Source organism: Micromonospora sp. NPDC049801, assembly GCF_040656575.1.
GTDB lineage: Bacteria > Actinomycetota > Actinomycetes > Mycobacteriales > Micromonosporaceae > Micromonospora.
In genome coordinates, this window is sequence record NZ_JBFAMS010000001.1 from 227,602 (window position 1) to 341,636 (window position 114,035).

General features: G+C 73.4%; 107 protein-coding genes, 4 pseudogenes and 1 riboswitch (2 of these 112 only partly in view). Of the genes and pseudogenes, 58 read left to right on the forward strand and 53 right to left on the reverse strand.

Annotation, left to right across the window (positions count from 1 at the left end; all coding sequences use genetic code 11):
* A protein-coding gene (locus AB0I89_RS01035; protein ID WP_357118102.1) for a TIR-like protein FxsC crosses the window boundary here: on the forward strand, positions 1-192 show its end. It extends 1,050 nt beyond the left edge of the window; the window shows 192 of its 1,242 coding nt (coding positions 1,051-1,242); the start codon falls outside the window, past its left edge; it ends in the stop codon at positions 190-192.
* Between the two features lie 12 nt (positions 193-204).
* Positions 205-4,116, forward strand: a complete 3,912-nt coding sequence (fxsT, locus tag AB0I89_RS01040) for an FxSxx-COOH system tetratricopeptide repeat protein (protein ID WP_357118105.1) — start codon at positions 205-207, stop codon at positions 4,114-4,116.
* A gap of 23 nt (positions 4,117-4,139) precedes the next feature.
* Here fxsT and AB0I89_RS01045 read toward each other — a convergent pair whose 3' ends face one another.
* From AB0I89_RS01045 to fxsA, 3 genes are read right to left on the reverse strand one after another with little or no spacing between them, the layout of a single operon-like run.
* On the reverse strand, positions 4,140-5,837 hold the full coding sequence (locus AB0I89_RS01045; RefSeq protein ID WP_357118108.1) for an HEXXH motif-containing putative peptide modification protein: 1,698 nt from the start codon (positions 5,835-5,837) through the stop codon (positions 4,140-4,142).
* Positions 5,834-7,045: an FxsB family cyclophane-forming radical SAM/SPASM peptide maturase gene (locus AB0I89_RS01050; RefSeq protein WP_357118111.1), complete on the reverse strand. Its 1,212-nt coding sequence runs from the start codon at positions 7,043-7,045 to the stop codon at positions 5,834-5,836. The genes AB0I89_RS01045 and AB0I89_RS01050 overlap by 4 nt, the downstream gene beginning before the upstream one ends.
* Positions 7,046-7,047: 2 nt before the next feature.
* The gene (gene fxsA, locus AB0I89_RS01055) at positions 7,048-7,239 is read right to left on the reverse strand and encodes an FxSxx-COOH cyclophane-containing RiPP peptide (protein WP_357118114.1); all 192 of its coding nucleotides are present in this window, start codon (positions 7,237-7,239) and stop codon (positions 7,048-7,050) included.
* A 266-nt stretch (positions 7,240-7,505) separates the two neighbouring features.
* Between fxsA and AB0I89_RS01060 the strand changes: the two genes are divergently transcribed.
* From AB0I89_RS01060 to AB0I89_RS01070, 3 genes are all read left to right on the forward strand, one after another.
* Positions 7,506-7,859, forward strand: a complete 354-nt coding sequence (locus tag AB0I89_RS01060; protein WP_357118117.1) for a YciI family protein — start codon at positions 7,506-7,508, stop codon at positions 7,857-7,859.
* Positions 7,860-7,861: 2 nt separating this feature from the next.
* Positions 7,862-9,070, forward strand: coding sequence for a sigma-70 family RNA polymerase sigma factor (locus AB0I89_RS01065; protein ID WP_357118120.1), 1,209 nt, complete (start codon positions 7,862-7,864; stop codon positions 9,068-9,070).
* A 91-nt stretch (positions 9,071-9,161) separates the two neighbouring features.
* The gene (locus AB0I89_RS01070; protein ID WP_357118123.1) at positions 9,162-10,295 is read left to right on the forward strand and encodes a glutamate--cysteine ligase; all 1,134 of its coding nucleotides are present in this window, start codon (positions 9,162-9,164) and stop codon (positions 10,293-10,295) included.
* Positions 10,296-10,339: 44 nt separating this feature from the next.
* Here AB0I89_RS01070 and AB0I89_RS01075 read toward each other — a convergent pair whose 3' ends face one another.
* Positions 10,340-12,124, reverse strand: a complete 1,785-nt coding sequence (locus AB0I89_RS01075) for an N-acetylglutaminylglutamine amidotransferase (RefSeq protein ID WP_357118126.1) — start codon at positions 12,122-12,124, stop codon at positions 10,340-10,342.
* 163 nt (positions 12,125-12,287) lie between these two features.
* Positions 12,288-12,716, reverse strand: coding sequence for a MarR family winged helix-turn-helix transcriptional regulator (locus AB0I89_RS01080; protein WP_357118129.1), 429 nt, complete (start codon positions 12,714-12,716; stop codon positions 12,288-12,290).
* Positions 12,717-12,809: 93 nt separating this feature from the next.
* Here AB0I89_RS01080 and AB0I89_RS01085 point away from each other — a divergent pair, with 93 nt between their 5' ends.
* Positions 12,810-14,588, forward strand: coding sequence for an ABC transporter ATP-binding protein (locus AB0I89_RS01085; protein ID WP_357119411.1), 1,779 nt, complete (start codon positions 12,810-12,812; stop codon positions 14,586-14,588).
* Positions 14,589-14,716: 128 nt separating this feature from the next.
* Here the strand turns inward: AB0I89_RS01085 and AB0I89_RS01090 are convergent, their stop codons facing one another.
* On the reverse strand, positions 14,717-15,127 hold the full coding sequence (locus AB0I89_RS01090) for a hypothetical protein (protein WP_357118132.1): 411 nt from the start codon (positions 15,125-15,127) through the stop codon (positions 14,717-14,719).
* 162 nt (positions 15,128-15,289) lie between these two features.
* On the opposite strand from AB0I89_RS01090, the gene AB0I89_RS01095 reads away from it, so the two are divergent.
* Both AB0I89_RS01095 and AB0I89_RS01100 read left to right on the forward strand, forming a co-directional pair.
* On the forward strand, positions 15,290-15,934 hold the full coding sequence (locus tag AB0I89_RS01095) for a hypothetical protein (RefSeq protein ID WP_357118135.1): 645 nt from the start codon (positions 15,290-15,292) through the stop codon (positions 15,932-15,934).
* Positions 15,935-15,960: 26 nt separating this feature from the next.
* Positions 15,961-16,893 (forward strand): HNH endonuclease, encoded by a 933-nt coding sequence (locus AB0I89_RS01100; RefSeq protein WP_357118138.1) that lies wholly within the window; start codon positions 15,961-15,963, stop codon positions 16,891-16,893.
* On the opposite strand, the gene AB0I89_RS01105 is transcribed toward AB0I89_RS01100, so the two are convergent.
* Together AB0I89_RS01105 and AB0I89_RS01110 are read right to left on the reverse strand one after the other, a co-directional pair.
* Positions 16,878-17,105, reverse strand: coding sequence for a hypothetical protein (locus AB0I89_RS01105; RefSeq protein WP_357119414.1), 228 nt, complete (start codon positions 17,103-17,105; stop codon positions 16,878-16,880). The genes AB0I89_RS01100 and AB0I89_RS01105 overlap by 16 nt on opposite strands.
* Before the next feature lie 50 nt (positions 17,106-17,155).
* Positions 17,156-17,449: a DivIVA domain-containing protein gene (locus AB0I89_RS01110; protein WP_357118141.1), complete on the reverse strand. Its 294-nt coding sequence runs from the start codon at positions 17,447-17,449 to the stop codon at positions 17,156-17,158.
* Between the two features lie 194 nt (positions 17,450-17,643).
* Between AB0I89_RS01110 and AB0I89_RS01115 the strand changes: the two genes are divergently transcribed.
* The 3 genes from AB0I89_RS01115 (at position 17,644) to AB0I89_RS01125 (ending at position 19,497) form a co-directional block, all read left to right on the forward strand.
* Positions 17,644-17,883: a winged helix-turn-helix domain-containing protein gene (locus tag AB0I89_RS01115; RefSeq protein WP_357118144.1), complete on the forward strand. Its 240-nt coding sequence runs from the start codon at positions 17,644-17,646 to the stop codon at positions 17,881-17,883.
* Positions 17,884-18,432, forward strand: a complete 549-nt coding sequence (locus AB0I89_RS01120) for a hypothetical protein (RefSeq protein WP_357118147.1) — start codon at positions 17,884-17,886, stop codon at positions 18,430-18,432. It begins immediately after the preceding gene.
* A 117-nt stretch (positions 18,433-18,549) separates the two neighbouring features.
* The gene (locus tag AB0I89_RS01125) at positions 18,550-19,497 is read left to right on the forward strand and encodes a DUF559 domain-containing protein (RefSeq protein WP_357118150.1); all 948 of its coding nucleotides are present in this window, start codon (positions 18,550-18,552) and stop codon (positions 19,495-19,497) included.
* A gap of 75 nt (positions 19,498-19,572) precedes the next feature.
* On the opposite strand, the gene AB0I89_RS01130 is transcribed toward AB0I89_RS01125, so the two are convergent.
* The 3 genes from AB0I89_RS01130 to AB0I89_RS01140 form a co-directional block, all read right to left on the reverse strand.
* Positions 19,573-20,040 carry a hypothetical protein gene (locus AB0I89_RS01130; RefSeq protein WP_357118153.1) on the reverse strand — a complete coding sequence of 156 codons (468 nt, stop codon included), beginning with the start codon at positions 20,038-20,040 and terminating at the stop codon, positions 19,573-19,575.
* Positions 20,041-20,055: 15 nt separating this feature from the next.
* A complete protein-coding gene (locus AB0I89_RS01135; protein ID WP_357118156.1) occupies positions 20,056-20,559 on the reverse strand; it encodes a hypothetical protein in 504 nt (167 codons plus the stop codon).
* A gap of 61 nt (positions 20,560-20,620) precedes the next feature.
* Positions 20,621-21,388, reverse strand: a complete 768-nt coding sequence (locus AB0I89_RS01140) for a hypothetical protein (RefSeq protein WP_357118159.1) — start codon at positions 21,386-21,388, stop codon at positions 20,621-20,623.
* A gap of 230 nt (positions 21,389-21,618) precedes the next feature.
* Here AB0I89_RS01140 and AB0I89_RS01145 point away from each other — a divergent pair, with 230 nt between their 5' ends.
* From AB0I89_RS01145 to AB0I89_RS01225, 17 genes are all read left to right on the forward strand, one after another.
* The gene (locus tag AB0I89_RS01145) at positions 21,619-22,068 is read left to right on the forward strand and encodes a ribonuclease domain-containing protein (RefSeq protein WP_357118162.1); all 450 of its coding nucleotides are present in this window, start codon (positions 21,619-21,621) and stop codon (positions 22,066-22,068) included.
* A gap of 36 nt (positions 22,069-22,104) precedes the next feature.
* Positions 22,105-22,407 carry a barstar family protein gene (locus AB0I89_RS01150; RefSeq protein WP_357118165.1) on the forward strand — a complete coding sequence of 101 codons (303 nt, stop codon included), beginning with the start codon at positions 22,105-22,107 and terminating at the stop codon, positions 22,405-22,407.
* Between the two features lie 127 nt (positions 22,408-22,534).
* Complete coding sequence (locus AB0I89_RS01155) at positions 22,535-23,500, forward strand: hypothetical protein (RefSeq protein ID WP_357118168.1); 966 nt, start codon at positions 22,535-22,537, stop codon at positions 23,498-23,500.
* 35 nt (positions 23,501-23,535) lie between these two features.
* A complete protein-coding gene (locus AB0I89_RS01160; RefSeq protein ID WP_357118171.1) occupies positions 23,536-24,705 on the forward strand; it encodes a hypothetical protein in 1,170 nt (389 codons plus the stop codon).
* A 16-nt stretch (positions 24,706-24,721) separates the two neighbouring features.
* Positions 24,722-25,150: a hypothetical protein gene (locus AB0I89_RS01165; RefSeq protein ID WP_355051244.1), complete on the forward strand. Its 429-nt coding sequence runs from the start codon at positions 24,722-24,724 to the stop codon at positions 25,148-25,150.
* 28 nt (positions 25,151-25,178) lie between these two features.
* Positions 25,179-25,433, forward strand: coding sequence for a hypothetical protein (locus AB0I89_RS01170; RefSeq protein WP_355051243.1), 255 nt, complete (start codon positions 25,179-25,181; stop codon positions 25,431-25,433).
* A gap of 2 nt (positions 25,434-25,435) precedes the next feature.
* Positions 25,436-28,657, forward strand: a complete 3,222-nt coding sequence (locus AB0I89_RS01175; RefSeq protein ID WP_357118174.1) for a hypothetical protein — start codon at positions 25,436-25,438, stop codon at positions 28,655-28,657.
* Positions 28,654-30,129 (forward strand): hypothetical protein, encoded by a 1,476-nt coding sequence (locus AB0I89_RS01180; protein WP_357118176.1) that lies wholly within the window; start codon positions 28,654-28,656, stop codon positions 30,127-30,129. The genes AB0I89_RS01175 and AB0I89_RS01180 overlap by 4 nt, the downstream gene beginning before the upstream one ends.
* Positions 30,130-30,131: 2 nt before the next feature.
* Positions 30,132-30,632, forward strand: a complete 501-nt coding sequence (locus AB0I89_RS01185) for a hypothetical protein (RefSeq protein WP_053659787.1) — start codon at positions 30,132-30,134, stop codon at positions 30,630-30,632.
* Positions 30,632-31,279: a hypothetical protein gene (locus AB0I89_RS01190; RefSeq protein ID WP_357118179.1), complete on the forward strand. Its 648-nt coding sequence runs from the start codon at positions 30,632-30,634 to the stop codon at positions 31,277-31,279. The genes AB0I89_RS01185 and AB0I89_RS01190 overlap by 1 nt, the downstream gene beginning before the upstream one ends.
* The gene (locus AB0I89_RS01195; protein ID WP_357118182.1) at positions 31,276-33,303 is read left to right on the forward strand and encodes a hypothetical protein; all 2,028 of its coding nucleotides are present in this window, start codon (positions 31,276-31,278) and stop codon (positions 33,301-33,303) included. The genes AB0I89_RS01190 and AB0I89_RS01195 overlap by 4 nt, the downstream gene beginning before the upstream one ends.
* 10 nt (positions 33,304-33,313) lie before the next feature.
* Positions 33,314-33,637, forward strand: a complete 324-nt coding sequence (locus AB0I89_RS01200) for a hypothetical protein (protein ID WP_357118185.1) — start codon at positions 33,314-33,316, stop codon at positions 33,635-33,637.
* A gap of 1 nt (position 33,638) precedes the next feature.
* On the forward strand, positions 33,639-34,142 hold the full coding sequence (locus AB0I89_RS01205) for a hypothetical protein (RefSeq protein ID WP_355051237.1): 504 nt from the start codon (positions 33,639-33,641) through the stop codon (positions 34,140-34,142).
* The gene (locus AB0I89_RS01210; RefSeq protein WP_357118189.1) at positions 34,135-35,571 is read left to right on the forward strand and encodes a baseplate J/gp47 family protein; all 1,437 of its coding nucleotides are present in this window, start codon (positions 34,135-34,137) and stop codon (positions 35,569-35,571) included. Before AB0I89_RS01205 ends, AB0I89_RS01210 begins: the two co-directional genes overlap by 8 nt.
* A gap of 11 nt (positions 35,572-35,582) precedes the next feature.
* Positions 35,583-37,928: a hypothetical protein gene (locus tag AB0I89_RS01215; RefSeq protein ID WP_357118192.1), complete on the forward strand. Its 2,346-nt coding sequence runs from the start codon at positions 35,583-35,585 to the stop codon at positions 37,926-37,928.
* A 13-nt stretch (positions 37,929-37,941) separates the two neighbouring features.
* A complete protein-coding gene (locus AB0I89_RS01220) occupies positions 37,942-39,069 on the forward strand; it encodes a hypothetical protein (RefSeq protein ID WP_357118195.1) in 1,128 nt (375 codons plus the stop codon).
* Between the two features lie 137 nt (positions 39,070-39,206).
* Entirely contained in the window at positions 39,207-39,977 is a 771-nt protein-coding gene (locus AB0I89_RS01225) for a BTAD domain-containing putative transcriptional regulator (RefSeq protein ID WP_357118198.1), read from the forward strand.
* Between the two features lie 306 nt (positions 39,978-40,283).
* Here AB0I89_RS01225 and AB0I89_RS01230 read toward each other — a convergent pair whose 3' ends face one another.
* The 8 genes from AB0I89_RS01230 to AB0I89_RS01265 form a co-directional block, all read right to left on the reverse strand.
* Positions 40,284-41,771, reverse strand: coding sequence for an FAD-binding protein (locus AB0I89_RS01230; RefSeq protein WP_357118201.1), 1,488 nt, complete (start codon positions 41,769-41,771; stop codon positions 40,284-40,286).
* Positions 41,772-41,920: 149 nt separating this feature from the next.
* On the reverse strand, positions 41,921-42,652 hold the full coding sequence (locus AB0I89_RS01235) for an HD domain-containing protein (RefSeq protein ID WP_357118204.1): 732 nt from the start codon (positions 42,650-42,652) through the stop codon (positions 41,921-41,923).
* 81 nt (positions 42,653-42,733) lie between these two features.
* On the reverse strand, positions 42,734-44,083 hold the full coding sequence (locus AB0I89_RS01240) for a polysaccharide lyase family 1 protein (protein ID WP_357118207.1): 1,350 nt from the start codon (positions 44,081-44,083) through the stop codon (positions 42,734-42,736).
* Between the two features lie 55 nt (positions 44,084-44,138).
* On the reverse strand, positions 44,139-45,317 hold the full coding sequence (locus AB0I89_RS01245) for a Gfo/Idh/MocA family oxidoreductase (RefSeq protein WP_357118210.1): 1,179 nt from the start codon (positions 45,315-45,317) through the stop codon (positions 44,139-44,141).
* Positions 45,318-45,378: 61 nt separating this feature from the next.
* A complete protein-coding gene (locus tag AB0I89_RS01250) occupies positions 45,379-46,872 on the reverse strand; it encodes a mannitol dehydrogenase family protein (RefSeq protein ID WP_357118213.1) in 1,494 nt (497 codons plus the stop codon).
* The gene (locus AB0I89_RS01255; RefSeq protein ID WP_357118216.1) at positions 46,863-48,167 is read right to left on the reverse strand and encodes an enolase C-terminal domain-like protein; all 1,305 of its coding nucleotides are present in this window, start codon (positions 48,165-48,167) and stop codon (positions 46,863-46,865) included. Before AB0I89_RS01255 ends, AB0I89_RS01250 begins: the two co-directional genes overlap by 10 nt.
* Positions 48,164-49,597 (reverse strand): glucuronate isomerase, encoded by a 1,434-nt coding sequence (gene uxaC / locus AB0I89_RS01260; RefSeq protein ID WP_357118218.1) that lies wholly within the window; start codon positions 49,595-49,597, stop codon positions 48,164-48,166. Before uxaC ends, AB0I89_RS01255 begins: the two co-directional genes overlap by 4 nt.
* 20 nt (positions 49,598-49,617) lie before the next feature.
* Complete coding sequence (locus AB0I89_RS01265; RefSeq protein ID WP_357118220.1) at positions 49,618-50,946, reverse strand: Gfo/Idh/MocA family oxidoreductase; 1,329 nt, start codon at positions 50,944-50,946, stop codon at positions 49,618-49,620.
* Between the two features lie 240 nt (positions 50,947-51,186).
* On the opposite strand from AB0I89_RS01265, the gene AB0I89_RS01270 reads away from it, so the two are divergent.
* The 6 genes from AB0I89_RS01270 to AB0I89_RS01295 all read left to right on the forward strand — a co-directional run bounded on the left by AB0I89_RS01270 (position 51,187) and on the right by AB0I89_RS01295 (position 57,146).
* Positions 51,187-52,245 carry a LacI family DNA-binding transcriptional regulator gene (locus AB0I89_RS01270; protein ID WP_357118223.1) on the forward strand — a complete coding sequence of 353 codons (1,059 nt, stop codon included), beginning with the start codon at positions 51,187-51,189 and terminating at the stop codon, positions 52,243-52,245.
* Between the two features lie 91 nt (positions 52,246-52,336).
* Positions 52,337-53,680, forward strand: coding sequence for an extracellular solute-binding protein (locus tag AB0I89_RS01275; protein ID WP_357118226.1), 1,344 nt, complete (start codon positions 52,337-52,339; stop codon positions 53,678-53,680).
* A 32-nt stretch (positions 53,681-53,712) separates the two neighbouring features.
* Complete coding sequence (locus tag AB0I89_RS01280) at positions 53,713-54,696, forward strand: sugar ABC transporter permease (protein ID WP_357118229.1); 984 nt, start codon at positions 53,713-53,715, stop codon at positions 54,694-54,696.
* On the forward strand, positions 54,696-55,577 hold the full coding sequence (locus tag AB0I89_RS01285; protein ID WP_357118232.1) for a carbohydrate ABC transporter permease: 882 nt from the start codon (positions 54,696-54,698) through the stop codon (positions 55,575-55,577). The genes AB0I89_RS01280 and AB0I89_RS01285 overlap by 1 nt, the downstream gene beginning before the upstream one ends.
* A complete protein-coding gene (locus AB0I89_RS01290; RefSeq protein ID WP_357118235.1) occupies positions 55,561-56,244 on the forward strand; it encodes a hypothetical protein in 684 nt (227 codons plus the stop codon). Before AB0I89_RS01285 ends, AB0I89_RS01290 begins: the two co-directional genes overlap by 17 nt.
* Positions 56,241-57,146, forward strand: a complete 906-nt coding sequence (locus AB0I89_RS01295; protein ID WP_357118238.1) for a PmoA family protein — start codon at positions 56,241-56,243, stop codon at positions 57,144-57,146. The genes AB0I89_RS01290 and AB0I89_RS01295 overlap by 4 nt, the downstream gene beginning before the upstream one ends.
* Positions 57,147-57,185: 39 nt before the next feature.
* Here the strand turns inward: AB0I89_RS01295 and AB0I89_RS01300 are convergent, their stop codons facing one another.
* The 17 genes from AB0I89_RS01300 to AB0I89_RS01380 all read right to left on the reverse strand — a co-directional run bounded on the left by AB0I89_RS01300 (position 57,186) and on the right by AB0I89_RS01380 (position 72,811).
* A complete protein-coding gene (locus AB0I89_RS01300; protein WP_357118241.1) occupies positions 57,186-57,956 on the reverse strand; it encodes a hypothetical protein in 771 nt (256 codons plus the stop codon).
* Between the two features lie 54 nt (positions 57,957-58,010).
* Entirely contained in the window at positions 58,011-58,469 is a 459-nt protein-coding gene (locus AB0I89_RS01305; RefSeq protein ID WP_357118244.1) for a hypothetical protein, read from the reverse strand.
* On the reverse strand, positions 58,466-59,398 hold the full coding sequence (locus tag AB0I89_RS01310) for a hypothetical protein (RefSeq protein ID WP_357118248.1): 933 nt from the start codon (positions 59,396-59,398) through the stop codon (positions 58,466-58,468). The genes AB0I89_RS01305 and AB0I89_RS01310 overlap by 4 nt, the downstream gene beginning before the upstream one ends.
* A gap of 9 nt (positions 59,399-59,407) precedes the next feature.
* Positions 59,408-59,953: a phage tail protein gene (locus tag AB0I89_RS01315; RefSeq protein WP_357118251.1), complete on the reverse strand. Its 546-nt coding sequence runs from the start codon at positions 59,951-59,953 to the stop codon at positions 59,408-59,410.
* Positions 59,934-62,585 (reverse strand): putative baseplate assembly protein, encoded by a 2,652-nt coding sequence (locus tag AB0I89_RS01320; protein ID WP_357118254.1) that lies wholly within the window; start codon positions 62,583-62,585, stop codon positions 59,934-59,936. Before AB0I89_RS01320 ends, AB0I89_RS01315 begins: the two co-directional genes overlap by 20 nt.
* Positions 62,582-63,013: a GPW/gp25 family protein gene (locus tag AB0I89_RS01325; RefSeq protein WP_355051213.1), complete on the reverse strand. Its 432-nt coding sequence runs from the start codon at positions 63,011-63,013 to the stop codon at positions 62,582-62,584. Before AB0I89_RS01325 ends, AB0I89_RS01320 begins: the two co-directional genes overlap by 4 nt.
* Positions 63,010-63,348: a hypothetical protein gene (locus tag AB0I89_RS01330; protein WP_357118257.1), complete on the reverse strand. Its 339-nt coding sequence runs from the start codon at positions 63,346-63,348 to the stop codon at positions 63,010-63,012. The genes AB0I89_RS01325 and AB0I89_RS01330 overlap by 4 nt, the downstream gene beginning before the upstream one ends.
* Positions 63,348-64,940, reverse strand: a complete 1,593-nt coding sequence (locus tag AB0I89_RS01335; RefSeq protein ID WP_357118260.1) for a contractile injection system protein, VgrG/Pvc8 family — start codon at positions 64,938-64,940, stop codon at positions 63,348-63,350. The genes AB0I89_RS01330 and AB0I89_RS01335 overlap by 1 nt, the downstream gene beginning before the upstream one ends.
* Entirely contained in the window at positions 64,937-65,845 is a 909-nt protein-coding gene (locus AB0I89_RS01340) for a hypothetical protein (protein ID WP_357118263.1), read from the reverse strand. Before AB0I89_RS01340 ends, AB0I89_RS01335 begins: the two co-directional genes overlap by 4 nt.
* Positions 65,845-67,170: a hypothetical protein gene (locus AB0I89_RS01345; protein ID WP_357118266.1), complete on the reverse strand. Its 1,326-nt coding sequence runs from the start codon at positions 67,168-67,170 to the stop codon at positions 65,845-65,847. The genes AB0I89_RS01340 and AB0I89_RS01345 overlap by 1 nt, the downstream gene beginning before the upstream one ends.
* Positions 67,145-67,627: a phage tail protein gene (locus AB0I89_RS01350; protein ID WP_355051208.1), complete on the reverse strand. Its 483-nt coding sequence runs from the start codon at positions 67,625-67,627 to the stop codon at positions 67,145-67,147. The genes AB0I89_RS01345 and AB0I89_RS01350 overlap by 26 nt, the downstream gene beginning before the upstream one ends.
* A 1-nt stretch (position 67,628) precedes the next feature.
* Positions 67,629-68,858, reverse strand: a complete 1,230-nt coding sequence (locus AB0I89_RS01355) for a phage tail sheath subtilisin-like domain-containing protein (protein ID WP_357118271.1) — start codon at positions 68,856-68,858, stop codon at positions 67,629-67,631.
* Positions 68,859-68,882: 24 nt separating this feature from the next.
* Entirely contained in the window at positions 68,883-69,581 is a 699-nt protein-coding gene (locus tag AB0I89_RS01360; protein ID WP_357118274.1) for a carboxypeptidase regulatory-like domain-containing protein, read from the reverse strand.
* Positions 69,578-70,186: a glycine zipper family protein gene (locus AB0I89_RS01365; RefSeq protein WP_357118277.1), complete on the reverse strand. Its 609-nt coding sequence runs from the start codon at positions 70,184-70,186 to the stop codon at positions 69,578-69,580. The genes AB0I89_RS01360 and AB0I89_RS01365 overlap by 4 nt, the downstream gene beginning before the upstream one ends.
* 12 nt (positions 70,187-70,198) lie before the next feature.
* Positions 70,199-70,534, reverse strand: a complete 336-nt coding sequence (locus AB0I89_RS01370; protein ID WP_357118280.1) for a hypothetical protein — start codon at positions 70,532-70,534, stop codon at positions 70,199-70,201.
* 148 nt (positions 70,535-70,682) lie between these two features.
* Positions 70,683-71,489, reverse strand: a complete 807-nt coding sequence (locus AB0I89_RS01375) for a DUF3153 domain-containing protein (protein ID WP_357118284.1) — start codon at positions 71,487-71,489, stop codon at positions 70,683-70,685.
* A 158-nt stretch (positions 71,490-71,647) separates the two neighbouring features.
* Positions 71,648-72,811 carry an FAD-dependent oxidoreductase gene (locus AB0I89_RS01380; protein ID WP_357118287.1) on the reverse strand — a complete coding sequence of 388 codons (1,164 nt, stop codon included), beginning with the start codon at positions 72,809-72,811 and terminating at the stop codon, positions 71,648-71,650.
* A gap of 66 nt (positions 72,812-72,877) precedes the next feature.
* On the opposite strand from AB0I89_RS01380, the gene AB0I89_RS01385 reads away from it, so the two are divergent.
* Both AB0I89_RS01385 and AB0I89_RS01390 read left to right on the forward strand, forming a co-directional pair.
* Complete coding sequence (locus tag AB0I89_RS01385) at positions 72,878-73,507, forward strand: TetR/AcrR family transcriptional regulator (RefSeq protein WP_357118290.1); 630 nt, start codon at positions 72,878-72,880, stop codon at positions 73,505-73,507.
* A gap of 159 nt (positions 73,508-73,666) precedes the next feature.
* Complete coding sequence (locus AB0I89_RS01390) at positions 73,667-74,791, forward strand: FUSC family protein (protein WP_357118293.1); 1,125 nt, start codon at positions 73,667-73,669, stop codon at positions 74,789-74,791.
* A gap of 13 nt (positions 74,792-74,804) precedes the next feature.
* Here AB0I89_RS01390 and AB0I89_RS01395 read toward each other — a convergent pair whose 3' ends face one another.
* Both AB0I89_RS01395 and AB0I89_RS01400 read right to left on the reverse strand, forming a co-directional pair.
* Entirely contained in the window at positions 74,805-75,506 is a 702-nt protein-coding gene (locus tag AB0I89_RS01395) for a phospholipase (RefSeq protein WP_357118296.1), read from the reverse strand.
* Between the two features lie 76 nt (positions 75,507-75,582).
* Entirely contained in the window at positions 75,583-76,572 is a 990-nt protein-coding gene (locus tag AB0I89_RS01400) for a LacI family DNA-binding transcriptional regulator (protein ID WP_357118299.1), read from the reverse strand.
* A gap of 163 nt (positions 76,573-76,735) precedes the next feature.
* Here AB0I89_RS01400 and AB0I89_RS01405 point away from each other — a divergent pair, with 163 nt between their 5' ends.
* Together AB0I89_RS01405 and AB0I89_RS01410 are read left to right on the forward strand one after the other, a co-directional pair.
* Positions 76,736-78,004, forward strand: a complete 1,269-nt coding sequence (locus AB0I89_RS01405) for an MFS transporter (protein ID WP_357118302.1) — start codon at positions 76,736-76,738, stop codon at positions 78,002-78,004.
* A 73-nt stretch (positions 78,005-78,077) separates the two neighbouring features.
* Positions 78,078-78,974, forward strand: coding sequence for an aldo/keto reductase (locus tag AB0I89_RS01410; protein WP_357118305.1), 897 nt, complete (start codon positions 78,078-78,080; stop codon positions 78,972-78,974).
* Positions 78,975-79,058: 84 nt separating this feature from the next.
* Here AB0I89_RS01410 and AB0I89_RS01415 read toward each other — a convergent pair whose 3' ends face one another.
* The 5 genes from AB0I89_RS01415 to AB0I89_RS01435 form a co-directional block, all read right to left on the reverse strand.
* Positions 79,059-79,721 carry a hypothetical protein gene (locus AB0I89_RS01415; RefSeq protein WP_357118308.1) on the reverse strand — a complete coding sequence of 221 codons (663 nt, stop codon included), beginning with the start codon at positions 79,719-79,721 and terminating at the stop codon, positions 79,059-79,061.
* A 10-nt stretch (positions 79,722-79,731) separates the two neighbouring features.
* Positions 79,732-81,891, reverse strand: a complete 2,160-nt coding sequence (gene helR, locus AB0I89_RS01420; protein WP_357119417.1) for an RNA polymerase recycling motor ATPase HelR — start codon at positions 81,889-81,891, stop codon at positions 79,732-79,734.
* Between the two features lie 126 nt (positions 81,892-82,017).
* On the reverse strand, positions 82,018-82,524 hold the full coding sequence (locus AB0I89_RS01425; protein ID WP_357118311.1) for a hypothetical protein: 507 nt from the start codon (positions 82,522-82,524) through the stop codon (positions 82,018-82,020).
* Positions 82,525-82,587: 63 nt separating this feature from the next.
* Positions 82,588-83,322, reverse strand: coding sequence for a hypothetical protein (locus AB0I89_RS01430; RefSeq protein WP_357118314.1), 735 nt, complete (start codon positions 83,320-83,322; stop codon positions 82,588-82,590).
* A complete protein-coding gene (locus tag AB0I89_RS01435; protein WP_357118318.1) occupies positions 83,315-83,890 on the reverse strand; it encodes an RNA polymerase sigma factor in 576 nt (191 codons plus the stop codon). The genes AB0I89_RS01430 and AB0I89_RS01435 overlap by 8 nt, the downstream gene beginning before the upstream one ends.
* Before the next feature lie 125 nt (positions 83,891-84,015).
* Between AB0I89_RS01435 and AB0I89_RS01440 the strand changes: the two genes are divergently transcribed.
* Positions 84,016-84,351: a hypothetical protein gene (locus AB0I89_RS01440; RefSeq protein ID WP_357118321.1), complete on the forward strand. Its 336-nt coding sequence runs from the start codon at positions 84,016-84,018 to the stop codon at positions 84,349-84,351.
* 22 nt (positions 84,352-84,373) lie between these two features.
* Here the strand turns inward: AB0I89_RS01440 and AB0I89_RS01445 are convergent, their stop codons facing one another.
* Together AB0I89_RS01445 and AB0I89_RS01450 are read right to left on the reverse strand one after the other, a co-directional pair.
* Positions 84,374-85,201, reverse strand: coding sequence for an inositol monophosphatase family protein (locus tag AB0I89_RS01445; protein WP_357118324.1), 828 nt, complete (start codon positions 85,199-85,201; stop codon positions 84,374-84,376).
* A complete protein-coding gene (locus AB0I89_RS01450) occupies positions 85,177-86,067 on the reverse strand; it encodes a DUF5919 domain-containing protein (protein WP_357118327.1) in 891 nt (296 codons plus the stop codon). The genes AB0I89_RS01445 and AB0I89_RS01450 overlap by 25 nt, the downstream gene beginning before the upstream one ends.
* Before the next feature lie 307 nt (positions 86,068-86,374).
* Here AB0I89_RS01450 and AB0I89_RS01455 point away from each other — a divergent pair, with 307 nt between their 5' ends.
* The 15 genes and pseudogenes from AB0I89_RS01455 to AB0I89_RS01525 all read left to right on the forward strand — a co-directional run.
* Positions 86,375-86,497 (forward strand): hypothetical protein, encoded by a 123-nt coding sequence (locus AB0I89_RS01455; protein WP_357118330.1) that lies wholly within the window; start codon positions 86,375-86,377, stop codon positions 86,495-86,497.
* A gap of 111 nt (positions 86,498-86,608) precedes the next feature.
* A riboswitch (cobalamin riboswitch) is annotated at positions 86,609-86,738 on the forward strand.
* A 316-nt stretch (positions 86,739-87,054) separates the two neighbouring features.
* Entirely contained in the window at positions 87,055-90,723 is a 3,669-nt protein-coding gene (gene cobN, locus AB0I89_RS01460) for a cobaltochelatase subunit CobN (RefSeq protein ID WP_357118334.1), read from the forward strand.
* Entirely contained in the window at positions 90,720-92,957 is a 2,238-nt protein-coding gene (locus AB0I89_RS01465) for a magnesium chelatase subunit D family protein (RefSeq protein WP_357118337.1), read from the forward strand. Before cobN ends, AB0I89_RS01465 begins: the two co-directional genes overlap by 4 nt.
* 136 nt (positions 92,958-93,093) lie before the next feature.
* Positions 93,094-93,705 carry a cob(I)yrinic acid a,c-diamide adenosyltransferase gene (gene cobO / locus AB0I89_RS01470; RefSeq protein WP_357118340.1) on the forward strand — a complete coding sequence of 204 codons (612 nt, stop codon included), beginning with the start codon at positions 93,094-93,096 and terminating at the stop codon, positions 93,703-93,705.
* Positions 93,705-95,063 (forward strand): cobyrinate a,c-diamide synthase, encoded by a 1,359-nt coding sequence (locus tag AB0I89_RS01475; protein WP_357119420.1) that lies wholly within the window; start codon positions 93,705-93,707, stop codon positions 95,061-95,063. The genes cobO and AB0I89_RS01475 overlap by 1 nt, the downstream gene beginning before the upstream one ends.
* Entirely contained in the window at positions 95,060-95,833 is a 774-nt protein-coding gene (cobI, locus tag AB0I89_RS01480; protein WP_357118343.1) for a precorrin-2 C(20)-methyltransferase, read from the forward strand. The genes AB0I89_RS01475 and cobI overlap by 4 nt, the downstream gene beginning before the upstream one ends.
* Positions 95,830-96,654, forward strand: coding sequence for a precorrin-4 C(11)-methyltransferase (gene cobM / locus AB0I89_RS01485; RefSeq protein ID WP_357118346.1), 825 nt, complete (start codon positions 95,830-95,832; stop codon positions 96,652-96,654). The genes cobI and cobM overlap by 4 nt, the downstream gene beginning before the upstream one ends.
* The gene (locus AB0I89_RS01490; RefSeq protein ID WP_357118349.1) at positions 96,651-97,802 is read left to right on the forward strand and encodes a cobalt-precorrin-5B (C(1))-methyltransferase; all 1,152 of its coding nucleotides are present in this window, start codon (positions 96,651-96,653) and stop codon (positions 97,800-97,802) included. The genes cobM and AB0I89_RS01490 overlap by 4 nt, the downstream gene beginning before the upstream one ends.
* Positions 97,799-98,470: pseudogene (cbiE, locus tag AB0I89_RS01495) on the forward strand (precorrin-6y C5,15-methyltransferase (decarboxylating) subunit CbiE); the annotation flags it as partial. The gene AB0I89_RS01490 and the pseudogene cbiE, both read left to right, overlap by 4 nt.
* A 261-nt stretch (positions 98,471-98,731) precedes the next feature.
* Positions 98,732-99,235, forward strand: a complete 504-nt coding sequence (cbiT, locus tag AB0I89_RS01500; protein WP_357119423.1) for a precorrin-6Y C5,15-methyltransferase (decarboxylating) subunit CbiT — start codon at positions 98,732-98,734, stop codon at positions 99,233-99,235.
* Positions 99,232-101,091 (forward strand): precorrin-3B C(17)-methyltransferase, encoded by a 1,860-nt coding sequence (gene cobJ / locus AB0I89_RS01505; RefSeq protein ID WP_357118352.1) that lies wholly within the window; start codon positions 99,232-99,234, stop codon positions 101,089-101,091. The genes cbiT and cobJ overlap by 4 nt, the downstream gene beginning before the upstream one ends.
* Positions 101,079-101,240, forward strand: a pseudogene (locus AB0I89_RS01510) (4Fe-4S binding protein); the annotation flags it as partial. The gene cobJ and the pseudogene AB0I89_RS01510, both read left to right, overlap by 13 nt.
* A gap of 26 nt (positions 101,241-101,266) precedes the next feature.
* On the forward strand, positions 101,267-101,863 hold the full coding sequence (locus AB0I89_RS01515) for a precorrin-8X methylmutase (RefSeq protein ID WP_357118355.1): 597 nt from the start codon (positions 101,267-101,269) through the stop codon (positions 101,861-101,863).
* A pseudogene (locus AB0I89_RS01520) lies at positions 101,860-102,258 on the forward strand (CbiX/SirB N-terminal domain-containing protein); the annotation flags it as partial. The gene AB0I89_RS01515 and the pseudogene AB0I89_RS01520, both read left to right, overlap by 4 nt.
* Positions 102,259-102,360: 102 nt before the next feature.
* Positions 102,361-102,870, forward strand: a pseudogene (locus AB0I89_RS01525) (CbiX/SirB N-terminal domain-containing protein); the annotation flags it as partial.
* A gap of 33 nt (positions 102,871-102,903) precedes the next feature.
* On the opposite strand, the gene AB0I89_RS01530 reads toward AB0I89_RS01525, so the two are convergent.
* The 7 genes from AB0I89_RS01530 to AB0I89_RS01560 form a co-directional block, all read right to left on the reverse strand.
* Positions 102,904-105,057, reverse strand: a complete 2,154-nt coding sequence (locus tag AB0I89_RS01530; RefSeq protein WP_357118358.1) for an FtsX-like permease family protein — start codon at positions 105,055-105,057, stop codon at positions 102,904-102,906.
* Positions 105,054-105,734: an ABC transporter ATP-binding protein gene (locus AB0I89_RS01535; RefSeq protein ID WP_357118361.1), complete on the reverse strand. Its 681-nt coding sequence runs from the start codon at positions 105,732-105,734 to the stop codon at positions 105,054-105,056. The genes AB0I89_RS01530 and AB0I89_RS01535 overlap by 4 nt, the downstream gene beginning before the upstream one ends.
* Positions 105,731-106,255, reverse strand: a complete 525-nt coding sequence (locus tag AB0I89_RS01540; RefSeq protein WP_357118364.1) for a PadR family transcriptional regulator — start codon at positions 106,253-106,255, stop codon at positions 105,731-105,733. Before AB0I89_RS01540 ends, AB0I89_RS01535 begins: the two co-directional genes overlap by 4 nt.
* Positions 106,256-106,402: 147 nt before the next feature.
* Entirely contained in the window at positions 106,403-106,765 is a 363-nt protein-coding gene (gene crcB, locus AB0I89_RS01545; protein WP_357118367.1) for a fluoride efflux transporter CrcB, read from the reverse strand.
* Positions 106,762-107,238: a CrcB family protein gene (locus AB0I89_RS01550; protein ID WP_357118370.1), complete on the reverse strand. Its 477-nt coding sequence runs from the start codon at positions 107,236-107,238 to the stop codon at positions 106,762-106,764. The genes crcB and AB0I89_RS01550 overlap by 4 nt, the downstream gene beginning before the upstream one ends.
* A 75-nt stretch (positions 107,239-107,313) precedes the next feature.
* The gene (locus tag AB0I89_RS01555) at positions 107,314-108,072 is read right to left on the reverse strand and encodes a class I SAM-dependent methyltransferase (protein WP_357118373.1); all 759 of its coding nucleotides are present in this window, start codon (positions 108,070-108,072) and stop codon (positions 107,314-107,316) included.
* A gap of 140 nt (positions 108,073-108,212) precedes the next feature.
* Positions 108,213-109,436 (reverse strand): MFS transporter, encoded by a 1,224-nt coding sequence (locus tag AB0I89_RS01560; protein WP_357118376.1) that lies wholly within the window; start codon positions 109,434-109,436, stop codon positions 108,213-108,215.
* A 137-nt stretch (positions 109,437-109,573) separates the two neighbouring features.
* Here AB0I89_RS01560 and AB0I89_RS01565 point away from each other — a divergent pair, with 137 nt between their 5' ends.
* The 4 genes from AB0I89_RS01565 (at position 109,574) to AB0I89_RS01580 (ending at position 113,185) form a co-directional block, all read left to right on the forward strand.
* Positions 109,574-110,023 carry a MarR family transcriptional regulator gene (locus AB0I89_RS01565; RefSeq protein WP_357118380.1) on the forward strand — a complete coding sequence of 150 codons (450 nt, stop codon included), beginning with the start codon at positions 109,574-109,576 and terminating at the stop codon, positions 110,021-110,023.
* A 67-nt stretch (positions 110,024-110,090) separates the two neighbouring features.
* Positions 110,091-111,398: a phenylacetate--CoA ligase PaaK gene (gene paaK / locus AB0I89_RS01570; RefSeq protein ID WP_357118383.1), complete on the forward strand. Its 1,308-nt coding sequence runs from the start codon at positions 110,091-110,093 to the stop codon at positions 111,396-111,398.
* 55 nt (positions 111,399-111,453) lie between these two features.
* The gene (locus tag AB0I89_RS01575) at positions 111,454-112,563 is read left to right on the forward strand and encodes a nucleotide disphospho-sugar-binding domain-containing protein (RefSeq protein WP_357118386.1); all 1,110 of its coding nucleotides are present in this window, start codon (positions 111,454-111,456) and stop codon (positions 112,561-112,563) included.
* Positions 112,564-112,618: 55 nt separating this feature from the next.
* Entirely contained in the window at positions 112,619-113,185 is a 567-nt protein-coding gene (locus AB0I89_RS01580) for a dienelactone hydrolase family protein (RefSeq protein ID WP_357118389.1), read from the forward strand.
* Between the two features lie 317 nt (positions 113,186-113,502).
* Here the strand turns inward: AB0I89_RS01580 and AB0I89_RS01585 are convergent, their stop codons facing one another.
* A protein-coding gene (locus AB0I89_RS01585) for a hemerythrin domain-containing protein (RefSeq protein ID WP_357118392.1) crosses the window boundary here: on the reverse strand, positions 113,503-114,035 show its 3' portion. The gene runs 160 nt beyond the window's last position; the window shows 533 of its 693 coding nt (coding positions 161-693); its start codon lies off the right edge, out of view; its stop codon occupies positions 113,503-113,505.

Genomic DNA, 114,035 nt, shown 5'->3' on the forward strand with positions numbered 1-114,035 from the left:
GTGCTCCCGTACCACGTGCTGCACAGCACCCGCGACGTGTGGCGCACCGAGATCGCGACCTGCGCGCGCTTCCAGGAGGAGTTGGAGGACGTGCTGGTCGTCGAACAGGGCCGGATCTACCGTACGGGCACCGTCTACCAGGAGCCGCCCACCGACGGCCCCGGTACCCGCCCGATCCTCGAAGGTCCCTAGGGGAGACACGTCATGGCGCTGAACGAGACGGCACGCGGCCAGATCGTGACCTTCTACTCGTACAAGGGTGGCACCGGCCGCACGATGGCGCTGGCCAACGTGGCCTGGATCCTCGCGAGTCAGGGCCTGCAGGTGCTGGTCGTCGACTGGGACCTGGAGTCTCCGGGTCTGCACCGCTACTTCCACCCGTTCCTGCGGGACAAGGAGCTGCGGGCCACCCCGGGCGTCATCGAGATGATCTGGGATTACTCGATCGCCACGATGCAGCGCAACCGGGACGAGGACTCCCAGGAACTCCTCACCGGCCACGCCAAGATCCAACGTCGTGCGGTCTCGCTGAACTGGGACTTCAGCCACGGCGGCGTGATCGACTTCGTGGCCGCCGGCCAGCAGGACTCGGCGTACTCCCGGTTGGTGAGCACCTTCGACTGGGCCAACTTCTACGAGCGCCAGGGCGGCGCGTCGTTCATCGACGCGGTCCGGGCGCAGATGCGCGCCGAGTACGACGTGGTGCTGATCGACAGCCGCACCGGCCTCAGTGACGTGGCCGGCATCTGCACCGTGCAACTGCCCGACCTGGTGGTCAACTGCTTCACCATGTCCACCCAGAGCATCCGGGGAGCGGCGGCGGTGGCCCGCTCGATCCGCAGCCAGCGCCCGGACGACCCGCCGCTGCTGCTGCCGGTGCCGATGCGCGTCGAGGACGCCGAGCTGCGCAAGCTGGAGACCGGGCGTGACCTGGTACGGACCGAGTTCGCCCCGTTCCTCGACCACCTCTCGGAGGCGGCGGCCGCCCGCTACTGGAACACCATCGAGGTGCCCTACCGCACCTTCTACGCCTACGAGGAGATCCTCGCCGCGTTCGGTGACCGGCCCGAGCAGGTCGGCACCCTGCTGGCCGCGTACGAGCAACTCGCCTCGGTGATCACCGACGGGCGCGTCACCCAGTTGCACCCGATCGGCGAGGCGGACCGACGCCGCTCGCTGACCGAATTCGAGCGCAGCAGGCTCACCGCCGAGCAGGCCGTGCTGCTCAGCTACGCCTCGGCCGACCGGCTCTGGGCCGAGTGGATCACCGACCAGTTGGAGGACGCCGGGCTGCGGGTGGATCGTCGCGCGCTGGACGTGCCGGTGCTCTCCGGCGGGCGGGCCGAGTTCGACCGGGCCGTCAGCGGCGCGAGCCGGGTGCTGGCCGTCCTCACCCGGCACTACGCCAGCACGCCCCTCGCCGGCGAGGTGTGGAAGAACGCCACCGGCCGGGACCAGCTCGGCGGCGCGGGCGTGCTGGTGCCGCTGCGCGTCGACGAGTCGCGGCTGACGATGCCGTACAGCGACCACAGCCCGGTGGACCTCACCGACGTCGACCCGTCCACCGCACGAACCCGCCTACTGGATGCCGCCGGCGGGACGACCGCCATGGCCGGCGGTCGCGCGGTCGGCCGTTTCCCCGGCCCGTTCCCGGCGATCTCCAACGTCCGCCAGCACGGCACCCCGTTCGTCGGTCGCGCCGCCCAACTCGAAGCGCTACGCGACCGGCTCACCACCTCGCCGGACTCGACCATCCAGGTCGTGCACGGCCTCGGCGGTGTGGGCAAGACCCAGCTCGCCGCCGAGTACGCGCTGCGCTTCGGCCGCGGGTACGACCTGGTCTGGTGGATCCCGGCGGACAGCGAGGACCGCATCCGCGGCGGCCTCGGCGACCTCGGGCAGGCGATGGGGCTGGGCACCGGCGGTGGCGCCGAGGCGGCCCGACGGGTGCTCGACGCGCTGCGCCGCGCCGGGCCCGACCAGCGCTGGCTGATCATCCTGGACAACGTCGACAAGCCCACCCACGCCACCCGCGCGCTACTGCCGCAGGGCCCCGGCCACGTCCTGCTCACGACCCGCGACCAGAGCTGGAGCGAGTACGCCACCGCGACCGAGCTGACCGTCTTCGACCGCGCCGAGAGCGTCCAACTGCTGCGGGACCGGGTTCGCGGACTCAGTGAGGCCGAGGCCACCCAGGTGGCCGAGAAGCTCGGCGACCTGCCGCTCGCGGTCGAGCAGGGCGCCGCGTACCTGCGGGCCAGCGCCATGCAGGTCGAGAAGTACCTGAACTCGCTGGACACGCCCGGCCTGCTGCGCATCCTCGACGGCCGGCAGTCCGCCGGCTACTCCAAGGCGCTCGCCGCCACCTGGCTGTTCACCCTCGGTCAGTTGCGCGAGGAGAAGCCGGCCGCCGCCCGGCTGCTGGAGCTGTGCTCGTTCTACGCGCCGGAGCCGATCCCGGTCGCCATGCTCACCGGTGACCGCTTCGCCAGCTTCATGGCGCCGATCGATCCGACGCTCACCGACCCGATCCTGCAGGGCCTGGTCACCGCCGAGCTGGGTCGCTACGGCCTGGCCCAGGTCGACGCCGAGAACAACACGGTACGGATCCACCGGCTGGTCCAGTTGGTCATCCAGGACCAGCTCAGCGATCCCGACGAGGCCCGCCGGCAGGCCCAACTGCTGCTCGCCGCCGCCAACCCCCGCGACCCCGACAAGCCGGTCAACTGGCCCGAGTACGCCGAGCTGTGGCCGCACGTACGCCCCAGCGGCCTGCACCTGTCCACCCTGGACGAGGCGCGTCAGCTCGTCGTGGACATCGTGCGCTACCTCTACCGGCGGGGCGACTACGACAGCAGCCGCACCCTCGCCGAGGATGCGCTGACCGGGTGGCGCGACACCGACGAGGACGACCCCACCCGGCTGCGCATGCGCTTTCACCTGGCGAACGTGCTGCGCGCGCAGAGCAACTTCGACGGGGCGTACGAGATCGACCGGGACGTCTACGAGCGGCAGCGGCGGATCTTCGGCGAGGATCACCTCTACACCCTGATGACGGCCCGCAGCGTCGGCGCGGACCTGCGCGCCCAGGGGCTCTACCACGAGGCCGAGGCGCAGGACCGGCGCACGCTGGAGTTGAGCGTGCGCAGCTTCGGCGACGACAGCGGCCGTACGCTGATCGCCGAGAACAACCTCGCCGTGTCGCTGCGGCTGGTCGGTGACTTCCGTAACGCGGCCGCGCTCGACCAGCACATCCACGAGCGACGGCGGGACCGTTTCGGCGAGGAGGACCCGTCCACCCTGGCCTCGGCCAGCAACTACGGGCGCGGCCTGCGCGACACCGGCGAGCTGTGGCGGTCGCACAGCGTCCTGCAACGCGCGTACACCAGCCAGCAGAAGGTGAACGGACCGGACCATCCGGAGACCCTGCGGACTGCCAAGGAGTTGGCGCTCACGCTGCGTCAGCTCGGCCGCTTCACCGACGCGCACCGGCTGATCGAGCGGACGGTGGTCCGCTACCAGCGCACCCTCGGCGCCGAGCACGCCGACACCCTCTCGGCCGAGATGGCCCTCGCCACGACCTGGTCGGCGGTGGGTGACAACCAGACCGCCCTACGGTTGGCACGCCGCCTGAGCATCAGCTACAACGCTGTGCTCGGCGACTCGCACGCCATCAGCCTGGCCTGCCTCAACAACCTCGGCGTGCTGCTGCGCAAGCAGGGCGACCACGCCCAGGCCCGGGAGCTGTCCCAGCGGGTCCGCGACCAGTTGCTGGCCAACCTCGGCGAGCGGCACCCGCACACCCTGCTGGCCACCCTCAACCTGGCCAACGACCTGTTCGCCCTCGGTGACCGGGAGAGCGCGTTGCTGCTGGACACCACCGCGTACGTGGAGCTGACCCGGGCGTTCGGCGCCGAGCACCCGGACACCCTCTCGGCGTCGGTCAACCTCGCGTTGAGCCGCCAGGGCACCGAGAGCGAGGCGGACGCCGGCCGGGCGCTCTACGACGAGGCGTTCGGGCAACTCGTGCAGCTCTTCGGCGGCGACAATCCCCGGGTGGTGCAGGCCCGCCAGCGGGAACGCTCCAACGCCTACATCGAACCGGCGCTGCTCTAGGTCCTGTTTCAAGGCGCGGTCGGTCAGGTGGCCGCCGCCAGCCACGCGGCGAGGGCGAGCGGGTCGGCGTCCACGAGGCTCTGGCTGAGCGCCCGCACCACCTCGGGCCGGCGGGTCAGCATCCGTGCCGCCGCCGGTTGCCCGGTGCGGTGGGCGGCCAGGGCGAGTCCCACCCAGGCGTCGACATCGCCGGAGTCGGCCGCGAGCCGTCGCCGGTACCCGGCCAACGCGTCCTCGCAGTTGCCCGCCGCGTACGCCTGGTCGCTCGGGCTCGACCGGTGCGGCCCGCCGCCGCCCAGGAGCCGGTGGCGGACGGCGGCCTCGGGGCCACTGGCCACGGTGAGAGCGGGCCGGGCCGGGGCCGGGACGACCGTCGACGGTGAGCCGTCGAGAGCCGGTGGCACGCCGTGTCGCCACGCGCGCGCCAGGCGGGCCACCCCGTCCGGGTCGGGCCGCAGGTTGGCCAGGCCCCAGCGCACCGCGCCGGCGTCCGCGACGTCCCGCGCGGCGGCCTCGACCGGGCCGTCGAGCGGGTCACGCCAGCCGTGCAACGTGCGGGCCATGTCGGTCACGAACGACCGGCCGACCGCGGTCAGCTCGGTCGCCCCGGCGAGCTGCCGGACCGCGCGGACGGTCTGCTCCCGCCAGTACGCGTACTCGAACGCGGCGGCGCTGCCCTCGTGCCGGCGCTGCCGCCACACCTCGGCCACCCCGAGGTGGGCGTACGCGCCCTGGAGCAGCGCGCCGACCGGGCGCGGGTCCAGCCGCCACGGCGCCCGGTAGCGCGCCGGCCCACCCTCGCTGTGCAGCGGGACGAGGTCGAGGAGCGCGCCGAGTTTCGTGTGCTGCGCCTCGTGCACGAGCAGCAACGCGAGGGTCTGCGCGTCGGCCGGCACGGAGAGCGCGATGGCTCCCAGCGCGTCCCTGCTGGTGGCGCTCACCGGGTTGCCCGAGGGCGGCGGACGCAGCGGCACGAGCGAGCGCAGCAGCCCGGCCAGCGCGTCGACGTGCGCCGGAAGGTGCTCGCGCAGCCACTGCCCGGCCCCGGCGGCGAGACGGTCCAGCCGGGCCGCCCCCGCGTCGTCCAGCCGTGGCGCGGACGGCCGGTGGTAGCAGTCGCGCCACGGGTCCTGGTCGTCGACGAGCACCCCGGCCGCGTCGAACGGCACGGTCCGGCGTGCCGGCTGCCACTCGATCCCGCCGTCGCCCGCGTCCAGCAGCCGACCGGCGCGGGCGTCGACGCACACTCCGCCGTCGTCCGCGCCGCCGTCGATCCGCAGCGTGCCGGTCGCGCCGCGCAGTCGGATCGCGCCATCGGCACGCAGGCCCGTCGCCGCCCCGACGGTCGGCAGCGGCAGCACACCGTCGGCCGGGCGGGGCAGCGTCAGCGTGAACGTCAGGCCGGCGCGGACCGCCGCCGCCGTGGCGAGCGTCGCCAGATAGGTGGGGCCGGCCGCGCCGTCGAGCGCGGCGCGGGCCCAACCGGTCACCGGTGGATGGGCCAGCACCGCGGCGACCGTCGCCGGTTCGGCGTGCTCGGCCCGGGTGAGCAGCTCCAGACTCTGCCGCACCAGCGGCTGGTCGCGGCAGGCGCGGGCCGCGGCCACGGTCAGCAGCCGGCGGCGACCGAGCTGCCCGCCGCGCAACACGGCGATGGTGTCGGCGTCACCGTGGCCGGCGGCCAGCCCGGCGAGTTGTCTCGCCGTCAACGGGCCCGTCACGGGCGTACCGCCGGCACGCTCCGATCGCGCAGCGCCGCCAGGTCGGCGGTCACCCTCTCCTGCACGTGCCGGATCAGCCGGAACAGGTCGGCACAGTAGACCGAGGGGTGGGTGAAGCCGTCGCCGTCGCGGAACCGGTGCGCGTACAGGCCGCCGCCGCAGACGCCGACGACCGGGCAGGCCCGGCAGGCCGGGGCGAGCGCCGCGATCCCGGTGGGACGCCCCGCCAGCGACGGGTGCCGCAGCGCGTCGTCGAAGCTGTGCCGGAAGACGTCGAAGCCGGTCCGCATCGCCGCGGCGCTGGTGGTCTTGAGCGTGTCGGTGCCCTCGATGGTGCCGTCGGTCTCGATCGTCATGACATCCGGATCGGTGACGCCCAGCGCCTGCGTGCCGCTGCGACCGCCCAGCAGCAGCGCGATCAGCGACTCGAAGAGTCGGATGCCGGTCCGCCGGGGCCGCTCGGCGTACCAGCGGTCAAAGACGGCGATCAGCCAGTCCGCGTACGGGGTGGCGGGGTCGTCGGGGTGACGCCCGGGTGGGGGAGCGCTCCAGTTGCCGTGCGGGAGCAGCAGGTCCAGCCGGGGCGGGTCGAACTCCCGCAGGCCCTCGTAGACGGTGACCGGATCGTTGGCCAGGTCCACGGTGCACAGCAGACCGGCGTAGCGGGCGCGGTGTTCGGGTCGGGCCAGCAGGCGCAGCGCCCTGGCCACCTCGGCGTAGCTGCCGCGCCCATCGGCGTGACGGCGGTGACGGTCGTTGGCCGTACGGTCACCGTCCACGCTCACGCCGACGTCGATGCCGTGCGTGTGGCACAGGTCGAGCGCCGCCTCGTCGAGCAGCAGCCCGTTGGTCTGCATCGCGACATCGAGCGTGACCCCGGTGGGCAGCGCGGCCCGCAGCGTGCGGACCGTCCGGTCGAGCACGGCGAGACCGGCGAGCAGCGGCTCACCGCCGTGCAGCACCACCCGGACGCGGTCGGCGCCGTGCCGGGCCAGATGGGCGGCGAGCCGGTCGGCGACCCGGCTCACGGTCCCGGGGGCCATGATCCGGGGCCGGGACCGCCAGTCCTGGTCGGCGTGGCGGTAGACGTAGCAGTAGTCGCAGGCCAGGTTGCACCGCGAGTGGACCTTCAGCACCACCTGCCGGATGTGCGGCGTGGCCACGGCAGGGCGGTCTCGGGTGGCCGACGGCGGGGCGTCGGCCGGCACGGTCAGAAGCTCGACTCGAAGGCCGACACGTCGCCGGGCCGACCCGGCTCGCCCTCGGCGGCCAGCGCGCCCAGCACGTGCGCCAGGACGCCGTCACCGGCACCGGCCAACAGGTCCGCCAGGGGTACGTCGCCGAGCTGCACCAGCGCGGTGCCGACAGCGTGCGGGATGGGCGGCTGGTCGTGGTCAGCCACGGTGGACCGTCCTTCGCTCGAAGACCGGCACCTGAGTCACCGCTGCGCTCACTCCGCCTTTCTACACCATCGCAGCCGACCCGCGAGGGCGCGACACCGTACCCCGTACGCGCTGGCCACCGTGCCGTTACCTGGCGTACCGCCACGGCCCGTCGGCGTCGGCGGGCCGATACCGGGCCGATCGGCCTGTCGATGTGGGCGGTCGCCGTTCGTGTGGAAGATGAGGGGTCGACGTCACGTCGACCCACCGCTCGCGAGGAGGAACGATGGCGCTCTATCTGCTCAGCATGCACCAGCCCAACGGCGGGACACCGGAGCCGGAGTTCCTGGCCCAGGTCATGCGCGAGGTCGGTGAACTGCGGGACGAGCTCGTCGCGGACGGGTCGTGGGTGTTCGGTCAGGGCCTGCACGGGCCGGAGACCGCCACCGTGCTGCGTCCCCGCGACGGCGACGTTCTGGTCACCGACGGGCCGTTCGTGGAGGGCAAGGAGCACCTCGGCGGGGTCACCATCATCGACGTTCCGGACCTGGACGCGGCCCTGCGCTGGGGCCGCCGTTACGCGCTGGCCACCACCCTGCCGATCGAGGTCCGCCCCTTCCGGTCCGCCGCCGGAGGGTGACCGTGCCCGACGTGGAGGCGGTGTTCCGCGCCGAGTACGGCCGCGCGGTCGCCGTCCTGGTGCGCCTCCTCGGCGACATCGACCTCGCCGAGGAGGCCGTGCAGGACGCCTTCACGATCGCGCTGCGGCGGTGGCCGACCAGCGGCCCACCAGCCAGCCCGGCCGGTTGGGTCATCACCACCGCCCGTAACCAGGCCATCGACCGGTTGCGTCGGGAGGCGACCCGCGCCGACCGGCACGCCCAGGCGGCCCTGCTGTACGCCCCCGACCCACCCGCCGAGGAGGGGCCCGTGCGCGACCACCAGCTCCGTCTGATCTTCACCTGCTGTCATCCGGCGCTCGCGCCGGCCACCCGGGTCGCGCTCACCCTGCGTCTGCTCGGTGGCCTGCGGACCGCCGAGATCGCCCGCGCGTTCCTGGTGCCGGAGGCGACCATGGCGCAGCGGTTGGTCCGCGCCAAGTCGAAGATCCGCCACGCGCGCATCCCGTACCGGGTGCCGAGCGACGCCGACCTGCCCGACCGGCTGCACGGCGTCCTCGCGGTGCTGTACCTGATCTTCAACGAGGGTTACACGGCCAGCACCGGCCCGCACCTGGTCCGCGCCGACCTGTGCGCCGAGGCGATCCGGCTGGCCCGGCTGCTCGTCGAGCTGATGCCGGACGAGCCGGAGGCGCTGGGATTGCTCGCGCTGATGCTGCTCACCGAATCCCGCCGAGTCGCCCGCACCACCGCCGGCGGTGACCTCGTGCCGCTGCCCGAGCAGGACCGGAGCCGGTGGGACGCCGCGTTCGTCGCCGAGGGGCAGGCGCTGGTGCGCCGCTGCCTGCGCCGCGGCCGGCCGGGGCCGTACCAGATCCAGGCCGCGATCGCCGCCGTGCACAGCGTCGCGCCCCGCGCCGCCGACACCGACTGGGGACAGATCCTCACGCTGTACGACCAGCTCACGGTCGTCGCCCCGGGCCCGGTGGTGGCGCTGAACCGGGCCGTCGCGCTCGCCGAGGTCGCCGGCGCGGCCGTGGCGCTGAACGAGGTGGACCGGCTCGACCTGCCCGGATACCACGTGCGGCACGTGGTCCGCGCCGACCTGCTGGCCCGGCTCGGCCGCGACGCCGAGGCTGTCGAGGCGTACCGGACGGCCGTGGCGTTCACGGACAACGCGGCCGAACGGGCCTTCCTCACCGCACGGGCGGCGGCGCTGGCCGCGGGCTGACCGCGCGTTTGCCGACCGCCCGCGCCGGGAAACCGAGCCGCCCGTCGGCCCGGCTGCCCGCCCGTGGCCGCAGCAGTGGATGGAGGCGGAGATGGCGTACCGACCGGCGACCGTCGACGCCGTTGCCGACCTCGGCACCCTCACCCTCGGCGTCGAGGAGGAGTTCCTGCTGCTCGACCCGGCCAGCGGCGGCAACCTGGCGGTCGCCGACGAGGTGCGGGCCGCCCTGCGCGGCCCGGCCCGCGACCAGAGCCGCCAGGAGTTCCGGCACAGCATGGTCGAGATGGTCACCCCGGTCTGCGCCGACCTCGACGAACTCCGTACCCACCTGGTGGGGCTGCGGCGATCGGCCGTCGAGGCCGCCGCCCAGGCCGGGGCCCGGCTCGTCGCCGTCGGCGCGACGCCGGTGGCCGAGCCGCACCGGACGGTGCCCGACGAGCCGCGCTACCACGCCATGTCGCGCCGGTACGGGCCGGTGGCACACGATCCGGCCGTCTGCGGGTGTCACGTGCACGTCGGGCTGCCAGACCGGGAACTGGCCGTGCAGGTCTGCAACCACCTGCGGGTGTGGCTGCCGGTGGTGCAGGCCCTCACCACCAACTCGCCGCTGCACGACGGGTACGACACCGGCCACGCCAGTTGGCGGTCGATGCAGTTGGAACGCTGGCCCAGCATCGGCCCCACCCCGTACTTCGAGTCGGTCACCGACTACGACCGCACGGTCGACGAGCTGATCGCCGCCGGCGTCATGCTGGACGCCGCGATGGTGTACTGGTACGCCCGGCCGTCGTCGGCGTACCCGACCGTCGAGGTGCGCGTCGGCGACGTCTGCCCGACGGTGGACGACGCGGTGCTGGTCGCCGCCCTGGTCCGCAGCCTGGTCGCGACGCTCGCCGACGACGTACGCGCCGGTGTGCCCGCCCCGGGAGTGCGCGACTGCCTCGTCGCCGCGGCGCACTGGCGGGCCGCCCACGACGGCCTCGACGGCGAGCTGATCGACCTGCGGGCCGGCGGCGCCCGCCCGGCCTGGGACCTGGTCGACGACCTGATGGCGACGATCGCCCCGGCGCTGCTGCGGCACGGCGACCTCGGCTACGTCCTGGCCCAACTGGCCCGGCTGCGCCGCGACGGCACCGGCGCGACCCGACAGCGCCGGGTGCTCGACGACACCGGCGACCTGCGTGCCGTCATCGACGACCTCGCCGCCCAGACCGCCGCCGCCTGACGGGCCGGGCCGCTCCCGTTTCGGCCGCAGGAGTCGGCGGTGGCTCAGGTGATGCCGTGGGTCTGTAGCCACAGCTCCAGCAGGCCGAGCTGCCACAGCTTGTTGCTGCCGGCGGCCGCCTCGGCCCGGTCCGGCTCGGCGAGCAGACGCGAGACGTACTCGGGGCGGAAGAGGCCTCGCTCGCGGGCCGCCGGGGCCTGCAACGCCTCCGCGACCAGTTCGCGCACCGGTCCGTCCACGTTGCGCAGCGCCGGCACCGGAAAGTAACCCTTCGGCCGGTCGATCACCTCGGCCGGCAGCACCTCCCGGGCCACCTCCTTGAGCACGCCCTTGCCGCCCTGCGCCACCTTGTGCTCCGGCGGGCAGTGCGCGGCGAGGGCCACCAGGTCCTGGTCGAGGAACGGCGTGCGCACCTCCAACCCCCACGCCATGCTCATGCTGTCCACCCGCTTGACCGGGTCGTCGGGCAGCATCAGGTGGGTGTCCAGGCGCAGCACCGCGTCCAGCGCGGTCTGCGCCCCGGGCGCGTCGAGATGCCCGGCGAGCAGGTCCCGGCTGGCGTCGTGGTCCAGCGCGTACGCCGGGCCGACGACGGCACGCAGCCCATCGTGGTCCCGGTCGAAGAACGCCGCCGCGAACGTCTCGGCGGCACCGTGCCGAGGTGCGTCGACCAGCGGCTGGTGGTAGCCGTAGCCGGCGAACACCTCGTCCGCGCCCTGCCCGGACTGGGCCACCTTCACGTGCTTCCCCACCTGTTCCGACAGCAGGTGGAAGGCGACCACGTCGTGGCTGCCCATCGGCTCGGTCATGGCCCGCACGGCGTTGCGAACGGCGGGCGCCAGGTCGTCATCGGCGAGCCGGATCCGCTGGTGGTCGGTGTCGTACGCGCGGGCCACCAGGTCGGAGTAGTGGAACTCGTCGCCGGACTCGTCGCCCCGACTGTCGAAGCCGATGCTGAACGTGCGCAGGTGCGCCTGACCGGCCTCGGCGAGCAGCGCCACGATGAGGCTGGAGTCCAGACCGCCGGAGAGCAGCACACCGACCGGGACGTCGGCCACGAGCCGGCGGCGTACCGCCGTGCGCAGCGCGTCCCCGACGGCGGCCCGCCAGTCGGCGGCGTCCATCCGCGCGTCGGCGGGTTCCCGCACGTAGTCGGGTTGCCAGTACACCTGCTCCCGGCTGCGCCCGTCGGCCTCGACGATCCGCAGGGTGGCCGGTGGCAGCTTGCGGACGCCGCGCAGCACGGTCCGCGGCGCGGGCACGATGGAGTGCCAGGACAGGTAGTGGTGCAGCGCCACCGGATCGATGCCGGTGTCGACGTCCCCGGCGCGCAGTAGCGCGGGCAGGGTGGAGGCGAACCGGAGCCGTCCGGGACTCTCGGCGAGGTAGAGCGGTTTGATGCCGAGCCGGTCGCGGGCCAGGACGAGGCGTCGCCGGACCCGGTCGACCAGGCCGATCGCGAACATGCCGACCAGGTGGTCGACGAAACGTTCGCCCCAGTGCGCGTACGCCACCAGGATCACCTCGGTGTCGCTGGTGGATCTGAAGGCGTACCCGGCGTTCTGTAGCTCCTCGCGCAGCTCCGGGTAGTTGTAGACGCAGCCGTTGAAGACCAGCGCCAGGCCCAGATCGTCGCGCGCCATCGGCTGGGCGCCGGCGTCGGACAGGTCGATGATGGTCAACCGGCGGTGCCCGAGGGTCACCCAGTCGTCGGTCAGCAGGCCCTCGGCGTCCGGTCCGCGGGAGCGCATCGCCTCGGTCATCCGGGTGACCGCCGCCGCGTCGGGCGGTCGGCCGTCGAAGCGTGCCTCTCCGCTGATCCCGCACATCGGGCGTCTCCTGTCGCGCTTCCCGGCGCGGTGGCGGCCGGTCCCGCCGCAGCGACGAACGGGGCGGCTGGCTACCCGCCCACAAGCCAGGTAAACCAGAGCCCTGATGTAAGGAAGGGCCCCTTCCTATACACCAGGCGTTAATAAGGTGCCCTTCCTTACGTCAGGTGCGCAGGGTGCGCAGGATGCGGGCCAGCTCGGCCCGGTCGGTGTCGGGGAGGTGGCCGAAGAAGCGGTCCGCCTCGGCGCGGCGGGCGGCCCGGATGGCGGCGCTGACCCGGGTGCCCTCGGCGGTCGGCGCGACCAGGGTGGCCCGCCGGTCGGCCGGGTCGGGTCGCCGCTCGACGAGCCCCCGGGCCTGGAGGTCGTCGACGACCTCGGTGGCCGAGCGGGGCGCGATGCGCAGGTGCTCGGCGAGGGTGCCGGGGCGTACCTCGCCGTGCCGGCCGAGCACGCCCAGCGCCCGGGCCTGGCTGGGGGTGACGTCCCACGGGGCCAGTGACTCGCGGGTCTGCCGGCGCAGGCGGGACGCGACCGCCCAGAACGTCTCGGCCAGGCTCTCGTCGCCGCTGTCGGTGGTGTCCTCGGTCACCGGAATACGGTAGCAGCCGATGCTGTTGTTCCCTCATGTTGAGGTAACCTCAGCATATCCTTCCGGAAGGAGTTCCCCTTGGAACCCACCCCGATGGGCCGCGACCGCGGCCACCGCACCGTCAGCGCCGAGGAGAAGGAGCAGGCCCGCCAGGTGTCCCTGCGCCGCATCGGCCGCCTCTTCACCCCCCACCGACCCGCGCTGGCCGTCGTCACCGCGATCATCGTGCTCTCCTCGATCGTCGCGATGGCGAGCCCGTTCCTGCTCCGTACCGTGATCGACCAGGCCCTCCCGCAGGGTGACGTGACCCTGCTGGTCTGGCTGGTCCTCGGCATGGTCGCCGTCGCCGCCGTGACCGCCGCGCTCGGCGTCGTCCAGACCTGGATCTCCACCCAGGTCGGGCAGCGGGTCATGCACCGGCTGCGCACCGACGTGTTCCGTCACCTCCAGCGGCAGTCGCTGGGCTTCTTCACCCGCACCCGCACCGGCGAGGTGCAGTCGCGCATCACCAACGACATCGGCGGCATGCAGTCGGTGGTCACGTCCACCGCCACCGCCGTCGCGGCCAACCTCACCACCGTGGTCGCCACCGCCGTCGCGATGGTCGCGCTCTCCTGGCAGCTCTCCCTGGTCTCGCTCGTGGTGCTGCCACCGGCCATCTGGCTGACCCGTCGGGTCGCCCGGATGCGCCGCGAGATCACCGCCCAGCGCCAACGCGAACTCGCCGACCTCAACGTCACGGTGGAGGAGGGGCTGTCCATCAGCGGGGTGCAGCTCGCCAAGACCCTCGGCACCGGCCCCGCGCTGGTCGACCGGTTCACCGCCTCCTCGGAGCGGCTCGTCGACCTGGAGCTGCGCAGCGAGCTGGCCGGACGCTGGCGGATGGCCTCGATGAGCATCATCTTCGCCGCCGTACCGGCCGTCATCTACCTCGCCGCTGGCCTGCCCGGCGCCGCCGGGACACTGAGCATCGGCACCCTGGTCGCCTTCACCGCCCTGCAGGGCGGCCTGTTCCGGCCGCTGATGGGCCTGCTCAACGTGGGCGTGTCGCTGACCGCGTCGCTGGCCCTGTTCGCCCGCATCTTCGAATACCTCGACCTGCCGGTCGACGTGGACGACCCCGCCGAACCGGTCCGCCTCGACCCGGCCCGGGTCCAGGGTCACCTGCGCCTGGAAGACGTCACCTTCGGCTACCCGGGCAGCGACACCGCCGCCCTCGCCGGCATCACCCTCGACGTGCCCGCCGGCACCAGCCTCGCCCTCGTCGGCGAGACCGGATCCGGCAAGAGCACCCTCGCGGGCCTGGTCAGCCGCCTGCACGACCCGACCGCCGGCCGCGTCACCATCGACGGCGTCGACCTGCGCGACCTGCGCCTGGCCGACCTGGCCGCGATCGTCGGCGTGGTCAGCCAGGAGACGTACCTGCTGCACACCACCGTCCGGGAGAACCTGCGCTACGCCCGGCCGGACGCCACCGACGCCGAGATCGAGGCCGCCGCCCGCGCCGCCCAGATCCACGACCTCATCGTCGCGCTCCCCGACGGGTACGACACCGAGGTCGGCTCCCGTGGGCACCGGTTCTCCGGCGGTGAGAAGCAACGGCTCGCCATCGCCCGTACGCTGCTGCGCGACCCGCGCATCCTGGTCCTCGACGAGGCCACCAGCGCCCTGGACACCGAGACCGAACGCGCCGTGCAGAGGGCGTTCGACGTGCTCGCCCAGGGTCGTACCACCATCACCATCGCCCACCGCCTCTCCACCGTCCGCGACGCCGACCAGATCGCCGTCCTCGACCACGGCCGCATCGTCGAGGCCGGCACCCACGGCAGCCTGTTGGACCGCAACGGCCGCTACGCCGCGCTGGCGGCCTGAACGTCGCGCGCTCGGCCCGTCCTTCGCCCACCGTCGCCGGGAGGGCGAGGCCGTCGCCGTACGCCGGGAAACCCTCACCATCCTGGCGACTCGCCGGAGCTGACGCGGGGGTGCAGGACTGGCCAATATCAACTGTCGAGGATCAGCTGCGCGTTCACGCGATCGGCGAGTTCCCAGAGAGGGCCATGCGTCACGATGCCCTCGCCTCGTCCTTGCTTCGTGGGTGAGGCGCGGTAGAGCGTTCGGACCGTGTCGCCAAATCCGACCACGACCCACCAGGTCCCGTCGGGATAGCGGCGTCGCCAGGTTGTCGACACGAACTTCCCGGTGTCTGTCCGTGCTTCCACGAGAATGAGCTCCCATGCCTCCGGATCGAACTTCTCCAGATCGGCTAGGGGAGCGTCGTGCCCATCGACCCGCTGACGCAGATGCGCCCCGTGCAGCCGAAGCGGTCGAACTCCGGTGAGCACCTGATGGACACGGGCGAACAGGGGACTCGGGCCGGAATCCACGTGAAAGCGAGCTACTGAGACGCCCACTGCTCCCCACCTGCCACTCAGTTCCTGCCCCGCATCTCGACGGGCGTCAGCCTAGATCATCAGTCCCGGACGCGTCGGCGGCGCTCGGAGTCGGACCGTGCCTGATCTGGACCATCGGGTCGGGGCTGGCGCGGGTTGCCCGGTGCTGACAACCTCGGCGTCGTGGGTACATTCGTGACGCAGCTTCCGGCACTTCTCGGTGTGCTGGTCGGCACCCTGGGCACGATCCTCGCCACTACCCTGACCGATCGCGCACGGTGGCGGCGCAGCCAAAGCACCCGCTGGGACGAGCGGCGGCTCGATGCGTACGTCGACTACGCGCACGCCCTCAAGGAGAGTTACGCGGTGGCGCTGCGGATGACGGCTGACCTGCGGCCGGAGTCGCATAGCCACCCGATCGACCGGGAGGGCGGTCTGGCCCGGCTGGCCGAGTCCGACGCGCGAAGGACCATCGTCTGGGAGAACCTGTTGCTGCTCGGCGACGAGCCGACGGTCGCCGCCGCCGCCAACTGGCGCGATGCGGTCTGGCAGGTGGAACGGCTCGCCCGATCCATCGTCGATCCATCGTCTGACATCTCCGAGATGCTGGCCCGGGTCAACGAGGCCCGCGATGACTACTACCGGGCGGCTCGACGGAGCCTCGGTGTCCGCGGTGGGTCGGTGGAGCAGTCGGCGGCGCTGCGGCAGGCGCTGCTCAGCCGGCCAGCGGGTACGGCTGCCGCGCTCTCAGTGCCCGTGCACGATGTTCCTGAGGACAGTGGCCGTCGCGACGCGCCCGCTGGTGACCGTTCAGATGGTGGTCTTTAGATCCACTTTGACGCACGCTGTTCGATGTGAAGGCGTTCGTGGGTGTGACCGACGAGAGGTGGTACCGCTATCTGGCCGAGCGGCCCGCGCTGAACGAGGTCAACTTCTGGCGGCCCTCCGGTGGCACCTTCCGCGCTCTCACGCCCGGTGAGCCCTTCTTGTTCAAGGCACACTCTCCGCTGAACCGGGTGGTGGGCGGCGGCTTCTTCAGCGGCTTCACCCAGCTGCGGATCTCCGAGGCCTGGGACCTTTTCGGCGAAGCCAACGGCGCCTCGAGTATCGACGAGATGCGCCGCAGTGTCGGGCGTTACCGCAAGCAGGCGATCGGTGCCGGGGAGGACCCGATCATCGGCTGTATCTTCGTCCGCGACGTGACCTTCTTCCCCGACGAGTCGACCGCTGATCCACCGCCACGATTCGCGCCGAACGTCGTGCAGGGCAAGACCTACAACCTGGCCGACGCTGATGCTGCGGCGTACTTCGATCTGCTGATCCATCGTCTGATCGGGACGACGGCGGCGGTCGACCTGAGTGGTCCGTGGCACCGCCCCGGTCCCGTCTACGGCGATCCGCGGCTGGTGCCCCAACGGCTCGGGCAACAGTCGTTCAAGGCGGTGGTCCTGGGGGCCTACGGCCGGCGTTGTGCGATCACCGGCAACAGAGTCCAGCCCGTGTTGCAGGCTGCGCACATCCGTCCGCTCCCGCTCGGCGGCGAGCATCGGCTGGACAATGGCCTATTGCTCAAGTCCGACGTGCACATCCTCTTCGACCGTGGCTACCTCGGTGTCGATCCGAAGCATCGCCTACTGGTCAGTCCCCGGCTTCGCAGCGAGTTCGGCAACGGCGACCAGTTCTATGCGAAGGCTGGTGAACAGATCGCGTTGCCGGAACGACGCAGCGATCGGCCACGCGCTGACTTCCTCGAATGGCATCTCGACACCGTCTACAGGGCGGCTTGATCCGGTCTTGCCTGCGCTGAGCGCCCTCCGGTCTCATGCGATGACTCGGCCGCTGTCAGGCCGATGAGTTGAACGAAGATCTCCCGTTTGGCGGTCGCGACGCCTCGGCGGTCGATGACGTAGCCGATCAACCAGGCCCAGCCCTGGTAGGTCGGCCGGGTGCAGACTGAGACGACGCGGAAGGTCAGGGCGCGTTCCCCGGCGAACTGCATCGAGGCTCGCCCGTCGATGACGAGCAGGTCGCCGGGGGAGGGGCGCGAGGTCACCAGTCGCGGACGTCGGGGTGCTGCTCGTGCGGCGGCCGGCACTCCCGAGCATGCATGGTCTGCCAGTCGCGCAGTGCCCGTCCGAGCCGGGTGTTCTCCTGACTGAGCAGCCGTACCGTCTCGTTCAGCGTGCTCAGCTCGTCGGCCACGCGGGCCTGGAACTCGCGTACCTCATCGGGGTCGACGCCGGGCCGGCGGGCGGCGAACTCGCGGGTCCGCACCTCGTACGGCGTCAGCCGGGCGGGGTAGCCGGCCGGCAGGGGTTGGCTTCCTCGATACACCTGAGCCACGGCGATCCTCTCTGCGGGCAGGCGGGGTCGGGGCGGGTGCACGCACCCGCCCCGACCGAGGGGATGAGCCGCACTCGTTGCCACGCGAGGACCGGCTCGCACTTAAACATATATGCCTAAGTGGTCAGCCGCAACGCTTAGTTGTCTGGCCAGTGCGTGTCGTGATCAAATTGGCGTGCCACGCGAGGAGTGCCATGCCACAGACACCGGACTACATCCGGATCTCGGAAGAGATCATCGGGGACCTGCGCAGCGGGAAGGTCAAGCCGGGGGACAAGTTGCCCTCGATCGCTGACATGTCCGACCGCTTCGATGTCAGCTCGTCCACCATTCAGATGGTCTACGTCCGCTTGGAAGCGCTGCGGGTCATCCGGCGGCACCAGGGCAAGGGCGTCTTCGTGACCGACCCGAAGACCTGGATGCGGGAGCCGTAGGTGGCGTGGGACATCTCGGAACACGCCGCCTACGCGGGCGGTCTCGCCACCCGTGTGGCAGACCTGCGGCAGCGTTTTCCGGACGCACTCGTGACGTGCGACGTTGACGGAAACTTCTCCGGGCCCGAACTCATCTGCTGGAACGCGCATCCACGTGAGATCTGGGTGTGGGTGTTCGAGCCGGATGATGCTGCGGGGGCGCGGCGAGCTTCGGCCCGGCTGGAGCAGTTCATCGCGGCCCCGCACGAGCTGACCGATGTCGTGGACAAGCCGGTGGTGGCCGGCCCGAACGGCGTCTTCGACAAGGAGTCCGTCACCGCGTCCAGTTACTTCGACGTGGATGGGCGGATCGAGGTCCGGAACGGGCCCACCGACGGCATTCAGCTGTTCCGGGCCTTCGGTATCGATGACTTTGACGACATTGCCAACCGGGTCGCGATCAACCTCGTGCTCGGCGCCGCGTACAAGGCGGACCGTGACTCCCGAGGGGCGCTGGGTTTCCGGCGTGCCGGTCTCCCCGTGCACTCGCCAGGTGACGAGCGCGTTTGACAGGTCCCGCCTACCACATCGAGGCGCGGTCTGGGACGTCGTCCACAGGAGTGCGCGCTGTCCACAGGGTCGCGTGCGTGGCCGGTGTGCCGGGGCGCGGTACGGCAGGTTCGTCCCATGGACTCGCGGCTGTGCGCGCTCGTGGCTTCCGGGGGTGGGGTGTGCACCTGGCGGGAGATGGTGCGGGCGGCACCCGAGTGGACGGTTCAGGCCGCGTGCCGGGCTGGTCGGCTGGTCCGGGCGCTGCCCGGGGTCTATTTGGACGCCACCCTGCTCTCCGGGACGAGCACCGCGGAACCGCTCCTGGCCCGCGTCGAACCCGAAGTGGCGCGGCGGGCGGCTCTCGCGTACGCCGACGGTCGGGGTGCGCTCTGCCGGCTGACCGCGCTCGACGTGTGGGGCCTGCGCCGCCAGCCATCCGGCGAGCCGGTGTACGTCGACGTACCGATCGGCTCGGGTCTGCGTGGCCGGCCCGGGTTGATTCTCCGACACCGCACGGGATTCGCGGCCGAACCGCCGCAGGCGGTGGTACGAGGTGGGTTCCCCGTGACGCGACTCGACCGGACCCTGGTGGACTGTTGGCCGCTGCTGCCACCGGGCGACCGCCCCGGGCCGGTCATCCGCGCCGTCAATGACCGGATCACCACGTCACAGCGACTCGTCGCCGCCCTGGCCGAGGAGCCCCGGTTGACCGACCGCGCGGCGCTGCGTGGCCTGGTGGACCGGCTCGCCGCCGGCTGCCGTAGCCCGCTGGAGATCTGGGGCCACGATCACGTGTTCACGGGGGCGGGCATGCCGGCGTTCGTCCGCCAGGCACCGGTGCGAGTCGGCGGTCGGACCATCTACCTTGACATGCTCGCCGAGGCCGAGCGGGTCAACGTCGAGCTGGACGGTGCCACCAGCCACGGTGACCCGGCCGAACGCGAGATCGACCTCCGCCGCGACGCCCTGCTGGCAACCACGGGAATCCTCGTCGTCCGCTTCACCCACCGTCGCCTGCTGGCGAACCCCGCCGAGGTCCGTCAGCAGACCCTGGCGATCCTGGCCAGCCGCCGCCCATCCTGACGATCACTTGATGGTGACCAGTTCTCCGGCACCTCTGACAACTGGTCACCATCAAGTGATCATGAAAAAGCCGCGTCAGGGGGTTGTGGCGAAGGCTAGGGCGCCGCAGGCGGCGATCAGGAGGAACAGGGTCAGCAGGATGAGGCTCACGATCGCGCCGGGGCGTTGGATGACCGGCTTGCCGGGGTCGAGGGGCGCGGGCAGGTGCGCCGCGACGCCCGGCGTCGGCTGGGGCGGGGCGAGCCGCAGGATGCGCCGCAACCGGAAGCGGTCGAAGCCGAGGAAGATCGGAATGCCGATGATGCCGATTCCCCACCAGCCGGCCAGCAGGGTCTTGTTGGTGTGGTGGCGGTACAGCGAGAGGCCGCAGGCGCGGCACATCCAGCCGCGTTGGGAGGAGACGACGTACAGGATCACGATGCTCGTCATCGACTGGAACGAGACCCGCGCGGCGGGGTGACTGCCGCAGAACTGGCACTCCCCGTCGGCGGGTGGCCGCAGGGCAGGGGGTGGCACGGGCGCGGGAGTGGGCATTGTCGACATTGATGGCTCCGAGACTCAGGCGGCCGGCGTGGGGTAGCGGTCCCCGCCGTACTGGCGCAGCGCGGCCGCGACCTCGTCGCGCGACTGCCGGGTGTTCCGCAGGTCGGCGACGCGGTAGCCGCGCAGGCCGGTCAGCTCGACGTCGGGCGGCACCGCGCGCTGCGTCTGGTCGGCCACCCAGACGGTGAGCATGCTCGGCTTCTCCAGCTTGCCGGCGTTCGGCTTCTTCTCGATCGCCACCCGGGTCACCTCCGACCACCCGAACTCGGTGGTGTTCGGTCCCTTGGTCCAGGTGATGCCCTGCTCACCGATGCGGACGGCGAACGCCTCGCGGCTCTCCCGCACCGCGCCGAGGCCGCCGATCAGGGCCAGCGCCGCCATCGCGTACCCGACCCAGTTGCCGAAGGTGAACTCCTGGTTCATCATCGCCAGCAGTTCCGGCGAGAACAGCAGGACGACGGCGAGGACCAGCAGCGCCGGGCCCTTCGCGTACGGCTTCCAGTTGCGTTCAAGTTGCATCGTGCGTTCCTCCCCCGTGCCTTCCCTGGTGGAAGGACGGGAGGATGCTAACCAGTCGCGATCAAGTTTTGGTGACCCGGTGGTGAAGAAGGTCGCCGATCCAGCGCGCGGCCTCCCGCTGGGCGGCGAGCAGGTGCTCGCGGGCGTCCGCCATCTCCTGGTCCGCGTCCTCGTCAAGGCGGTCGCCGAGGATCGTCGCCCACCGCCGGCTCAACTCCTCGGCGTACGTCGCCCGGCGCATCTGCTCGTCGAACTGGTACTCCATCCGCACCATCGCGTCGACGTGGGGTCGTAGCGCCGGCATCATCCGCTCGTCGAGGCGTACGGCGGCGTCGGGTCGGCAGGTCACGAGGACGTCCCCGCGCCGGTAGGACCACTCCGGGTCCTCGGCGAGCGCCCGCTGCAACGCCACCTCCAGGTCGGCGGCCCGGTGCGGGGGCAGGTCCCGGGCGGCATCGGCGGCGAGCCGGGTCAGTCGCTGGACGGCGTTCGGCTGGAAGTACCCCACGTACCAGTTCAGCACCTCGGCCCGCAGGCTCGCCGGTGACGACCAGGCGAAGGTGGCGCGGACGTAGAACGAGTAGACGTACCCCTGCGCGGGCACCGCGATCAGCCGGGGCGCGTCGCGCTGCTCGACCAGCGGGCCGGGCGGAGACGGGCCGGCGCCGACGGGGGCCTCGTCCTGGAGCGCGGCCACCAGCCGGTCCCACGTGCGCGCCCACCACCGCCAGCCGCGCACGCTGCCGTTCCGGGTGATCCTCAGCGCGCGGACGACCCGCTGCCGCCACAGATCCGCGGGCCTCGGTTCCTGCTCGGGAGCGTCCGTCATGGCACCCCTTCACGGTCACGGGTCCGCGCGCCCGCAGCTCACGTTAACAACGGATGACCGAAATGCCCGCCGCCGCGCCGATGTGCGACACAATGCCGGTTGCCCGCGGTTCACCGGGCATTGTGGAGCAGTTGGGCCGGCGGGACTGTCGCCGACCGCGGGCAACGGCCAGACTGAGCGCGACCTGCCACTCACGTTGATCGATGGATCGGATGGTCTGGAGGCAGCCTGTGTCCACCCTCGTGTCCCCGCTTGCCACGCTCGGCGCGATCCGCCGGCGTACCACCACCCTCGCCCTGCTCCTCGCCCTGGTCGCCGCCGCGCTGGTCGGCCCGTCCGTGCTCACCCCACGGCTGACGGACTCCGCGTCGGCGGCGGTCTACAGCTCCTGCACCATCAGCCGCTGCGCGGACGCGCGCACCGCACGTTCCGGCTGGTCCGCCAAGGGCTTCCCGACCAGCCGCGGCTGGTACTCCTGGAGTGGCGGGCTGTCCAACTTCGCCGGTGGCCGGTTCTACAACTACGAGGGTCAACTGCCCACGAACGCCACCTACTACGAGTACGACGTGTACCCCCGCACCCAGGGCGCGGCCCGCGACGCGTACCGGATCGTGGTGAACCGCAGCACGGGCGTCACCTGGTTCTCGCCCAACCACTACACCGACTTCTACCGGCTCTGACCGACCCGGTGGCCAGCCGGTCCAGGAGGCACCCGCATGGACGACGCTGAGCAGGTTGGCGCGGTGGTACTGGCCGGGGCGGCGGCCCGCACCCGACCCGCGCTCTTCGCCGCGCTGGCCGAGGCGCTGGCCCTGCCGGCGTACCTGGGCGACACCTGGGACGCCCTCGCCGACGTGCTCCGGGACCGGCTGGACGCCGGCCCGCTGGCCCTGCTGGTCACCGACGCCGGTCAGCTCCTCGCCGACGAGCCGCCCGGCCAGCACGCGCTGCTGAGGGCCGTGCTCGACGACCTCGCCAGCACCGCCCCGCACCCGCTGCGCGTGGTCCTGCGCCCCTGAGGTCGCGATCGGTCACCGGTCGGGCTGCCGACAGTTCGGCCGGTGACCGGTGCGGTGACGGTGGCGGTGACGCTCGGGTGACGGCCCTTTCGCGATCCTCGTGCCGGACCGGGCGGTGTGCGCCGGCGTGGGCAGCGGGGAGGCCGCAGCGGTGGACTTCGTCGACGGTGTGCTGGTGCGGTTGGCCGACCCGGGCACCCGCGCCGCGCTCTTCGACGACGCCTCGCTGGCCCACCTGGTCGAGGCCGCGTACGACACCGAGGCGATGCCCGTCGCGCCCCCGTACGCGGCCGTCTTCGACGAGCTGACCCTCGGCTTCGCCGCCGCGCCGGTGACCCTCGCCGAGGGGGAGTGGCTGGGCGAGGGTGGCACGGCCCGTACCGAGCTGCGCGTGCGTCTGCACGGACTCGGCGGGTCGGCGCTGCGCATCGACGCGCTCTGGCGGGGGAGCCTCGTGGTGCGCACGAGCGCCGCCCGGGACCGGGTCGAGGACCTCGACGTGGCGACGCCGGCCTTCGACGTCGACCCGCAGATCATCGCCGACCTGGGCGCGTTGCCGGCCGATCCGACGCTGCTGGAGACCGAGCGCCGTACCCGACTGGTGGCCCGGCTGCGGGCGGGCCTGCACCAGCCCGCCGCCTTCACCGACGCGCACCTGGACCGGCTGCTCGCCGGTGTCGGCGCGGCGAACGCCGGTGACCTGGTGGACCGGATGCGCGGGCAGGCCGCCGGCGCGACCGTGCGGCTGCGCTACGCCGCGCCGCCGGCCACCCCACCCACACCCCGCCCGCTGCCGTTCGCCGCCGCCGTGCTGGTCCGCGACCAGGGTTTCTCCCTGGCCGACCTGCTCGTCGAGACGCGGCTGGTCCGTGCCCGCGCCGAGGAGCTGGGGCTGGACGTGCCCGCGCCGGAGGACGTCCGGCGGCGACACCGGGTGGTCGCCGTGTGGGTGGTGCCCGTCGAGACGTTCGACGACGACGGCTGGCCCGGCGGTGACACCGGCACCGCCGCGCAGAAGCGGGCCGACCGGTTCGCCCGTGCCGGCCAGTGGCTCGCCCGCAGCGGCATCGGGCTCGCCGCCGTCCCGACCTGAGATCAGACCAGCAGCAACTTCGTCCGGGAGGACCCGTGGCACCGACAGCAGCATTCCCGTTCATCGAGGTCCGGATCGTGCCGCCCCCGGCGCCGCTGGCCCAGCGTTCGCCGGGCGTCATCGCCGTGGTGGGCAAGACGCCGTCCACGGCCGACGGTGGGTCCGCCCCGGCCAACACACCGGTCCGGATCGAGACCCTCGACGACGCGGTGACCAACTTCGCCCGCCGACAGGCCGGCAACGTGGTCCGCAACGCCCTCTACAACTCGCTCGAACTGGCGTTCCTGCAGGACCCGCGCCCGGCCAAGGTGTACGGCGTCAAGGTCGCCGGCGACGACTACGCCGCCGCGCTCAGCGGTCTGGAGGCCGCCGACGACGTGACCATGGTGTCGCTGGCCAACGAGTCGACCGTCGGCAACCCTGCCGGCGCGGGCGCGCCCACCGGGCTGCACGCGCTCAAGGCGCACGTGGAGACGATGTCCGCTGCCGGCCAACGCCGCATCGGCTTCGCCATGGTCAACCCGGCGACGGAGAAGAGCCCCACCTACGTCACCGACATCACCACCGCCGCGAACCCGCTCAAGAGCAGCACCAGCCGGATGCTGATGATCGCCGCCCGGGGCGCGGACGGCGACGCGGCCACCGCCGCCATGGCCGCCGTGGCCGGGCTGCCGGTGCACCACAGCATCGTGCTGAAGAAGATCCGCGGGGTGGCCATCCCGGTGGCCAAGCAGTACAGCCCGGCCGAGATCAAGGGTCTCTCCGAGGCCAACCTCACCCCGATCATCGACCCCACGTTGATCACCGGCGAGAGCCTGCACTTCGCCGACGGGCGGCTCTTCACCACCGACGCGAGCCTGCTGCACGTCGACCTGGTACGCACCCTCGATCAGATCGAGTTCATGCTCCGCGCCGGACTCATCGGCCTGGTCGGCGACGCCCGCATCACCAAGCCGGGCATGACCCTGCTCAAGACCCAGGTGGACGGCATCCTCGGCCCGCTCAAGCGGCAGGCCGTGATCGACGACTACCGCATCGAGATCCCCGTGCTGGACATCCTCACCATCCCCGAGGTCGCCCGTACCGCCACCGACACGTCGATCGTCACCACCGCCCGGGCCGACCGCACCGTCGACCTCGTCGTCACCGTCACCTACGGCCCGGCCGTGAGCCGCCTGCTGGTCACGCTCGTGGCCAAGTTCTGACCGGAGGAACCAGACCATGGAGTGGAAGACCCGCCTCGCGGTGCAGTACACCAAGGGCACCGAGACGGTGTTGATCAGCCCGATCGACTCGTTCAGCCCGTCCTTCTCGCTCAACGTCGAGGCGCTGCACTCGTGCGAGGTGACCCACATGGGCGCCATCCACGCGCCCGTGTCGATGAACTTCACGATGACCGTCAAGGCGATCGGGGACGTCGCCGGCCGGCTCACCAAACTGGCCCTCGACGGCGAGCTGTTCGACATCGCGCTGCTGGAGCACACCGGCGACGACTGGGCGTTCTCGTCCTTCGTGTTGCAGGACTGCCTGATCACCAGCGCCACCCCGACCACCGCCACCATCTCCGGCGCACCGGCCGCGACGTTCAGCGGCTTCAGCCTGGCGGCCTCGGTCGACCCGAAGACCGGCGACCCGTCCGTCCTGCCGTAATTCCACCAGGATCAACCGGAGGTAACAGATGGCGACCGGAGCTGGCCGCGCCGCCCGGGTCACCCGTACCGGGCTGGCCCTGGTGCACGCGGGTGAGCTGGTGTTGCCGGCGGCCGGCAGCGAGGCCGAGGCCGAGCAGGTGGCCGAGGACGATCGCGCCGTCATCGCGTACCACTTCCCGGTGGAGATCGAGGTGGTCGCGGCCGGCGGCGCGTTCGACGCCGACGCGCTCGCGGACCTCGCGCTGGCCCGCCTCGCCGAGCACCTGGACGGGCGGTTCTGACGGTGGCCATCTCGGTGCACGTGCCGGTGCGGATCCGGCTGGACGCGCGGTCGGTGACCGAGCGGCCGGAGGCCGTCACCGACGCGCTCGCCGCCGCCCTGGCCCGCGCCCTGGAACGCTCCCGCCAGGAGGCGGTCGCGCCACACGGCGGCTACCTGGAGGTACGCACCGACGCGCCGGAGTTCCGCTGGACCGGCGCGGCCCGGGAGCACGTGACGCCGGACGAGCGGCGTGCCTTCGAGGCCCGGCTGCGCCGGCGCGTCGACGAGGTCGTCGCCGCCGCGCGGCTCGACCCGGGCCTGCCGCCCGGGGTGCCCCTGCCGCTGAGCGAACCGGCCACCGAGCTGTTCGACCCGCAGCGGATGCGCCACCTGCTCGCCGTGTACCGGGTGCCGTCCTACGACGCCGGTGGGGACGCCGCCGAGGTGCCGGTGGACGGCCCCGAGCCGCCGCGGGTGACCTACCAGTGGCTGCTGCGCCCGGCCGCCTACCTGGCCGGTCACTTCGCCGAGCTGGCCCGCGAGGCGGTACGCCAGCACGGCGGCCTCCCGTCGGGCGCCCCGCAGGGGATCATCGCCCGGGTCATCGACGTGGACGGCCGCCCGGTCTGGGCGATCATGGTGACCACCACTCCACTGTCGGTCCTGACCTTCGAGCAGTTCGGCGAGACGGTGTTCCGGGCCACCCCGCAACCCCACTTCGAGGTCGAGGCGCGGGTGCCCAGCCCGCAACCCGGGACGGTGCAGCGGCGGCCGGTCGCCGACCGCAGCGCCCTGGTCGCCATGGTGGACGAGGAGTTGAGCGGCGACATCCGGCGGCGGCTGCGGATCGCCTCGCCGCGCGGCGAGACCACCAGCGTCGAGGAGTACCAGGCGCAGATCGAGCGGGCCGTCGACGCCGAGGTGACGCGGCGGGTCGACGCGATCCTCGCGTCGGTGGGCGGGGCCACGCCGACCAGCCTGGTGGTGGTCGACATCGGCGGCGTCTCCCTGTTGCTGGTCAGCACCGAGGAGACCGACGCCACGCTGCACTTCACCGGCACGGCCAACCTGTTGCCGATCAGCGTCGAGCAGCGCCCGGCCGCCCCGCCCGATCCGAACGCGCCGTCCGGCGGCGGGGCCGGCACGGGCACCGGAGTCGGCACGGGGAACGGAGCCGGCGGCGGAGCGGGCAGCGGCCCGGGTGGCGGTGGACCGGGCGGAACCGGTTCGGGCGGCCTCGGCACGGGTAGCGGTCCCGGTGGCGGGGCCGGTGGCACCGGCGACGGTGGCACCGCCGCCCGGCGGGGCGGTTTCGTCTTCGACCCGAGCAGCCCCAGCGCACCGCCGGGCGTAGAGGGGCGGCGGTTCCCCGCCGTCGGGGCGGGGCACTCCACGATGCCCGCCTGCGCGTCGTTCAACGGGGAGCCGGAGCTGGCCGCGCTCGGCCCGGACGGCGACGAGCTGCGCCGACTGATGGACGACATCGCGTTCCGGTTGCAGATGGGCGAGCCGTGCCGTTACCCGGCGAACTTCTGCCTCCAGGCCGCCGCCGTGCTGCGCGGCCGGGCCGCCGCGATCAGCCTGCTCGTCGGCTCGGCCGAGCGGGAGGCGTTCACCCGGCCGGTGCCCGAGGGCAGCGGGCGACTCGGCCCGCTGGACTTCCGACCGGTCGCCTCGCCGGCCGTGCAGTTCCTGCGTCACCTGGCCGGCGTCGTGCCCCGCCTCGACCATCTCGCCCAACTCGTCATGCGCCGCTACCGCCAGCCCGAGCACTTCGCGCGGATCCAGGGCGGCTGGATCGACACGTCCGCGTCCTGGAACCTGCACTTCGTGCAGGCGCTCAGCCCGGCCGTGAACGCCGCGGTGGGTGAGCTGTTCGTCGTCGGCAGCCAGGCCATGCTGGTGCAACTCCTGCTCAGCTCGCGCAACGGTATCGAGGCGCGGATCGCCCGCTTCGAGGCGTACGCGCCGATCTTCGAGCGGTTGATCGTCTCCCAGCTCACCGACTACGCCGAGTTGCAGGGGCTGCGCGAGCGGCTGCGCCGCCACGAGGCCGCCCGGTGGACGCAGGAGCACACCGACGCCGGCGGCGGCGCCGTCGCCACGCTGAGCGTGCTGAACCCGTCCACCGCCTGGTACGGGGCCGCCCGCGCCATCTCCAGCGGGTTCCTCGCCGCCGAGGCGGCCCTGACCAGCCCCGGCGCGGCCGGCGAGATCGTCGAACGCGACGGCGTCACCCGCATCCGCGACTCGCACGCGGTGCTCTGGACCCTGGCCGAGATCGAACAGGCGCTGGTTATCCAGCGCGGCGAGGCCGAGGGCGTCGACCCGCTGGTCAAGCAGATCAGCGACCTGCCCGACGTGCTGGCCCGCTTCGCCGGTAACCGGTCGGCGATCCGCGACGAGCTGTGGCGGGTGTTGCAGGACATGCGACGCCACAACACCGAGATGCTCGGCCGCGCCCGCACCGACGCGCACTTCGCCTTCCGGTCCAGCCGGATCAGCGAACACATCCCGTCGGCCACCATCGCCGGCGGACGCTACGCGTTGCAGGGCATCCACCTCGTCACCCACCAGCAGCTCGGCGAGTTCTTCGGCGGCAACCCCTACTACGCCAGCGGCGTCGACAGCCTGTTCAGCACCGAGCTGGGCCGGGAGGCGCTGAGCGCCTTCGCCGTCATGGTGGGGATCATCGCGCTGTCGCTGCTCTGCCCGCCGCTGGGCTTCGTGGTCGGGGTCGCCGTCGCCGCCGTCGACGTGGCGCACGCCCACCAACGCGAGCGCCTCTACTCCTCGATGCTGGACCCGGAGCTGGTGCTCACCCGCACCGAGATCGAGGTCGAGCTGTTCGCCGCGTACCTCGGGTTGGCGATGTCGCTGATCCCGGAGGCCGGCACCATCGGTGGCGCGGCCGTGCGCGGCGGCCGGGTCGCGCTGCGCTTCGGCGTCCGCGCGGGGCTGCGTGCCGCCCGGGGGTACGTGGTACGCCGGGTCACCCGACAGATCGTCGAGGCCGCGTCCCGCGACCTGCTCCAGGGGTTCCTCACCGAGATCCTGCTCAACGAGGTGCTGGAACGCGTCGTGCAGAAGCTGATGGAGCCGATCCTCGCGTACGTGGAGCGCGAGGCGATGCTCAGCGGCGCCGTCGGCGGCCCGGAGGGCGCCCGGTTCATCCTCATGGTGCTCGACTCGCAGCCCGGCGGTGCCGCCGCCGGCCCGCGCGTGCCGGTGGTGCGGCCGTGACCGGGCCCCGCCGGTTCCGCGCCGGCCGGTTCCTCGACGCCGCCGCCGTGCACGCCGCCGCCGACGCGAACCCCCGGCTGCGGCGCTTCATGCGGACCATCGCCGAGCACAGCGAGGCCGGTGAGGTGCGCTCCCGGCGGCTACTGGAACACCTCATCCGCCGCATCGTCGACGACGTCGGCGACCTGCACCTGGGCAACGCGCTCAACCGGCTGGAACGCATCGCCGTGCTGCGGGACAACATCGCCGCGATCCTCGACCACGTGCTGGAGGGAGGCACCCTGCCCGAGGGGGTGCGGGTGGCCACCCTCGGTGAGTACTTCGACCAGCTCAGCACCGAGATGCGCGAGCTGAGCCGACCCCGCGAGGGCATCGTCGGTGACGCGCCGCTGCGGCTTGCCGACGACGCGGGCGCGTACGCCGACTCGCTGCTGCGGGAGTTCGACGGCGGCGGCGCGGCCGGCCGGCACGTCGAGCCGGCCGCGATCGTCGGTGACGCGTTCCGGGCCATGCCGGCGGACCGGCAGGCGGCGCTGCGCCGGGCCGCCGAGCTGGAACCGGCCGCGCTGTGGCGCGCGGTCGCCGCCGAGAGCGAGGCCGGCAAACGGTCCGCCGTCGCCGACCTGCAGACCCGCCTCGGCGGCCGGCTCACCCCCGACGAGCTGGCCCGGCTGCGCACCGCCGTCGACGACCTCGGCCGGGCCCGCTCGCGTGGCCTGCAGATGAGCGACGCCCGGCTCGCCGACGCCCTCGCCCGCATCGGCGATCCGGACCTGCGGGCCGTGGTGGCCGGCGGTGACGTCTGGCTCACCCAGCAGCTCGCCGTGCACAACCCGGAAGCGCTGGCCACCCTCTGGCGGCGCTTCCGCGACGGGGGCGGACGCGCCGACGACGGTCCCGGCTTCCGCGCCTACCTGCGCCACGACATGGTCACCTACGGCCGGGGCGTCCTCGGCGAGTACAGCGCGGCGTTCTCGCTGAGCAGCATCGAGCTGTTCCTCAAGGGACCGGACGCCAACGTCAAGGTCGCCGGCACCGACCTCGTCGGCATCGGGCACGACGGCTGGGTGTGGCTCCTCGACGACAAGTCGCACCGGGCCGCCAGCGTCAGCGGCGTCAGCGCGCTCACCGACAACCTCGTGGCCAACCTGCGCCGCGACGCCGCCGACTTCCGCGACGCCATCGCCCGCCTCCAGCGCGACGACCCCGGGTTCACCCCCGACCCGCGCATCCTCGACGCGATCTCCCGGATGGAGGACGCCGCCGCCGAGATCGACCGGATCAACCGGCGCGGGTCCGCGTCCACCCGGCCCGCCCGGATCAGCGCGGCCCTGGCCGAGCGCCGGCTGCGGCTGCGCGTCACCAGCGCCGCGGGCGAGGTCCGCGAGATCACCCAGGCCCTGCGCGACCTCGGCCTGGCCGTCGAACCCACCGGTACGCCGGTGCCGCTGCCACCCACCGGAGGACGCTGAGCATGGCGATCACCAGCAGCTTCATGCGGTACGGCACGGTGCCGTCGGCGATCATCAGCGACGGGGTGCTGCCCATCCCACTGTGGGCGGTCACCGCCATCTCCCTGGCCCAGACGTACCACCTGCCGCCGATCGGCTCCACCGCCCACAAGGCCATCGTGGCCACCCACGACGACACCATCACGCTCACCGGGGTGCTCGTCGGCGCGGAACGCTACGCCTGGAAGTTCGCCCTGGAGACGATGGCCGAGGCGAGCAAACGCGGCACCGCCCTCGCCGCGTACTCCGGTGGGAAGTTCGGCGGGCTGATCCTGGTCACCTCCATGACCATCCGCACCGACATGCAGGTGCAGTCGCTGACCTTCAACGCCTCGGCCGCCCGTCGCGACGTCCTGGACACCACCATCACCCTCGTCCACGTGCCCCGTCCCAGCCTGCTCGGCAAGCTGCTCGACGTGGCCAGCATCGGAGTCGGCGCGCTCGCCGACGGGTTGGGCAACTGATGCCACCATTCCCGATCGACCGCTACCTGCTGCCGGAGACACCGATCGAGGTGCCCGACGGGTTCACCGAGGTGCGCCAGGGCCTGACCGCCGGCCTCCCGCACCGCGTCGAGCTGGGCGCGGGCGTGCACGCGGTGCTGATCCTGCCCACCGGCCTGGCCCGACAGTGGCTGTCCACCGACCCACTCGCCGTGGTCAGCAGCTCCGCCGACGACCTCGCGCCCCGACCCACGCCGACGGCCACGTCCCGGCCACCGGCGCTGGTCGGTCGGGTGCCGCTGCGTCTCGTCGTCCGCCAGGGCACCCGCATCCTCGGCTCCGTGCCGCTCGCCACCGGCCTGCGCCGGGTCTGCCCGGACGCGGGCACACCGACCGCCCCCGGCGTCACCCCGGTCGTCGTCGAGGTGCTGGTGCTGGCCTGGCTGCTGCACGCCGGGACGGTCCGCGGCTCCGGCGACTACGGCTCCTACCTGACCATGGCCTGGCGGCCCGCCGACCGGGCGGTGGACCAGTTCGGGCCACCACCGATCAACGAGTTCGTCTGGCGTCGCCGGCCGCCCGCGCAGCGCGTCGAGTCCGACCTCGGTCCCGCCCGGCTGCGCTACCGCTACCTGCTCGACAAGAAGATGCGGAGGGTGCTGCGGTGACGCTCACGCCGTTCCAGACCGGCCAGGTACGCCAGGGCGCCGTCGGCAACGACGCCGGCTGGACCATCACCTTCCACCGGGAGACCCCGACCGGCATCAGCCCGGACGCCGCGCTCACCCTGTCCAGCGCCGACTACTACGCGGCCATCGACGCCGCGCTGCCCGACGGGCTGGGCCCCGGCGCGTACACGGTCACCGTGCAGGGGCTCGTCGACGAACACTTCGCCGCGCTGCGCACCGCCGAGGGGCAACCGCCGCTGGTGGCGAAGCTGCACCTGTACTGGCGCGACGCCAACACCTCCGTCGGCGCGTTCTTCACCAACCTGGTCGGCGTCAACGCCGGCCCGACCCCGGCCGAGTTGACCCAGGCGCTGGTCGCCGTCCTGCGGGTCACGAAGGTGCGCCGGCTCACCGGCGAGCGGACGTACGACACCGAGCTGACCCTCGTCGAGCAGGCGTACGCCCGGCTCGGGCAGCGGGTCGCCGAACGGTTCGAGGCGGCCACGTTCACCGCCGCGATCCGCGCCATCGGCGAGCGGACCCGGGTGGACGTGACCGGATGGGGCGCCAACCCGGACGGCACGATGACCCGCGGCGCGACCGAGGCGGCCGGCGACGAGCGGGTCGCCTTCGGGGCGGGGCTGCTCTACCGCGCCGCCCTGGAACGTCTCGGCGGCGCCTTGCAGCAGTCCCTCAACGCGTACGGGCGGGGGATGCTGCTGATCCGCGACGGCACCGTGCACGTCGGCAAGCGTCCCATCCCGTACCCGGAGGGCGAGCCGAAGCCGCTGACCCTCGCCACCGGTCTGCTGGCCTGCACCGAGAACGGCACCCAGGACACCGACCCGTACGCGGCCACCGAGACCGGCGGCACCGCCGCGCCGCGCCGCCGGGCGTGGACGCTGACCCTCAAGGGCCGCCCCGACCTGAAGCCCGGCGACCTGGTGCGCTTCGATCCGCCCCCCACCGACGAGGCCACCACGCTGGGCAGCGTCGGCGCGGCGCTGCTCGGCTCGTTCGCCGCGCCGTTCGCCCCGTCGACCGGGGAACTGGGCGCGGGGTCGAAGCTGCTCTACCTCAGCGCCGCCCGGCACACGCTGTCGCGTACCGCCGGTTTCGTCACGGTGGTGCAGGGCGTGGAGGTCGCGTCGAGCGCCCAGGCGTGGGACACCTGGAGCGACGCGTCCGGTGTGGGGACCGCCGAGCCGGCCGGCCCGGCGTCGTCGCCCGGGGTGGCCGCCGCCGAGGCGGTGCGCCGGGCCGCCCGCGCGGCCCGGGGTGAGACGCGCGGCCTGGAGATCGGCGAGGTACGCGCGGTCGCCACCAACGCCAGCGGCGCGGTCGAGCCGCCCGCCCAGACCGAGACGGTGTGGGAGGGCCTCGTTCGCCCGGACGGCCGCCCCAACGGCTCCCGCCGCCTGCCGGTACGCCGGCAGCAACCCGCTCCGCTGCCCGGGGTGACCTACCTGACCCCATTCGCCTGGGGCGGGTGCGGGCTGATCCTGCCCCGCTACCCGGGCACCCGGGTGGCGCTGGCCTACCGCAACGGCGCACCGGACGACCCGGTCGAGGTGGGCGCGCTCTGGCCCACCGGGCACGCCCCGGTCTCCGAGCCGGGGGACTGGTGGCTGTCCCTGCCGGTCGGGGTGGCCGACAGCAGCCGCTCATCCATCGCCGACACGGCAACCCCCGCCGACCACGACGGCAAGGTGGCGCACGACCTCACCGACGGCGACGGCAACCGGGTCATCGAGCTGGGCGAGCTGACCGTGCGGGTGGGTCGGGCCCAGCTCAAGGGTCGCGGCCAGCGCCCGGCGCGCGCCGACGAGGCCGACAGCATCACCATCGAGCACGCCGCCGGCGGGTCCTCGATCGTGATGAAGCAGGACGGCTCGATCACCATCACCGCCACCCAGATCGACCTGGACGCCGGCAACGGCGCGGTGAACATCAGCGGCGGCACGGTCAGCATCGCCGCCGACGACGTCGACGTCCAGGTCAGCAACGCGATGAACGTCCACTGAGGAGAGCGACATGGTATTCGTGCTCACCACGTCGAGCGACGTGCACTGCCCCAACCAGGGGAAGGTCTCTCCGACCGGGCAGGGCAAGCTGACCGTCGACCACAAGCCGGTGGTCCGCCTCGACGGCGTCAACGGCAAGTCGGTGGCCGGCTGCACCATCACCACCAGCAACTCCACCAAGCAGTGCAGCACGGTGACGTCCGCGACCGGGGCGGCCGGCAAGCTCACGGTCGGCGGGGCCGGGGTGGCGCTGGACTCGCTCAGCGGCGCCACCGACGGCTCCAGCCCCGGACTGTCCGCCAGCGCCGGGCAGAGCAAGCTGAAGGCGGCCTGAGGTGGACCGCACCGAGCGCGAACGGCAGGCCGCCCAGCGCCGCTACCTCGGCTGGGGCCTCGCCTTCGAACCCACCATGCCCGGCGTCGACCTGGCCCGGGACATCGTCTTCGACGACGGACCGAACGGCCGGACGTTGGCGCTGGTCGAGGGCACCGGCAACGTGGCGCAGAGCCTCGCGGTGGCGCTGACCACGCTGCGCGGCTCGAACGTCTTCGACGCGACGTTCGGCTTCGACGGGCTCAACGCCCTCGCCGAGCAGATCGAGCCGAACCTCATCCGCGAGCAGGTCCGCATCGGCATCATCACCCTGCTCGACCGCGATCCGCGGGTCCGCAAGATCGTCGACGTGAACCTCGACGACGGCCGGCTCGGCGCGGGCCGTGCCGACGACGCGTCGGCCGCCGCGCTGCGCGCCTCGCGCACCCTCCAGGTCCAGGTCCAGTTCGAAACCATCACCGACGACCGGCTCTCGGTGCGCCTCGGGGAGCTGCCAAGTGTCTGACCCGACCCTCCCGGCCGAGCTGGCCGACGTCCTCGCCGTCGACGCCGCCGCGCTGCGGGCCACCGGCTCGACGGGCTTCGGCATCGTCGAGACCGGCTTCGTGCCCAAGTCCTTCGCCCGGCTGCTCGCCGAGAAGCTGGCCACCGCCCGGCTGCTCTTCGGCGAGGACGTCGACCTGACCAGCGGCGCGGTGCTGCGCAAGGTCCTCGAACTCGCCGCCCTGGAGGACGCCCGGATGTGGGCCGCGCTCGGCGCGGTCTACGACAACTCCTTCGTGGTGTCCGCGACCGCCGACGCGCTGACCCGCCTCGGCGAGGAACTCGGCATACCCCGGCCGTACCTGCCGGCCCGGGGGACGGTGAAGCTCAAGCTCAAGGCCGCGCTGCCGACCGGCCACCCACAGCTCACGCTGCCCCGGGGCGCCCGACTGTCCACAGCCGGCGGGCACCACGTGGCCCTGGACGAGACAGTGGTGCTCTCCGCCGCCGTCGGTGAGCGCGAACCGGCCGTCGCCGCCTTCTATCCCGGCCCCGCGCACAACCTCGACCCCACCCAGCCGCAGCAGAAGATCGACCGCTGGAACCGCGCCGACACCCTGCTGGCCGACCTGGACGACGCCGAGCAGGCCGCCGGCAAGGAGCTGGTCGAGATCACCCACACCGTCGCGCTCACCGGCGGCGAACAGCAGGTCTCCGACGCCCGCTACCGGCAACTGCTGCTGGCCGCGCCCCGCTCCATCTGGACGGCCGAGGCGATCGGCCTCGCGGTGGCCACCGTGCCCGGCGTACGCCAGGTGCAGGTCTTCGACGGCCGGGGCGGACTGGACCTCAACCAGTCCATCTTCGGCAACTTCAACTTCATCGAGCGGGTCTTCAGCACCGAACGCGACCTGGGCAACCCGTACTACGTCACGGTGCTCGTCGCGCCGACCGCCGCCGCCATCTGGGACGGGCCGGACGGCCTGCACGCCGCCGTCGAGTCGGTCATCGAGGACCTGCGCCCGGTGGGCATCTTCGCCTCGGTGGACCGGGCCGACGAGGTCGGCATCGGCGTCGAGGCGGACCTGGTGATCCGGGGCCTGCCGCTGCCCACCGGCTCGAAGGAGACGATCAACGCCTCCACGGCCGCCACCGAGCTGCGCGCCCGGCTGCACGCCCGGCTGCGCCGGTACGTCGACGAACTGCCCTTCGGCGAGCCGGTCCGGGCCGCCGAGGTGATCTGGACGCTGATGAACGAGCCGGGCGTCGCCGACGTGCGCAACCTGCGGCTGGTCCGCTTCCCGGCCGACTCGGCGGTGGTGGTGACCGGCAGCGCGCCCACCGGCGACGGGGTGCAGCGGCTGCCGGTCGGCGACAACGCGGTGCTCGCCGCCAACCAGGTGCCCGTCTACGTCGACCGGGACGACCCCCGGCCGTTCCGGATCGTCTGAGCGGGGGCGCGATGACCGACATCCGGGTACCCGTGGACGGCGTCGACCCGTCCGTCGAACGCAACCTGATCGACCAGTTGGAAGGCCCCTACCCGGGAACCGTCCGGCGGGTCGTGGTGCCGCTCGCCACCACCGGTGCCGCCGCCGTGGACTGGACCAGTCGGCATCCGCTGCTCACCGTCGTGCTGCGCCGCGACCTGGCCGAGGAGACCGTCCGGGTGACGGTCACCGTCGACCCGGGCGGCGCGGGGCAGCGGGTACTGCCGCCGGTGGTGTTCGCGCCCTGGTCCGCGGAGGGCGCGTCGGTGCCGGCGTACGTGCCGGACACCGCCGACGAGCCGCTGGTCGCGCCGTTCGCGGTCGCCGTGTCGGCCGAGCGGGCCGTCGAGGGCACGGCCGCCACGGCGGTCACCGGCACCGCGCTCCCCGCCCTCGTCGAGCTGGCCGTGGTCGAGGGCAACCTGGGTCGCCTGCTCTACCTGGTGTCGTACGAGAAGCACCGGCTGCGTCGGGCGGCCCGGGAGGTGCACGCGTACCGGACCCTGGCGCACGCCCGGCGCGACGCGCTGGACCGGATCGGCGCGGACGTCGGGGTGGCCCGCTTCGTCGACGAGCTGGTGCACGAGCCGACAAACGGCGAGGTGTACGCCCGACGCCTGCCCCCACCGGCCCGCGAGCCGGACGACGCGTACGCCCACCGGCTCGGGCTGTACCGGCGGTTCCTGCTGCCCACCCCGGGCGCGGTACGCCGGCTGCTCAACGGCCCCGGCGCGGACACCGACCCGAACACGGGCCTCTTCGCCGACCTGCCCGGCGGGGCGCGCTTCACGCTGCGCGAGGACGACGACCAGTTCGCGGTGGCGGTCCGGCTGGTCGCCGTCGGTGACCCGCAGCACCGCAGCAACTTCCTCGCCCAACTGCGCCGCGACCGCCTGGTGTTGCCCGCCAACACCCCGCCGAACAACACCGTCCACGCCGGTCGGGCGTTGCCGGCCAGCCGCCTCGCCGAGGTCACGGCGCTGCGGGCGAGCCTGCGTCAGTCGTACACCTTCGACAGCTCGCACGGCATCGCGCCGCCGCTGGCGACCGCCCTGGACCGTGCGGGGCGGGTGTGCCGGGCGCTCGGCTCGACGATCGTGTGGCAGGTCAGCCGCGCCCAGGACGACGCCGGTGGGAGCCGCTACGAGTTGGGTCTCGGCGTCGACGTGAGCTGGCCGACCCCGGCGCAGGCCACCGACCTGCGTAACCGGGTGCTGGACACCGGCCGGACGGTGACCGCCGACCGGACCGCCGAGGCGCTCATCGTCGCCGCCCGCGCCGCCGGCGTGCCCACCGTCTCGGCCGACGGCGAGCTGGCCTGGCTGTGGCGGGTCTGCGGGTTGCCGACGACGCACCGGGTCAGCACCACCGTGATGTACCTGTCGCACCTGCCCACCCGGGGGCTCGCGGTGACCGCGCCGCTGACCGCCCCGGTGGGCGTCGACGCGCCGGTCGAGGCGCAGTTCCACGCGCCGGGCGACCCGGGTGGCAACGCCCTGCTGCTGGCCGGTCTGGCCGCGGCACGCACGGCCTGGGTGGCTGCCGGGGAGACGGCGTGGTCGCCGTTGACCGACGCCGCGGCCCGCACCCGGTGGGCGGCCGTGCCGACCCGACCGGCCGGGCAGCCGGTCGACGCGGTCCTCGCCGCCGCCGGCCTACCCGCGGTACGCGACCCGGTGCCCGTGGTGGCCGCGCTGAACCGCCTCCCCGACGAGCTGGTGGAGACCATCGAACTGCCGGCCGCGCTGGCGTCCGCGCTGATCGCCGGCCAACCGGCCGCCGCCGACCGGCTGGCCCGGCTGGTGGGGCTGCTGCGCGACCAGCACCTCGCCGCCGTGCTTCCGCTCGTCGAGACGGGCAACCGGGTGCTGCTGGTGTGCGGCGTCATCGGCCTGCCGCAGGCCGGGGTGAACCTGAGCGAGCGCCGGGCCACCGGGTTCCGCTGGTACACGGTGGGACTCGGCGGCGGCACGGCGGAGATCAAGGCGGTCGGCGCGCGGACCGCGCTGCGCCCCACCCACGCCGGCCTGGTCGCCGTGGTGGCGCTCTCCTACGTGCGGACCGGCCGGACCGATCCGTACGAGTTCCGGGTCGAGCTGCCCGACGGGGTGACGTTGACCCTGGAGCAGTACGAGCGGCTGATGAACACCCTGACGAGGATCTGCCCGCTCGGGGTGGAGATCAACACCTTCGGCATTCGCCGTGACCACGTCGACCTCGACGACGACGGGACGGCCGAGCCGCTGCGCCCGGCCGTCGCCCGGACCTTCCGCACCTTCCAGCAGCGCCGGCACCGCGGCGTGTACGACCAGCTCTGAGAGGGACACCACGATGGCGAACGAGATCAACTACGACGGGGTGACCGTCACCGAGCTGTACGAGGCGTTCACCAGGAACGGCATCCCGGCCTCGGACGCCAGCGTGCTGGTCTCCTCCTGGATCTACGAGAACGTCGGCACCGCGAAGCGGGTGTTCAGCTACGCCGAGTCGTTCCCGGCGGTGGAGCCGGGCTGCGCCCCACCACCGTTCGCCCGCACGTTCGCGCACACCGACTGGGTGGACGGCGAGGACGTCGTGCAGGCCGGTCAGACACCGGGGGAGCAGGGCTTCAACGAGCGCTTCCACCGCATCGAGCACGACCTGGACCACCTCGGCACCGACCTGGCCAAGGCGTTCACCTGCATGGCGGCGATGCGGGTCAGCCTGCGCCGGCTGCTCGACGAGATCCGCGCCGAGATCAACCGGCTGCACTCGACGGTGCACGAGAACAAGATCGTGCCCGGCCCGTACACCTTCGAGCAGATCCCCAACTACATCGGCGCGTTGGACTTCGGCAAGTACATGGGCACCACGATGTTCATGGACAAGAAGGTCAGCATCTGGCAGACCAAAGCCGGCACGATCGTGCTGCCCGCCGTGGAGACCCTCGGCGTGGACGTGGTGGTCGGTCCGAAGGTGCGCGGCGCCGCCCAGGTCGCCCGCTACGCCGTCGAGCACGGTGACGTGCGGCAGCGCTTCCCGCGCGAGGTGAAGGTGGTCGAGTTCATCCGCTTCTTCGGCGAGGACGAGGTGGCCGACGGCCGGACCATCCGCGACGTGCTCAAGGTGCTGCCGGCCGACAGCAGCTACCCGAGCCTGGACGCGATGATCGCCGAGGTCAGCGAGCGCGAGGCCGTCATGGTCCGGACCACCGTCGGGGCCCAGTCGGCGGTCTCCGCGGCCCTCGGCGTCGACGCGGGGCTGGAGAACGTCGCGGACGCCGACATCGCGATGCTCGCCGGGGTGCCGACCAAGGCCCGCGCCGCGCTGGCCCGCGCCGGAATCAGCACGCTCGGCAAGCTCGCCGAGGCGCCGGCCGAGCGGGTGCTCGGCATCATGAAGGAGGCCGGGGTACGCGCCGAGGCCGGCGACGCCGCCGAGTGGACCGGGTACGCCCAGACGCTGAGCAAGCTGCGCTGAACGGCCGGCGACGACTCCGGCGAACGGTTGATCCGCGCCGTTCGCCGGGTCGGTGTGACGACACTGCGCTGGCGTACCGACCCTCCACACCCGACCGTGAGAATCCCACGGGGCGATCGGGCACGAAGGGCGCGCGGATGGCAGTTCACGAGGCGAGGTACGACCTGCGCTCCGGGGCGCCGGAGACCGGGGCGGTGCGACCGAGTCGGTACGCGTTGCGGCTGCTCGGCGGCTTCGCGCTGGAACGCGACGGCCGGTCCGTGGTGGTGCCGCAGGGGGCCCGGCGGCTGCTCGCCTACCTCGGCGTACGCCAGCGGTGTGCCCGCTCGGAGGCTGCTGGGACGCTCTGGCCCGCCTCCCACGAGGATCGGGCGCGGGCCAACCTGCGCACGATGCTGTGGCGGCTGCACCGGGTGACGCCCGAGCCCTTGGTCGAGGAGGACGACGGGCTGGCCCTGGCCGCTGACGTCACGAGTGACGTGGCCGCCCTGAGCACGGCGGCGGCCGTCCTGCTGGCCGGCGGCGCACCCGTGGACACCGTGCCGGCGTTGGCGACCGGCGAGCTGTTGCCCGGCTGGTACGACGACTGGGTTCTGACGGAGCGGGAACGGCTGCGCCAGACCCGGCTGTACGCGCTGGAAGCTCTCGCCGAACGCCTCACCGCCCAGGGACGCTTCAGTGAGGCGGTGCAGGTGGCGTTGACCGCCGTGCACCTGGAGCCGCTGCGGGAGAGCGCCACCCGCGCGCTGATCGCGGTGCACCTGGCCGAAAGCAACATCAACGAGGCGGTGCGACGGTTCGAGCTGTTCCGCGCCGACCTGGGCCGGGAGTTGGGCGTCGCTCCGACACCCTGGCTGGAGCGTCTGGTGCAGGCTGGCCGCTCCGGCGCCGCGGTCCCGTATCCCTGAGCAACCGCACCACCCATACCGACAACGCGCCCCCGCGTGTCCCGCCTGGCCGCTACCTGTCTCGCCTGGCCGCTACCTGTCTGGCTCCTGCCCGGCCGTCGGTCTGCCCCCGCCAACAGTCCGCCCAGTCCGCCCGGCCGCCCGCGGGCGGCGGCCACGGGTCTCCTGCGCGCCCTCTGCTCTGCTTCAACCCGCGCAACACTGAGACGCCGTCAGTGTTGCCTCCGTTGAAGCAGAGCAAGGGACGCGCGAGGGGGTGGGGTAGGGGCGTCGGTTGGCGGGCGGGCGGGCCGCTGGTCAGCCGGGTCAGTGGGTCGCGGGCGGGATGCTCTGCTCGTACTGGAAGACGTTGTGCGGGTCGTACTTCGCCTTGACTTTGCGCAGTCGCGGGAAGTTGCGCCCCCAGTAGGCCTCCTCCCACTCCGCCATGCCGATGTTCGGCACATTGACGTACGCGCCGTCCACGTAGGGTCGCAGCGCCTGGCTGAACTCGGCGATCCAGGTCTGCGCGATCGGGGTGATGGCGTCGCCGCTGTCCGGCTCGCCGCGGGTGCCCCAACCAGCGCCGGGCTCGGAGTAGAAGAGCGCGTCACGGTGCGGAAACGCCGAGCCGCCGAAGGGCTCCTGCCGTTGGGCGCCCCGGCCGAACGCCTGGGTGAAGAAGTTGCTGTCCGGCGACGGAGCCTTCTCCATGAACTCGCGGACGATGCTGATCGCCCTTGTCGGGAAGGGTTCCCTGGTGAACTGGGAGAAGAACTTCCACTTCGCCGGCTCTTCGTCGTTCGGGACCTGGAATCCGGCGTACGTCTCGCTCCAACCGCCGATCTGCACGCTGACCTCGGGGTTGCCGATGGAGAGCAGCGGTTCCAGCAGCCTTCTCACCTCCGCCTCCGATCCCTCGGCGAGCACCCCGAACACCAGGATCTCGGTCGGGTGGATCTCGACCTGGCTGCCGAGGCGGGGGTCGGCGAACGGCGCGACGCGCTGCCAGGTGTCGAAGACGTCGTGCAGGTCGTCGAGGCCCGACCAGGTCGCCTGCAGGTACGCCACGCTCTCCAGCGGGGCTACCTGGTAGGTCAGGGAGGTGACGATCCCGAAGTTGCCGTTTCCGGCGCCGCGCAGCGCCCAGAGCAGGTCCGCGTGGTTCCACGGGTCCACCTCGAGCACCCTGGCGCCGTTGGCGCCCGCCGCGACGACGATCTCCGCCCCGATCAGGTTGTCGCAGGCCATGCCGAGGTAGCGGGTGAGGAACCCGAAGCCGCCACCGAGGGTCGCGCCGGACAGGCCGACGGTCCCCTCCGTTCCGGTCGTCGCCGCGAAGTCGTACTCCCCGAGCGCGGTGATCGCTTCCGACTGGTTGAGCCCCGCGCCGAGCTTCGCCGTGCGCGTGGCGGTGTCGATGTGGACGTCCTTCAGCTCGCTGACGTCGATGACGAGGCCGTTGTCGACGTTCGACCAACCTTCCAGGCTGTGCCGGCCGCTGCGTACCCGCAGCGCCACGTCGTGCTGCCGAGCCCAGGTGAGGGCGTTGACGACGTCCTGGGTCTCCTGAGCGAAGACGATGACCAGCGGGTAGCGCACGAACAGCTCGTCCCAGCCGATGCTCGCCTCCGCGTAGTCGGGGCTCTGGGGGCGGACGATCCGGCCGGTCAACGTCGCGGGCGGGTAGGTGTCGCCGACGGGTGGGCCGTCCGCCGCCACCGCCGAACTGCCAGCCATCACGCCGGGCAGGGCGATCGCTCCGGCGCCGACGGCCGTCGCCCTGAGCAGATCGCGACGAGAAAGGTCGCGCATGGTCCGAATCCTCTCGACGGGGGTCGCGTCAGAGATTCGACCGAGAGGACCTTTGCCTCTCAACTGACGCAAAACCACCGTAATTCCGCAGGCTGCGGCGCAGATCCGAGAACTTGTCACAGAACCCGGTCGGGTGACGCGACGGCAGGTCAGTTGGCGTGCGCGGGCTGGTCCAGGATGGCGCTGAACCGCTCCTCGGCAAGATCGAGCTGACCGAAGATGTGCCGCTTGACCCCCGCCGACAACGGCGTGTCCGGCCGGCCGATCAGATCCCGGAAGAGCGGCACCAGCGGCCGGTACTTGCGGGCCGACGAGACGACCTTCGGCCCGACCGTATGGATCACGCCGACGCCGTTGTCGGTGAAGTCCGACACCTTGATCACCCGGGCCCAGGGCTCGCGGTCCAGGCTGACCGCCAGGTGCTCCCGGTACTGCGTGTTGCGGTCCCGCTCGGGGTCGTACACCGGGTTGGTGACGGCGGCGACGAGCGTCGCGACACGCGTCCCGAACCGCGCGGCGAGCGCGGCCAGCGCGGCCCCGGTCGGGTCGGTGCCGGCGGCGCCGCCCCCGGCCAGCTCGACCGGGTGGTCCTCGACCGCGTCGTGCAGCAGGCCGGCGACGATCACGTCCACGTCGCGCACCTGGTAGTGGTGCATCAGTCGGATCGCCACCCGCAGCAGGTGGTTCAGGTACGGCTCGCGGACGCGCCGGTCGTCACGGTGCAACTCGGCGGCCAGGTCGAGCGCGGCCGTCAACCGCTCGCGGGCGGCGTCGTCGAACTGTTGGATCTCCAGCCGGAAGCGCTCCAGCAGGCCCGGTTCGCCGTGGATCTCGGTGATCGCGTGCATCGGCATGCTGCCCAGGTGCGGCGGGAAGTCCATGCGTCACTTATAGCCGATCTTCACCACATCGATGAGCCCTTACGTCGTCGACCCGACCACGAACTCCGGCGGGTCGAGCCGTCAGATCGGCAACCGGTCGGCCCCGGCCAGGGGATTCACCACGAGAGGGACCAGCGGCGTCGGTAGCACGGGATCACGACGCAGGGTGGGCGTCCAGCCCGCGTCGGCGGCCAGGTCGGGATCGTGGACCGCGTTGTACGCGGCCAGCAGGTCGACCGGCCGGGCCCGGCCGGTGCCCTGGCGCACCCAGGAGCCCCGCTCGGTCAGCCCGGTGCCACCCCAGTCGTAGAGCAGGTCGGCCGGGTCGACCGCCGGATCCAGGGTGAAGAAGTTGTTCTCCGCGTACATCGCCGACTGGACCCCGACGCCGAGGGCGTACTGGAAGCCGTCCCCGCCGAGCCGGTAGTGGTTGTTGTAGACGTCGACCTGACCGAAGCGCACCCGGGGCAGTCGTTGCAGGACGCCGTCGAAGAGGTTGTGGTGCAGGGTGACCTTGAGCCGGCCCACGTCCGGCCCGACCGTGTTGGACGAGCCGATCAGCATCAGCTTGTCCCGCCCGGTGAACCGGTTCCAGGTGGCGGTGACTCCGCTGGCGGTGTGGGTGACGTCCAACGACCCGTCGTGCACCTGGTAGGGCCGCCCGAAGTAGCTGGGCTGGGCGCTGTCCGGGTTGTCGCCGTCGGTGAACGTGTCGTGGTCGACCCAGACGTGCTCGCTGCGACGTACCGAGATCTGGTCGTACTGGCTGTTCCAGTTGCCGGTCTCGCCGTCGGTCGGCGACCAGGCGGGGAAGCAGTCCCGGGCGTCCACGAAGGTCAGGTTTCGCACGATGACGTTCGACGCCCGGTCGATCATGAGGGTGAGGCCGGTCAGCCGGGCCCCGCGCAGCCCGACGATCGTCGTGTTGGGGCCCACGTTGATCTGGGTCTGGCGGGTCTGGTTCGCCACCGACCGCACCCGGGCCTCCTCCAGCGGCCCAGCGGGGGCCACCCGACCCCACACCGCCGGGTCGTACGCGGCCAGGTAGGCGTCCAGCCGGTACGTCGGGTCGGCCAGGTCGGCGCAGCTCAGCGCCGTACCGTCGGGTGCTTCGAAGCCGTCGACGGCACCGTCCACGTAGATGAGCTTCGGCGTGGCATCGGTGGCGTTGGTGGCGTTGTCACCGCCGAGCGCGTCGACCAGCTCGGCCCGGCTGTGCACCACCCGGGTCCGTTCGGCGGTGGCCGCCGAGCCGCCGGTGGTGCCGTCGCCCTCGGCCGCCCAGCCGTCGCGCTCGGGCAAGGCCTGCCGACCGAGGTGGCGGGCCGACCAGGACAGCCGGTCGGTGGGCGGAACGTCGGGGTGGGCGGCGGCCGGTGCGGCGACGAGCAGCAGGGCGACCACCAGTACGCCGATGAGGGGTTTGCGCATCGCTTCGCTCCGTTCTGCTGAGGTGTCCGATGGCGTCGTGTCGGGTCCGGAGGTGCTATTCCGCGAGTTCGGTGCGATACGGGGCAGTCGCCCAGGGCACGCCCCACTCGCTCGGCAGCGCCCCGCGTTCGGCCGAGGCGCGCAGCACGTCGGCCACGCCGCGCAGGTGACGGACGCGCTGGTCTCCGTCGCCCACCCCGTCGACCAGCTCCCCGTCGAGCAGTCGGGGCTCGGGGGCGGCCCGCAGCGCGTCCAGCAGGGCGGTGAACGGCGCGGTACGGGCCAGCGGCGCGATCAGCGGCACCCCGACCGGGTCGATCCGGTGGGCGAGCAGGTTCTCCAGCAGGCCCCGTCGACCGGGGACGCGGCGGGTCACCGCGTCGCCGGGCAGGCGCAGCCGGTCGGTCGGGTACTCCAGCGACGCCGGCCCGCTCGTGCCGGTCACCACCAGCTCGCCGGCCACGAACTCGGCGGAGGCCAGCGTGACCGCCGCCAGCACGGGTGGGCCGGCGCGGAGACGGACGCGCAGCACCGCCGTGTCCTCCACCTCGATCGGCCGGACCCGGTAGCGCTCCACCTCGATCGCCGCCGGCCACGGTGGCGCCCCTCCCAGCGCCTCGGCGACCGCGAGGCACTGCATTACCGCGTGCGCGAGTGGGTTGACGAGCGCGCCGTCCAGCACCGGCCGGCCGTCCACGCTTCGTCGACCGGCCCACGGGGAGCGGGCGTAGTAGGCGTCCGGCCGTTGCCAGGCGGCGACGGCGGAGATGCCGGTGACCGTGCCCAACCGGCCTGCGGCCACCGCGTCGGTCAGCGCGGTCAGCGCCGCCGAACCGAGCGCCTGAAAGCCGACCTGCGCCACCCGGCCGGCCGCCGCGAGCGCGTCGGTCAGCTCGTGGTGCTCGGCCAGCGACAGCACCGGCGGCTTCTCCAGCAGCAGGTCCGCGCCGGCCGCGACGGCGTCGCGGGCGATCGGCAGGTGGGTGTGCGGCGGAGTGCAGATCACCACCACCTCCGGGCGGGTGGCGGCGAGCATCGTCGGGTGGTCGGTGAACACGCCGACGCCGGGCGGCACGGGCGCCTCCCGCTCGTCGCGCACCGGTGCGACGTCGACCAGGGCGACGAGTCGCAGGCGGCCGTCGGCGTGCAGCGGGGCGATCACCCGCCGGTGCCAGTGACCGTGCCCGTTCGCCCCGATCACCGCCACCGTCGTCGGCGGCACCGACCCGTTCACGCGACACCGACCGATAGCGCCACCGCCGGTAGCGCCGCCCTCCCGGCCGGGGCCGCCCGGCTCACCGGACGCCGGCCAGGGTCGCCTCGACGCCGTGTCGTCCGAGCGCGGTGAGCCAGGCGGTCACCTGGGCGCGTACCTCGTCGTCCTCGGCGACCTCGGCCGGGATCACCTCGCGCAGCGCGAAGACGGCGTCCACCGCGCCGGCCGGGCTCTGCGCGCCGGCGTCCAGGGCGGCCCGGATCGGCCCCGCGAGCGGGTCCTGCAACGGCAACGGGCGGCCGTCGTCGGCGTACCCCAGCGCGAAGCGCAACCAGGACGCCACGACCAGCGCGCCCCAGCGCGCGGACCGTCCGGACGCGCGCAGGTCGACGATGGTCTGCAGGATGCGTTGCGGCAGCTTCTGCGACCCGTCGGTGGCGACCTGGAGGGTGCGGTGCCGGATCGCCGGGTTGCCGAACCGGGCCAGGACCTGTTCGCCGTAGTCGACGACCCGCACCCCGTCCGGCGGTGTGAAGCTGGCCGCGACGTCCTCGGCGATCAGCCGGCGCAGCACGTCGGCCAGGTGCGGGATCTCCAGGGCGTCCGCGATGGTCTCCCGCCCGGCCAGCGCGCCGAGGTACGCCACGGCCGAGTGCACACCGTTGAGGGCGCGCAGCTTCAACCGCTCCCACGGCCCGGCGTCGTCGGTCAGCACCGCCCCGGCGTGTTCCCAGCCCGGCCGCCCGCCGGGGAAGTCGTCCTCGATGACCCACTGCGCGTACGGCTCGGCGGCCACCGCGGCCAGGTCGGTGACGCCGAGCGCCCGACGGGCCGTGTCGATGGTCTCCGGGGTGCTGGCCGGCACGATGCGGTCCACCATGGTCCCCGGGCACGTCACGTTGGCGGCCACCCAGTCGACGAACCCGGCCGGCGTCCCGACGGCCCGCGCGATCGCCTGGTCGACCAGGCCGCGCAGCCGTCGGCCGTTGGCCGGCAGGTTGTCGCAGCTCACCAGGGCGACCGGCCCGGCGTCCGCGGCGGCGCGGGCCGCCAGCCCGCGCAGCAGCAGACCCGGCACGGTGGCCGGGGGCCGATGACCGGCGAGGTCCGCGGCGAGCGCGGAGTCCGGCGACAACCGGCCGGTCACCGGGTCGAGCTGGTACGCCTTCTCGGTGACGGTGAGCGTCACGACGCGGACCGCCGGGTCGGCGAGCAACGCCACCACGGCGTCCGGATCGCTCGGCGCGTGCCGTACGCCGCTCAGCGCGCCCACCACCCGGGTGGTGGCGTCGGCGGCGGACAGGGCGCTCACGCTGAACAGGTTGTCCTGGGCGGCGAGCGCGTCGACCACGGCGGCGCTGCGCGGGGCGACGGCCACGATGCCCCAGTCGCCGCCGGCCGCGCCGACCGCCGCCTCGGTGTAGACCGCCTGGTGCGCGCGGTGAAAGGCCCCCAACCCCAGGTGTACGACGCCCGTCGGCACGGTGCCCGGCCGCACCAGGGGGCGGGAGTCGACGGGCAGGTGGCGCAGCACACCCAGGCCGAGGCGGGACGCGCCGACGGTCACCGCCATGCCGGACCGTCCGGGAACCGGTACTCCGCGATCGACGACTGTCTCATGGTGGCGCTGTAACCGGGGCGCTCCGGGAGCAGGTACCGGCCGCCGCGGGTGCGTACCGGGTCGACGAAGTGTTCGTGCAGGTGGTCGACGTACTCGATCATCCGACCGTCGAGGCTCGTGCCTACCCGCAGATAGTCGAAGATCGCCAGGTGCTGGACGTACTCGCAGAGGCCGACGCCGCCCGCGTGCGGGCAGACCGGCACCCCGAACTTGGCCGCCAACAGCAGCTCGGCCAGCACCTCGTCGACGCCGCCGACCCGGCACGCGTCGACCTGCATCACGCCGATCGCGTCGGCCTGGAGCAACTGCTTGAAGATGACGCGGTTGGCGGCGACCTCACCGGTGGCCACCCGGCACCGGCCGTCGGTCAGCTCGGCGACGGCGCGGTTGATCCGGGCGTGCCCGAGGATGTCGTCGGCGTGCGTCGGCTCCTCGATCCAGTACGGGTCCACCTCCGCGAGGGCGGTCATCGCGGTGATCGCCTCGTCGACGTCCCAGACCTGGTTGGCGTCCATCATCAACAGCGCGTCCGGGCCGATCTCGGCGCGGATGATCCGGGCCCGGCGCAGGTCGTCGGCGAGCGGGCCGCCAACCTTCATCTTCATGGCCCGCCAGCCGTCGTCGTACGCCTGCCGGGTCAGCGCCCGCACCTTGTCGTCGGGGTAGCCGAGCCAGCCGACCGAGGTGGTGTACGAAGGAAAACCGTCCCGTTCCAGCGTCGCCAACCGGTCGGCCAGGCCGTCGCGTCCCTTGTCGAGGATGGCCGCCGCCTCGTCGGGCGTCAGCGCGTCGCTGATGTGGTGGAAGTCGACGCTGGCGACGAGGTCGTCGGTGGGCAGCTCGGCCAGGAACCGCCACATCGGCTTGCCGGCGATCCTGGCCCGCAGGTCCCACACGGCGTTGACGAGCGCCCCGGTCGCCATGTGGATGACGCCCTTCTCGGGGCCCAGCCAGCGCAACTGCGCGTCCGCGCTGAGCGAGCGCCAGAACGCCACCGGCTCGGCGGCGATCTCTTCGACCGTACGACCCTCGACGTGGTGGGCCAGCGCCCGCACCGCCGCGCAGGTGATCTCGTTGCCCCGGCCGTTGGTGAAGGTGAATCCCGCGCCCACCGGCCCGGAGTCGGTGCCCAGCTCGACGTACGTCGCCGAGTAGTCGCCCCGGTTGATGGCGTCGGACCCGTCGCCCCGGGCGGCGGTGGGGAAGCGGACGTCGTGCACCTCGACGGAGGTGATGGTGGTGGTCACTGGCTCGACCCTTCGAAGTGGAAGACCCGTTTGGGTAGCCGGTACGCCAGGTCGACGATCGTCTCGGCGGCCTCGTCCATCGCGAGCCGGTGCTCGGCGACCAGCCGGGCCAGGAAGCCGGCGTCGACCCGGCGGGCCACGTCGTGGCGTACCGGGATGGAGCAGAACGCCCGGGTGTCGTCGACGAACCCGGTCGTGTTGTAGAAGCCGGCGCTCTCGGTGACCGTCTCCCGGAACCGCCGCAGCGCCTCGGGGGAGTCCAGGAACCACCAGGGCGCTCCGAGCAGCAGCGCGGCGTACCCGCCGGCCAGGGGCGCCAGCTCGCGGGTGAAGGTGTCCTCGTCGAGGGTGTAGAGCACCACCGTCAGCCGGGGGTCGTTGCCGTAGCGGGACAGCAGCGGGGCGAGCGCGTGCACGTACTCGGTGGCCTGCGGCACGTCGCCGCCGACGTCCCGGCCGTGCCGCTCGTACAGCCAGCGGTTGTGGTTGCGCACCGCGCCGGGGTGCAGCTGCATCACCAGTCCGTCGTCGAGGGACATCCGGGCGAACTCCATCAGCATGTGCGCCCGGAACGCCTCCGCGTCGGCGGCGTCCGCCGCGCCGCGCAGCCCACGGTCGTAGAGGCGGGCGGCCTGCGCCGGGGTCAGGTCCAGGGTGCGCGCGGTGGGGTGCCCGTGGTCCGACGAGGTCGCCCCGGCCGCGACGAACGCGGCCCGGCGGGCCCGCAGCGCGGCCAGATAGCCGGGGTACGTGCCGGTGTCCTCCCCGGCCAGCGCGCCGAGCCGCGCCACGTTGGCCGACCAGCCGTCGAACTCCATGTCCACCACGTCGTCCGGGCGGAAGGTGGTGACCACCCGACCTCCCGGCCCACCCCAGCCGTCGGCGGCGAGCTTGGCGTGCGCCGCGAGGTCGTCCAGCGGTGACTCGGTGGTGGCGAGGACCTCGATCCCGAAGCGCTCGAACAGCGCCCGGGGCCGGAACTCCGGCTCGGCGAGCCGCGCGGCGATCTCGTCGTAGAGGGCGTCGGCGGTGTCGGGACGCAGCGGGGTGTGCGCCCCGAAGACGGTACGGAGGGTCTGTTCCAGCCAGAGCCGCGACGGGGTGCCCCGGAACAGGTGCCAGTGCGCGGCGAAGCGCCGCCAGATCACCCGCCCGTCGGCCTCGACCGGGCTGCCGTCGCGGGTGGGGACCCCCAGGTCGCCCGGGGGTACGCCCTGACTGAGCAGCATCCTCGTCAGGTAGTGGTCGGGCACGATGAGCAGCCGCGCCGGGTCGGGGAAGGGCTGGTCCTCGGCGAGCAGGGCCGGGTCGACGTGCCCGTGCGGCGAGATGATCGGTTGCCGCGCCGCGAGGGCGTACAGCTCCCGGGCCAGCGCGCGCTGGCCCGGCTCGGCCGGCAGGAGCAGGTCGGTGTGGTCGGACGTCGGCACGGGGCTCCTCGTTCTGCTTCTCAGCGGGTGGTGAGCAGGTCGGCGACGCGCACGGCTCGCCCGGTCTCCAGGGACCGGTTGGCGGCCAGGCCGGTGAGCAGGGCCAGCGCGCCGTCCTCGGCCGTCGCGGCGCGGCCCAACGGATCGGGCTGGCCGCCCAGGAGCACCGCGGTCATCCGGGCGTCCGCGCCGCCGTGCCCCTGGCGGGTACGACCCTCGATGAGGATCCGTCGGGGAGGTTCCCAGAACGGGCGCACCGTGAGCGTCGCGTCGCCCCCCTCGGCCGGCGCCTCGACGCCGTGCAGGGCCGCGCCCTTGACGGCGCCGGCGGTGCCCCGGTCGACGTAGTCGTTCTCGGTCACCTCCAGTTCGAGGCGTCCCCGGCTGCCGTTCACCATCACCCGGTAGCCCTCCCAGGGGGCGTACGCGGTGAGGTGGTAGGTCATTGTCGCGCCGGTGGAGTAGCGGGCCAGCACCGCCATGTCGTCCTCGATGCTCACTCCGGGGGCGAAGACGTTGCGGTCGCGCTGGTAGCCGTCCTCGGCCTCGGCGTCGAGGTACAGCTCGCGCAGTCGGGGGTGCGCGTCGAGCCGCAGCGCGAACGGGTCGTCAACCGCGGCGGGGGAGCGGTACGCCCGGTCGTAGTCGCGGGCGTAGCCGTGCCGGCGGCCGCTCTCGCCGTAGAAGAAGAGTCGACCGGCCGCGTACACCTCGACCGGGGTGGCGGCCAGCCACCAGTTGACCAGGTCGAAGTGGTGGCTGGCCTTGTGCACCAGCAGGCCGCCGGAGGTGGCCTTGTCGCGGTGCCAGCGGCGGAAGTAGTCGGCCCCGTGGCGCACGTCGAGCAGCCACTCGAAGTGCACCGAGCCGATCTCGCCGACCGCGCCCTCGGCGAGCAGCCGGCGGACCTGCTCGTGCAGCGGGTTGTAGCGGTAGTTGAAGGCGACCGCAACGCTGCCGCCGGTCTCGGCCACGGCCTCCAGGATGCGCCGGCAGCGGGCGGCGTCCACGGTCATCGGCTTCTCGGTGACGACGTCCCGGCCGGCGCGCAGCGCGGCCACCACGTACTCGTCGTGGGTGACGTCCACGCTGGTCACCAGGACGACGTCGACGCGTTCGGCGTCCAGCATGGAGGCGAATCCGCCGGCGGGGTACGTGGGCACCGGCCGGTGTCCCAGCTCGCCCAGCCAGCGGTTGTGCGCGTCCATCCGGGTCTGGTTGACGTCGGCGAAGGCGACCAGCTCGGCGGAGTCCGGGTGGTCGAGCACCAGGGCCCGGACGAACATCTCCGCTCGCGCGCCGGTGCCCACGATGGCGTAGCGGACCCGCCCGCCGGATCTCGGTGACATGCGATCGCCCTCCGGATGACCCCTGCAAAGGTTTGCAGTGAAGTAACCACGATCAATGTGATGGCGTCAACGACAGCGGCACAACCGGCGGCAATTGTGGGTTTTTGCGGGGTTGAAGGCCACCACTGGGCGTCTCGATGCAACAAAGCTGCAAACATTGACCGTTGACAGTGGAGCAACCGTTTGCATTAATTGGCGGCACCCGCGTGACCACCGCCGCACTCGGACGAAGGGGCCGCCGTGCCAGTCACCATCCGGGACGTCGCCCGCGCCTCCGGGGTGCACATCTCCACCGTGTCCCGCACCTTCTCCGCCCCGCACCTCGTCAACCCCGAGACCCGGGTCCGGGTGCTGGCCTGCGCGGAGGACCTGGGCTACCGGCCGAACCGGGCCGCCCGCGCCCTCATCACCGGGCGTACGCACAACATCGGGCTGATCATCGCCGACATCGCGAACCCGTTCTTCCCACCGCTGATCAAGGCGGCGGAGAGCCAGGCACGCCACCGCGACTACCACGTCTTCGTGGCCGACACCAACGAGGACCCGACCGCCGAGGAGGAGTTGGTCCACGCCCTCGCGAAGCAGGTCGACGGGGTGCTGCTGTGCAGCCCCCGGATGAGCAACAGCCTGATCGAACAGCTCAGCCGCGAGGTGCCGCTGGTCGTGGTGAACCGTCAGGTGACCGGCCTGGCCTGCGTGCTGATGGACGTCGGGCAGGGCGCCCGGGCAGCCGTCGAGCACCTGATCGGTCTCGGTCACCGCGACATCGCCCTGCTCGGCGGGCCGCGCAGCTCGTGGACCAACCGGGAGATGCGGCGTGCCGCCACCACGGCCGTCCGGGCCGGTGGCGGGGAACTGACCGTGCTCGGCCCCAACGCTCCCACCGAGACCGGCGGCTCCGCCGTGGCCGAGCAGGTGCGGCACAGCGGCGTCACCGCCGTGCTCGCCTACAACGACCTGATGGCGATCGGCCTCATCGAAGGGCTGGACGCGCTCGGGGTCCGGGTGCCGCAGCAGGTGAGCGTCGTCGGGGTCGACGACATCGCCCTGAGCCGGCTCACCCGACCCAAACTGACGACGGTGGCCACACCCACCGGGGCCGCCGGCCGGACGGCCGTCGACATGCTGCTGCAACAGGACATCGAGTCACCGCGCGGCGCGCGGGGGCCCGGTACCGGCACGGCGGTCGGCGTCCGGCGTACCACCGCACAGGTAATGCTCCAGACCGACCTGGTCATCCGCGACTCGACCGGGCCGGGTCCGCATGCCCGGCCGGCACGTCCCCTGGCCGCGCCCTAAGGCCCGGACCCGCACTGCCCTGCGGGTCCGGGCATCCCGACCGCGGCCTCGGGTGATGCCGTCGCCTCCTAAAGCCGAGGAGTGAGCGCACATGCACCCCGCAACGTCCCCCACCACCGGCACGCCCGTCGGGCGTCCGCCCGCCACCCCGCTGCCCCGGCGGCGGCTGCTGCGCGGCCTGCTCGCCGCGACGGTCGCCGCGCCGCTGCTGTTCGGCGCCGCCGCGTGCGGCGACGACGACGCCGCCGACCCCAACGCCCCCGTCAAGCTCTCGATCTTCTGGTGGGGCGGTGACGCCCGGGCCAAGCTGACCGAGGACGCCCTCGCCCTCTACACAAAGAAGCATCCCAACGTGACCTTCGAGAAGACCTGGCAGGCCAACCAGGGCTACTTCGACAAGCTCGCCACGCTCACCGCCGGTGGCAACCCGCCCGACCTGTTCCAGATCGACGACAACTACCTCGCCGAGTACGCGGCTCGCAACACCACGCTCGACCTCACCTCGTACCAGAAGTCCGGCAAGCTGGACACCGCCACGTTCCCCAAGAGCCTGTGGCAGTACGGCGTCGTCGACGGCAAGCTCGCCGGCCTGGCCGCCGGGGAGAACACGCAGGGTCTGGTCTACAACAAGACGCTGCTGGCGAAGCACAACCTGCCCGAACCGACCACCGGGATGAGCTGGGAGCAGCACATCGCCTGGGCCGAGGGAGTGTCCGCCAAGACGGGGGTTCCCGGCACCCAGGATCCGAGCGCCGACTACAAGGCGTTCTGGGTCTGGCTGCGCCAGCAGGGCAAGGACCTCTACCAGGGCAAGGATCTGGGCTTCACCGCCGAGGACGTGACCGCCTGGTTCGACCTCTGGAAGGGCGCGCGGGACCGTAAGGCCACCCCGACCGCCGACGTCATCCACGAGGGCAACTCCAGCGACGTCACCAAGCAGTTGGTGGTCACCGGCAAGTCCGCGACGTCCTGGGTCTGGGCCAACCAGATGCCGGACCTGAAGAAGAACACCAAGGACGAGCTGGGAGTGATCGCCTACCCCGGCGATCCGAGCGCGCAGTGGGCCCGGGCCTCGATGTACTGGTCGGTGTTCAAGGGCAGCAAGAACAGGGACGTCGCGGTCGATGTGATCAACTTCCTGGTCAACGACCGGGAGGCCGTCACCCTGCTCGGCACCGACCGGGGCCTGCCGTCCAACCTGGACCTGCGTCAGGTCGTCAGCGACGGCACCACCGACCCCGCGATGAAGCAGTCGATCGCCGTCGAGGCGGAGCTGACCCAGAAGTTCGGCGAGTCGCCACAGGTGCCGATCAAGGGACACAGCACGGTCAAGTCCGAGCTGGTCAAGGCCGCCGAGAGCGCCCAGTACGGCCGGGCCACCCCCGCGCAGGCCGCCGCCCAGTTCATCGAGGCGTGCAAGGGCGCCATCGCCTGACCCGCCCCACGAGGCGAGGAGAGGAGCCGATCGTGGCGTTGACCACGGCGCCCGACCCGACCCGACCCGGCCCCGGATCCGTCCGGACCCACCCCACCCGGCGTGGGTCCGGCGGCATCCGGCACCGCGAGGGTCTGGCGGGGTACGTCTTCCTGTCGCCGTGGCTCATCGGCCTGATGGGTGTCACGGCGGTCCCCATGCTGCTGTCGCTCTACCTGAGCTTCACCAACTACGACATCCTCACCCCGTTCTCCGAGGCCCGGTGGGTGGGGCTGGCCAACTACGAGCGGATGTTCACCGCCGACCCGTCGTACTGGCACGCCGTGCGGGTCACCCTGACCTTCGCGCTGGTCGCCGTACCCCTGAAACTGGCCGCGGCCCTCGGCGTGGCGCTGCTGCTCAACCGCGCGTGGCGCGGCGTCGGCCTGTTCCGCGGCCTGTTCTACCTGCCGTCGCTGCTCGGCGGCAGCGTGGCGCTGGCCATCGTCTGGGTCAACATGTTCAACCGCGATGGTGCGTTCAACTCGCTGCTGAGCCTCTTCGGCATCGAGGGCAGGCCCTGGGTCAACGACCCGGACTGGGCCCTGCAGACGCTCATGGTACTGGCCATCTGGCAGTTCGGCGCCCCGATGGTGATCTTCCTGGCCGGGCTGAAGCAGGTGCCCACCGAGCTGTACGAGGCCGCGTCCGTCGACGGCGCCGGTCGGTTCCGGCAGTTCCGCGCCGTCACCCTGCCGATGCTCTCCCCGGTCATCTTCTTCAACCTGGTGCTGGAGACGATCAACGGCTTCCAGGGCTTCACCGCCGCGTTCGTGCTCAGCAACGGCACCGGCGGTCCGGTCGACTCGACCCTCATGTACACGCTGAACCTCTACATCACCGGCTTCACCGACCTGGAGATGGGCTACGCCTCGGCGATGGCCTGGGTGTTCCTGCTCGCCATCGCGGTGCTCACCGCGATCTTCTTCAGCACCGGGCGGTTCTGGGTGCACTACTCCGACGGAGAGGACCGGTGATGGCGACTCCGACGGCGGCGGCGCTGCCCGGAGCGGGACGACGCCCCGGCGGTCGGCCCGTACTGCGGCTGCTGATCCTGGTGGTGATCGTGGCCGTGGTGCTCTACCCGCTGATCTGGATGGTCGGCACCTCCGTGAAGTCCCAGGAGGAGATCGTCAACAACGTCGGGCTGCTGCCGGAGCGGTTCACCCCGGGCAACTACACCGCCGGCTGGTCCAACTTCGACGTCGGATTCGGCCGGTTCTTCCTCAACAGCGCGCTGGTCAGCCTGCTCACCGTCATCGGCAACGGGCTCTCCTGCCTGCTGGCTGCGTACGCCTTCGCCCGCCTGAGGTTCCGGCTGCGTGGCCTCTGGTTCGCCGTCATGATCGGTACGCTGCTGCTGCCCCAGCACGTGCTGATCGTGCCGCAGTACATCCTGTTCCGCACCCTCGGTCTGGTGGGTGGCGAGTGGCCCTACCTGCCGCTGCTCATCCCGCAGTTCCTGGCCACCGAGGCGTTCTTCGTCTTCCTCATGGTGCAGTTCATGCGCGGCGTCCCGCGCGAGCTGGACGAGGCGGCGCGGATCGACGGCGCCGGCCCGTACGGGATCTTCCGGCACATCATCCTGCCGCTGAGCCGACCCGCGCTGGTCACCACCGCGATCTTCTCGTTCATCTGGACCTGGAACGACTTCTTCCGCCAACTGGTCTTCCTGTCCCAACTGAAGGACTACACCGTGCCGGTGGCGCTGACCCTCTTCATCGACTCGACGAGTCAGAGCGCGGTCGGGCCGATGTTCGCCATGTCGGTGCTGTCGCTGCTGCCGGTCTTCCTGTTCTTCGTCGCGTTCCAACGGATGCTCGTCGAGGGGATCAACACCAGTGGCATCAAGGGCTGAACCCGTCGACGACGCCGAGCGGCGGGACTGGCGGGACGTCGCCCGCGACGCCGCGGACCTGGCGCTGCTCGGCATCCTGTTGACCCTCGCGGCGGCGCCGCTGCTCACCGCCGCCGGGGCGGCCGGTACGGCCAGCGCGGCAGTGCGCGACTGGACGCGTACCGGCGGTTGGCCGTCGGCGCGTACGACCCTGCGCCGGTTCGGCCGCTCGGTGCTGCCCGGCGTGCCGGTCAGCCTGCTCGTGCTCTGCGTGCTCGGGCTGCTCGCCGCCGACCTGGCGGCGCTGACCGCCGGGCGGGTGCCCGGTGGCCCACCGGCGCTGGCGGTGACCGCTCTGGTCGCGGCCGCTCTGGCCGGGTACGCCGGCCTGGTCGTCGTCGAGGCGGGCCGGAACGGGGGCGGGCGGTGGCGGGTCGCGGCCCGGTCCAGCGCCCGCGCCTGCCTCGACGCGCCCACCCGGTGGGCCGCCCTCACGGGCGTGACGGCGTTGGCGGGGCTGCTCGCCGTCCTGGTCACACCGGTGGCCGTGCCCATCCTCGCCGGCTACACCCTGGCGGCCCTGCACGCCGTCGCCAACCGGATGCCGGTCCCCACGGACGTCGGCCGCGCCTTCGCCGCCGAGGTCGGCAGCCGCGAGCCGGCCGCCGTCCGGCCGGAGCTGCCGTGACCACCGATCCCGCCACCGATCCTGCCCCGGGCGGCCCCGACGCCGCTCCGGTCGCCGAGGAACCGGCTCGGCTGCTGGTCGGCGGGACCGAGGTGGCCCGGTACGTCGTCGACCCCGCGTTGGACGCGCGGCACGGCCCCCGGCCGTACCTGCACCCCGTGCGCACCCTCGGCGGCACGGTGGTCACCGACGCGCTCCCCGCCGACCATGTGTGGCACCTGGGAGCCTCCCTCGCGGTGCAGGACGTCGACGGCGTCAACCTGTGGGGCGGGCGCACCTACGTGCGCGACGTCGGCTACACGTGGCGCGAGGACCACGGGCGGATCGTCCACACCGGCTGGACGCGGCGCTCGGCGGACCGGCTGGCCCATCAGCTCCAGTGGCGCGACCCGCGCGGACGGGTGCTGCTCGCCGAGCGGCGTCAGCTGGCCGCGTCGGCGGTGACGCCGGACGTCTGGCGGCTCGACCTGGACTCCGCGCTCACCGCGCCGCCCGACAGGTCCGTGCGCCTGGGCAGTCCGGCCACCAACGGTCGTCCCGGCGGGGCCGGCTACGGCGGCTTCTTCTGGCGGGCGGTCGCCGCCGGGGGCGAGGCGACGGTGTTCACCGCCGAGGCGACGGGGGAGGAGGCGATCAACGGCAGCGCCACCCCGTGGCTGGCGCTGGCCGGCACCGGGCCGGGCGGTGGCGCGTACACCCTGGTCTTCGCGGGCCTCGGCCTCGGTGACCGGTGGTTCGCGCGGACCGCGATGTATCCCGGCGTCTGCGTGGCCTTCGCCTTCGACCAACCGGCGGAGGTCCCCGCCGCCACCACCCGCCACGGCAGCTACCAGGTGTGGATCGCCGACGGCACCCTGTCTCCAGCCCAATGCGCCACCCTCGCCAGCGCGCGTCGATCATGAAGTTGTTGTCCCGACACGCCGGGCGCGGTGACAACAACTTCATGATCGACGGGGCAGGGCGGCGGGGACGGCGGCGGCGGTGACGCGGATGGCCTTGACTATCGCCGGGATCGAGCCGATCAGCAGCACCAGCCCCCAGATGATGGCGATGATGGCGAAGACGATCGCGCCGATGTCGTCGAGGATGCTCACCAGGATCACCGGCACGAGATTGTGCAGGAATTCCAGCACGACGGTGCACAGCAGGGTGGTGATGATTATCAGGACGAGGCCCTTGTTCTGCAGAAACCGGGGCTGGGCCAGCACCAACAGCCCCGCCCAGACCAGCTTGAGCAGCAGCGCCAGGCCGAGCAGCACCGCCGCGTCGCCGACCGGGAAGAAGCCCCACAGCGCCAGGTACGCCAGGGTGCCGAACGGCACGGCCAGGAACAGCGACACCATGATCATTAGTTCCACGAACGCGATGATCAGCAGGATCAGCGAGCCCAGGATGAGCAGGATCGAGAAGATCAGCGTCGCGACGCCCTGGATCCGGCCCTGCACCCGCTCCGGCACCACCAGGCTCAGGCAGAACAGGCCAGTGGTCCAGAGCGCCACCGCGTCGATCAGCGCCAGGTAGCTGGTGCCCCGTCCGGACGGTTCGCTGACCCCGGCCGCGTCCACCTCCACGCCGAGGTCCGCCGCGCCGACCAGCAGCGCGCCGGTGGCGTCGCCGCCACCGGTGAGCAGCGACGATCCCACCTCGACGAGGACCACCAGCGTGATCGCGACCAGCGCGAGCAGCAGGAACGGCTTACGCAGGTCACCCATGGCGGGCCTCCTTACGGTCGAGGAGCGCGCGGCTCGGGCCGGTGGGTGGACCTGTCACCCGGCGGCGACGGTGACCGTGCATCCCACACCTCCCGGGCAGCCCAGCAGCACCGTGGTCGCGCTGTCGACGGCGATCCGGGCGACCGCCTCGCCGCCGTCGTCCGGTTCGACCTCCGACCGCACGGTGAGGTCGGCGTCCCCGGGCGCCGGGGCGTTCACCACGAACGTGCGGCCACTGCGCAGCACCAACGTCCGCAACTCGCCCGGGTCGGCGACCCGCACCGCGCAGCCGCCGACGAAGGTGAGCACGTCGCCGGTACGGTCGCAGTCGGCCTGCACGGTCGTCGGGTCGATCGTGCTGCTCGCCCCGGCCAGCCGGCCCAGCCGCTGCACGATTCCCGGCCGATCGCTCGCGCGGCCCTGCTCGCCGCCGCCGACGCCGACGGCGAGCGCGAAGAACGCCACCAGCAGCACCGCCAGCGTCACCAGGACGACCTTCTGCCGACCGCTCATCGCCGCGCGACCGCCCCGGGCACCTCGGTGAAGCGGATCTGGTCCACGCCCGCGAAGTACCTGTCGAAGCCCTGCGTCTTGCCGACGGCGACCAGGGTGAGCGTGTGGCGGCCCGCCGCCAACCGGACGGTGCCCACGTCGGTGAAGTCCTGCCGGATCACCGTCGGGCTGAAGCCGAAGAAGGTGCTGCCGAGCTGCACGCCGTCGATCTGCCAGATGGTGTTGGCGTAGTCGAAGCTCGTGGTGCGCGTGGTGGAGAAACGCCAGAGGGCGTCGGCCGGCAGTTCGACGGTGACGTTCACCCGGTCACCGGGCGCCAGGCCCGTGAAGAACAGTTGCGCGTCGTCCGACCAGGTGATGTCGCAGCAGTTCGGCTGCGCGTCGATGCCCGCCGCGGTCTTCGCCGGGGACTCCACCTTTGCCCCGTCGACCAGGCTCTCCGCCTCCAGCGTCACGACCCGTGGCGTGCCCGGCGTCGGTGGGCCGTCGGAGCGGGTCAGCAGGTAGCCGACCACCCCGGCGACCACGAGCACCAGCGCCGCGGCGGCGGCGATCCACGGCCACGGCGTCCGCTTCGGCGCGGCGACCGCCCGGACCTCGTACGTCACCCGGCCGCTGGAGCGCGAACTCTCCTCCGGCGCGGTGTTCGCCGAGTACGCGAACCCGGTCATGTCGTAGCGGCGGGGCGCGGTGCCGGCCGGCACCGCGAGGCGGACCAGGAACGAGACCGAACCCTGACCGGGCACCACCCGCTGCGGCTCGGTGACGGTGAACCAGGCCCGCTGGCTGCCCTCGCCGGGCGCCACGTCGAAGACGACGGTGTCCGGCGCGAGGCCCGGGTTGGAGACGGTGAACGTCAGCTCGCCGTGGTTGGCGGCGTCCAGGGTGAACTGCGACGCGGCGCCGACGACGGCCCATTCGGTGGTCATGAAGGCTCCTTAAGCGGACGGTGCCGCGGTCGGCTGATCCGATGGTGGCGAGGCGGCGAGGACGACCTCGGCGGTGGTCGCCGCCGGCTTCTCCGCCTCGACGATGCGGGTGATCACGGCGAGGTGGTCGGCGGCGTCCGCCGGCACCCGCACCACGATGTGAAAGGGCCTCTCGTCGGGTTCGTCGATGGCGAAGCCGCTCACCCCGGTCGCCACCTCCAGGGCCCGTCGCATCCCGTACGGGGTGCCGCGCCACCGCGCCAGCAGCGCGCCGTGGGCCACCAGGTCCCGTAGCCGCCCGACCGGCAGGGGCAGCGGCGCGTCCGGTCGGTGCGACGCCACCACGTGGTCCATCGCCACCCAGCGGGTCAGGCGTACGACCATGTCCTCGGGGGCCCGGTACGGGTCGAACAGGGCGTCCACCTCGGCGAGGATCGCCTCGTCCGGGGCGTGCAGTCCCTCCATCACGTCCAGCAGCGCCCAGAGCACGCTGCCCGGCACGCATGCCCGCTGGTACGCGGCGGGCAGCAGCCGCTCAATCGCCGAGCGTCGCATCCTGGCGCACCACCTCGATGTCGTGCTCGCCGGAGCAGAGCAGCCACGTGTCCGGGACGGTCACCACGTCGGCGGTGGCCTGGTTGGCGCTGGCGGTCCAGGTGACCGTGTCGGCGCTGCGGTAGACGCCGCGCTCGCCGCAGGCCAGCACCAGCCGGTCCGCCGCCGGACCGCCCGCGCCGGAGGCCGCCGGACCGCCCGTGCCGACGGCCGCCGCGGCAGGGCCGCTCACGGCGACGGCGTCGACCGGCACGAACCGGGTCCGGTCGCGCAACGGCAGCCCGCAGTTGACCGAGACCGGTTGCCACTGCGGCTGGGCGGCCAGGGTGTCCAGCCGCAGCACCCCGCCGCTCTGCGTGGCGGCCACCGCCTGCTGGCCGGCGAACGCCAGATCCCGGCAGGTGCCGCCGATCCAGCCGGCCTGCACCGACTGCCATTTGACGTCGGACTCGAACAGCCGGGTGCGGTGACAGCCCTGACCGGGCTTCTTCGGGTCCGGCTCGCCCGCGCCGCTCCACAGCAGGGTGGCCGGGCCGTCGTACTGCACCGCGAGGACCCGGTTGTCCACGTTGGAGAGCCCGACGTGCGTGAAGCTGCCCGGCCGGCCGCCGGCCGTCGACAGGTACACCCCGAAGCTGGCCTGCGCCGCGACCGCCACGCCCGGCGCGCCGCGCTCGGAGACGAAGGCGCGGACCGCGTAGAAGCCCCGGTCGGCGTCGGAAGGGTCGACGAGGATCTGCAACGGCACCGCGCCGGGCAGCAGCGACACCTCGTACAGCCCGGTGTCGGTCGCGACCAGCAGCGCTCCCGCGCCGTCGCGGTCCAGCCACGCCACGTCGGAGATCCGCGAGTCCAGGTCGGTCAGCAGCGACCACGTCTCACCCAGGTCGGTGCTCAGTCGTACCCGGGAGCCGCCCGACTCGCGCACTGTCACCACGGCCACCGAGCCGGGACGCGCCACGATGCCGGGCCGCACCGGGGCGGGGGCGGGCGCGACCCGCAGCACCGTCTCGTCGTCGTCGAACCGGCCGGCCGGCTCCCAGCCCGAGCCCGCGTTGCTGGAGCGGAACAGCACCGGGCCACGCCCGGCGTACCAGGTGCGCGGCTGGTACGCGTCGACGGCGAGGGCGCGGACGTTGGCGTCGGGCGCCTCGTCGACCACGAACCGCACCGACTCGACGTACCGCACGCCCGGCTCGGCCTGCTCCAACAGCCGGTACACGTTGGACGCCCGCAGCGGCTCACCGAACGGCCACCCGCTCGGGTTGAGCGCGGTGGGCAGCGGGCTGAGCGTCTGGTGCAGCCGGTCGTGGATGCGCCGCCGGACCGCGTCCACGTCCTCCTCCCGCCGCACCACCACGCGGGCCCGCACCGACACCGCCTTGAACCGGGCCCAGCTCGCCCGCGAGCGGATACCGACCATCCGGCGCTGTTCCAGGTCCGCCTCGACGCGGCGGCGGGCCTCGGGCACCTCGTACTCGCGCAGCACCGCCACCGGCAGCCGGCCGCCCGGTCGGGCCGCCGGTGGCACGTACGGCACCAACACCACCTCGACCTCACCCGGGCGGGCGAAGCTGTAGACGGCCGAGCGGGTGAACGCGCGGGCCCGCGCTACCGCGCCCGAGCTGGTGGCCAGGACCTCGAAGTCGCGGGCGGTGACCGCGCGCTGCTGGGCGAAGAACTCGTACGGGCCGCGCAGCAGCACCGACTCCAACGCCTCCATCTCCCGGCCGCCGGCCGCCCGGGTGGGGTTGTCGACGCGTACCCCGGGCAGTGGATCGCGCAGGGTGGTCAGCGTGCCGGCGGCGACGTTGCCGGCCGGACCGCCGCCGGCCCGGTACCAGAGGCGGACCTGCCGCCCGGCCGGGGGCACGGCCGCCACCGGCGTCGGCCCGGCGCTGCCGTCGGCGGACGGCCGCAGGTCCAGGGCCGGGGCGAAGGTGACGGTGCCCGAGCAGCGGTCCACCAGGTACGCCTTGGCCTGCGGGCCGAGCCCGGCGAAGCTGTCCACCGGTTGCCAGATCTCGAACGTGTGGCCCTCGTGCTCGCGGGCCGCCGCCCCCAGCTCCACCGAGCCGGTCGGCACCTCCACGCCGAGCAGCAGGTCCAGCGGCTCGCCGGTGTGGGCCAGGGGAGCGCGGGCCGCGCGCAGCACCTGCCCCGGCTGGCCGGTGCCGAGACCCAGCAGCTCCGCGTCCACCGGCTCGCAGTGGTGCATCCGGACGGTCACCGAGGACTCGCCGGCCGGCAGCGTCGCCGGCTCGGTCGTGACGAACACGACGGGCCGGGGATCGGCGCCACGCGCCGCCGCGACCCGCAGCCCGGCCGGGATCCGCACCGCCGAGGTGTCGGCGCCGGCCCGGCTGAACACCACGTCCGCCCAGGCCGCGGTGGGCGCGTGCCGCGCCACCCCGAGCAGGTTCAGGAACTGCACGTACGCCTTCTCCGGCAACTGGTTCAGCCGGTAGATCATCACCTCGGTCAGGTGCGCGAACGCCTCCACCAGCGCCATGCCGGGGTCGTGCGCCGACAGGTCGGTCCAGCCGGGGCAGGACTGGCGGATCCGCTCGCGGGCCTCGGTGACGAGGTCGAGGAAACCTCGGTCGTCCAGGTGCGGCACGGGCAGCGTCATGACGATTCTCCCGGTTCGTCGTCGGCGGGGAGCAGATCCACGGAGAACACCAACTGACCGGGCGTCAGGCTGGCCCGCACCCGGTAGTCCAGCCGGATCACCAGCCGCCACGCGTCGTCCACGTCGGGCCCGGCGTCGACGTCGATGACCTCGACCCGGGGCTCCCAGCGGGCGATGGCCTGCCGCACGTAGTGGATCGCCAGCCCGGCCGTGGTGTCGTCGTTGGGCGCGAAGATCAGCCGGTGCAGCCGGGAGCCGTACCCGGGCCGCATCAGCCGCTCGCCCGGCGTCGTCGACAAGAGCAGGAACAGCGCCTGGCGTACGCTCTCGTCGCCCTCGGTCATGGCCAGCCCGCCGGCCGCGGTGAGGGCCAACCCGCCGCCCCGGCCGGCGTCGAAGCCGGCCCCGACGAAGCGGAACGCCCTCACCGGTCCGCCCCCAGGAAGCGCTGTCGGGGGTCGCGGACGGTGTGGTGGATCGCGTCCGGCGGTGTGCCGTCGGTGAACCCCTCCAGGTGCGAGAGCACCACCCGGCGTCCGTCGACGCGGAGCCAGTCGCTGTAGCCGACGCGGACGGTCAGCGTCTTCGCGCACGGTTTGATGGTCGGTCCGTAGTTCGGGCAGGCGACGATCTTCCGTCCCTCCGGGTCGTCGTCCACCAGCACCGGCACGGCGGTGACGGTCACCCACCGCTGCGACGGTTGGTTCTCGACCCGGCCGTCGTGGTCACAGGCGATCACCGAGTCGCGGTGGATCCAACGCATCAGCCGCCTCCTTCGTGGTGGGCGCGGGCGAGCGAACGGGCCTGCCGCGCCGCGGTGGTCGGGTCCTCGGTCGCCTCGGCGTGCAGGAAGTCCACGCTCCGGGCGCGGACCACCATGGCCCGGCCCGGTGCGGAGATCACCAGGTCGGTCGCCGCGTGCAGGGTGGCCAGCTCGGGGGTGAGCTCCAGCCAACTGCCGCCCTCGGTGCCGAGCCGCAGGCTGCGCTGGACGTCGTCCACGACGATCGACTGTCCGCCGGCCGTGCGCAGCGTCCAGCGCCGGGCCCGACCGTCGTCGATGCCCGCGTCGTACGGCTCGACGGCCCCGAACAGCGAACCCAGCACGATGCCCGAGGCCGGCTCGCCGCCGGGCAGCACCACCAGCACGGTGTCGTCCGGATCGGGGAGCGCCACCAGACCCTTGCCGCGTCCCGCACCCGGGCAGAGCACGCCGAGCCAACCGGCGTCCAGATCCCCGTACGCGGGCAGGGTCAGCCGTACCCGGCCCAACCCGTCCGGGTCGGCCACGTCGGTCACGGTGCCGAGGGTGACGACCGCGCCGGCGACCGCCGTCGGCGCCACGGCCGGCGGCACGGTCGAGAACCGGGTGAGGTACCCCTCGCCGTCCACGGTGTGCACCACCTCGGTCAGCACGTACGCCCCCGCGAGGGGGTCGGGAACCCCGGCCAGGTCGATCCGCCGGCCCGGCCGCAGCGCCGGGTCACCCTCGGCCACCCCCTCGGCGGTGGACAGGGCGGCGGCGCGCAGGTCCAGTCGCGCCTGGGCCAGCGCGGCCACCTCGTCGTCGCTGCGTCCCGGCTGGTCGACGCTGGTGCGGACGCCGTCGGCCCCCACGTCGGCCGGGTCCGGACGGTCACCGGACGGCCGACCGCAGCGCGCCTCGTCGGCCCGCTGGCTGATCGGCTCGGCCCGCTGCGGGTGCCACCCCAATGCGACGCTCGGGCCGCTGGCCTGGTCCGTGTTCGTGGACAACCGCAGGGTGTGCACGCCCGCGCCGAGGGTCAGCGGGACCGGCTCACCGTAGCCGGCGAGGGTCACCAGTCGTACGCCGTCGCCGTCGGCGGCCAGGTGCAGCCCGGCCCGCCCGGCGACCTCGCAGAGCAGCTCCAGGTCACTGTGCCGGTGCTGGACCAACCGTTCCAGCCGTGGGCCGTCGTCCTCGGCCGTCACGGTCAGCCCCACCCCGCCGCACAGGTCCCGGGCCAGCTCCGCCGCCGTCACCGAGGTGAAGACCCGCAGGTCCTGCCGCTTGCGCAGCCGGTGCAGCGCGTCGTACGCCCGCAGCCGCAGCACGACCGCGCCATCAGCGGCGTACTCGACCTCCACGCAGGTCACCTCCCCGACGAACAGCGCGTCGGTGTGGTCGGCGAGCCGTACGTCGAGGGTCGTTCCGGTGCGCACGGCCGGGTCGAGCGCCGCGGTGCCGGCCGCGGTCGCGAGCACCAGCTCGGCCTGGGTCGGCTGGTCGAGCCGGGCGGCCACCCGCAGCGAGCGGATCCGCTGGCGGGCCACGGCGTTCAGCTCGACGCCGTCGAGCAGAACGGTCAGCGCCCGGGGCGCGACGCTGGTCACGGCGTACCCCCCGCGACTGGTGCGCCGCCGGTCGGGCCGGTCCCGCTCGCGGCGGCCGTTCCGGTCGGGCCGGCCCCGGTCGAGGCGGCGATCGAGGCGGCCCAACTCGCGGCGGCGGCGATCGAGGCGTCCACGAACGACCCCCCGGCCCGTGCCATCGCGCCGAGCGTCGACTCCGGCGCGGAGCCGCCCGAGCCGACGGGGGGCACCGCCAGGGTCGTACCGGCCGGCACCGCGAGCGGGTCGGTGATCCGGTTGTGTTCGGCCAGCAGCCGCCACCGCAGCGGCGAGCCGAGCGCGTCGTTGGCCAGCAGGTCGAAACGGACCCCGGCGTGGCCCGGCTCGGTGGCCCCGTCGCCGGCCGCGACCACGGCGCTGCCCGGCGCGGCCACCGGCGTACTCGCCGCGGCGAGCTCCTCGGCGAACCCGGCCTGCGCCTGGTCGGCGCTCTCGGCGGTCCGGACCAGCTTCAGCCGCAGCCAGGAGCGCCGGGGCGAGCCGGTACCGGTGAACGCGTCGAACCGCTCGGCCACCGCCACGATCACGCCCGGCACGTTCCACGTCTTGCCCCAGACCACCCGGACCAGCGGCGGACGCAGCCAGCCGTGCTCGACGTCGGAGTTCTCCGCCAGCATCCACAACGGTCGGGTCAGCATCCGTACGTCGGTGGGGCGCGCCTGCGCCTGGACGAAGTCGACGTCGAAGAGCAGATCCAGCACCAACTCCGTACGGCCACCGCCGGTGAAGACCAGCGGGTCGTCGGCCAGACCGGAACCGGTGAGCTGCGCGCCGCCCGCACCCCGATGGCGTACGCCGGCGAGCCGGGTCACCTGCACGGTCTCCGGGTTGAGCAGGCAGTCCACCCGCTCCCCGGTGGAGTCGATGAGGAAGGCCACACGTTCCATCAGCCGCCCGCCTGCTCCCGGTCGAGCCGGCGCTCGTGGCCCGCGTCGAGCGTCGCGCCGGGCACCGTCCACAGCGGTCCGTCATCCGGTAGCGCCGGCCACGGGTCCACGCCGGGCGCGACGGCCGCCGACGGGAACGGCGCGCTCACCGGCCAGTGCCCGGCGCTGTCGACCTCGGCGGTGCCCGTCCGGTACCCCGGTTGAGCGTCCCACCGCCCGACCTCGCCGCCGCGCCGCCCATCGGCGTACGGGTTGTCGGCGCGTTGGTCGCGGTCCGGCCGGGTGTGCTGGCCGTGGTGCGGTGTGTCGTGCTGGTCGGGCCCCTCCGGCCCCCCGCGCCGGCCCGTTGGTTGCTGGTCAGGAAGCCGGTTCGCGTGCTGCTCGGGCGACGGCTTGGAGCGTCCCCGGCGGTGGTGCTCTCCGAGTCGCCCGGCCCGTTGGTCGGGGAGCCGGTCGCGGTGCTGTTCGAGATGGTGGCCGGCGTGGGGCCGGGCGTGCCGCTCGGTGGGGTGCTCTCCGAGCCGGGCCGGCCTGGCCGGCTCGCCCGGCAGAGCGGGCCAGGATGGTCCGTCCACCCTCCCGCCGCCGCGTCCGTGCCGCGCCGTCGTGGCGTCCAGAGTGGGTCGTCGAGAGGAAGCCCTTGCGGAGGTGTCGAAACCTTCGCCGGGTGGCACAGGTGTGGGGGGTAGCTGTGTCGCGGTGCCGGGGGTGGCGACCGTCTGCCCGGGGTGGGCGACACCGGGCGCTCGGAACGGCCTGCCGACGCTCGCCGCGCCGTCCCGCCCGTTCGCCGACGCTGCGCCGTCGGACCGGGCCGTCCCGCTCGACGATGTCGCGCCGTCCGGGGTCGCTGGTCGAATCTTCGGGAGCCGTCGTTCGGATTCGCCGTCCGGGTGTCCGGGACCGTCCGGCCCGGGGCCAGGGTAGGCGTGATCACCAGCGCCAACCGGTCGGGCGCGCGGGTGCGGGTCGCCGGGTCGGCCGTGGGCGGCGGCGACCGGCCGGCCGGTCCGACCGGCGACCCGAGGGGAGGCCGAGTCGACCGGGTCGCCCGAGCGGTCCTGCCGCCGTGATGGCGGGGTCTCGTCCCGCGTCGGCGCGGCCTGGTCGACGTCGAGGTCCAGCTCACGGAGCAGGCCGGGGGCGTGCGCGGCGACCAGGTCCACCCAGTGCTGCGGCGGCTCGCCGAGACGACGCGGCGGGTCCGCCGGACGTTCCGGCTCGGCGGTCGGGGTGTCGACGCGTCCGGCGAGGCGCTGCACCGCGCCGGCCACCGAGCGGAGGCGACCGGCCAGCCAGCTACGCGGGCGTCGGCGCGGCGGCACCGCCGGCCTCCAGTTCGAGGCCCTCGTAGCGCAGCGTCAGCGACGCGATGGCGATCTCGTGGCTCACCGTGTTGAGGTGCGCTCCGCGCCACCGGGTGGGCCACGCGTCGATCAGGTTCCAGCGCAGCACCTCGGCGGTGCCCGCCGCGTCGAGCAGCACCACCGACACGTTGCGGCGGTTGAGGGTGCCCTTGGCGGTGGCGTTCACCCAGTCCCACAGCTCACGGGACGCGGTGAGGCCGAAGTGCAGTGTCACCGGCTCGTACTCGGCCTGGCCGGGGACCATCCGCGTCGGTCCGGGGCCGTGCTCCCGGTACGGCTGCCCGGGGATGTTCACCTCCAGTCCGCTCATCTCGGTGAAGTGGCCGTTGGTGACGCCGTTGATGAGCAGCCGGAAGTTGTAGGCCCGGTACGGGTCGACGGGCGCGCCGGGCTGTGGGGTGGCGGGGGTGGCCATGTCAGCCTCCGATCGTCTCGGTCTCGGTGCCGCCGGCCCACTGGCTGAGCTTGAACACCACGAATTCGGCGGGCTTGACGACGGCGATGCCGATGTGGGCGATCACCATGCCGGCGTCGCGGACGTCCGGCGGGTTGGTCTCCTCGTCGCACTTGACGAAGAACGCCTCCTCGGGGCTGCGCCCCAGCAGCGCGCCGTCGCGCCACACCCGGGTGAGGAACGCCCCGATGTCGCGCCGGATCGAGCGCCAGAGGGTGAAGTCGTTCGGTTCGAAGACCATCCACCGGGTGCCGTTGGCGATGGCCTGTTCGATGGCGATGCTGAGCCGCCGGACGTTGAGGTAGCGCCACTCGCTGGCCTCGGCGGCGAGCGTACGGGCGCCCCAGACGCGGATGCCCTCGCCGGCGAAGTAGCGGATCACGTTGACGCCCTTGGGGTTGAGCACGTCGTGCTCGGGGCGGGTGACCCGGTAGCCGAGGTCGACGGCGCCCCGGACGGGTTCGTTGGCCGGCGCCTTGTGCACGCCGCGCAGGGCATCGGTGCGGGCCCAGATGCCGGCCAGGTGCCCGCTCGGCGGGGTCAGTTCCAGCTCGCCGGTGATCGGGTCACGGACCTGCAGGTACGGGTAGTAGAACGCGGCGAACTCGGACTGCCGGGGCCGGTACGCCGGCGGTCCCTCCCCGCCGCCCGGACCAGCGGCAGGGCCCGCACCCTCGGCGGGTTTCGGCGGCTTGCCGGAGGACGGGGTGGCGACCCGGGTCAGCGCGGAGATGTCGTCGATGTCCGGGGCCGGGTCGCAGATCGCCACCATGGTGCGGGTCCGCTCGGCCATGCTGATCAGCGCGTCGTGGGACACCGGGTCGGAGAAGCCCGGAGCGGCGATGATGGAGATCTCGTCGACGGCCTCCAGCAGTTGCAGGCCGCCGCGTTGCTTGCCGGCGCCGGTGATCGCGCCGCCGTCGCCGACGTTGACCACCCAGCAGCGCGCGCCCCCGTTGTCCAGGAAACCGAAGACGGCCCGCGCGAGGGGGGTGCTCTCGACCTGGTCGCCGTCGGCGAAGAGCCGTAGGAACTCGGTCCAGTTGTTGACCGGTACGGCCTTGCCCAGGTGGGCGTCGCGGTTCGGGGCGACGCCGACGAACGCGGCGATGCTGGTGCTCACCGGTCCGATCGGTCGGGCGCCGCTGGGGACCTCCTCGACGTAGATGCCGGGGGAGAAGTAGCTGGGCATCGGTCCTCCTGTGTGGGGCGGGCGTCAGTGGGTCGGTGGCGCGCAGACGATGACGATGTCGTCGTCGTCCGCGTCCACGTCGGCGGTGAGCACGAGCCCGCGACCGCTCAGTCGCAGCCGTACCGGATGAGGGTGTTCGGGGTCGTGCGGGACCCCGGCGATCAGGAACCGGCCGTCGGGCCCGGTGCGGGTCGCGGACGCCGTGCCGGGCACCTCGACGCGCATGGCGGCGAGGGGCTGGTCCTGCGGGCCGACGACCCGGCCGGCGAGCGCGCGCACCGCGACCTGACGCAGCCGCAGCGGCCGCAGGACCGGGGGCGCGGCCGGTGTCGGGTGGTCCACCTGAGCCGGTACGTCGATCAGCAGCGCCGGGCGGGGCGCGGCGTCCAGCGCGTGCCACAGCGCCGCCGCTCCGGCCTCCAGCACCACCGGGTAGCGGCCGTCCCGGGTCGTGGCGGCGAGCACCCGGTCCAGCACGGCGAGCCCGGCCGGACCGGCCACGCTGAGCAGGTAGCGGACCGTGAACCGGTACGGTTCGCGGACCGCGCCGCTGGAGCGGGTCTGCTGGGCCGGGCGCAGTTCGAGGGGCCACAGGGTCAGCCCGTCGGCGTCGCCGCCCGCGCGGGGTGGACCGATCGGGACGGGTTCCCCCGCCGCGCCGGTCAGCCATTCGACCAGCTCGGCGGTGGCCGTCTCGATCGGTCCGCGCCCGTCAACGGTCATCGCGGCGGCGTCCCCTGGATGCGGTACGCGATGGCCTCGTTCCACACGTGCGGGTAGACGCCGATCTCGAAGTAGCGGGTGAACCGGTTGATCGGCGCGTTGGTGTGGTCGTGGTAGATCAGCCAGATCGGCGCGATGGTGAAGAGCGCGTAGTTCGCCAGCACCAGCGGGATGTACAGCGGTCCGAGCAGTCGCGCCTGAAAGATGTGCACGTCCTCGTGGCGTTGGATGCCGGAGTTGGAGCCCGCGCAGACGGTGCCGATGGTGGTGGCGTAGCGCGGGGAGACCCCCTGCACCACGCAGACCCGGCCGCTGGCGGCCGACGTGGGCCGGTCCAACGAGTGCCCGAAGACGAGATGCACGACCAGGTAGACGGCCCCGACCACCGTGTTGAGCAGGCTCCACGTGTGGTCGACGACGAAGAGGACGATGCCGCGGGCGTCCGGGGCGTACACCCCGGCGGAGGTGACCGCCCAGCCGAACACGGCCCCGACCAGCAGGCCCACGACGGCCCCGACGAGCAGGCCGATCGGCCCGCCGGCCAGCAGGCCGAGGACCGCGCCGGCAGCCATCTGGATCACCGCGCTGAGGATTCCGAAGATCATGACGACACCCCCTCAGACCCAGGAGCGGAAGACCCGGGGCTCGCGACCGCTCGCGAGTTGGGTGGGTGTCGCCTGGCGGTTGCCGGGCGGGAACTGGTTGACGCCGAGCGCGGCGGAGAAGATGACCAGCGCGTTGAAGAACGCGATGACCCACTTCTCGCCGCCGACCTCGTCGGCGAACACCGCCGAGAGGTAGGACAGCAGCAGGGCGATGGCGATGGCGATCCACTTGCGCAGCTTGTCGCCGCTCGGACCGATCAACCCGCCGATGACGTTGGTGGCCAGCAGGGTGGCGGCGCTCGCTCCGGCGAGACTGCCCAGGGCTGCCCAGGTGAAGAGATCGTTCACGGCGATCCCCCCTTTTCTGCAGTGGTGCGACCGGGATGTGGTGGTGGTGAGGCCGGCGCTCCCGCGCGGGGAGTGCCGACGCCGGTCGCCGCCGTCGCGGGGCGGCCGGAGCGGGGACGCGGCCGGCGGAGGCCGGCCACCGGATGCGTCAGCCGGGCCCGGGCGCGCCGGCGGGCGGCCCCGGCGGGGTCGGGCCGGGCGCGGTCGGGTCGGTCGCGGTCGGACCGGCTGCCGCCGGCGCCGTCGAGCGACGGCGACGCAACAGGAGTACGGCCACAGCGGTGAGGACGAGCAGCAGGAGCACGCCGCCGACGACCAGCAGCCACGGGAAACCACCCGAGTCGGTGTCGGCGGCTGCCGGCGAGGCCGAGGGGCGCGGCGGCGCCTCGGCGACGGCGCGCAGTTCCATCGGCTTGTCCTGGTTGGCGTCGACCTTCCAGGTGACCGATCGACCGTTGACGGTGCCATTGGTGTCGATCACCCGTCCGGGAAAGGTCACCGAGATCTCGAACGACATCAGCTTGAGGAAGGCCTGCTGCTGTTGCGGATTCTGCTGGGCGGCTTTCCCGCCGTATTTCTTCGGATCCAGCGGTAACGTGAAACGGTAGAATTCGCCGTCCCGGACCAGTTTGACGCTCTCGCTGTCGAAGCCGGCCAGCGGCGCCCTGCGATAATTGATCTGTGCGCCGAAGAGCTTGCTGTCCTCGTAGCCCGTCTCCTCGCCGGGAGGCAGCGCCGGAATGTTCTTCCGCAGCTCGGCGAACGCGGCCGGGACGTTCTTGTTCTGGGAGCTCAGCACCGACTTCTGGGCGGTCAGCAGCAACTGCCCGTCGACCGTGTCGTCGGCGTTCACGGTGAGCCCCATGTTGAGTTGCATGCAGCCGCTCAACGCGCCGAGAAGAAGGAGGCACACCGCGACGCGGAGTGCCCTACCGCGGTTGACGCTCCTGTTCATGCGCTCAGTGTGTGTGATCCAATTCACCACGAGCAGTCAGCGATTGGTCACAAGGTAGTCGCCGATTGTACCGGCGCACTGTCGTATTTGGCCGAAGCGGAGAGCGGCCCCGAAGAATAGACTGAAGCTTTGCGCCGCCGGCCGGAATGACGGGCGACTCAGCCCTGCGGCGGCCGCCAGTCGACGCACCAGGTCATGCTCCGCAGCGTGACGCTGGCCGGGACGAGGCGCAGCGCGGCGGTACGGGCCGCGAGGGCGAGAGGGTTCCGCAGTTGCTGGCCGTACCGCCCGGCGCGCAGGGACGCGCGGGCGATGGCCTGGGTGCGGGGGCGACGCTGCTCGTCGTACGCCGCCAGGGCGGCCGGCAACCCCTGCGCGCCCCCGGCGCAGGCCGCGCCGAGCACCACCGCGTCCTCGATGGCCTGGCCGGCGCCCTGCCCGAGGTTCGGCGTCATCGCGTGGGCCGCGTCGCCGAGCAGCGCCACCCGTCCCCGCACGTAGGACGGCAGCGCCGTGGCCAGGTGGTGGATGTCGTTGCGGAGAACCACTTTGGGTGGGGTGGCCGCCAGCAGCGCGGGGATGGGGTCGTGCCACGTGCCGAAGTGCTCCCGAACCGCCGCCAGCTCGTCCGGGGCGTGGCCGCCGGGCGGGGCGTTGCGGGCCGCGTACCAGTAGAGCCAGCCGTCGCCGATCGGCACCATGCCGAACTCGGCGGCCGGGCCCCAGGTGATCGCCGTCGGGATCGGCTCCGGGAACGCGATGGCGGCCCGCCAGGCCGTCGAGCCCGCGTACACCGGGGCGGGAATCTCCGGCCAGAGCTGGGCGCGCAGCCGGCTGCGCAGGCCGTCGGCACCGACCACCAGGTCGGCGTGGAGGGTTCGCGGGCCGTCGGGCCCGCGGTAGCGCACCGTCGCGTGGTCGGAGTCGGAGTCGATGTGCTCGACCTCGGTCCCGGTGTGCAGCGACGACGCGGGCAGCGCCTCGCGCAGGATGCGGTGCAGGGTGGCCCGGTGGACGCCGAGCGCGCTGGTGCCAAGCTGTCGGACCATCTCTGCCGCGTCCATGCGGGACAGCCACCGGCCCCGCCGGTCGCGGACCCCGCCGGGGGCCTCGGCGTGTGCGTTGGACCGCAGGGCAGAGCTGAGGCCGAGGGCGTCCAGGGCGCGTAGCGCGTTGGCCATCAGGCTCAACCCGGCGCCCACCTCGCGCAGTTCGGGGGCGCGTTCCAGGACGGTGACCCGCCAGCCACGCCGGTGCAGGGCGAGCGCCGCGCTCAGCCCCCCGATGCCGCCGCCGACCACCACCGCGTGTGGCTCGTCCATGTCGTCCACCCTTCTACACCTGTAGAAGGGGATACTACCTGCGCACCGCGCAGAGGAGGAACCCCGTTGAACGCCCGCGCCCACCGGATCGCGCTGTTGACCGACGCGGCCATCGAGCTGATCGCCGACGGCGGCATGCGGGCGCTCACCCACCGGGCCGTCGACGCCCGCGCCGAGCTGCCGCCCGGCACCACCTCGGCGTACCTGCGCACCCGCCAGGCGCTGATCGAGGCGGTGGTGCGGCGCCTCGTCGAGCGTGACCGGGCCGACCTGGCCGCGTACGACCTGCCGACCGAGCCGCCCGCCCCGCAGGCGGGCCCCCGCCTGGACGGCGACGACCTCGACCAGCTCGCCGCCGGGGTGGCCGAGGTGCTCGACCGCTGGCTGGGCGTCGGACGCAGCCGTACCCTGACCCGCTACGCCTGCCTGCTGGAGGCGGTGCACCGCCCCGAACTACGCGGCATCCTGCGACACGGCATCGGCATCCGGGCCCAGTCCCGCGATCTGCTGACCCGCGCCGGCGCCACCGACCCGGACCGGCAGGGCGACCAGTTCGTCGCGTACGTCGACGGGCTCCTCTTCGACCGGCTGGTCGGCGCGGGAGCGCTCACCGCCCCGACCCCCGGCACCCCGGACAGCCGCGCCGATCTCGCGGACGCCGTCCGTACGCTGCTGCGCGCCCTGACCGGGAGGTGACCGGAGCCGGTGATCGCGCGCCGGACGCGACGGCGGCCGGCGGGCGGCCCGGTCGGCGGCTCCGCCGGCCGATGGTGGACGATCGCGGAGAGCGAGCCGGCGGACGCCGGTGATCGCTGACGGCCGCACAACGCGTCGGTCGACCGGTGGGAGGTGCCGATGGCGTGGTTCGCGGGCCTGCGGGTCGCCGGCCACCGGTTGCGGCAGGGGTGGCGGCCGGTGCTGGAGGCGACCGTCGCGGCGACCGTGGCCTGGCTGCTCGCCACCCGCCTGCTCGGGCATCCGCAGCCGTTCTTCGCGCCGGCCGCCGCGCTGATCGTCCTCGGTCAGGCCCGTGGGCAGCGCATCCGGCGGGCCGTCGAGGTCGTGCTCGGGGTGGCCGCCGGGGTGCTCGTCGCGGACCTGGTCGTGCAGGCGCTGGGCCCCGGCAGCACCTGGACGGTCTGCACGGTCATCCTGCTCACCGTCCTGCTCGCGGTCGCCTTCGGGGCCACCGGCGTCACCCTCGTACAGGCCGCCGTCTCCGCGCTCTACCTGGTGGTGGTCGCGCCGCCGGACGGGTCGCTGGTGCCGTTCCGCTTCGTCGACGCGCTGATCGGCGGCGCGGTGGCGCTCGCCGTCAGCCTGCTCGTCGACGCCCGGCACCCGCTCGCGCCGCTCGTCGTCGAGGTGCGGCGCACGTTCGACGAGCTGGCCGGCCTGCTGGGCGGGATCGCCGACGCGCTGGACGGGCGCGACGAGCCGGCGGCGGTGGCCGCCCTGGCGCGCGCCCGGGGCATGGACGCCCGGGTCGACGGGCTGCGGGACGGCGTGCTGGCCGCCGGCGAGGCGCTGCGGCTCAACGTGCGCCGACGCCGACACATCGGCCGGTTGCGGTCGGTGGACGAGTCGGTCCGGCAGATCGACTACGTGGTCCGCAACGTCCGGGTGCTGGCCCGCGCGGGCGTGACGCTCAGTCGACTCGGGACCTCCACCCCGGCCGAGCTGGGCGACGCGCTGCGCTGCCTGGTGGAGGCGGTCCGGGAGGCCGGCGCGGCGCTCGCCGCCGACCTGGACGGGCAGGAGGAGGTCGCCGACCGGCACGCCCTGCGGGCGGACGAGGCGGCGCTGGCGGCCGTCCGTACCGCGGGGCAGCTCTTCGGGTCGACCCAGACCCTCCCCCTCGCCATGATCATCGGCCAGGTCCGGGCGACGGCGATCGACCTGCTGCGGGGCGTGCATCCCGACGACGACGTCGCCGTCCTGGCCCGCGTGGACGCGGCCCTCGGCCTACCCGCCGTCTGACCGACACCGAGGGTCATCCGGTGAGCCACCCGGTGGCCCTCGCCCGGATCTCCGCGGGCAGCTCATGGCCGCCGGTGAACTCCTCGTAGGTGACGTCGTAGCCGATTCCGCGCAGGTGCGGCACGAAGCGGCGGCTGCACACGTCGACGGGCAGCACCGGGTCGTCCACCCCGTGCGAGACGAAGATCCGTGGTCGCCCACGGACGACCGGCGGCGCGGCGAAGCCGGGGGAGAAGGCCAGCACCGCGTCGACCAGGTCGCCGTTGGCCAGGCCCAGCGAGAGCGCGTACGAGGCTCCGTCGGAGAAACCGCCGAGCGTCACACCCTGTACGGGGTAGCCGTCGAACGCGCTGGCCAGCAACGCGTCGATGTGCCCGACGTCCACCCCGAGGCCACCGGCGATCAGGTCCCAACTGGTCGCCGACGACTGCGGGGCGATCAGCAGCAGGTGCTGCGCGTCCGCCTCCGCGAGCAGCAGGTCCAGTCCGTGCCGCGCGGAACCACCCGCCCCGTGCAGGAGCACCACCAGCCGGTACGCGGCCCCGTCGGCGGCCGGCTCCGGCACGTACGCCATCGCGGGCCGACCACCGTCACCGCCGGGCAGCGGCACGATGCCGGTCGGCCCGGTCACCACCGGCGGGTGTGGGCGGGTGGTCAACCGGCCGTGCCGGTGACCCTGCGCGGGCGCCCGGCTCGGCGGCACGGGGTCGGACACGGGCCACCAACTCCTCGCGGTCGACGAGAGGTGCGAGGCGGTTACCCGGCCGGCCGCCGGTTAACCGGGCGGCCGCTCAGGCGCTGTCCCGGGCCACCAGGTCGGACGGGAAGAGCGTCACCGGCGCTCCCGGGCGACCGGCCAGCACGGCGGCGGCCGCCGCGGCGGCGATCCGGCCCACGGGGTGGCTCGCGGTGGTCAGCGCCGGCGCGGTCATGCCGGCCAGCGGGATGTCGTCGAAGCCGGCCACCGCGACGTCACCGGGCACCCGGACGCCGTCCTCGCGCAGCTCCGCGATCACGCCCAGGGCCGTCTCGTCGCTGATCGCGTAGATCGCGTCGACGTCCGGCCAGCGCCGCAGCGCCTCGCCGGCCGCCTCCCGGCCCCGCGCCGCCGTGAAGTCCCCCCGCACAACCCGCTCCGGCAGGCCGGCCTCGCGCATCAGGTGGCGGTACGCCCGCACCGGCCGCTGCGCGCACGGCAGCCACCGCGGACCGGTCACCATGGCGATCCGGCGGCAGCCCGTGCCGTACAGGTGGCGTAACACCGCGCCCGCGCCGGTGGTGTTGTCGACGTCGAACGACGGCACCGTGGCCGAGCCGATGCCGATCGAGGCGATCCGGCCGTGCAGCGCCCGGGGTACGGCCGCCAGCAGGTCCTCGGTGGTGTTGACCAGCACGACCCCGCACACGCTGCGGTCGGCGGCGAGCTGGTCGAGGCCGCGCGGGTCACCCAGCGGCAGCCAGTGCAGGGCCACCCCGACGCCGGCCGGCGCGCACACCCGGGCGGCCGAGCCGACCACGCGGTCCACGTACGGGTCGTCCAGCACGGCCGCGCTGGTGCCCAGGGCGGCCACCACCAGCCGCACGCCGCCGCCGCGGACCAGTGCGCGCGCGGCCGGGTTGGGCACGTAGCCGAGCTGGTCGGCGGCCGTCACCACCCGTGCCCGGGCGGCCGGCGAGGCGAACCCGGTGCCGGCGATCACCCGCGAGGCGGTGGACCGGGACACTCCGGCGGCCCGAGCGACGTCCTCCAGGGTGGCTGGGCGCGGTGCCGCTGCCATCATCGTGTCCTCCCCGACGACGCCCGCCCCCGGCGGGCGTGCGCCTGCCAGCCATCATCCCCCGACCTGCGGGCCTGCGGTAAGGGGCGGGGCCCGCTTGTGGTGGTAGCGCTCTCAGGTGTGCGATCGTGCCAGGAGATCACCCCCCAGGAAGAGGACCACCCCCTTGAGTGCCCCCACCAGTCCCGCCGTCGCCCCGGACGCCGCCGCGCCGACGCGGGCCATCGTGCTCGCCCGCAACGGTGTCGCCCTGACCTTCACCCTGAACGGCCTGGCCGTCGGTAGCTGGTTCTCCCGGGTGCCGGCCGTCCGGGAGGCGCTGGATCTGTCCGCCGGCCGCCTCGGGCTGCTGTTGCTCGCGTTGAGCGTCGGCGCGCTGCTCGCCATGCCGACGTCCGGGCTGCTCGCCCAGCGCCTCGGCTCCGCCCGCACGGTGACCCTCGCCACCGTGCTGGTCGCGGTGGGCCTGATCGTGGCCGGGTTGGGCGCGACGGTCGCCGGGTCGGCCGCCGTCGTCGCGCTGGGGATGGTCGCCTTCGGCTACGGCTCCGGCGCGTGTGACGTGGCGATGAACGTCGAGGGCGCGGCGGTGGAGCGTCGGTTGGGGCGTACCGTCATGCCCCGTTTCCACGCGGCCTGGAGCCTCGGGTCGGTGGCCGGCGCGGGCGTCGGCGCCGGCGCGGCCCGCCTGGACGTGCCGGTGGGCGCGCACCTCGCCGTGGTGGCCGTGGTGGTCCTGGTCGGCACCGTCTTCGCGTCCCGGGCGTACCTGCCCCAGCCCGCCGTGGACGCGGCCAACGGGCCGACGGACACCACCCCGGCCGGTCGTCGGCGGGCCCAGCTCGCCGCCTGGCGCGAGCCGCGCACCCTGCTGATCGGGCTGTTCGTGCTGGTGGCGGCCTTCACCGAGGGCAGCGCCAACGACTGGCTGGCGGTCGCGTTCGTGGACGGCCGGGACCTGAGCGAGGCGGCCGGCGCGGCGGTCTTCGGCGTGTTCGTCGTCGGCATGACCCTCGGTCGCACCGCCGGCACGGTCGCGCTGGACCGTTGGGGGCGGGTGCCGGTCCTCACCGGCACCGTCCTGCTCGCCGCCGCCGGCGCGACGTTGGCCGTGTTGGCCGGCTCGGGACCGGTGGCCATCGTCGGTGTCGCGCTGTGGGGGATCGGCGCGTCACTCGGCTTCCCCGTCGGCATGAGCGCGGCGGCCGACGAGGAGGCGCACGCGGCGGTACGGGTCAGCGTCGTCGCCGTGATCGGCTACACGGCCTTCCTGGGTGGCCCGCCGCTGCTGGGGCTGCTCGGCGACCACGTCGGCGTCCTGCGGGCGCTGCTGGTGGTGCCGTTGCTGCTCCTGCCGACGTTGGCGCTGGTGCCGGCGCTGCGTCCGCCGCGCGCCGCCGACCGGGAGCAGTCGTCGGCAGCACAACAAAACTAGCCCGGATCAGGGCGTGCCGGTATCGGGCGCGTGGCCGAGTGCGCCGCGCGCCCGTGCTGGCTACGGTCGCCCGATGCCAATCGACGAGATCACCGCCGCCGCGGCGGGCACCTGGACCCTGGGCGACCGCACGGTGCGCCGGATGGGCTTCGGCTCGATGCGGATCACCGCGAACCCCGACCGCGAGCGCGCGATCGCGCTGCTGCGCCGCGCTGTCGAGCTGGGCGTCAACCACCTCGACACGGCCGCGTTCTACGTCTCGCCCGGCGGAACCCTGCGGGTGGGCACCGGTCCCGCCCGGTACGCCACCGAGCTGATCCGGGCGGCCCTCGCCCCGTACCCCGAGGATCTGGTGATCGCCACCAAGGTCGGCTTCGGCTACGACCCTGTGGACGGGTTCACCGAGGCGTTCACCCCCGCGCAGTTGCGCGCGCAGGTCGAGGAGAACCTGCGTCGTCTCGGCCGCGACCAGCTCGACGTGGTGAACCTACGGCTCGGCCGGGGGCCGGGGGCGGTGCCGCTGGCCGAGCGGTTCGGCGCCCTGGCCGAGCTGCGCGACGCCGGGCTGATCCGGCACCTCGGGCTGTCCAACGTCCGGCCCGAGCAGCTGGATGAGGTGGCCGGCATCGCGCCGGTGGTCTGCGTGCAGAACAACTACGGCGTGGACGCCTACCGTGAACAGGACGCCTTCGTCCGGACCTGCGGCGAGCGGGGAGTCGCCTACGTGCCGTTCTTCGCGCTGGCCGGAACGTCCCGGGAGGCGGGAGCGACCGCCGCGCCGGGCGCGGCCGTCGAGGCGGTCGCCCGCGACCACGGCGTCACCCCTTCGCAGGTACGCCTGGCCTGGACCCTGCACCAGGGCCCGCACGTCCTCGCCATCCCCGGCACCAGCGACCCGCTGCACCTCGAGGAGAACATCGCCGCCGCCGCCCTCCACCTGACCCCGGAGGACCTGACCCGCCTGGGCTGACGCCGTCCCCCACCCCCGTCCCGCCGGCGTTGATCATGAAGTTGTTGCCATCGATGTCGACGTGTCGTGGCAATAACTTCATGATCAACGGAGCCAGATGCGCAGGAGGCCCGCGGGGTGGAAGCCGGCTCGGCGGGCCGGGGGCAGGTCGGGCGCGGACTCGTAGCCGACCAGGGGTACGTCGGGCAGGGTGGCGGAGATCGCCAGCCAGATCTCGTCCGGATCGTCGCTGGTGCTGAACAGGTTGGAGACGCCCGACGGATCGTCGCCGCTGACCACCGCCCCGCCCACGACAGCGCCCCGCCCGTCGTGCCGGGCCAGCACCCGGATGCCCGGGTCGGCCAGCAGCGCCGGGCGGAACAGCTCCCCGCCGCCGTGCGCGCTCGCCCACTCCGCGAGCCCTCGCGCCGTGGTGACCCGGTCGAGCGGCACGCCGGTCGGCGGCTCGGTGGGCGGGCGGTGGATCCACTGCGCGTCGAAGAGGACCCGGAACCCGTACGCCGCGAGGTCGAGGTCGGCGAAGCTGTCCTTCACCGACGCGCCGGCCCCGGCGTCGATCCGCGCGAGCAGCGCCTCGGGGTCGACGCCGGGGCGCAGGGTGACCGCGTCCGGATACCAGGGCGGGGAGCGGCGGGGCACCGACCACGCGTCGGCGTCGATCCGGCCGACCAGGCCGTGGCTGGCGCACACCACGTCGCACCATTGCGCGTTGTTGTGCGCCGCCGCCTCCCGCACGTCGTTTGGCACGTCCGGCAGCCTAATCGGTGAGCACGACGAGCCGCTGGGTCGCGCGCGTCATCGCGACGTACCTGTCGACCGCCCCCTGGACGCCCTCACCGAACGCCTCCGGATCGACGAGGACGACCAGGTCGAACTCCAGCCCCTTGGACAGTTCCGGACTCAGCGACCGGACGCGACTCGTCGCCGGCCGGAACGTGGGGTCGCCGATGACGCAGGCGATTCCCTCGGCGTGCTCGGCGAGCCAGCCGTCGACGATCGCGTCCCGGTCGCGCACCGATCCGTGGGTGACGGGGATCCCGTTGCCGCGGATCGAGGTCGGCACGTTCGCGTCCGGGAGTACGGCCCGGATGACCGGTTCGGCCTGCGCCATGACCTCCCGGGGCGTCCGGTAGTTGACGGTCAACGAGGTCAGGGTCACCTCGTTGAGCCCGACGCGGGCGAGCCGTTCCCGCCACGACCCGGTGAATCCGTGCCGGGCCTGGGCCCGGTCCCCGACGATCGTGAAGCTGCGCGACGGGCACCGCGACAGCAGCATCTGCCACTGCGCGTCGGTCAGCTCCTGCGCCTCGTCCACCACGATGTGCGCGAACGGGCCGGCCAGCAGATCCGCGGCGACGCCCGGCAGCACGGCCTCGTCGACAAGCGCGTCCTGCAGGTCCAGTTGGCGCAGGCTCGACAGCACGCCCTCGCCGTCGTCGTAGGCGTGCGCCTCGATCAGCTCGTCGACCACCGTCGCCATGCGTTCCCGTTCGGCGGCGATCGTGGCGTCGCGGCGGCGGGTACGCCCTGACGCCTCCGCATCGCCGAGCCGCTGTCGTGCCGCGTCCAGCAGCGGCAGGTCGGACACCGTCCACGTGCGGGCGTCGGCGCGCTGGAGCCGGCGGACGTCGTCGGGACCGAGCCAGGGGGCGCACCTGCGCAGATAGGCGGGTACCGACCACAGGTCCGCGACGATGTCGGCCGCGTCGAGCAGCGGCCAGGCGCGGTTGACCGTGGTACGGAGTTCCGCGTCGCGCCGCAGCGACGCGCGGACGAGGTCCTCGGGTTCGTCGCCGTCGTACCTGCCGAGCAGGATGCTCAGCAGTTCGTCCCAGATCTCGTCGCGGGCCTCGTTGTGCGGGGTGCCCGGTCCGGGCGCCTCGAACGCCTGGGCCCAGTCGTCGGCGCTCAGCCGGATGTCGGTGTCGCCGGCCGCGACGGTCAGCGCCGTCGTCGGCGGCTCCTCGTAGAAGCGGACGGCCGCGTCGATCGCCCTTACCAGGTCGAGCGAGGACTTGAGGCGGTCCACCTCCGGGTCGCTCTCGGCGGTGGCCGAGGCGCCCTGCGGTACGAGGTCCCGCAGGGTGCAGGTCTGCACGTCCTCCTCGCCGAGGCTGGGCAGGACGTCGGCGACGTACGCCAGGTAGGGCTGGTGCGGCCCGACGAACAGCACCCCGCCGCGCCCCTGCCGCAGGCGCGGGTCGGAGTAGAGCAGGTACGCGGTGCGGTGCAGGGCGACGACGGTCTTGCCCGTGCCCGGACCGCCGTCGACGACGAGCGCGCCGCGTGATCCGGCCCGGATGATGGCGTCCTGGTCGGCCTGGATGGTGCCGAGCACGTCGCGCATCCGGGCCGAGCGGTTGCCGCCGAGGCTGGCGATGAACGCCGACTGGTCGTCCAGCGCGGCGTGCCCCTCGAACCCGTCCGGGGTGAACACCTCGTCCCAGTAGTCGCTGATCCGGCCGAGGGTCCAGCGGTACCGGCGTCGGCTCGCGAGGCCCATCGGGTTGGCGTGGGTCGCTCCGAAGAACGGCGCGGCGGCCGGTGAACGCCAGTCGAGCAGCAGCCGGCGGCCATCGCCGTCGCTGAGGCCGAACCGTCCGATATAGACGGGCTCGGGGTCGTCCGCGTGGACCATGCGACCGAGACACAGATCCAGACCGAAACGGCGCAGCGCGCGCAGGCGGGCGGTCAGCCGCCGGACCTCCTCGTCCCGGACGACCGCCTGCCGACCCTTGCCCGCCGGTGCCCGGCGCTCGGCGTCCAGGCGGTCGGACAGGTCGGCGATCGACCGCTGAAGGCTCGCCGCGATCACGGCGAAGTGCTGCTCGTCCCGGGCGACGAGCGCCGGGTCGGCCTTGGCGGCGAGGTTCTCGGGGAGGTCGAACACACCGGCCGCCGCCGACGACACGTTCATCTTCATGGCTCCCGTTTGCGCAGGTCATGGCCTTGGACGGGCCATTCTGCGGCACAGCGGGGGCCTTGCCGCAAGTCCCCCCATGCGGTATATGTTGGATATGGCGGGAGGGGTTGTTCCCCGTCGTCACGGCTTCCGCTCGGCGTAGACGAGATCCATCGTGTCGGCGCGCCCGCCCCAGCTCAGGTCGAGATGCCAGCACCCCGCTCGGGGCATGTCGATGATCGACGGCGCCGGCCCGCCGGCGACCTCGTGGGTCACTCGCGTGTCGGTGCCGTCCAACGTGGCGATGATCTTCAGGCTGGTCGACGCGCCCGGGGGCGGCGAGGCCGTGGCGGGCCGGGCCACCCAGAGGATCTTGTTGCTCGACGCGTCCGGTCGGACCTGCGCCAGCGGGTGGCCGAACAGCACCGCCACGATCTCACCCCGTGCGCCGAAGACGTGCGGCATGCGGGTGTCCCCGTGGAACCCCTCGTCCGCCCAGTCGGGCAGCGACCCCGTCTCGACCCGCGACGCGCAGCCGACCGCCGCAGTGGTTGGACCGCCGGCAGTCGTCGCCGGCCCGTCGCCGGCCGTGCCGCAGCCCGCCAGCACCAGAACCGACCCCAGCAGAAACCTGCCCCAAGTGATCATCTTGCTCCCTCCCACAAGGACGTGTCCCGTACCAGAGAGACACCGGTCGGGCCGGGCGGGTTCCTAGGGGAGCGAGCCGGCGATCTCGAGCGCCTCGGCCATGCTGCGCGCGCCCTCCAGCCGGTAGGTCACGCCGGCCTGCTCCCAGATCAGGGTCGACGCGGCGAGTCGTGCGGTCTCCCGGCGGATCTGCCCCGACCGGTCGACGTAGGACAGCACGTGCGGACCGTCGACCCAGACGGCGAAGTCACCGTCGACCTGCGTCCACTCCGCACCCGGCCGGCTGGTCCGCTTGTGGAAGGTCAGGTCGAGACGACCGTCGAACGCGTCGAGACGCACCGCGCCGCCCTCGTACAGCAGCGTCGCGACCCGGTACGCGCCGGTGCCGTCGGGGTCGGCGACCGACACCCGCTCCGGCGGCCCGAGCGCGGCCGGCACCCGGATCGGGAAGCGGACCGCCCGCCGCGCCTCGTCGAGCCCCACCATCCGCAGCGACGGCAGGGGCGACGGCTCGTCCTCGGGCGGCGACGGCGTGGACGACGTGACGATGCCGACGCCGGCGAAGCGCAGCACCTCGCCGACCGCGTCGGCGACGGCCGCACGCGTCGGCGGCAGCGCCGCGACCAGCAGGGCAACGAGCGCCGCCGCGGCCAGGGAGCGCCACCGACGTCGCCCGCGTACGTCCCCGACGAGCCGGTCGCGCACCCGTGCGGTCACGTCCGGCGTGACGGGCGTGTCCAACCAGACGCCGAGGTCACGCAGCTCCGCCTCCAGGCCGTCCCGGGTGAGGTCATCCATGACGCACCTCCTCGTCGGCGAGCAGGGCGCGCAGCTTCGCCAGTGCCCGTGAGGTGCGCGACTTCACCGTTCCCCGGGGCCAGCCCAGCATGACGCCCGTCTCCTGCTCGCCGAGATCGAGGAAGAACCGGCAGACGATCACCTCGCGGTCGCGTACCGGCAGTTGCCGCAGGGCCGCCACCAGCGCGGCCCGCCGCTCGCCGGCCAGGACGGCGTCGACGGCGTCATCCTCGGCGACCTCGGGCGGGGGGTTCGCCGCCGCCCGCAGGACCAGGCCCTCCCGGCGCGTGCGGGACCGGTGCAGGTTGCGGGTCTCGTTGGCGACGATCGCGAGCAACCAGGAGCGGAAGGACGACTCTCCCCGGTAGCGGGACAGCTTGCGGTAGCCCTTCACGAACGCCTCCTGGACGACGTCCTCGGAGTCCGGACCCGCGCCGAGCAGCACCGCCGTCCGGTACGCGGACGCGGTGTGCCGGGCGACCAGGAGGTCGTACGCCTCCAGGTCACCGGCTCGGGCGCGGGTGACGAGCACGTCGTCGTCCAGGGGAACCTCCGGTCGGACTCGCACTGATGACACCGCCCGCGCCCGTCGGGTTCCGCCCCAGCGGAGTCAGATTTTTCCCACCCGCCGTGCAGCCTATTGCCAGGAATCGGTGCTGAACTGGGAGTGGCGTCGAAGGAGAGGGGCTGGGCATGGGCTGGTTCAACCGGCGGTCTCGCGGCGGCGAGGCGACCCCGACGAAGCTGGACCGTGAGGCCACCCGGGACGACCTCGCCGCGCTGGAGGCGTTCGTCGCCAGCCGGCGAGGGGTGGAGTTCTACCTGGAACCGGAGACGACCGCCACCGACACCACCGTGGTCGCGATCGCCTACGACGGTGAGTGGATCCGTCGCCGCACCGGCACACCCCGGGCAGCGGGCGACATCGCCCGCAAACACGCGGTGCCGCTGTACGAGGCGGCCCGCACCGGCTACCCGGAGCGGATGCGGGTGTGGAATCGGGCCCACCCGGAACGCCACGCCCGCTGAGCCGGTCAGGCCGTAACCGGGCTCAAGCGGGTTTCGCCTGCGCGAGTGATCGCTGGATGAGCGTGAGGACGGGTGGAAGGATCAGCTCACCGCCGCCGATCGTGGCGCCAGCGTTCACGTGGTGGGGCGTGCCGTCAATGTCGACCACCAGCGCGCCAGCCTCCCTGGCGATGACGACGCCCGCGACGGTGTCCCACGGGTTGTTGTTGAGCATGACGAACGCGTCGATCCGGCCGTGCGCCAACCAGGCGAGGTCGATTGCGGCTGACCCGTGCATGCGTATCCGTTGGACGTGCCGGGTGAGCTGCTCGGTGATGGCGAGTCGCTCGGTGTTCTTCCGGCTGGCCTCGGCACCGACCGCATAGTCGCCGATGGCGACGACGGCGTCCCGCAGATCGGTGACCTGGCTGGCGCGGATGCGCCGGTTGTCGGCATAGGCGCCGTGCCCCTGCACGGCGTGGTAGCGGGTGCCGAGGAACGGAAGGTCGATGACACCAAGGACGGCGTGTGTGCGGTGGATGAGGCCGAGAGAGATCGCGCACAGAGGCGAGCCGTGGATGAAGTTCACGGTGCCGTCGACTGGATCGAGCGCCCAGGTCAGCGCGCTGGTGTCGCCGCTGCTGCCGTACTCCTCACCGAGGAAACCGATGTCAGGCGCCTTGGCGGCCAGATGCTCGCGGACCGCTCGCTCGATGGCGTAATCCACGTCCGAGGCCATGTCGCGGTCACCCTTGAAGGTCAGCGCACCGGGCTGGAGCCTGCGCATCAGGTCGTGGGCCAGGTCGACGGCCTCCTGTGCGAGGGGGAGAAGGTGCGCGTAGCCGGTCATAGCTGGCGGCTGCGCTCCCACAGCGAGTTGAACATCTCGTCGAATATCGGGTAGAGGCCGGAAGGGCTGGGGCTGGCGCTGCGCTCGATGACCAGCGTCGGGCAGTCGACACCGCGCATCTGCGGTAGGTAGTGCTGGACAACGCAGAGTCGACCATCGATCAGAAGGACGTTGGCGCGGATGGATTCGTCGTAGACGCCGATGGTGAGGTTGTCCCGGGCATCCGCCGGGAGCCGGTCACGAATGCGACGGGCCAGGTTCTGGATGTTGAGTTCGGTGAGCGCGCTGAGGTGCCCATCTGGATAGTCGTCCTCCCGCTCCTGCCGCCTGATCGCCTCGCCGGCCGGGTCAAGGAACAGGCAGCGGAGGCGGGTGCCGGCGGCGAGGAGTCTCAGGAGGCGATTGTCGCCGTACTGCTGACAGATGAGGTTCAGTGACAGCCCGGACGCTCGGATGTCCGTGGCATGGTCGAAAAGGGCTTGCGGGGGCAGCTCCGCCATAAAATCTGATCGGCTGGAATAGATCGCGCTGACATCAGCGCATTGGTTCCGTACGGCCGTGCTGAGCTGGTGTCCGGCGAGGTCCGGGGCCGGCTCGCGTTCGCCGAGGAGAAGCGTCATTCGTGCGTGGCGGGGCATGGACAGGCCGGTGCAGATGCGGGTGAGGACATCGATGCTGCTGACCCGGCGGGCACCGCTGGTGATCTCGCTGATCTGAGCCTGGCTGAGGCCGGTGGCGACGCCGAGAGTGGTCTGGCTGGCGCGGGTGGCTCGCTGGACGAGGCGGAATACCTGAGCGATGTTACGAGCGGCCAGGGCGTCGAGCATGTCAGTGGTGCCCCACAGCAGGTCGTCAGTGGTAAGCGTGGCAGTTGTGCGGACGCTCACGGCTGGCTTCCTTCCTGCTACAAGGGCCGAGGGCCAGCTTATCCAGTAGTGGGATGGCATGCCGGGAGGACATCCGGAGGGCGGATGAAAGTTATCCATCGAGGATTCACCCGCTGTGATGGATCGCTGCGGTTGTGGTGAGCAGGGTCGTGGTGTGAGTCTGCGGTCCCGCCCCCACCTGCCCATGCGCCCCGCCTGGTTGTGCCGCAACTGTGCCGCAGCATGGCCATGCTCCCGCGCCCAACTCGATCTCGTCGCCGAGTTCTACGGTCACTCGCTGGCGCTGGCCCTCTACCTTACGTCCTGCATGAACGAGGCCATCCACGACTTGTACGGTCTCGGCGGTCGCCCCGACCTTGCCCTGATGCACGCGCGTTTCCTCGGCTGGCTGTCGTTGACTCGCCGGCCGCGTCGCTTCAACCATGAGTGACTCGCCCCGATATCTTCGCAGGTCAATGTGGTGCTCGTGACCGGGCGGCTCCGGGGTCCGCGTTGACCGGCGGCGCGAGGGTGTGGCAGCATTCGCGGCCTGACGGCAGTGAAGGAAGTCGGTGCGAATCCGACGCGGTCCCGCCACTGTCACCGGGGAGTGATCCCCCCTCGCGAGTCACGGCCGTGTGTCTGCGGTTGGAAGGCCGGGGGTGAGCGTCGATCCGGAAGCCAGGATACTTCGGCCGTCGGGACGTACCCCAGGGCGTGGACACCCGAGGAGGACCCGATGACGCATGGCGTCTTGCGCACCCACGAGCACCGTCGTACCCCGAGCGGCGGTCGCACCGCCGCGCCCCGACCCGGCCGCACAACCGCGCCGGCATCCGCTCGCTTGGGCGTCGTTTCCCGCTGAGTTCCGCGCCACGCCACCCGTCGCCGCCGGCCCCGTGCCGGTGAACGGTCCGGGTCGCGGTGCCCGCTGAACCCCGCGCCCACCCGCACGTCGTCGCCGAACCGCTTCCGCGAGCGCGCCGACGTTACCGTCCGGAGCCTGCCGTGCGCATTCTGCTGCTCTCCACCGCCGACACCGACCTGCTGGCCGCCCGCGCCAGCGACGCCGACTACCGGCTCGCCAACCCTGCCCAGGTGGCGGCCGACGAGGTGCCCGCCCTGCTCGACGGGGTCGACCTCGCCGTCGTACGCCTGCTCGGCGGTCGGCAGGCGTGGCCGGACGGCCTCGCCGCCGTGCTCGCCAGCGGCGTGCCGACGGTCGTCCTTGGCGGCGAGGCGCTGCCGGACGCGGAGCTGATGGCGGTCTCCACGGTGCCGTCCGGGGTGGTCGCCCAGGGCCTCGCGTACCTGGTCGAGGGTGGCCCGGACAACCTGGGGGAGTTGGCCCGGTTCCTCTCCGACACGGTCCTGCTCACCGGGGAGGGGTTCGCACCGCCCGCGCCGACCCCGGCGTACGGCGTGCACGGCGAGCACCCCACCGAACCGGGTCGGCCCACCATCGGAATCGTCTTCTACCGGGCGCACGCCCTGGCCGGCAACACCGCGTTCGTCGACGTGCTGGCCGAGGCGGTCCGCGCGGCCGGCGGCAACCCCCTGCCGATCTTCTGCGGCTCGCTGCGCGGGCTGACGGCCGGCGCCGGCCCCCTCGGGCTCTTCGCCCGCTGCGACGCGCTGCTGGTCACCGTCCTCGCGGCCGGCGGCGCGGTCGCCGCCGACGCCTCCTCCGGCGGCGACGAGGACGCCTGGGACGTCGGCGCGCTCGCCGCCCTGGACGTGCCGGTCATCCAGGCGCTCTGCCTCACCAGCACGCGCGAGCAGTGGGCCGCCAGCGACGCCGGACTGTCCCCGTTGGACGCGGCGATGCAGGTGGCCATCCCCGAGTTCGACGGCCGGATCGTCACCGTGCCGTTCTCGTTCAAGCAGGTCGACGCCGACGGTCTTTCGGTGTACGCCGCCGACCCCGAGCGGGCCGCCCGCGTCGCCGGGATCGCGGTGCGGCACGCCCGGCTGCGGTACGTGCCGAACGCCGACAAGCGGATCGCCGTGGTGCTCAGCTCGTACCCCACCAAGCACTCGCGGGTCGGTAACGCCGTCGGGCTGGACACCCCGGCCTCGGCGGTCCGGCTGTTCGCCGCGCTCGCCGAGGCGGGCTACGACCTCGGCGGCACGCCGCCGCCCACGGACGGTGACGCGCTGATCCACGCGCTGATCGCCGCCGGCGGGCACGACGTGGAGTGGCTCACCCCGGAGCAGTTGGCCGCCGCCGAGGCGCGGATAGCGGGGCAGACGTACCGGCGCTGGTTCGAGGCGGTCCCGGTCGAGCTGCGCGAGCGGATGCGGCAACACTGGGGCGAGCCGCCCGGCGAGCTGTACACCGACGGCGGGGACGTCGTGCTGGCCGGGCTGCGCTTCGGCAACGTGGCGCTGCTGATCCAGCCGCCGCGTGGTTTCGGGGAGAACCCGATCGCCATCTACCACGACCCGGACCTGCCGCCGAGCCACCACTACCTGGCCGCGTACCGCTGGCTCGCCGCGCCGGTCTCCGACGGCGGCTTCGGCGCGGACGCCGTGGTGCATCTGGGCAAGCACGGCACCCTGGAGTGGCTGCCCGGCAAGGGCCTCGGCCTGGCCGCCGGCTGCGCGCCCGACGCGGTCCTCGCGGACCTGCCGCTGGTGTACCCGTTCATCGTCAACGACCCCGGCGAGGGCACCCAGGCCAAGCGGCGGGCGCACGCCGTGGTCATCGACCACCTGGTGCCGCCGATGGCCCGCGCCGAGACCTACGGCGACCTGGCCAAACTGGAGCAACTGCTGGACGAGTACGCCACCGTGCAGGCGCTCGACCCGGCGAAGGTGCCGACCGTGCGGGCGCAGATCTGGGACCTGGTCCGCGCCGCCGAGCTGCACCACGACCTGCACACCGAGGCGATGCCCGACGCGGACGACTTCGACGACTTCGTGCTGCACCTCGACGGCTACCTGTGCGAGGTCAAGGACGTGCAGATCCGCGACGGCCTGCACATCCTCGCCGACGCGCCCACCGGCGAGCCGCGGGTCAACCTGGTCCTCGCGGTGCTGCGCGCCCCGCAGATCTGGGGTGGCGTCCAGGCCCTGCCCGGCCTGCGGCAGGCCCTCGCCACCGCGTACGGCCTCGACGAACAGGAACTGCTTGCCATGCCGGGCCGGCGGATCGCCCTGCCGGCCGCGTTGACCGACGCGGTGGACGGGCCGGCCGGCACCGCCGCCGATGCCATCGACCTGATCGAAACCCTCGCCCGGCGGCTGGTCGTCGGCATGGAGACCCTGGGCTGGACCGCCGACACGGCCGAGGCGGTCGTCGCCGAGGTGACCGGCCAGCCGATCCCGGACGCCGCCGAGGTGCTGCGCTTCGCCGCCACCGAGTTGGTGCCCCGGCTGGTTCGCACCACCGACGAGCTGACCAACACCCTCGGTGCGCTCGACGGCCGGTTCGTGCCGCCCGGCCCGTCCGGCTCACCCACCCGGGGCCTGGTCAACGTGTTGCCCACCGGCCGGAACTTCTACTCCGTCGACCCGAAGGCCATCCCCAGCCGCAACGCCTGGGACGTCGGCGTGGCCCTGGCCGACTCGCTGCTGGCCCGGCACCTCGCCGACACCGGCGCGTACCCCCGCTCGGTGGGGTTGACCGTGTGGGGCACCAGCGCCATGCGGACGCAGGGCGACGACATCGCCGAGGTGCTCGCGCTTATCGGCTGCCGGCCGGTGTGGGACGAGCGGTCCCGGCGGGTCACCGGCGTCGAGGTGGTGCCGACCGCCGAGCTGGGTCGGCCCCGCGTCGACGTCACCGTACGGATCTCCGGGTTCTTCCGCGACGCGTTCCCGCACGTGGTGGCGCTGCTCGACGACGCCGTCCGGCAGGTCGCCGCCCTGAACGAGCCGGCCGAGGAGAACTACCTGCGCGCCCACGTGGCCGCCGACCTCGCCGAGCACGGTGACGAGCGGCGGGCCACCGCCCGGATCTTCGGCTCCAAACCCGGGGCGTACGGCGCGGGCCTGCTGCCGCTGATCGACGCCCGGACCTGGCGCAGCGACGCCGACCTGGCCGAGGTGTACGCGGTGTGGGGTGGCTACGCGTACGGCCGGGGCCTGGACGGTCGGGAGGCGCGCGCCGACATGGAACGCTCCTTCGCGCGGATCGCGGTCGCGGTGAAGAACCAGGACACCCGCGAGCACGACATCGTCGACTCCGACGACTACTTCCAGTATCACGGCGGGATGGTGGCGATGGTCCGCCACCTCACCGGCACGTCCCCGGCCGCGTACGTGGGCGACTCGGCGATGCCGCACGACGTGCGGACCCGCACGCTGGGCGAGGAGACCCGGCGGGTGTTCCGGGCCCGGGTGGTCAACCCGAAGTGGATCGCCGCGATGCGCCGGCACGGCTACAAGGGCGCGTTCGAGCTGGCCGCCACCGTGGACTACCTGTTCGGCTACGACGCCACCGCCGGTGTGGTGGACGACTGGATGTACGAGCACCTGGCCGCCGCGTACCTGTTCGACGACACCACCCGCGAGTTCCTGGAGAAGTCCAACCCGTGGGCGCTACGCGGCATCACCGAGCGGCTATTGGAGGCCGCCGACCGGGGGCTGTGGGCCAAGCCCGAGCCGGCCACCCTGGACCGCCTGCGCGACACCTACCTGGCCAGCGAGGGCGACCTGGAGGACCGGGCATGACCACGACCTACCCGTTCAGCGCCGTGCTCGGCATGGCCGACATGCGGCTGGCGTTGCTGCTCAACGCCGTGTCCCCGGCGATCGGTGGGGTCCTCGTGCGGGGCGAGAAGGGCACCGCCAAGTCCACCGCCGTACGCGCCCTCGCCGCGCTGCTGCCCCCGGTGCGCCGGGTCGCCGGCTGCCGCTTCGGGTGTGATCCGGCCGAACCCGACCCGGGCTGCCCGGACGGGCCGCACCCGGTCGGGGCGGCCGTCGAGACCGGGCCGGCGCGCCTCGTCGAACTGCCCGTCGGAGCGGCCGAGGACCGGGTGGTCGGGTCGCTGGACCTGGAGAAGGCCCTCGGCGAGGGCGTACGCGCCTTCGAACCGGGCCTGCTCGCCGCCGCCCACCGGGGCGTGCTCTACGTGGACGAGGTCAACCTGCTGCACGACCACCTCGTCGACCTGCTGCTGGACGCGGCGGCGATGGGCCGCAGCCACGTCGAGCGCGAGGGCGTCTCGGTCAGCCACGCGGCCCGGTTCCTGCTGGTCGGCACCATGAACCCGGAGGAGGGGGAGCTGCGCCCGCAGCTGCTCGACCGGTTCGGGCTGACCGTGGAGGTGAACGCCAGCCGGGACCCGGAGATCCGGGTGGAGGTCGTCCGCCGGCGGCTCGCCGCCGACGCCGACCCGGCCGGGTTCGCCGCCCGCTGGGCCGACGCCGACGCCGAGATCGCCGCCCAGGTGGCCGCCGCCCGCCGCCGGCTTCCCGGGGTACGCCTGCCGGACGCCGCGCTGCGGCAGATCGCCGAGGTGTGCGCGGCGTTCGACGTGGACGGGATGCGCGCCGACATCGTCACCGCGCGTACCGCCCTCGCCCACGCCGCCTGGCACGACCGGGACCGGGTCACCAGCGACGACGTGCGGGTGGCGGCCCGACTCGCCCTGCCGCACCGCCGTCGCCGCGACCCGTTCGACACGCCGGGGCTGGACGAGAAGCGCCTCGACGAGGCGCTGCAACGGGCCCAGGACAACCACCCCGACGACCCGGACGACGACGGCCGCCCGGACGACGGCGGCTCCGCCGGCCCGCGCCCCGACGGTCCCGATGGTGGCGGTGGGGGCGGCCCCGGCGGCAGTGCCGGCGACCTGGGCGGCTCCTCCGGCGTGGACGGCGACACCGGGGAACATCGTCACGATGGGAACGGCCCCGACGGCGACGCCCTCGATCCCGCCGACGTGGACGGTGGGGAGTCGGGCAGCGGCGGGCACGATTCCGGCGCCGGCGAGTCCGGAAGGGCCGACGGCCCGGAGCCGCACGCCGCCGACGTCGGCGCGGACGGGGACTTCTCGGGGGTGAACGGTCGGGGCGGTCGCCGTCGGCGGGCCGAGGAGGGTGAGCCCAGCGCCACCGGGAACGACCGGGAGCGCGAGGGCGGACGGGTGGCCGTACCCCGGGGTGGTCTGCGAGCCCGGCTGCTGACCGCGCCCGGCGTCGGTGACGGGGTGCCGGGCCGGCGGTCGCGGGCCCGGACCGGGAGGGGCCGCACCACCGGGGCCCGGGTGCCGAACGGTGGGGTCGGCGCGCTGCACCTGCCGGCCACCATCCGCGCCGCCGCACCCCACCAGGCGACTCGGGGGCGACTGGCGGGCCCGCTGCGCCTGCGTCCGGACGACGTCCGCGAGGCGGTCCGGGAGGGGCGCGAGGGCAACCTGGTGCTGTTCGTGGTGGACGCCAGCGGTTCGATGGGCGCCCGGCAGCGGATGGTCACCGTGAAGGACGCGGTGCTCGCCCTGCTCACCGACGCGTACCAGCGGCGGGACAAGGTCGCGGTGATCGCCTTCCGGGGAGCCGGCGCGCGCACCGTGCTGCCGGCGACCTCGTCGGTGCTGGCCGCCTCGACCCGTCTGGCCGAGTTGCCCACCGGCGGGCGGACACCACTGGCCGAGGGTCTGCTGGCCGCCGCGGACCTGCTGCGGGTGGAGCGCCTGCGCGACCCGAAGCGCCGCCCCCTGGTCCTGGTAATCACCGACGGCCGCGCCACCGCCGGAACCCGTCCGCTCGACCGGGCGGCAGGAGCGGCGGCAATCCTCGCGGCGACGGGTGCCCCCTGCGTGGTCGTCGACTGCGAATCCGGCCCGATCCGCCTGCACCTGGCCCGCCGCCTGGCCACCCAACTCAACGCCCCCCTGCACCCCCTGCACGCCCTGACCCACCCCGCCCCCCGCGATCTTGCAGTTTCTGTCGCCACATAAGAGGACGAGATACGCATATGAGCAACAGAAACTGCAAGATCGCGGAAGGCGCGCGGGGTGCGGAAGGCGCGCGGGGTGCGGAAGGCGCGCGGGGCGCGGAGGGCGCGCGGGGCTTGACGATGAGGGGGGAACTCTGATGCCGCAGGGACAGCCGAGTCACGTGCCCGCGGACGGGTTGACGACGCGGCAGCGGCGGAATCGGCCGCTGCTCGTTGTCCACACCGGACAGATGAAGGGGAAGTCGACGGCCGCCTTCGGGCTGGCGCTGCGGGCCTGGACGGCCGGCCTGCCGATCGGAGTCTTCCAGTTCGTCAAGAGCGCCAAGTGGCGGGTCGGGGAGGAGAACGCCTTCCGGGCGCTCGGCGAGGTGCACGAGCGTACCGGCCAGGGCGCGCCGGTCGCCTGGCACAAGATGGGTGAGGGCTGGTCCTGGATCCAGCGCGGCGGCGAGGCCGACCACGCCGCCGACGCCCTGGAGGGGTGGCGGCAGATCCAGCGGGACCTGGCCGCCGAGCGTTACGGGCTGTACGTGCTGGACGAGTTCACCTACCCGATGAAGTGGGGCTGGGTGGACGTCGACGAGGTGGTCGCCACCCTCGCCGACCGGCCCGGCTTCCAACACGTCGTCATCACCGGTCGCGACGCCGACCCGCGCCTGGTCGCCGCCGCCGACCTGGTCGCCGAGCTGACCAAGGTCAAGCACCCGATGGACGCCGGTCAGAAGGGCCAGAAGGGCATCGAGTGGTGATCGCCCCCGCCGAACCGTTGTCGCTGCCCCGGGTGGTGGTCGCCGCGCCGGCCAGCGGCCACGGCAAGACGACGGTCGCCACCGGGCTGCTCGCCGCGCTGCGTCGACGCGGCCTCACGGTCAGCCCGCACAAGGTCGGCCCGGACTACATCGACCCCGGCTACCACGCCCTCGCCGCCGGCCGGCCCGGTCGCAACCTCGACCCGTTCCTGGTCGGGGCCGAGCGGATCGCCGGCCTGCTGCGGCACGGCGCGAGCGTCCCCACGCCCGCCGACATCGCCGTGGTGGAGGGCGTCATGGGCCTGCACGACGGCGCGGTGGGCCGGCGCGACTTCGCCTCCACGGCACACGTCGCCCGGCTCGTCGACGCGCCCGTGCTGCTGGTGCTGGACACCACCGCGCAGGGCCGCTCCGCCGCGGCGCTGACCCTCGGCATGGCCGCGTTCGACCCCGCCGTGCGGGTCGGCGGCGTGATCCTCAACCGGGTCGGCTCGCCCCGCCACGAGACGCTGCTGCGCGACGCCCTCGCCGAGGTGGGCGTACCGGTGCTCGGGGCCGTCACCCGCGCCGCCGAGGTCGCCGCGCCGGCCCGGCACCTCGGGCTGGTGCCGGTCGCCGAACGGGCCCCCGAATCGCTCGCCATCGTCACCGCGCTCGCCGAACTGGTCGAGGCCACCGTCGACCTCGACGCCGTCCTCGACCTGGCCCGCAGCGCCGGGCCGCTGACCGCCCCGGCCTGGGACCCGGTCCAGGCCGTCGGCGGGCCGGCCGGCGTCGGGCGGCCACGGGTCGCGCTCGCCGGTGGTCCGGCCTTCACCTTCTCGTACGCCGAGACCGCCGAACTCCTCACGGCTGCCGGCGCGGACATCGTCACCGTCGACCCGCTGCGCGACCCGGCGCTGCCCAGCGGCACCCGGGCGGTGGTCATCGGCGGCGGCTTCCCCGAGGCGTACGCCGAGGCCCTCGCGGGCAACGGCACGCTCCGCGCCGAGCTGGCCGACTTCGACGGGCCGATCGTGGCCGAGTGCGCCGGGCTGCTCTACCTCGGGCGGTCCCTGGACGGCGTACCCATGTGCGGGCGGCTGGACCTGACCGCCCGGATGACCGGCCGGCTCACCCTCGGCTACCGCGAGGCCGTCGCCGTCACCGACTCACCGGTGGCCCGGACGGGCGAGCCGGTACGCGGCCACGAGTTCCATCGCACCACCACCGACCCCGGACACGGCAAGGCGCCGGCGTGGCGTTGGAACGACACCGAGCACGGCTTCGTCGACGGTCGGGTGCACGCCTCCTACCTGCACACCCACTGGGCCGGGCACCCCGCGGCGGCCCGCCGGCTGGTCGAGGCGGCCCGATGACCGCCACGCTGACCGGCGTCGGCGTCGGACCGGGCGACCCGGAACTGCTCACCGTCAAGGCGGTGCGGGTCCTGCGCGAGGCCGACGTGGTCTTCGTACCCGTGATGGCGGACCGGGCCGAGACCAGCGCGACGACCGGTCCGACGCCGCCGGGCGCGGACGCCGGACGGGCCGAGGCGACCGTCCGGGCCTACGTCGCGGCGGACCGGCTGCGCCGGCTGCCGTTCGCCCTCGACGATCGAGGTGGGGTGACCGCCCGCCGCACGGCGGCCTGGGACGAGGCCGCCGGGACGGTCGTCGAGGCGATCGACGCGGGCGCGCGATCGCTGGCCTTCGCCACCATCGGCGACCCTAACGTCTACTCCACCTTCGGCTACCTGGCGCAGAGCGTGCGGGCCCTGCGCCCCGCCGTGCGGGTGGCGACGGTGCCCGGCGTCACCGCCATGCAGGAGCTGGCCGCGCGCAGCGGCACCCCGCTCGTGGAGGGACGCGAACCGCTCACGCTGCTGCCGGCCACCGCCGGCCTCGCGCCGTTCGCCGACGCCCTCGCCGGGCCGGGCACCGTGGTCGTCTACAAGGGCTGGCGACGGCACCCCGAGCTGCTGGCCGAGTTACGCCGGCAGGGCCGCCTTTCCGACGCCGTGCTCGGGCGCGCACTGGGCCTGCCCGGCGAACGGATCGGCCCGGTCGACGACGCCGTGCCCGATCTGCCGTACCTGTCCACGCTGCTGGTCCCCGCCCGGCGCGCGTACCGAGGAGGAAAACTGTGACCAGCGACGGCAAGGTGTGGTTCGTCGGCGCCGGCCCGGGCGCGGCGGACCTGCTGACCCTGCGGGCCGCCCGCGTGATCGCCACGGCGGACGTCGTGATCTGGGCGGCCAGCCTGGTGCACGCCGACGTGCTCGACCACGCCCGCCCCGACGCGGAGGTCGTCGACTCGTCGCAACTGCCCATCGAGGGGGTGCTGCCGCTCTACGAGCGGGCCGCCGCGCAGGGGCTGACCGTGGCGCGCATCCACTCCGGCGACCCGGCGTTGTGGGGCGCGGTGCAGGAGCAACTGGACCTGTGCCGGGCGCTCGACCTGGCCGTCGAGATCATCCCCGGGGTGTCGTCGTTCACCGCCGTGGCCGCGATCGTCGGGCGGGAACTGACCGTGCCCGAGGTCGCCCAGTCGGTGATCCTCACCCGCCTCGAAGGCGGCAAGACCCCCATGCCGCCGGGCGAGCGGGTCCGCGACTTCGCCCGACACGGCACCACGATGGCGCTGTTCCTCTCCGCCGCCCGCTCCGGGCAGGTGCAGGCCGAACTGCTGGCCGGCGGCTACCCGGCGGACACTCCGGCCGTCGTGGCGTACCAGGCCACCTGGCCCGACGAGCTGGTCGTGCGCTGCACGGTCGGCACCCTGGAGGCCACCGTCAAGCAGCACAAGCTGTGGAAACACACCTTGTTCCTGGTCGGTCCGGCCCTCGCCGCGACGGGCACCCGCTCCCACCTCTACCACCCGGGGCACTTCCACACCTTCCGTCGTGCCGAACCGGCCGCCCGCGCCGAGCTGCGCCGCGCCCGCGCCGGAGAAACAGAAACCCCATGACGTACGCCGAGCCGCCGCTGCGCGAGCCGGACCTGCCGCGTACGGCGAAGGTCCGGCCCACCGCGCTGCGGACCGGCTGGACCACCGGCGCGTGCGCGACGGCGGCGGCCAAGGCGGCGGTGACCGCCCTGGTCACCGGCGAGATCCAGCCGGAGGTGGAGATCGGCCTGCCCGCCGGGCGACGGGTGCGCTTCCCGGTCGAACGCTGCGAGGTCACCGGCGCCCCACCGGTACGCGCCGAGGCGGTGGTCGTGAAGGACGCCGGCGACGACCCGGACGTCACCCACGGCGCCGAGCTGACCGCCACCGTGGACTTCACCGACACTCCCGGGCTACGCCTGGCCGGCGGCTCCGGCGTCGGCACCGTCACCAAACCCGGCCTCGGGCTCGCCGTCGGCGGCCCGGCCATCAACGACACGCCCCGCCGGATGATCGGCGAGGCGGTCGCCGAGGTCGTCGACCTCACCGAGGTCGGCGTGCGCGTGGTGATCAGCGTGCCCCGGGGCGAGATCATGGCCCGCAAGACCACCAACCGGCGGCTCGGCATCCTCGGCGGCATCTCGATCCTCGGCACCACCGGGATCGTCCGGCCCTTCTCCACCGCCTCCTGGCGGGCCAGCGTGGTGCAGGCCGTGCACGTCATGGCCGCCCAGGGCGAGCGGACCGTGGTGCTGTGCACCGGTGGGCGTACCGAGCGGGCCGCCCGCGCGCTGCTGCCCGACCTGCCCGAGGTGTGCTTCGTCGAGGTGGGCGACTTCACCGGCGCGGCGGTCACCGCCGCCGTCGAGGACGCGATGACCGGCGTGGTCTTCGTCGGCATGGCCGGCAAGCTCGCCAAGCTCGCCGCCGGCATCCTCATGACCCACTACACCCGCTCCACGGTGGACCTGTCCCTGCTCGGCGCGGTGACCGCCGACGCCGGTGGCGATCCGGCGCTCGTCGCCGCCGTGACCGAGGCCAACACCGGGCGGCACGCGTACGAGCTGTGGGAGGCCGCCGGCCTGCTCGGTGCGGCCGGGGACCTGCTCTGCCAACGGGTCCAGGCGGTGCTACGACGCTTCGCCGGGCCGACGGTCACCGTGGACGTGGCGATGGTCGACTTCGCCGGCGCGCGGGTCGTCGCCTCGTCCGGCCGGTGGCCGCGATGAGCGCCCCGGACGCGCTGGAGGGCGGAGTGACCTCAAGCGAAGCGACGGCGACGGTGGCATCCCCGGACGCGCTGGTGACAGTGGTCGGGCTCGACGCCGCCGGGGCGCCGCCGCATCCCGCCCTCGCCTCCGCGCTGGCCGGCGCGGGACTGGTGGTCGGGGCGGCCCGGCACCTGGCCGCGGTGCCCGTACCGGGGAGCGCACAGACCGTCGTCCTCGGACCGCTCGCCCCGGCCCTGCGCCGGCTGGCCGACGCCGTCGACGCCCGGGTGCCGGCCGTCGTGCTGGCCAGCGGCGATCCCGGCCTGTTCGGGATCGTCCGGCGGCTGTGCGCGGCCGGGCTGCCGCTGCGGGTGGTGCCGGCGGTGTCCAGTGTGGCCGCCGCGTTCGCCCGCGCCGGACTGTCCTGGGACGGCGCGGCCGTGGTGACCGCGCACGGCCGCGACCTCCGACCGGCGCTGAACGCCTGCCGGGCGCTGCCGCTGGTCGCGGTCCTCACCGCGCCGGGGGCCGGGGCCGCCGAACTGGGCGCCGGCCTCGTCGGCTGGTCCCGACGCCTGCTGGTCGCCGAGAACCTCGGCACCGACGCCGAACGGGTGCGGGAGATGAGCCCCGCGCAGGCCGCCGCCGGCACCTGGCCCGACCCACACGTCCTGCTCAGCGTCGCCGTGTCCGAGCCCGCCGTGCCCGTGCCCGCCGTGCCCGTGCCCGCCGTGCCCGTGCCCGCCGTGCCCGTGCCCGCCGTGTCCGTGCCCGCCGTGCCCGTGCCCGCCGTGCCCGTGCCCGCCGTGTCCGTGCCCGCCGTGCCCGTGCCCGCGCCAGCTCCCGAACCCGTCGCGGTCGGTGGGATGCGCGTCGACAACCAGCCGGCCGCCGCGCCGGTCGGCGGCTGGGCGCTACCGGAGAGCCGGTACGCCCACCGCGACTCGATGATCACCAAGTCGGAGGTGCGTGCCCTGGTCGTCGCGCGGCTGCGCCCCCGGCTGGGTCGCCTCGTCTGGGACGTCGGCGCGGGCAGCGGCTCGGTCGGCATCGAGTGCGCCCTGCTCGGCGCGGCCGTGCTCGCCGTCGAGCAGGACCCGGCGTCCGCCGCGACGATCCGGGAGAACGCCGCCACGCACGCCGTCGACGTCCGGATCGTCGTCGGGCGTGCCCCGACGGCGCTTGATGGTCTGCCCGAACCGGACGCGGTCTTCGTGGGTGGCGGCGGCGTCGACGTCCTCGCCGCCGTGGTGGCCCGCCGCCCCGAGCGGATCGTGCTCACCCTGGCCGCACTGGACCGCGTCGCGCCGGCGGTGGCGCTGCTGCGCGCCGCCGGCTACCGGGTCGAGGGCAGCCAGCTCGCCGCCGCCCGCCTCGCCGACCTGCCCGGCGGGTCGATCCGTCTCGCGGCCACCAACCCGGTGGTCGTCCTCACCGGGGAGCGCCCGTGAACGACAACACTCCGGCGCGGATCGGCCTGGTGGCGGCCACCGCCGCCGGTCGGCGGCACGCCGACATCCTGGCCGCCGCCTGGCCGCACGCCCGGCTGGTCCAGGGCGACGGCGTCGCCGACGCGCTACGCGCCGCCTGGGCGGAATGTGACGCGGTGGTCGCGTTCCTGGCCACCGGCGCGGTGGTACGCGTCCTCGCGCCGCTGCTCGGCGACAAGCGCAACGACCCGGCCGTGGTGGTCGTCGACGAGGCGGCCCGGCACGCGGTGGCGCTGCTGGGCGGTCACGCCGGCGGCGGCAACGACCTCGCCGAGCGGGTCGGCGCGCTGCTGGACGCCCGACCGGTGGTCACCACCGCCACCGACGCGGTCGGGCTGCCCGGGCTGGACACCCTCGGCTGGCCCGTGCGGGGCGCGGTCGCCGCGGTGTCCCGGGCCATCCTGGACGGTGAGCCGGTCGAGCTGGTCGCCGACGCCGCCTGGCCGCTACCCGCCCTGCCACCGAACGTGCGCGTCGTCCAGCCCGAGGCCGGCGCCGGCCATGCCGGCCACCCCGGGGCCACGTCCGTCGAAGGCGTGGCCGTTGAAGGCGCGGCCGTCGAAGGCGCGTTCGTCGAAGGCGCGTTCGACGAGGGCGTCACCGGCAGCGCGGCCGACGAGAAGGCGACCGGCGGTCACTACCGACTGCTGGTCACCGATCGGGTGGTGCCGATCGACGCGCGGACCGCCGTGCTGCGACCGCCGTCGCTGGTCGCCGGTGTCGGGGCGAGTCGGGGCGTACCGGCCGCCGAGGTGGCCGAACTGCTGCACCGGGTGCTGGCCGAGGCCGGCGTCGACCCGGCGAGCCTGAGCTGCCTGGCCAGCGCCGACATCAAGGCTGACGAGGCGGGCATCCGCAGCACCGCCGACGCGCTCGGCGTACCCCTGGTGACCTGGCCCGCGACGCGCCTCGCCGCGGTCGACGTGCCGCACCCCAGCGAGGTGGTCCGGGCGGCGGTCGGCACGCCGAGCGTCGCGGAGGCCGCGGCCCTGCTCGGCCCGGACGGCCGGGCCGACGACGCGACGCTGCTGGTGGGCAAGACCGCGTCGGCGATGGCGACCGTGGCGGTGGCGCGGCACGCGCCGCGCGGCCGGCTCGCCGTCGTCGGTCTCGGGCCGGGCGCGGCCGACCTGCGCGCTCCCCGGGCGGTGGCGGAGCTGCGCCGCGCGGCCGTGGTGGTGGGCCTGGACCAGTACGTCGACCAGGTCCGCGACGTGCTGCGGCCGGGCACCCGGGTGCTCGCCAGCTCGCTCGGCGCGGAGGAGGCGCGGGCCAGGGCCGCCGTGGCCGAGGCCGCCGCCGGCCGCGCGGTCGCGCTCATCGGGTCCGGCGACGCCGGGGTGTACGCGATGGCGAGCCCCGCCCTGGAGTACGCCGACGAGCGGATCGACGTGGTGGGCGTGCCCGGGGTGACCGCCGCCCTCGCCGCCGGGGCGCTGCTCGGCGCGCCACTCGGGCACGACCACGCCTACGTCAGTCTGTCCGATCTGCACACTCCGTGGGAGGTCATCGAGCGGCGGGTGAGCGCCGCCGCCGAGGGTGACTTCGTGACGGTGTTCTACAACCCGCGCAGCCGCGCCCGCGACTGGCAGCTCGGCAAGGCGCTCGGCATCCTCGCCGCGCACCGGCCGCCGGACACCCCGGTCGGGGTGGTGCGCAACGCCAGCCGGCCCGGCGAGCGGGTGCACCTGGCGACGGTGGCCACGCTCGATCCGGCCGTCGTCGACATGTACAGCGTGGTGGTGGTGGGCAACAGCGACACCCGGCTGGTCGCCGGGCGGATGGTCACACCCCGGGGGTACCGGTGGCGCTCGTGACCATCGACGCCTGCCAGGGCTGCGGCGCGTGCCTGCTGACCTGCCCCACGCACGCGATCAGGCCGGTCGCCGGCGGCCTCACGGTACGCGCCGACCGGTGCACCGGCTGCCTGGAGTGCCTGGAGATCTGCCCGGTCGACGCGATCCGCGTGACCGAGCCCTGGGAAGGAGTCCGATGAGCCGGATGGTGCATCCCATCGAGGTCGAGTCGTACCGCATCCTGCGCGAGCGCGTCGACCTGTCGCACCTGCCACCGTTGACCCGGGCGGTCATCGAGCGGGTGGTGCACGCCAGCGCCGACCTCGCGTACGTCGACGAGCTGGTCTGCGACGAGGCGGCCCTGGCGGCGGGGCTGGCCGCGCTGCGCGCGGGCGTACCCGTGGTGACGGACGTGGCGATGGTCGCCGCCGGCATCACCCGGGCCGGACTGGAACTGGTCTGCCCGGTCGCCGAGCCGGCCGCCGCCGAGCTGGGCCGCGCGGCCGGCATCACCCGCTCGGCGGCGGCCGTGCGGATCGCCTTGGACCGGGTCGGCCCCGGCGCGGTCTGGGTGGTCGGCTGCGCGCCGACCGCGCTCGTCGAACTACTCACCCTGGACGCCGCCCCGGCGCTGGTCGTCGGCCTGCCGGTCGGCTTCGTGGGCGCGGCCGAATCGAAGGCGGCGCTGCGGGCCAGCGGCCTGCCCGGGGTGTCCAACGTGGGCGAGAAGGGCGGCTCGGCGGTCGCCGCCGCCGCCCTCAACGCCCTGCTCTACAGCGAGGAGAGGTCATGACCGGGTTGGTCATCGTCGGGCACGGCACGCGCAGCGCGGCCGGGGTCGACCAGTTCGCCGCGCTCGTCGAGCGGGTCCGCCGTCGGGGTGAGATCGGCGACGTGGAGGGCGGTTTCATCGAGCTGTCCCGTCCGCCGCTCACCGACGCGGTCGGCGCGCTCGTCGGGCGCGGTCACCGGAACCTGGTCGCGCTGCCGCTGGTGCTCACCGGCGCCGGGCACGGCAAGGGCGATATCCCCGCCGCGATGGCCCGTGAACAGCAGCGGCACCCCGGGTTGACGTACCGCTACGGGCGTCCGCTCGGCCCCCACCCGTTGCTGCACACGGCCATCGAGGAGCGCATCGACGCCGCCTTGGCGGGCACCACGTCGGCGGACGCCGACCGGGCTGGCACCGCGTCGGCGGACGCCGACCGGGCCGGTACCGCGTCGGCGGACGCCGACCGGGCTGGCACCACGTCGGCGGACGCCGACCGGGCTGGCACCACGTCGGCGGACGCCGACCGGGCCGGTACCTGGGTGGCGCTCATCGGGCGCGGCTCCACCGACCCGGACGCCAACGCCGAGGTCGCCAAGGTCGCCCGGCTGCTCTGGGAGGGGCGCGGGTACGCGGGCGTCGAGCCCGGGTTCATCTCCCTCGCCGAACCGTCCGTGCCGGCGGTGCTGGAACGGCTGCGCCGGCTCGGCGCGCGGCGGATCGTCGTCGCACCGTACTTCCTGTTCGCCGGGGTGCTGCCCGACCGGATCGTCGCCCAGTCGGCCGAGTTCGCCGCCGCCCACCCCAACCTGGACGTCCGCGTCGCCGACGTGATCGGCGACTGCGACGCCCTCGCCGACCTGGTGCGCGAACGTTACGACGAGGCGCTGGGCGGGGACATCCGGATGAACTGCGACACCTGCGCCTACCGGGTCCTGATGCCCGGCTTCGCCGACAAGGTGGGCCGCCCGCAGCAACCGCACGACCACCCCGACGACCCGGTTGGCCACCACCATCACCACCACGGGCACGGGGCGATCGCGGTGGCCACCGGGTCCTGACGCTCACTCGCTGCGGGCCGTCTCCGGGCCGGTGACGCGTTCCAACAGCGGCATGGTCGAGGCGATGACGCCCAGGCAGGCAGCCAGGCCGACGACGACGATCAGAGCGAAGCGCGGCGGCGGCGCGACGAGCGTGTAGTGCATCTGCGCCCGCAGGAACAGGTGCCCGGCGAGCAGTCCCATCCCGATGGCGACGGCGGCGACGGCGAGCATCGGTACGGCGCTCTCCAGCGCCACCACCCGGCGCAGGACCCGTACCGGGGCGCCGCTGAGGCGTAGCAGGCTGAACGGTCGACGGCGTTCGGTGAGACCGCCGATCACACTGACCGCGAGGCTGCACCCGCCGAGCGCGAGGCTGGCCACGATGATCACGTTGGCCAGTTGTTCCCAGCCGCGCAGCGTGTCGGCGAAGTCCGACTCGAAGTCGCCGGGCACGTTCGGCCCCACCCAGAAGGTCGGGAAGGCGACCTCCAGCACGGTGCGGACGCCCTCGATGGCGGTGGCGGACCCGTCCGTGCCGACGACCACCGACAACACCGGTAGCCGTTGGAGGTCGTCGAGGGTGAGCGAGGCGGCGGGCCAGACCGTCGCGGGCGATGCCGACTCCCGCCAGCGGCTGAGGCCCATCGGCACCTCGATGACGCTCGCGCCTTCGGCGCACCGGCCGTACGCGCTCGGGAGGTCGGCGCACGCGATCACCCCGACCTCGCCGGAGCCGGTGGGCGCCGGGTTCTCCCGGATGGCGGTCGCCGACCGCACACCGCTGATCGCGTGCAGGTCGGCGAAGAGCGTGTCGGGCACCGACTGCGCCTTCTCGTCGAAGACGGTGTTCACCGTGCCCGCGTCGGTCGAGCCCACCGGCGCCGGACCACGGTTGGCGACGATCGTGGTGATCACGCCGACGGCCACGCTCGTCACGAACAGCGCGAGCATGATGCCGCTGATCGCCCGGAACCCGGCCTTCGGGTTGTCGGCGAGACGTCGCGCGGCGATGAGCGTGGCGGGACGGTTGGCGTACCGGGCCATCACCCGCGCGCCGACCATCGTCAGCCAGGGACCGGCGAGGACCAGGCCGGCCATGATGAGCAGCAGGCCGGGCAGGAACACCGCGGTCTGGCCGTCGGACGTCGCGGGCTTGAAGCCGAGGGCGAAGAGCAGCACGGCGACGCCGAGCACCATCGGGATCAGCCGGTACGCGCGTGGGGCGCGGGGAGTGACCCGTCGGGTGACGCCCAGCGGCGAGATCCGGACCCGGCGCAGCGAGATCTGGGCCGCCAGCGCCGCGCCGGCCGGGACGCCGAGCGCCACCAGCAGGATGTTCAGCACGCCCAGGGACATGTCGCTGGGGAAGAACGGCATGCCGGTGAACGGGATGCCCGCGAGCGGGTCGCGGAAGGCGTAGAACAGACCGAAGCCGACGGCGGTGCCGGCGAGGGCGGCGGCGGTCGCCTCCACGGCGGCGACCGTCGAGATCTGCCGGGGCGTCGCGCCGACCAGGCGCATCGCGGCGAAGCGCTGCTCCCGGCGGGCGGCGCTGAGCCGGGTGGCGGTGCCGATGAAGATCAGCACCGGGAACAGCAACCCGCCGGCGATCACGCCCAGGATGAGGTCCACCGTGGTCTCGGGGAGGGCGGGGGTGTCGCCGACGCTGGTGACCTGCTTGGCGGCGGGCAGAGCGGCGACCTGGTCGGGGGTGCCGCCCACGATGATGAGCAGGGTGTCCGGCGAGGTCAGCGCGGCCGGACCCACCGTGCCGAGGTTACGCCCCGGGTAGCGGTCGCCCAGTTCGGCGGCCGGGTGGGCGGCCAGCAGATCGCGGAACGCGGGCGAGGCGTAGAACTCCCCGGAGCCGGGGACGGTCGGGATGCCGACCGGGGTGGGCGACGTCGAGCCGGTCGCGGCGACGTCGATGCGGATGATCTGCTTGCCACGGAAGTAGTCCTGACGGGTCGACCACCACAGCGGGTCGACGTCGCCGGCCGAGGCGTTGGGATACATCGAGGCGTACCGGGTGAGCTGGGCGTTGACGGCGTTGACTCCGGCGAGGGTGGTCAGCAGCAGCCCGCTGCCGATCGCGACGGCGGCGGCGATGACGAGCAGGCGGGTGAGTGCCTCCCGGCCACCGGCCACGGCGAGGCGGAGGCCGAAGCGGATCATGAGGCGATCCGTTCCGGCGCGTTCACGCGCCCGTCGCGGACCATGACCTCGCGGTCGGCGTACGCGGCGATCCGCGCCTCGTGGGTCACCAGGATGACTGTGGTGCCCTGCTCGCGGGCGGAGCTGACCAGCAGGTCCATCACCTGTTCGCCGGTGAGCGAGTCGAGCGCGCCGGTCGGCTCGTCGGCGAAGAGCACCTGCGGCTCGGCGACCAGGCCGCGGGCCAGGGCGACGCGTTGCGCCTGCCCGCCGGAGAGCTCGCCGGAGCGGCGCTGCTCCAGGCCGTCCAGGCCGAGGCGCGTGAACCAGGCGCTCGCCTTCGGCAGCGCCTGCTTGCGGTGTACGCCGTCGAGCAGCAACGGCAGCGCGACGTTCTCCACGGCGGTCAGCTCGGGGACGAGTTGGCCGAACTGGAACACGAAGCCGAACCGGTCCCGGCGCAGACCGCTGCGCCGGCTTTCGTCCATGGCGTCGACGCGTGCCCCGTCGAAGAGGATCTCGCCGGAGTCGGGCACCAGGATGCCGGCCAGGCAGTGCAGCAGGGTGGACTTGCCCGAGCCGCTGGGCCCCATGATCGCGACGATCTCGCCGGTGTCGACGCTGATGGTTGCACCCCGCAGGGCGGGCGTCTGTCCGAAGGCGAACGTCACGTTACGGGCTTCGATGACGACGCTCATGGCCGCACCTCCTTGCGCAGGGCGTCCAGTCGGGCGCCGGTCATCTCGATCCACCGGAGGTCGGCCTCCAGGTGGTAGAGGCCGTGGTCGGCCAGGAGCGCGTCGACCAGGTTGCCGGCGCGCTTGATCTCGGTCAGCTCGCGCATCCGGTGCAGGTGCGCCCTGCGCTGGGTGTCGAGGTAGTCGGCGGCCGGCCGGTCCAGCATCAGCGCGAGGACGACCTTGGCGAAGAGCACCGTCTGTAGGTGCGGCTCCGGGTCGACGGGCTGGGTCAACCACTGCTCGACCTCGGTCGCACCGACGTCGGTGATGATGTAGCGCTTGCGGTCGGGCCCCGCGCCGGGTGCGACGTCGCTGATCACCACCTTTCCGTCCCGGGCGAGCCGGCTGAGGGTCGAGTAGACCTGGCCGAACGGCAGTGGCTTGCCCCGGCCGAAGAAGGCGTCGTAGTCGCGCTTCAGGTCGTAGCCGTGGCTGGGTTCTCGTTCGAGGAGACCGAGCAGGGTCAGTGGCACGCTCATGCCCAGGAGACTACACCGAGGGTATACCTCGCGTATATACCCTCGGGGTACTCGCCGTCGCGCTCCTGGCCCGGGGGTGTGCTGGGTGTTTGCAAGGAAGGGCCCGTTACTAACGCATAGCGTTAGTAACGGGCCCTTCCTTGCGGGTCAGGCCGTCAGGGCGTGGGCCAGGGCGTAGCCGGCGCTGGCCGCGGTGAGCCCGGCGGCGACGCTGCCCGCCACGTTGGCCAGAGCGAACAGCCGGCGACCGCCCCTGGCCAGCCGCAGCGTCTCGTAGCTGAACGTCGAGTAGGTGGTGAGCGCCCCACAGAATCCGGTGCCGACGAGAGCGCTGACCGCCGGACCCGCCGGTACGCCGACGAGAGCGCCGAGCAGCAGCGAGCCGACCACGTTGACGGTCAACGTGCCCCAGGGGAACGCCGAGGTGTGCCGGGACTGCACGGCCCGGTCGGTGAGGTAGCGCAGGGGAGCGCCGACGGCCGCGCCCAGGGCGATCAGCAGGACGGTCATCGGGCCGCCGCGCCGCTCAGCAGTCGGGCGGTGACGGCGTCACCCAGCGCGACCGCGACGAGCGCCCCGAGCAGCGTCGCGGCCAGGTAGGCCAGCGCGGTGCCCGCGGCGCCCGCGACCAGCGCCTGCTGGATGTCGACCGCGTAGGTGGAGAACGTGGTGAAGCCGCCGAGAATCCCGACCCCGAGGAACGGGCGCGCGAGGGGGTGCCCGCCGCCGAGGTGCCCGAGCACCGCCATCAGCACGCCGATCAGCAGACAGCCGGACGTGTTGACGGCGAACGTCGCCCACGGGAAGCCGGTCGACGCGTGCGGAGCGAGGTGTTGCAGCCCGGCCCGGCCCAGCGCGCCGAGCACGCCGCCCGCCGCGATGGCGGCGACGATCGCCGCGGGGTGCGCGGTCAGCTCACCCCGGTCGGCGGGCACCCGGAGGTCGACGTCTGGGTCGGTGCGCGGGTCCAGCGGCTCTGCCACGGGTTCTCAGCGTACTGCCGCCGCCGGCGGTGTCCGCGTACGGCTCACGGACGCCGGCGGCCGCGCGTGTCAGCCTCAGCGTACGGCCGCGACGGCGGCGTCCGCGCCGCCTCGCCAGAGGGTGCCGACCTGGTCGAAGCCGGCCGCCGTGAGGGCGGTCAGGTGCCAGGAGACCGGCGGGGTCCACTCGGGGCTGTGCCCACTCGGATAGATCGTCTGCCGCTGGGCGACCAGCGGGGCGAGCGCTGGGTCGGCGCCGGCGCGGGCCCACCAGTCCGACCAGGACAGCGTCGAGCCGGCGGCGTAGCGGGCTTCGCGCCGGTCACGTGCCCGATCCAGGAGTCGCTTGGTCAGCGCCGGCAGCGCGTCGTCGGGCATGTGGTCGGCGTTGACGAGGACGCCGCCCGGGCGCAGCACGTCGCGCAGTTCGGCGTAGAGCTGCCCGAGCCGGTCGGCCGGCAGCCAGTGCAGGGCGGTGGCGGTGAGGACGGCGTCGTAGTCGCGATGGGGGAGCGCGGCGTGCCAGTCGGGGGCGCCGAGGTCGGCGGTGACGATCGTGGCGCGTCCGCCGAGCGAGGCGCGGGCGATGGCGAGCAGCGCCGGATCGAGGTCGACCAGGGTCACCTCGGCGTCGGGGAAGCGGGCCAGCGTGCGCAGCGAGATGGTCCCGGTGCCACCCGCCAGGTCGAGCACGCGCGGCGGTCGACCGTCGACGACCGCGTCGACGGTGTCGAGCATGGCGGTGAAGCGGTGTTCCCGGTCCGGCAGGTACGCCTCCTGCTGGCGGTCCCAGCTCTCCTGCCATGCCCAGGGATCGGTGATGTAAGGACTCATAAGAAAAAGGCTAGTTACAGCACCGGAGTGTTGTCCAGACCTTGTTGCACATCTTTTGCAACTGCGAGAAGATGGCAGGGCGATGATCGAGGTGACGCCGGGTCAGGCAACCGCCCGACCCGGCGTCGTCGTCCCGGCGGTCAGGCCGCCGTCTCCGCCACCTCCGTGTCGGCCGTCCGTGCCGGCTCGCTCCGCCGAGCCAGCCGCAGCGCCCCGACGAGGACCAGCAGCCCGGCCAGGGTGAGCGCGGCGCCGGCCCAGATCGGCGAGGTGTAGCCGAACCCGGCGGCGATGGTCACCCCGCCGATCCAGGCGCCCAGCGCGTTGCCGAGGTTGAACGCGGCGATGTTCGCGCCGGACGCCAGGGTCGGTGCCTGGCGGGCGTAGTGCATGATCCGCATCTGCAGCGGCGGGACGGTGGCGAAGCCGAACCCACCCATCAGCACCAGCGCGACGATGGTCAGGGTCGGGCTCGTCGCGGTCAGCGCGAAGCCGACGAGGACCACGGTGAGCGCCGCCAGGACGGTGACCAGCGTGCGTGACAGCGACCGGTCGGCCGCCCGGCCACCGAGCAGGTTGCCGGCGAAGAGGCCCACCCCGAAGAGGACGAGCAGCCACGGCACCGTGCCGCTGGCGAAGCCGCTGACCTCGGTGAGGGTGTAGGCGATGTAGGTGAACGCGCCGAACATCCCGCCGAAGCCGAGGACGGTGATCACCAGCGACAGCCAGACCTGGGTGTGGGTGAAGGCTCCCAGCTCGCCGCGCAGGCCGCCGGCGGGGCGGTCGGTGTCGGCGGTGTCGCGGGCCGGGATGAGCACGGCCAACCCGATCAGGGCGACCACGCCGATGGCGGTGATCGCCCAGAACGTGGAGCGCCAGCCGAAGTGCTGCCCGAGGAAGGTGCCGAAGGGTACGCCGAGCACGTTCGCGATGGTCAGTCCGGCGAACATCATGGCGATGGCGCCGGCGCGACGGGCCGGCGCGACCAGGCCGGCGGCCACCACGGCGCCGATGCCGAAGAACGCGCCGTGGCAGAGCGCGGCGACGACGCGACCGGCCATCATCACCGGATAGTTCCCCGCGACGGCGGAGAGGAGATTGCCGACGATGAAGAGCACCATCAGGCCGAGCAGCACGGGCTTACGGGGCAGTCGGGTGACCGCCGCGGTGAGGGCGACTCCGCCGACGGCCACGCTGAGCGCGTAGCCGGAGATCAGCCAGCCGGCGACCGGCTCGGTGACCGCGAAGTCGGCGGCCACCTCGGGCAGCAATCCCATGATCACGAATTCGGTGAGGCCGATACCGAAGGCGCCGATGGCCAGCGCGATCAGGCCGGGCGGCAGGGACTGTTGGCGTGCGGACATGGTCATCCCATCGGGGAGGGGTTGGATGTGCAGCGTGTGCAACTACACGCGTTAACAACGAGATGCTTGCACACGCTCTATATAAGCGCAAGCGTGGTAGCCTGGGCTCCAGGTCAGATCACATCGAGGAGGCCGAGATGGGCATCGCCGATGACGCGGTCGAGATCCGCGCCCAGGGCTGGCGCACCCTCGCCGCCCTGCACGGGCTCATCGAGGCGTCCCTGGAACGGGCGCTGCAGGCCGGCCACGAGCTGTCCGTCGTCGAGTACACGGTGCTCGACGCGCTCTCGCGGCAGGACGGCTGGCACATGCGGATGAGCCAACTCGCCCGCGCCGCCGCGCTCTCCGGAAGCGCCACCACCCGCCTCGTCACCCGGCTGGAGCAGCGCGGACTGCTGACCCGCATCCTCTGCGCCGACGACCGGCGCGGCATCTACACCGAGCTGACCCCGGCCGGGTCCGAGCTGCTCGCCCGCGCCCGACCCACCCACGACCGGGTACTCACCGACGCGCTCGCCGAGGCGCACGCCACCCCCGAGCTGGCCCCACTGGTCGACGCCCTGCACCGGCTGCCGGCCGTCCGCTGACCGCCCGGTCAGCCTGACGACGGCGGGCGTACGGTACCCGGGATCGCCGCACCAAGGGAGGCACGCGATGCAGGACCGCACCCCGGCGCTCCAGGAGTTGGAGCCGATCGAGCGCGCCGACGTCGACGAGCTGCGCGCCCTGCAACGCGAGCGACTGCGCTGGTCGCTGCGGCACGCGTACGACAACGTGCCGCACTACCGCCGGGCCTTCGACGCCGTCGGAGCGCACCCCGACGACTGCCGGGACCTCGCCGACCTGGCCCGTTTCCCGTTCACCGGCAAGGCGGAGCTGCGCGACAACTACCCGTTCGGCATGTTCGCCGTACCCCGGGAGCAGGTGGCCCGACTGCACGCGTCCTCCGGCACCACCGGCCGACCCACCGTGGTCGGCTACACCCGCGACGACCTGCGCACCTGGGCCCGGCTGATGGCCCGGTCCATCCGCGCCTCCGGCGGACGACCCGGCGACCGGGTGCACGTCGCGTACGGCTACGGGCTCTTCACCGGCGGCCTCGGCGCCCACTACGGCGCCGAGGAGTTGGGGTGCACGGTCATCCCGGTCTCCGGTGGCATGACCGAACGGCAGGTCATGCTGATCCGCGACTTCGAGCCCGAGATCATCATGGTGACGCCCAGTTACATGCTCGCCATCGTCGACGAGATGCGGCGTCAGGGCGTCGACCCGCGCAGCACCTCGCTGCGGGTCGGCATCTTCGGCGCGGAGCCGTGGACCGAGGACATGCGCCGTGAGATGGAGCAGCGCCTGGACATCCACGCGCTGGACATCTACGGGCTCTCCGAGGTGATGGGCCCCGGCGTGGCCACCGAGTGCGTCGAGACCAAGGACGGGTTGCACCTCTGGGAGGACCACTTCTACCCGGAGATCATCGACCCGGTCACCGGCGCGGTGCTGCCCGACGGCGAGCAGGGCGAACTGGTGCTCACCTCGCTGACCAAACAGGCGATGCCGGTCGTGCGCTACCGCACCCGCGACCTCACCCGGCTGTTGCCCGGCACCGCGCGCCCCATGCGCCGGATCGAGAAGATCACCGGCCGGACGGACGACATGATGATCGTGCGGGGGGTGAACGTCTTCCCCACCCAGATCGAGGAGCTGATCCTGCGGACGCCCCAGCTCTCGCCGCACTTTCAGTGCGTCCTGGACCGGCAGGGCCGGCTGGACACCCTCACCGTACGGGTTGAGCGACGCGCCGACGTGGCCGTGGACGCCGCCGAGCGGGCAGGTGCCGCCCTGGTGGAGCTGGTGAAGAACACGATCGGGGTGAGCGTCACTGTGGACGTGCTCGCCCCGGACGCGGTGGAGCGGTCGATGGGCAAGATGCGCCGTATCGTCGACCAGCGACGGGCCAGCTGACCCCGTCCGGTCAGCGGGACAACGGGTCGGCCGGTGTCGACCTAGGATCGACGCCATGCGTGTGCTGGTGGTCTCCGCTCCGCTGGTCGGGCACGCCTTCCCCCTGGTGCCGCTGGCGGTCGCGCTGCGCGACGCCGGCCACGACGTGCTGCTGGCCACCGGCGGCGGCGCCCTGGCCGCCGCCGACGCCGGTCTGGCCGTGCACGACATCGCGCCGGGCTTCGACTTCGGCCGGATCGCCCGGCGGGTCTTCCTCCGCCATCCGCTGATCGCCCGTGCCGAGATGGCCGGCACCGCCGACACCCGGGGCGCGGGGCTGCTCTTCGGCGCGCTCAACGACCAGCTCACCGACCCGGTCGTCACGCTGGCTACGCGGTGGCGACCGGACCTGGTGCTGCACGAGCCGTTCGCGGTCGCCGGGGCGGTCGCCGCCGCACGGCTGGGCGTGCCCGCCGTACGGCAGGAGAACAGCCTCTTCGACGGCCGGGAGCTGGTCGCCGCCACCGTCGTCCGGCTCGGCGCCGCGCTGCGCCGGCACGGCCTGTCCGAGCTGCCCGCCCCGGCCGCCGCCCTCGCCGTGGCGCCACCCAGCGTCGCGACCCAGGACGGCTGGCCGCTGCGCCACACCTCCTACGTGGGCGGCGGTGAGCTGCCGGACTGGCTGCGGGAGCCCGCCGAACGGCCCCGGATCCTGGTCACCCGCAGCACGCTGACCGGCCCCGGCGACCGGGGCCCGATGCCCGCCGTGGTCGCGGCCGCGCCCGACGTGGACGCCGAGATCGTGCTGGTCCGCCCCGACCGGCGTACGGCGGCCGGTCCGTTGCCGGCCAACGTCCGGGTCGTCGACTGGATCCCGCTCGACGAGGCGTTGCCGGCGAGCGCGGCGCTGGTTCATCACGGGGGCGCGGGCAGCGCGCTCGGCGCCCTCGCCGCCGGCCTGCCGCAACTGGCGACCGTCGGTCCGGGGGACCGGCGGCACAACGCGGAGCTGGTGGCTCGCCGGGGCGCGGGTCTCGCGTCCCGCCCGGCCGACATCACCGCGCGCACGCTGACCCGGCTCCTCACCGACGAGACCCTGCGGACCGTCGCCGTGCAGGTCAGCCAGGAGATCGCCGCGATGCCACCGCCGTCGGCCCTGATCGCCCGGCTGGCGGCGCTGGTCTGAGCCCACCCCCGCGTGTCCCCGCCGGTCGGCGGCCCGGCGGCGGCAGGATGACCGGATGCGCCACGTCGTGCTGTTCCACTCCGTGTACGGGCTGCGGCCCGCCGTCCGCGCCGCCGCCGACCGGTTGCGCGCCGCCGGGCACCAGGTCACGACCCCCGACCTGTACGGCGTGCCCGCCGCCGACACCGTCGAGGACGGCTTCGCGCTGCTCGACAAGATCGGCCACGAGCTGGTGCTCGACCGGGCCCGCGCCGCGCTGCGCGACCTGCCGCCGCAGACGGTCCTCGCCGGCTTCTCGATGGGCGCGGGGGTGGCCGGGGCGCTGCTCGCCGAACGCCCCGACGCCGCCGCCCTCCTCCTGCTGCACGGCACCGGCGGTGCGCCGGACGTCGTGCGGCCCGGGTTGCCGGTGCAGTTGCACGTCGCCGACCCGGACCCGTACGACGCGCCGGACGAAATCGACGAGTGGCAACGGGCGATGACCGCCGCCGGCGCCGACCTGACGGTGTTCCGCTACCCCGGCGTGGGTCACCTGTTCACCGACCCGGCCCTGACCGAGTACGCCCCGGACGCCGCCACGGCGCTCTGGCCCCGCGCGCTGGCCTTCCTCGCCGACACCTGACCGCGCGTCCGCGCGGTCAGGTGTCGCCCCTGCGCCTCGCCACCCCAGCTCGGCGGCGTCTTCGCCTGCCGCCCCTCCCGGCTCGGCTTCGCCTGCCGTCCCTCCCGGAGCGGCGTCTTCGCCGCGGTGCCACCCCGGCTCGGCTTCGCCTGCCGCCCCTCCCGGAGCGGCGTCTTCGCCGCGGTGCCACCCCGGCCCGGCGACGTCCGTCGCCGGCGCCCGTCCGTCGCCGGCGCCCCCAATCGCCGACCCCGATTGGCGTGCGTCGACCCCGCCGCCCCCTCGTCGGCGCGGTCGATTCGCCGCGAGCGAAGTGTTCAGCTTGCGGTCGCGCCGATGCGTGGGGGCGTGGCCGTGCCGTGGACGCGCTTGGCGTACGTGCGGTAGAGCCGGGGTCCGACGATCGGCATGAGCAGCCGCGCCGGCAGCGGGGCGTGCGCGAGCACCGCCTTGATCACCGCGGCGTCGCCCTCGTACATCGCCATCCCGAAGATCAGCGGCAGGTCCTTCTTCGGGGTGTCGTTGAGCCCGTGCTCACCGAGCTTCGCCCATTCGGCCGCGGTGACGTACCGCTGCGCCAGCGGCAGGATCTCGGCCTCCTCGAGGGCCATGTGCTCGGCGGCGACGGTCCGGAGCTGCTCCAGGGCGTCGGCCACGGCCGCGCCGTCGTGTCCGGTCCGACGCCATGCGGGGAGCAGCGCGACGACCGCCTCGTAGGCCTGCTCGATGCCGTGGTGCTGGGCCTGCATCGCGGGGACGACGGCGGCCGCCTCCGCGCCACCGCGCTCGGCGAGCAGCGGCCACAGGAAGAGGTCCTCACCCTCGTGGTGCAGGTGCAACTGCTGGCACA

Bases quoted from the DNA above. Each gene is read 5' to 3' on its own strand.
- AB0I89_RS01380 (WP_357118287.1), bottom strand. From the start codon at position 72,811: ATGGACGAGCCACACGCGGTGGTGGTCGGCGGCGGCATCGGGGGGCTG.
- AB0I89_RS01275 (WP_357118226.1), top strand. From the start codon at position 52,337: ATGCACCCCGCAACGTCCCCCACCACCGGCACGCCCGTCGGGCGTCCG.
- AB0I89_RS01390 (WP_357118293.1), top strand. From the start codon at position 73,667: ATGGCGTGGTTCGCGGGCCTGCGGGTCGCCGGCCACCGGTTGCGGCAG.
- AB0I89_RS01150 (WP_357118165.1), top strand. From the start codon at position 22,105: ATGGACGACGCTGAGCAGGTTGGCGCGGTGGTACTGGCCGGGGCGGCG.
- AB0I89_RS01220 (WP_357118195.1), top strand. From the start codon at position 37,942: ATGGCGAACGAGATCAACTACGACGGGGTGACCGTCACCGAGCTGTAC.
- AB0I89_RS01305 (WP_357118244.1), bottom strand. From the start codon at position 58,469: ATGAGCGGTCGGCAGAAGGTCGTCCTGGTGACGCTGGCGGTGCTGCTG.
- AB0I89_RS01225 (WP_357118198.1), top strand. From the start codon at position 39,207: ATGGCAGTTCACGAGGCGAGGTACGACCTGCGCTCCGGGGCGCCGGAG.
- AB0I89_RS01575 (WP_357118386.1), top strand. From the start codon at position 111,454: ATGCGTGTGCTGGTGGTCTCCGCTCCGCTGGTCGGGCACGCCTTCCCC.
- crcB (WP_357118367.1), bottom strand. From the start codon at position 106,765: ATGACCGTCCTGCTGATCGCCCTGGGCGCGGCCGTCGGCGCTCCCCTG.
- AB0I89_RS01360 (WP_357118274.1), bottom strand. From the start codon at position 69,581: ATGACCGTTGACGGGCGCGGACCGATCGAGACGGCCACCGCCGAGCTG.
- AB0I89_RS01330 (WP_357118257.1), bottom strand. From the start codon at position 63,348: ATGCGTTGGATCCACCGCGACTCGGTGATCGCCTGTGACCACGACGGC.
- AB0I89_RS01070 (WP_357118123.1), top strand. From the start codon at position 9,162: ATGGCGTACCGACCGGCGACCGTCGACGCCGTTGCCGACCTCGGCACC.
- AB0I89_RS01560 (WP_357118376.1), bottom strand. From the start codon at position 109,436: ATGTCCGCACGCCAACAGTCCCTGCCGCCCGGCCTGATCGCGCTGGCC.
- AB0I89_RS01190 (WP_357118179.1), top strand. From the start codon at position 30,632: ATGCCACCATTCCCGATCGACCGCTACCTGCTGCCGGAGACACCGATC.
- AB0I89_RS01425 (WP_357118311.1), bottom strand. From the start codon at position 82,524: ATGATCACTTGGGGCAGGTTTCTGCTGGGGTCGGTTCTGGTGCTGGCG.
- AB0I89_RS01355 (WP_357118271.1), bottom strand. From the start codon at position 68,858: ATGCCCAGCTACTTCTCCCCCGGCATCTACGTCGAGGAGGTCCCCAGC.
- helR (WP_357119417.1), bottom strand. From the start codon at position 81,891: ATGAACGTGTCGTCGGCGGCGGCCGGTGTGTTCGACCTCCCCGAGAAC.
- AB0I89_RS01535 (WP_357118361.1), bottom strand. From the start codon at position 105,734: ATGAGCGTCGTCATCGAAGCCCGTAACGTGACGTTCGCCTTCGGACAG.
- AB0I89_RS01410 (WP_357118305.1), top strand. From the start codon at position 78,078: ATGCCAATCGACGAGATCACCGCCGCCGCGGCGGGCACCTGGACCCTG.
- AB0I89_RS01340 (WP_357118263.1), bottom strand. From the start codon at position 65,845: ATGGAACGTGTGGCCTTCCTCATCGACTCCACCGGGGAGCGGGTGGAC.
- AB0I89_RS01320 (WP_357118254.1), bottom strand. From the start codon at position 62,585: ATGACGCTGCCCGTGCCGCACCTGGACGACCGAGGTTTCCTCGACCTC.
- AB0I89_RS01490 (WP_357118349.1), top strand. From the start codon at position 96,651: ATGACGTACGCCGAGCCGCCGCTGCGCGAGCCGGACCTGCCGCGTACG.
- AB0I89_RS01310 (WP_357118248.1), bottom strand. From the start codon at position 59,398: ATGACCACCGAATGGGCCGTCGTCGGCGCCGCGTCGCAGTTCACCCTG.
- AB0I89_RS01170 (WP_355051243.1), top strand. From the start codon at position 25,179: ATGGCGACCGGAGCTGGCCGCGCCGCCCGGGTCACCCGTACCGGGCTG.
- AB0I89_RS01185 (WP_053659787.1), top strand. From the start codon at position 30,132: ATGGCGATCACCAGCAGCTTCATGCGGTACGGCACGGTGCCGTCGGCG.
- AB0I89_RS01530 (WP_357118358.1), bottom strand. From the start codon at position 105,057: ATGATCCGCTTCGGCCTCCGCCTCGCCGTGGCCGGTGGCCGGGAGGCA.
- AB0I89_RS01135 (WP_357118156.1), bottom strand. From the start codon at position 20,559: ATGCAACTTGAACGCAACTGGAAGCCGTACGCGAAGGGCCCGGCGCTG.
- cbiT (WP_357119423.1), top strand. From the start codon at position 98,732: ATGATCACCAAGTCGGAGGTGCGTGCCCTGGTCGTCGCGCGGCTGCGC.
- AB0I89_RS01215 (WP_357118192.1), top strand. From the start codon at position 35,583: ATGACCGACATCCGGGTACCCGTGGACGGCGTCGACCCGTCCGTCGAA.
- AB0I89_RS01130 (WP_357118153.1), bottom strand. From the start codon at position 20,040: ATGTCGACAATGCCCACTCCCGCGCCCGTGCCACCCCCTGCCCTGCGG.
- AB0I89_RS01200 (WP_357118185.1), top strand. From the start codon at position 33,314: ATGGTATTCGTGCTCACCACGTCGAGCGACGTGCACTGCCCCAACCAG.
- AB0I89_RS01375 (WP_357118284.1), bottom strand. From the start codon at position 71,489: ATGAACAGGAGCGTCAACCGCGGTAGGGCACTCCGCGTCGCGGTGTGC.
- AB0I89_RS01075 (WP_357118126.1), bottom strand. From the start codon at position 12,124: ATGTGCGGGATCAGCGGAGAGGCACGCTTCGACGGCCGACCGCCCGAC.
- AB0I89_RS01240 (WP_357118207.1), bottom strand. From the start codon at position 44,083: ATGCGCAAACCCCTCATCGGCGTACTGGTGGTCGCCCTGCTGCTCGTC.
- AB0I89_RS01350 (WP_355051208.1), bottom strand. From the start codon at position 67,627: ATGGCCACCCCCGCCACCCCACAGCCCGGCGCGCCCGTCGACCCGTAC.
- AB0I89_RS01250 (WP_357118213.1), bottom strand. From the start codon at position 46,872: ATGGCGGTGACCGTCGGCGCGTCCCGCCTCGGCCTGGGTGTGCTGCGC.
- AB0I89_RS01230 (WP_357118201.1), bottom strand. From the start codon at position 41,771: ATGCGCGACCTTTCTCGTCGCGATCTGCTCAGGGCGACGGCCGTCGGC.
- AB0I89_RS01105 (WP_357119414.1), bottom strand. From the start codon at position 17,105: ATGCAGTTCGCCGGGGAACGCGCCCTGACCTTCCGCGTCGTCTCAGTC.
- AB0I89_RS01565 (WP_357118380.1), top strand. From the start codon at position 109,574: ATGGGCATCGCCGATGACGCGGTCGAGATCCGCGCCCAGGGCTGGCGC.
- paaK (WP_357118383.1), top strand. From the start codon at position 110,091: ATGCAGGACCGCACCCCGGCGCTCCAGGAGTTGGAGCCGATCGAGCGC.
- AB0I89_RS01125 (WP_357118150.1), top strand. From the start codon at position 18,550: ATGGACTCGCGGCTGTGCGCGCTCGTGGCTTCCGGGGGTGGGGTGTGC.
- AB0I89_RS01060 (WP_357118117.1), top strand. From the start codon at position 7,506: ATGGCGCTCTATCTGCTCAGCATGCACCAGCCCAACGGCGGGACACCG.
- AB0I89_RS01315 (WP_357118251.1), bottom strand. From the start codon at position 59,953: ATGCGACGCTCGGCGATTGAGCGGCTGCTGCCCGCCGCGTACCAGCGG.
- AB0I89_RS01455 (WP_357118330.1), top strand. From the start codon at position 86,375: ATGAACGAGGCCATCCACGACTTGTACGGTCTCGGCGGTCGCCCCGAC.
- AB0I89_RS01400 (WP_357118299.1), bottom strand. From the start codon at position 76,572: ATGATGGCAGCGGCACCGCGCCCAGCCACCCTGGAGGACGTCGCTCGG.
- AB0I89_RS01580 (WP_357118389.1), top strand. From the start codon at position 112,619: ATGCGCCACGTCGTGCTGTTCCACTCCGTGTACGGGCTGCGGCCCGCC.
- AB0I89_RS01515 (WP_357118355.1), top strand. From the start codon at position 101,267: ATGAGCCGGATGGTGCATCCCATCGAGGTCGAGTCGTACCGCATCCTG.
- cobO (WP_357118340.1), top strand. From the start codon at position 93,094: ATGCCGCAGGGACAGCCGAGTCACGTGCCCGCGGACGGGTTGACGACG.
- AB0I89_RS01235 (WP_357118204.1), bottom strand. From the start codon at position 42,652: ATGGACTTCCCGCCGCACCTGGGCAGCATGCCGATGCACGCGATCACC.
- AB0I89_RS01115 (WP_357118144.1), top strand. From the start codon at position 17,644: ATGCCACAGACACCGGACTACATCCGGATCTCGGAAGAGATCATCGGG.
- AB0I89_RS01365 (WP_357118277.1), bottom strand. From the start codon at position 70,186: ATGATCTTCGGAATCCTCAGCGCGGTGATCCAGATGGCTGCCGGCGCG.
- AB0I89_RS01285 (WP_357118232.1), top strand. From the start codon at position 54,696: ATGGCGACTCCGACGGCGGCGGCGCTGCCCGGAGCGGGACGACGCCCC.
- AB0I89_RS01165 (WP_355051244.1), top strand. From the start codon at position 24,722: ATGGAGTGGAAGACCCGCCTCGCGGTGCAGTACACCAAGGGCACCGAG.
- AB0I89_RS01140 (WP_357118159.1), bottom strand. From the start codon at position 21,388: ATGACGGACGCTCCCGAGCAGGAACCGAGGCCCGCGGATCTGTGGCGG.
- AB0I89_RS01440 (WP_357118321.1), top strand. From the start codon at position 84,016: ATGGGCTGGTTCAACCGGCGGTCTCGCGGCGGCGAGGCGACCCCGACG.
- AB0I89_RS01540 (WP_357118364.1), bottom strand. From the start codon at position 106,255: ATGAGCGTGCCACTGACCCTGCTCGGTCTCCTCGAACGAGAACCCAGC.
- cobI (WP_357118343.1), top strand. From the start codon at position 95,060: ATGACCGCCACGCTGACCGGCGTCGGCGTCGGACCGGGCGACCCGGAA.
- AB0I89_RS01555 (WP_357118373.1), bottom strand. From the start codon at position 108,072: ATGAGTCCTTACATCACCGATCCCTGGGCATGGCAGGAGAGCTGGGAC.
- AB0I89_RS01300 (WP_357118241.1), bottom strand. From the start codon at position 57,956: ATGGGTGACCTGCGTAAGCCGTTCCTGCTGCTCGCGCTGGTCGCGATC.
- AB0I89_RS01085 (WP_357119411.1), top strand. From the start codon at position 12,810: ATGGGCCGCGACCGCGGCCACCGCACCGTCAGCGCCGAGGAGAAGGAG.
- AB0I89_RS01430 (WP_357118314.1), bottom strand. From the start codon at position 83,322: ATGGATGACCTCACCCGGGACGGCCTGGAGGCGGAGCTGCGTGACCTC.
- AB0I89_RS01265 (WP_357118220.1), bottom strand. From the start codon at position 50,946: ATGTCACCGAGATCCGGCGGGCGGGTCCGCTACGCCATCGTGGGCACC.
- fxsT (WP_357118105.1), top strand. From the start codon at position 205: ATGGCGCTGAACGAGACGGCACGCGGCCAGATCGTGACCTTCTACTCG.
- AB0I89_RS01465 (WP_357118337.1), top strand. From the start codon at position 90,720: ATGACCACGACCTACCCGTTCAGCGCCGTGCTCGGCATGGCCGACATG.